97 protein-coding genes (1 of these 97 running past the window's edge) are annotated in these 92,917 nt (G+C 70.8%); 63 read left to right on the top strand and 34 right to left on the bottom strand.

Annotation, left to right across the window (positions count from 1 at the left end; all coding sequences use genetic code 11):
- On the bottom strand, positions 1-568 hold the 5' portion of the coding sequence (locus OG2516_RS00890) for a Gfo/Idh/MocA family protein (protein WP_007253698.1). 467 nt of this gene lie to the left of the window's left edge; only the first 568 of its 1,035 coding nucleotides appear in the window; the start codon lies at positions 566-568; its stop codon lies off the left edge, out of view.
- A 287-nt stretch (positions 569-855) separates the two neighbouring features.
- Here OG2516_RS00890 and OG2516_RS18810 point away from each other — a divergent pair, with 287 nt between their 5' ends.
- The 8 genes from OG2516_RS18810 (at position 856) to OG2516_RS00930 (ending at position 9,169) form a co-directional block, all read left to right on the top strand.
- Complete coding sequence (locus OG2516_RS18810) at positions 856-2,478, top strand: ABC transporter substrate-binding protein (protein ID WP_007253699.1); 1,623 nt, start codon at positions 856-858, stop codon at positions 2,476-2,478.
- Between the two features lie 84 nt (positions 2,479-2,562).
- A complete protein-coding gene (locus tag OG2516_RS00900) occupies positions 2,563-3,525 on the top strand; it encodes an ABC transporter permease (protein ID WP_007253700.1) in 963 nt (320 codons plus the stop codon).
- 5 nt (positions 3,526-3,530) lie between these two features.
- Complete coding sequence (locus tag OG2516_RS00905; RefSeq protein WP_007253701.1) at positions 3,531-4,493, top strand: ABC transporter permease; 963 nt, start codon at positions 3,531-3,533, stop codon at positions 4,491-4,493.
- Positions 4,494-4,497: 4 nt separating this feature from the next.
- Positions 4,498-5,529 (top strand): ABC transporter ATP-binding protein, encoded by a 1,032-nt coding sequence (locus tag OG2516_RS00910; protein WP_007253702.1) that lies wholly within the window; start codon positions 4,498-4,500, stop codon positions 5,527-5,529.
- Positions 5,516-6,529 (top strand): ABC transporter ATP-binding protein, encoded by a 1,014-nt coding sequence (locus OG2516_RS00915; RefSeq protein WP_007253703.1) that lies wholly within the window; start codon positions 5,516-5,518, stop codon positions 6,527-6,529. Before OG2516_RS00910 ends, OG2516_RS00915 begins: the two co-directional genes overlap by 14 nt.
- A 23-nt stretch (positions 6,530-6,552) precedes the next feature.
- The gene (locus OG2516_RS00920) at positions 6,553-7,482 is read left to right on the top strand and encodes a dihydrodipicolinate synthase family protein (protein ID WP_007253704.1); all 930 of its coding nucleotides are present in this window, start codon (positions 6,553-6,555) and stop codon (positions 7,480-7,482) included.
- Between the two features lie 2 nt (positions 7,483-7,484).
- Positions 7,485-8,249: a phytanoyl-CoA dioxygenase family protein gene (locus OG2516_RS00925; RefSeq protein WP_007253705.1), complete on the top strand. Its 765-nt coding sequence runs from the start codon at positions 7,485-7,487 to the stop codon at positions 8,247-8,249.
- On the top strand, positions 8,249-9,169 hold the full coding sequence (locus OG2516_RS00930; protein ID WP_007253706.1) for a dihydrodipicolinate synthase family protein: 921 nt from the start codon (positions 8,249-8,251) through the stop codon (positions 9,167-9,169). The genes OG2516_RS00925 and OG2516_RS00930 overlap by 1 nt, the downstream gene beginning before the upstream one ends.
- On the opposite strand, the gene OG2516_RS00935 is transcribed toward OG2516_RS00930, so the two are convergent.
- The 3 genes from OG2516_RS00935 to OG2516_RS00945 form a co-directional block, all read right to left on the bottom strand.
- Positions 9,163-9,924, bottom strand: a complete 762-nt coding sequence (locus tag OG2516_RS00935) for an SDR family NAD(P)-dependent oxidoreductase (protein ID WP_007253707.1) — start codon at positions 9,922-9,924, stop codon at positions 9,163-9,165. The genes OG2516_RS00930 and OG2516_RS00935 overlap by 7 nt on opposite strands.
- On the bottom strand, positions 9,921-11,024 hold the full coding sequence (locus OG2516_RS00940) for a pyridoxal-phosphate dependent enzyme (protein ID WP_007253708.1): 1,104 nt from the start codon (positions 11,022-11,024) through the stop codon (positions 9,921-9,923). The genes OG2516_RS00935 and OG2516_RS00940 overlap by 4 nt, the downstream gene beginning before the upstream one ends.
- 73 nt (positions 11,025-11,097) lie before the next feature.
- Positions 11,098-11,895, bottom strand: a complete 798-nt coding sequence (locus OG2516_RS00945; protein ID WP_192808349.1) for an IclR family transcriptional regulator — start codon at positions 11,893-11,895, stop codon at positions 11,098-11,100.
- A gap of 95 nt (positions 11,896-11,990) precedes the next feature.
- Here OG2516_RS00945 and OG2516_RS00950 point away from each other — a divergent pair, with 95 nt between their 5' ends.
- Positions 11,991-12,848, top strand: a complete 858-nt coding sequence (locus OG2516_RS00950; RefSeq protein WP_007253710.1) for an SMP-30/gluconolactonase/LRE family protein — start codon at positions 11,991-11,993, stop codon at positions 12,846-12,848.
- A 2-nt stretch (positions 12,849-12,850) separates the two neighbouring features.
- On the opposite strand, the gene OG2516_RS18815 is transcribed toward OG2516_RS00950, so the two are convergent.
- Positions 12,851-13,786 carry a succinylglutamate desuccinylase/aspartoacylase family protein gene (locus OG2516_RS18815; RefSeq protein ID WP_007253711.1) on the bottom strand — a complete coding sequence of 312 codons (936 nt, stop codon included), beginning with the start codon at positions 13,784-13,786 and terminating at the stop codon, positions 12,851-12,853.
- Positions 13,787-13,887: 101 nt separating this feature from the next.
- Between OG2516_RS18815 and OG2516_RS00960 the strand changes: the two genes are divergently transcribed.
- From OG2516_RS00960 to OG2516_RS00990, 7 genes are all read left to right on the top strand, one after another.
- Positions 13,888-15,378: a M81 family metallopeptidase gene (locus OG2516_RS00960; RefSeq protein ID WP_083788397.1), complete on the top strand. Its 1,491-nt coding sequence runs from the start codon at positions 13,888-13,890 to the stop codon at positions 15,376-15,378.
- 140 nt (positions 15,379-15,518) lie between these two features.
- On the top strand, positions 15,519-17,075 hold the full coding sequence (locus OG2516_RS00965) for an ABC transporter substrate-binding protein (protein ID WP_007253713.1): 1,557 nt from the start codon (positions 15,519-15,521) through the stop codon (positions 17,073-17,075).
- A 91-nt stretch (positions 17,076-17,166) separates the two neighbouring features.
- A complete protein-coding gene (locus OG2516_RS00970; protein WP_007253714.1) occupies positions 17,167-18,114 on the top strand; it encodes an ABC transporter permease in 948 nt (315 codons plus the stop codon).
- Positions 18,114-18,938, top strand: coding sequence for an ABC transporter permease (locus OG2516_RS00975; protein WP_007253715.1), 825 nt, complete (start codon positions 18,114-18,116; stop codon positions 18,936-18,938). Before OG2516_RS00970 ends, OG2516_RS00975 begins: the two co-directional genes overlap by 1 nt.
- Complete coding sequence (locus tag OG2516_RS00980) at positions 18,935-19,918, top strand: ABC transporter ATP-binding protein (protein ID WP_007253716.1); 984 nt, start codon at positions 18,935-18,937, stop codon at positions 19,916-19,918. The genes OG2516_RS00975 and OG2516_RS00980 overlap by 4 nt, the downstream gene beginning before the upstream one ends.
- Positions 19,915-20,778, top strand: a complete 864-nt coding sequence (locus OG2516_RS00985; RefSeq protein ID WP_007253717.1) for an ABC transporter ATP-binding protein — start codon at positions 19,915-19,917, stop codon at positions 20,776-20,778. The genes OG2516_RS00980 and OG2516_RS00985 overlap by 4 nt, the downstream gene beginning before the upstream one ends.
- 12 nt (positions 20,779-20,790) lie before the next feature.
- Positions 20,791-21,456, top strand: a complete 666-nt coding sequence (locus OG2516_RS00990; RefSeq protein ID WP_007253718.1) for an RraA family protein — start codon at positions 20,791-20,793, stop codon at positions 21,454-21,456.
- Positions 21,457-21,567: 111 nt separating this feature from the next.
- Here the strand turns inward: OG2516_RS00990 and OG2516_RS19260 are convergent, their stop codons facing one another.
- From OG2516_RS19260 to OG2516_RS00995, 3 genes are all read right to left on the bottom strand, one after another.
- Entirely contained in the window at positions 21,568-22,275 is a 708-nt protein-coding gene (locus OG2516_RS19260; protein WP_007253719.1) for an adenylate/guanylate cyclase domain-containing protein, read from the bottom strand.
- A 14-nt stretch (positions 22,276-22,289) separates the two neighbouring features.
- The gene (locus OG2516_RS19265) at positions 22,290-23,189 is read right to left on the bottom strand and encodes a cyclic nucleotide-binding domain-containing protein (RefSeq protein ID WP_083788399.1); all 900 of its coding nucleotides are present in this window, start codon (positions 23,187-23,189) and stop codon (positions 22,290-22,292) included.
- Between the two features lie 255 nt (positions 23,190-23,444).
- Positions 23,445-24,602 (bottom strand): ROK family transcriptional regulator, encoded by a 1,158-nt coding sequence (locus OG2516_RS00995; protein ID WP_007253720.1) that lies wholly within the window; start codon positions 24,600-24,602, stop codon positions 23,445-23,447.
- A 146-nt stretch (positions 24,603-24,748) separates the two neighbouring features.
- On the opposite strand from OG2516_RS00995, the gene OG2516_RS01000 reads away from it, so the two are divergent.
- The 7 genes from OG2516_RS01000 (at position 24,749) to OG2516_RS01030 (ending at position 32,064) form a co-directional block, all read left to right on the top strand.
- Positions 24,749-25,342: an exopolysaccharide biosynthesis protein gene (locus OG2516_RS01000; protein WP_007253721.1), complete on the top strand. Its 594-nt coding sequence runs from the start codon at positions 24,749-24,751 to the stop codon at positions 25,340-25,342.
- Positions 25,343-25,462: 120 nt separating this feature from the next.
- Positions 25,463-26,446 (top strand): extracellular solute-binding protein, encoded by a 984-nt coding sequence (locus tag OG2516_RS01005; protein WP_007253722.1) that lies wholly within the window; start codon positions 25,463-25,465, stop codon positions 26,444-26,446.
- A gap of 84 nt (positions 26,447-26,530) precedes the next feature.
- Complete coding sequence (locus OG2516_RS01010; RefSeq protein WP_007253723.1) at positions 26,531-27,619, top strand: ABC transporter ATP-binding protein; 1,089 nt, start codon at positions 26,531-26,533, stop codon at positions 27,617-27,619.
- Positions 27,619-29,280, top strand: coding sequence for an ABC transporter permease (locus OG2516_RS01015; protein ID WP_007253724.1), 1,662 nt, complete (start codon positions 27,619-27,621; stop codon positions 29,278-29,280). Before OG2516_RS01010 ends, OG2516_RS01015 begins: the two co-directional genes overlap by 1 nt.
- Complete coding sequence (locus OG2516_RS01020) at positions 29,273-30,250, top strand: hypothetical protein (protein ID WP_245544262.1); 978 nt, start codon at positions 29,273-29,275, stop codon at positions 30,248-30,250. Before OG2516_RS01015 ends, OG2516_RS01020 begins: the two co-directional genes overlap by 8 nt.
- Before the next feature lie 46 nt (positions 30,251-30,296).
- Positions 30,297-30,977 (top strand): fumarylacetoacetate hydrolase family protein, encoded by a 681-nt coding sequence (locus OG2516_RS01025; RefSeq protein ID WP_007253726.1) that lies wholly within the window; start codon positions 30,297-30,299, stop codon positions 30,975-30,977.
- A 70-nt stretch (positions 30,978-31,047) separates the two neighbouring features.
- Positions 31,048-32,064, top strand: coding sequence for a glycosyltransferase family 2 protein (locus tag OG2516_RS01030; RefSeq protein WP_007253727.1), 1,017 nt, complete (start codon positions 31,048-31,050; stop codon positions 32,062-32,064).
- Here OG2516_RS01030 and OG2516_RS01035 read toward each other — a convergent pair.
- Genes OG2516_RS01035 through OG2516_RS01045 form a run of 3 tightly spaced genes read right to left on the bottom strand, consistent with a single transcriptional unit; the run spans position 32,061 to position 35,142 of the window.
- Positions 32,061-32,867, bottom strand: coding sequence for a sulfotransferase domain-containing protein (locus OG2516_RS01035; protein WP_007253728.1), 807 nt, complete (start codon positions 32,865-32,867; stop codon positions 32,061-32,063). The two genes, OG2516_RS01030 and OG2516_RS01035, sit on opposite strands and share 4 nt — an antisense overlap.
- Complete coding sequence (locus OG2516_RS01040; RefSeq protein WP_007253729.1) at positions 32,864-33,859, bottom strand: glycosyltransferase family 2 protein; 996 nt, start codon at positions 33,857-33,859, stop codon at positions 32,864-32,866. Before OG2516_RS01040 ends, OG2516_RS01035 begins: the two co-directional genes overlap by 4 nt.
- A gap of 2 nt (positions 33,860-33,861) precedes the next feature.
- Positions 33,862-35,142 (bottom strand): glycosyltransferase family 2 protein, encoded by a 1,281-nt coding sequence (locus OG2516_RS01045; RefSeq protein ID WP_007253730.1) that lies wholly within the window; start codon positions 35,140-35,142, stop codon positions 33,862-33,864.
- 266 nt (positions 35,143-35,408) lie between these two features.
- Between OG2516_RS01045 and OG2516_RS01050 the strand changes: the two genes are divergently transcribed.
- The 5 genes from OG2516_RS01050 to rarD all read left to right on the top strand — a co-directional run bounded on the left by OG2516_RS01050 (position 35,409) and on the right by rarD (position 38,385).
- Positions 35,409-36,008 (top strand): superoxide dismutase, encoded by a 600-nt coding sequence (locus tag OG2516_RS01050; RefSeq protein WP_007253731.1) that lies wholly within the window; start codon positions 35,409-35,411, stop codon positions 36,006-36,008.
- Between the two features lie 100 nt (positions 36,009-36,108).
- Entirely contained in the window at positions 36,109-36,555 is a 447-nt protein-coding gene (locus OG2516_RS01055; RefSeq protein WP_007253732.1) for a DUF302 domain-containing protein, read from the top strand.
- 99 nt (positions 36,556-36,654) lie between these two features.
- Positions 36,655-36,888: a hypothetical protein gene (locus OG2516_RS01060; protein ID WP_007253733.1), complete on the top strand. Its 234-nt coding sequence runs from the start codon at positions 36,655-36,657 to the stop codon at positions 36,886-36,888.
- A gap of 2 nt (positions 36,889-36,890) precedes the next feature.
- Positions 36,891-37,346, top strand: coding sequence for a host attachment family protein (locus OG2516_RS01065; protein ID WP_007253734.1), 456 nt, complete (start codon positions 36,891-36,893; stop codon positions 37,344-37,346).
- Between the two features lie 157 nt (positions 37,347-37,503).
- Positions 37,504-38,385 (top strand): EamA family transporter RarD, encoded by an 882-nt coding sequence (rarD, locus tag OG2516_RS01070; RefSeq protein ID WP_040615273.1) that lies wholly within the window; start codon positions 37,504-37,506, stop codon positions 38,383-38,385.
- Between the two features lie 76 nt (positions 38,386-38,461).
- Here rarD and urtE read toward each other — a convergent pair whose 3' ends face one another.
- The 5 genes from urtE to urtA form a co-directional block, all read right to left on the bottom strand.
- A complete protein-coding gene (urtE, locus tag OG2516_RS01075) occupies positions 38,462-39,157 on the bottom strand; it encodes an urea ABC transporter ATP-binding subunit UrtE (protein ID WP_007253736.1) in 696 nt (231 codons plus the stop codon).
- 2 nt (positions 39,158-39,159) lie between these two features.
- Positions 39,160-39,900: an urea ABC transporter ATP-binding protein UrtD gene (gene urtD / locus OG2516_RS01080; RefSeq protein ID WP_007253737.1), complete on the bottom strand. Its 741-nt coding sequence runs from the start codon at positions 39,898-39,900 to the stop codon at positions 39,160-39,162.
- A complete protein-coding gene (urtC, locus tag OG2516_RS01085) occupies positions 39,897-41,072 on the bottom strand; it encodes an urea ABC transporter permease subunit UrtC (protein ID WP_007253738.1) in 1,176 nt (391 codons plus the stop codon). The genes urtD and urtC overlap by 4 nt, the downstream gene beginning before the upstream one ends.
- Before the next feature lie 3 nt (positions 41,073-41,075).
- Complete coding sequence (urtB, locus tag OG2516_RS01090; RefSeq protein ID WP_007253739.1) at positions 41,076-43,031, bottom strand: urea ABC transporter permease subunit UrtB; 1,956 nt, start codon at positions 43,029-43,031, stop codon at positions 41,076-41,078.
- A gap of 65 nt (positions 43,032-43,096) precedes the next feature.
- Positions 43,097-44,371, bottom strand: coding sequence for an urea ABC transporter substrate-binding protein (gene urtA, locus OG2516_RS01095; protein WP_007253740.1), 1,275 nt, complete (start codon positions 44,369-44,371; stop codon positions 43,097-43,099).
- 368 nt (positions 44,372-44,739) lie between these two features.
- On the opposite strand from urtA, the gene OG2516_RS01100 reads away from it, so the two are divergent.
- Genes OG2516_RS01100 through ureG form a run of 7 tightly spaced genes read left to right on the top strand, consistent with a single transcriptional unit; the run spans position 44,740 to position 49,651 of the window.
- Positions 44,740-45,591, top strand: a complete 852-nt coding sequence (locus OG2516_RS01100) for an urease accessory protein UreD (RefSeq protein ID WP_007253741.1) — start codon at positions 44,740-44,742, stop codon at positions 45,589-45,591.
- Between the two features lie 3 nt (positions 45,592-45,594).
- The gene (locus tag OG2516_RS01105) at positions 45,595-45,897 is read left to right on the top strand and encodes an urease subunit gamma (protein ID WP_007253742.1); all 303 of its coding nucleotides are present in this window, start codon (positions 45,595-45,597) and stop codon (positions 45,895-45,897) included.
- 9 nt (positions 45,898-45,906) lie between these two features.
- Positions 45,907-46,212, top strand: coding sequence for an urease subunit beta (locus tag OG2516_RS01110; protein WP_007253743.1), 306 nt, complete (start codon positions 45,907-45,909; stop codon positions 46,210-46,212).
- Positions 46,212-47,921, top strand: a complete 1,710-nt coding sequence (gene ureC, locus OG2516_RS01115; RefSeq protein WP_007253744.1) for an urease subunit alpha — start codon at positions 46,212-46,214, stop codon at positions 47,919-47,921. The genes OG2516_RS01110 and ureC overlap by 1 nt, the downstream gene beginning before the upstream one ends.
- Complete coding sequence (locus OG2516_RS01120; protein WP_007253745.1) at positions 47,921-48,385, top strand: urease accessory protein UreE; 465 nt, start codon at positions 47,921-47,923, stop codon at positions 48,383-48,385. The genes ureC and OG2516_RS01120 overlap by 1 nt, the downstream gene beginning before the upstream one ends.
- Positions 48,375-49,016: an urease accessory protein UreF gene (locus OG2516_RS01125; protein ID WP_007253746.1), complete on the top strand. Its 642-nt coding sequence runs from the start codon at positions 48,375-48,377 to the stop codon at positions 49,014-49,016. The genes OG2516_RS01120 and OG2516_RS01125 overlap by 11 nt, the downstream gene beginning before the upstream one ends.
- Positions 49,013-49,651 (top strand): urease accessory protein UreG, encoded by a 639-nt coding sequence (gene ureG, locus OG2516_RS01130; protein ID WP_007253747.1) that lies wholly within the window; start codon positions 49,013-49,015, stop codon positions 49,649-49,651. Before OG2516_RS01125 ends, ureG begins: the two co-directional genes overlap by 4 nt.
- Before the next feature lie 9 nt (positions 49,652-49,660).
- Here the strand turns inward: ureG and OG2516_RS01135 are convergent, their stop codons facing one another.
- Positions 49,661-50,227: an LOG family protein gene (locus OG2516_RS01135; RefSeq protein WP_007253748.1), complete on the bottom strand. Its 567-nt coding sequence runs from the start codon at positions 50,225-50,227 to the stop codon at positions 49,661-49,663.
- Positions 50,228-50,409: 182 nt separating this feature from the next.
- Here OG2516_RS01135 and OG2516_RS20830 point away from each other — a divergent pair, with 182 nt between their 5' ends.
- The 5 genes from OG2516_RS20830 to OG2516_RS01160 all read left to right on the top strand — a co-directional run bounded on the left by OG2516_RS20830 (position 50,410) and on the right by OG2516_RS01160 (position 57,987).
- The gene (locus OG2516_RS20830) at positions 50,410-53,151 is read left to right on the top strand and encodes a LysM peptidoglycan-binding domain-containing protein (protein WP_007253749.1); all 2,742 of its coding nucleotides are present in this window, start codon (positions 50,410-50,412) and stop codon (positions 53,149-53,151) included.
- 287 nt (positions 53,152-53,438) lie between these two features.
- Entirely contained in the window at positions 53,439-55,256 is a 1,818-nt protein-coding gene (locus OG2516_RS01145; protein WP_007253750.1) for an ABCB family ABC transporter ATP-binding protein/permease, read from the top strand.
- On the top strand, positions 55,253-55,588 hold the full coding sequence (locus tag OG2516_RS01150; protein ID WP_007253751.1) for a hypothetical protein: 336 nt from the start codon (positions 55,253-55,255) through the stop codon (positions 55,586-55,588). The genes OG2516_RS01145 and OG2516_RS01150 overlap by 4 nt, the downstream gene beginning before the upstream one ends.
- A gap of 66 nt (positions 55,589-55,654) precedes the next feature.
- Complete coding sequence (locus OG2516_RS01155) at positions 55,655-56,851, top strand: multidrug effflux MFS transporter (RefSeq protein ID WP_007253752.1); 1,197 nt, start codon at positions 55,655-55,657, stop codon at positions 56,849-56,851.
- A complete protein-coding gene (locus OG2516_RS01160; protein WP_007253753.1) occupies positions 56,848-57,987 on the top strand; it encodes an MFS transporter in 1,140 nt (379 codons plus the stop codon). The genes OG2516_RS01155 and OG2516_RS01160 overlap by 4 nt, the downstream gene beginning before the upstream one ends.
- On the opposite strand, the gene OG2516_RS01165 is transcribed toward OG2516_RS01160, so the two are convergent.
- The 3 genes from OG2516_RS01165 to OG2516_RS01175 are packed head-to-tail and all read right to left on the bottom strand — an operon-like array spanning position 57,984 to position 59,135.
- A complete protein-coding gene (locus tag OG2516_RS01165) occupies positions 57,984-58,358 on the bottom strand; it encodes a DUF1761 family protein (RefSeq protein WP_007253754.1) in 375 nt (124 codons plus the stop codon). The two genes, OG2516_RS01160 and OG2516_RS01165, sit on opposite strands and share 4 nt — an antisense overlap.
- Positions 58,358-58,792: an SRPBCC family protein gene (locus tag OG2516_RS01170; protein WP_007253755.1), complete on the bottom strand. Its 435-nt coding sequence runs from the start codon at positions 58,790-58,792 to the stop codon at positions 58,358-58,360. The genes OG2516_RS01165 and OG2516_RS01170 overlap by 1 nt, the downstream gene beginning before the upstream one ends.
- A complete protein-coding gene (locus OG2516_RS01175; protein WP_007253756.1) occupies positions 58,773-59,135 on the bottom strand; it encodes an ArsR/SmtB family transcription factor in 363 nt (120 codons plus the stop codon). The genes OG2516_RS01170 and OG2516_RS01175 overlap by 20 nt, the downstream gene beginning before the upstream one ends.
- A 174-nt stretch (positions 59,136-59,309) precedes the next feature.
- On the opposite strand from OG2516_RS01175, the gene uvrA reads away from it, so the two are divergent.
- The gene (gene uvrA, locus OG2516_RS01180) at positions 59,310-62,198 is read left to right on the top strand and encodes an excinuclease ABC subunit UvrA (protein ID WP_007253757.1); all 2,889 of its coding nucleotides are present in this window, start codon (positions 59,310-59,312) and stop codon (positions 62,196-62,198) included.
- A gap of 63 nt (positions 62,199-62,261) precedes the next feature.
- Here uvrA and infC read toward each other — a convergent pair whose 3' ends face one another.
- Positions 62,262-63,023: a translation initiation factor IF-3 gene (gene infC, locus OG2516_RS20940; RefSeq protein WP_425357544.1), complete on the bottom strand. Its 762-nt coding sequence runs from the start codon at positions 63,021-63,023 to the stop codon at positions 62,262-62,264.
- A gap of 19 nt (positions 63,024-63,042) precedes the next feature.
- Here infC and OG2516_RS01190 point away from each other — a divergent pair, with 19 nt between their 5' ends.
- Positions 63,043-64,083 carry a hypothetical protein gene (locus OG2516_RS01190; RefSeq protein ID WP_007253759.1) on the top strand — a complete coding sequence of 347 codons (1,041 nt, stop codon included), beginning with the start codon at positions 63,043-63,045 and terminating at the stop codon, positions 64,081-64,083.
- Between the two features lie 126 nt (positions 64,084-64,209).
- On the opposite strand, the gene OG2516_RS01195 is transcribed toward OG2516_RS01190, so the two are convergent.
- The 6 genes from OG2516_RS01195 to cysG form a co-directional block, all read right to left on the bottom strand.
- Positions 64,210-65,037 carry a ferredoxin--NADP reductase gene (locus OG2516_RS01195; protein ID WP_007253760.1) on the bottom strand — a complete coding sequence of 276 codons (828 nt, stop codon included), beginning with the start codon at positions 65,035-65,037 and terminating at the stop codon, positions 64,210-64,212.
- Positions 65,038-65,104: 67 nt separating this feature from the next.
- On the bottom strand, positions 65,105-65,530 hold the full coding sequence (locus OG2516_RS01200; protein ID WP_040614862.1) for a DUF934 domain-containing protein: 426 nt from the start codon (positions 65,528-65,530) through the stop codon (positions 65,105-65,107).
- 55 nt (positions 65,531-65,585) lie between these two features.
- Positions 65,586-66,332: a phosphoadenylyl-sulfate reductase gene (locus OG2516_RS01205; protein ID WP_007253762.1), complete on the bottom strand. Its 747-nt coding sequence runs from the start codon at positions 66,330-66,332 to the stop codon at positions 65,586-65,588.
- Entirely contained in the window at positions 66,322-67,995 is a 1,674-nt protein-coding gene (locus tag OG2516_RS01210) for a nitrite/sulfite reductase (RefSeq protein WP_007253763.1), read from the bottom strand. The genes OG2516_RS01205 and OG2516_RS01210 overlap by 11 nt, the downstream gene beginning before the upstream one ends.
- 34 nt (positions 67,996-68,029) lie before the next feature.
- On the bottom strand, positions 68,030-68,347 hold the full coding sequence (locus OG2516_RS01215) for a DUF2849 domain-containing protein (protein ID WP_007253764.1): 318 nt from the start codon (positions 68,345-68,347) through the stop codon (positions 68,030-68,032).
- Positions 68,344-69,774 carry a siroheme synthase CysG gene (cysG, locus tag OG2516_RS01220; RefSeq protein WP_007253765.1) on the bottom strand — a complete coding sequence of 477 codons (1,431 nt, stop codon included), beginning with the start codon at positions 69,772-69,774 and terminating at the stop codon, positions 68,344-68,346. The genes OG2516_RS01215 and cysG overlap by 4 nt, the downstream gene beginning before the upstream one ends.
- Before the next feature lie 134 nt (positions 69,775-69,908).
- On the opposite strand from cysG, the gene OG2516_RS01225 reads away from it, so the two are divergent.
- Positions 69,909-70,370 (top strand): Lrp/AsnC family transcriptional regulator, encoded by a 462-nt coding sequence (locus OG2516_RS01225; RefSeq protein ID WP_040614863.1) that lies wholly within the window; start codon positions 69,909-69,911, stop codon positions 70,368-70,370.
- Between the two features lie 47 nt (positions 70,371-70,417).
- Here the strand turns inward: OG2516_RS01225 and OG2516_RS01230 are convergent, their stop codons facing one another.
- The 4 genes from OG2516_RS01230 to OG2516_RS01245 all read right to left on the bottom strand — a co-directional run bounded on the left by OG2516_RS01230 (position 70,418) and on the right by OG2516_RS01245 (position 72,726).
- Positions 70,418-71,263, bottom strand: coding sequence for an arginyltransferase (locus OG2516_RS01230; protein WP_007253767.1), 846 nt, complete (start codon positions 71,261-71,263; stop codon positions 70,418-70,420).
- Between the two features lie 80 nt (positions 71,264-71,343).
- A complete protein-coding gene (locus OG2516_RS01235; protein WP_007253768.1) occupies positions 71,344-71,808 on the bottom strand; it encodes an RDD family protein in 465 nt (154 codons plus the stop codon).
- Positions 71,809-71,880: 72 nt separating this feature from the next.
- On the bottom strand, positions 71,881-72,321 hold the full coding sequence (locus OG2516_RS01240; RefSeq protein ID WP_007253769.1) for a DUF2852 domain-containing protein: 441 nt from the start codon (positions 72,319-72,321) through the stop codon (positions 71,881-71,883).
- 144 nt (positions 72,322-72,465) lie between these two features.
- Positions 72,466-72,726, bottom strand: a complete 261-nt coding sequence (locus tag OG2516_RS01245) for a DUF6552 family protein (protein WP_007253770.1) — start codon at positions 72,724-72,726, stop codon at positions 72,466-72,468.
- A gap of 97 nt (positions 72,727-72,823) precedes the next feature.
- On the opposite strand from OG2516_RS01245, the gene OG2516_RS01250 reads away from it, so the two are divergent.
- Positions 72,824-73,708, top strand: coding sequence for a LysR substrate-binding domain-containing protein (locus tag OG2516_RS01250; protein ID WP_007253771.1), 885 nt, complete (start codon positions 72,824-72,826; stop codon positions 73,706-73,708).
- An 11-nt stretch (positions 73,709-73,719) separates the two neighbouring features.
- On the opposite strand, the gene moaA is transcribed toward OG2516_RS01250, so the two are convergent.
- Positions 73,720-74,724 carry a GTP 3',8-cyclase MoaA gene (gene moaA / locus OG2516_RS01255; RefSeq protein WP_007253772.1) on the bottom strand — a complete coding sequence of 335 codons (1,005 nt, stop codon included), beginning with the start codon at positions 74,722-74,724 and terminating at the stop codon, positions 73,720-73,722.
- 100 nt (positions 74,725-74,824) lie between these two features.
- On the opposite strand from moaA, the gene OG2516_RS01260 reads away from it, so the two are divergent.
- Positions 74,825-75,316: a hypothetical protein gene (locus OG2516_RS01260; RefSeq protein WP_007253773.1), complete on the top strand. Its 492-nt coding sequence runs from the start codon at positions 74,825-74,827 to the stop codon at positions 75,314-75,316.
- Positions 75,317-75,411: 95 nt separating this feature from the next.
- Here OG2516_RS01260 and glmS read toward each other — a convergent pair whose 3' ends face one another.
- Positions 75,412-77,229 (bottom strand): glutamine--fructose-6-phosphate transaminase (isomerizing), encoded by a 1,818-nt coding sequence (gene glmS, locus OG2516_RS01265; RefSeq protein WP_007253774.1) that lies wholly within the window; start codon positions 77,227-77,229, stop codon positions 75,412-75,414.
- Between the two features lies 1 nt (position 77,230).
- On the bottom strand, positions 77,231-78,580 hold the full coding sequence (gene glmU, locus OG2516_RS01270) for a bifunctional UDP-N-acetylglucosamine diphosphorylase/glucosamine-1-phosphate N-acetyltransferase GlmU (protein ID WP_007253775.1): 1,350 nt from the start codon (positions 78,578-78,580) through the stop codon (positions 77,231-77,233).
- A gap of 100 nt (positions 78,581-78,680) precedes the next feature.
- Here glmU and OG2516_RS01275 point away from each other — a divergent pair, with 100 nt between their 5' ends.
- The 18 genes from OG2516_RS01275 (at position 78,681) to OG2516_RS01360 (ending at position 92,894) form a co-directional block, all read left to right on the top strand.
- Positions 78,681-79,343, top strand: coding sequence for an HAD-IA family hydrolase (locus OG2516_RS01275; RefSeq protein WP_007253776.1), 663 nt, complete (start codon positions 78,681-78,683; stop codon positions 79,341-79,343).
- 49 nt (positions 79,344-79,392) lie between these two features.
- Positions 79,393-80,595 (top strand): DegT/DnrJ/EryC1/StrS family aminotransferase, encoded by a 1,203-nt coding sequence (locus OG2516_RS01280; protein WP_007253777.1) that lies wholly within the window; start codon positions 79,393-79,395, stop codon positions 80,593-80,595.
- Positions 80,596-80,645: 50 nt separating this feature from the next.
- Positions 80,646-81,353: a flavodoxin family protein gene (locus OG2516_RS01285; RefSeq protein WP_007253778.1), complete on the top strand. Its 708-nt coding sequence runs from the start codon at positions 80,646-80,648 to the stop codon at positions 81,351-81,353.
- Between the two features lie 105 nt (positions 81,354-81,458).
- The gene (locus OG2516_RS01290; protein ID WP_007253779.1) at positions 81,459-81,824 is read left to right on the top strand and encodes an NADH-quinone oxidoreductase subunit A; all 366 of its coding nucleotides are present in this window, start codon (positions 81,459-81,461) and stop codon (positions 81,822-81,824) included.
- Positions 81,825-81,850: 26 nt separating this feature from the next.
- A complete protein-coding gene (locus OG2516_RS01295; RefSeq protein WP_050769134.1) occupies positions 81,851-82,429 on the top strand; it encodes a NuoB/complex I 20 kDa subunit family protein in 579 nt (192 codons plus the stop codon).
- 49 nt (positions 82,430-82,478) lie between these two features.
- The gene (locus OG2516_RS01300) at positions 82,479-83,090 is read left to right on the top strand and encodes an NADH-quinone oxidoreductase subunit C (protein WP_040615289.1); all 612 of its coding nucleotides are present in this window, start codon (positions 82,479-82,481) and stop codon (positions 83,088-83,090) included.
- 4 nt (positions 83,091-83,094) lie between these two features.
- Positions 83,095-83,994, top strand: a complete 900-nt coding sequence (locus tag OG2516_RS01305; protein WP_007253782.1) for a sulfotransferase — start codon at positions 83,095-83,097, stop codon at positions 83,992-83,994.
- Positions 83,994-85,208 (top strand): NADH-quinone oxidoreductase subunit D, encoded by a 1,215-nt coding sequence (locus OG2516_RS01310; RefSeq protein WP_007253783.1) that lies wholly within the window; start codon positions 83,994-83,996, stop codon positions 85,206-85,208. The genes OG2516_RS01305 and OG2516_RS01310 overlap by 1 nt, the downstream gene beginning before the upstream one ends.
- 10 nt (positions 85,209-85,218) lie before the next feature.
- Positions 85,219-85,509, top strand: a complete 291-nt coding sequence (locus OG2516_RS01315) for a hypothetical protein (RefSeq protein ID WP_007253784.1) — start codon at positions 85,219-85,221, stop codon at positions 85,507-85,509.
- A gap of 145 nt (positions 85,510-85,654) precedes the next feature.
- Positions 85,655-86,932: an NADH-quinone oxidoreductase subunit E gene (locus OG2516_RS01320; RefSeq protein WP_007253785.1), complete on the top strand. Its 1,278-nt coding sequence runs from the start codon at positions 85,655-85,657 to the stop codon at positions 86,930-86,932.
- A gap of 212 nt (positions 86,933-87,144) precedes the next feature.
- Positions 87,145-88,035 carry an NADH-quinone oxidoreductase subunit E gene (locus OG2516_RS18820; protein WP_156799255.1) on the top strand — a complete coding sequence of 297 codons (891 nt, stop codon included), beginning with the start codon at positions 87,145-87,147 and terminating at the stop codon, positions 88,033-88,035.
- A 75-nt stretch (positions 88,036-88,110) separates the two neighbouring features.
- Positions 88,111-89,040 carry a lysophospholipid acyltransferase family protein gene (locus tag OG2516_RS01330; RefSeq protein WP_007253787.1) on the top strand — a complete coding sequence of 310 codons (930 nt, stop codon included), beginning with the start codon at positions 88,111-88,113 and terminating at the stop codon, positions 89,038-89,040.
- Positions 89,018-89,830 (top strand): glutamate racemase, encoded by an 813-nt coding sequence (locus OG2516_RS01335; RefSeq protein ID WP_007253788.1) that lies wholly within the window; start codon positions 89,018-89,020, stop codon positions 89,828-89,830. The genes OG2516_RS01330 and OG2516_RS01335 overlap by 23 nt, the downstream gene beginning before the upstream one ends.
- A 192-nt stretch (positions 89,831-90,022) precedes the next feature.
- On the top strand, positions 90,023-91,051 hold the full coding sequence (gene argC, locus OG2516_RS01340; protein WP_007253789.1) for an N-acetyl-gamma-glutamyl-phosphate reductase: 1,029 nt from the start codon (positions 90,023-90,025) through the stop codon (positions 91,049-91,051).
- A complete protein-coding gene (gene ccmE / locus OG2516_RS01345) occupies positions 91,048-91,503 on the top strand; it encodes a cytochrome c maturation protein CcmE (RefSeq protein WP_007253790.1) in 456 nt (151 codons plus the stop codon). The genes argC and ccmE overlap by 4 nt, the downstream gene beginning before the upstream one ends.
- Before the next feature lie 46 nt (positions 91,504-91,549).
- Entirely contained in the window at positions 91,550-92,161 is a 612-nt protein-coding gene (locus OG2516_RS01350; protein ID WP_007253791.1) for a holin-associated N-acetylmuramidase, read from the top strand.
- The gene (locus tag OG2516_RS01355; protein WP_007253792.1) at positions 92,152-92,691 is read left to right on the top strand and encodes a holin family protein; all 540 of its coding nucleotides are present in this window, start codon (positions 92,152-92,154) and stop codon (positions 92,689-92,691) included. The genes OG2516_RS01350 and OG2516_RS01355 overlap by 10 nt, the downstream gene beginning before the upstream one ends.
- Complete coding sequence (locus OG2516_RS01360) at positions 92,688-92,894, top strand: hemolysin XhlA family protein (RefSeq protein WP_007253793.1); 207 nt, start codon at positions 92,688-92,690, stop codon at positions 92,892-92,894. The genes OG2516_RS01355 and OG2516_RS01360 overlap by 4 nt, the downstream gene beginning before the upstream one ends.
- Positions 92,895-92,917 lie beyond the last annotated feature (23 nt).

Raw genomic sequence — 92,917 nt, forward strand, 5'->3', positions numbered from 1 at the left:
GCAGATCGAAGCTGTGGCTGGCCGCGTCGAGGATCGCGCCGCCGCCCATCTCGGGGCGCGAATAGTAGGTCTCGCGATAGTCGGGGCGGTAGAGCGGGAAGTTCTGGCTGGCGTTGACGTAGACGAGCTTGAGGGCGCCGATGCGCCCGTCGGCGATCTGCCGGCGCAGCGCCTGCACCTCGGGCGCGATGCGGCGGATGAAGCCGACGCGGGCGAGGATCCCGGCGCGCTCGACGGCGGCGATGGCCTCGTCGACCCCCTCGAGCGTCACCGCCAGCGGCTTTTCCACGAGGAACGGCAGGCGCGCCTCGGCGCAGGCGTGGATCATCGGCAGGTGCAGGTGGCCCGGCGTGCAGATCACCGCGAGGTCGTGGGCGGCGAGGTCGACGTCCTCGAGCCGCGCCGCCGCCCCGGCCGGGGCGAACTCCTCGACCACCGCCGCGCGCCGCGCCGCGTGCGGCTCCACGACCGTCAGCGCCGCGCGGCCGGTGGCGAGGTAGCCGCGGATGTGGCGGCGGCCGATGCCGCCGGTGCCGATGATGACCACCTTGCGTTGCCGACCCGACATCTTGCGCCTCCGTGTGCGTACGCCGGCCGCGGTGCGCCCGCAGGGCAGGCGCGGGTCCGCGAGGGCCGGGAGAAGTGGACAGCGCGCTTGACAGGTCGCTGAATAGGATGTTGTCATGTTAATATGATATCTTGGCCTGTCAACGACCGGCTTCGGAGCTCCGGCTCCCGAACGGTGGGCAACTCCGGCAGCAGACCGGGGCGTCGGGTCAGGGCGCGCGTGGGCGCGACAACGGCAAGTCCGGGGCAACCGGCGATCCGACCAGGAACCGAACCAAGGGAGACAAGATGAACACGCTATTCCGACTGGGCGCAGCCGCCGTGCTCGCCGCCGCGCCGCTCGCCACCGTCGCGACGGCCCAGGCCATCAACGACAACCAGCTGTCCGATCCGCGCGTGCGCAAGGCAATCGCTCTGGCCATCGACATGGACACCATCGCCGAGACCCTGTTCGAGGGCGCCGCGATCCCCGCCACCGGCCTCACCTCCGATCCGGGCAACTACCCCGAGGGCATGGAGGCCCACGGCTATGATCCCGAGCGGGCGCGCGAGCTGCTCGCCGAGGCCGGCTGGGACGGCAGCCGCGTGCTCGACATGGTCTATTACTACCCCGACCAGCAGACCGCCGACTTCATGGCGGTGGTGCAGGCGATGCTCGCCGACGTCGGCGTCCAGATGGAGTACCGGCTGCTCGAGGGCGATGTCGGCGCGCAGATCAGCGGCGTGCCGGAAGACCCGGTGAACGGCCCCGCCGTCGTCGACTGGGACCTGCTCTACGGGGCCCGCGCCGCGCTGGCGCCGCAGGAATACTTCAACCGCTTCGCCGAGGGGCAGATGCCGACCGTGCCGACGGTGCCGGAGATGCTGCCCCTGGTGGCGCAGGTCAACGCCAGCGCCGATCCCGAGGTGCAGCGCGACGGCTACCGGCAGATGGAAGGCATCATCAACGAGAACGTCTACATCCTGCCGCTCTACTACCAGCAGCTCTACATCTTCGAGAGCGACCGGATCGACCGCAACGGCCATCCCTACGGCAACGAGCAATACAGCTACAACAACGGCATCATCGACTGGACGGTGGAGCCCAACGAGGACGGCGAGCACGTCGCCTACACCAACGCCGCGCCGCAACAGTTCTTCGAGCTGCCCTGGCAGAACCTCGGCATCTGGATCCACAACAAGTACGTCTTCGACACCATCCTCGAGGGCGACCCGACGCTGACGCCGATCGGCGGCGAGCTCGCCGAGAGCTACGAGCTGAGCGAGGACGGGCTGACCTTCAGCTTCACGCTCAAGGACGGGCTGACCTGGCACGACGGCGCGCCGCTCACCGCCGAGGACGTGAAGTGGAGCCTTGAGACCGCGGCGCAGGTGCCGATCACCCAGCCGCTGGTGATGGCGACGCTGCTGCGCATCGAGGGCGGCCAGGCCGTCGCCGACGGCGAGGCCGACGAGATGTCGGGGATCGGCATCGACGGCAACACCGTCACCGTGCGCTTCGCCGAGCTCGACCCGAACGTGCTGCTCAGCTTCAGCCAGTTCGCGCCGCTGCCGATGGCGCACTTCGAGGGGGTGGACCCGCTGCAGATCCAGCAGCACGAGTTCTGGCAGTTCCCGATCGGCTCGGGCCCCTTCAAGATCGAGGAAGCCCGGATGAACGAGTTCACCACGCTCGTGCCGTTCGAGGACTACCACCGCGGCGTGGCGAAGATCGACCAGATCATCGCGCTGCCCTCGGCCGACGGCGACGCCAACCTGATCCGCAACGCCGCGGCGAACCGGGCCGACTTCGGCTACACCAAGAACCCGGTCGACGTGCCCGCGCTCGAGGAGATGGAGCACATGAACGTCTACCCGGTGAACATCCCCTACACGCGGATGTTCTGGATCAACCAGTTCCCGCGCGACTGACGCGGACGGGCTGACCGACGAACCGGGCCGCGCGGCACACGCCGTCGTGCGGCCCGGCCACACGGCTCTCAAGACCGGGACACCATGCTCACCTACATCGCCCGCCGCCTGCTGACGCTGATCCCGATGGCCATCGCCATCAGCTTCCTGATCTACCTGGGGCTGGATCTGACGCCGGGCGACGCGGTCTCGCACATGATCCCGCCCGACGTGATCGGCACGATGGACCCCGAGCGGCTCGACGAGCTGCGCGAATCGCTGGGCCTCGGCAAGCCGTTCCTCGTGCGCTACTGGATCTGGATCACCGGGGTGCTGCAGGGCGATTTCGGCTACAGCCTCGCCGGCGGCGTGCAGATCTCCAAGATCTTCCTCGACCGCCTCCCCGCCACGCTCGAGCTGTCCTGCGCGGCGCTGGTGATCTCGACGATCCTCGGCAGCATCCTCGGCACCATCAGCGCGCTCACCCGCGGCACCTTCGCCGACCAGGCGCTCACCGTGGTCGGGATGCTCGGCGTGTCGATTCCCGAATTCTTCTTTGGCCTCGTGGCCATCCTCGTCTTCGCGCTCAACCTCGGCTGGCTGCCGGTGGGCGGGCGCACGCTGCCGGGCTACGACAGCTTCTGGGACCGGCTGCCCCACCTGATCATGCCCGCGCTGGTGCTTTCGATCATGATGACCGCCGGCGTCATGCGCTACGCGCGCTCGTCGATGCTCGACGCGCTGAGCCGCGACTTCATCCGCACCGCGCGCTCCAAGGGGATGCCGGAATGGCGGGTCAACCTGCTGCACGGCTTCCGCGTGGCCCTGACCCCGGTGATCGTGCTGATCGGCTTCCGCCTGCCGGTGCTGATCGGCGGCTCGGTGATCATCGAGCAGGTGTTCCAGTGGCCGGGCATCGGCAAGGAGTTCCTCTCGGCAGTGCGCTCGCAGGATTACCCGCTGGTGATGATGGTGGCGCTGTTCTCGGTGATGGCGGTGCTGCTGGCGAGCCTGATCGTCGACATCCTGACGGCGCTGATCGACCCGCGCGTAAGGCTGGGGGATTGAGACAGATGAGCGACGTCCCCCTCAACCCCGGCGACGCGGTGCGCAGCCCGCCCCGGCCGCGCACCCGGCGCGACGCCCAGTTCGACCGCATCCGCGACCGCGAGGCGGCGCGGCAGGGCACCAAGCTGCGCGGCGGCCGCTTCCTGAGCAAGTTCCTCAACAACCGCCTCGCCGTGGTCGGCCTGGTGATCTTCGCCTCGATCATCCTGCTCAGCCTCGCGGCGCCGCTGATCGCCCAGCACGACCCGAAGTCGCCCAATCTGCGCGCGATGCTCGACCCGCCGAGCGCCGAGCACTGGTTCGGCACCGACCGCACCGGCCGCGACATCTTCGCCCGCGTCCTCTACGGCGGCCGGGTGTCGATCCTCGTCGGCCTCGGCAGCGCGCTGCTCTCGGCGCTGATCGGCGTCGTGATCGGGGTCTATTCCGGCTACGTGGGCGGCTGGCTCGACTGGGTGGCGATGCGGATCAGCGAGATCTTCATGTCGTTCCCGCAGATCATCCTGGTGCTGCTGCTGGTGGCGATCCTCGGCCAGTCGCTGCTCAACCTGATCGTGATCTTCACCCTCACCGGCTGGGGCGGCATCTACCGGATGGCGCGCGCCCGAATGCTGTCGATCCGCGAGGAGGAGTACGTGCAGGCGCTGCGCAGCTTCGGGCTCGGGCCGGCGCGGATCGCCTACAAGCACATGCTGCCCAATGCGCTCGGGCCGATCATGGTCAACATCACCCTCTCCACCGCCGCCTTCATCCTGCAGGAGGCGGGCCTGAGCTTCCTCGGGCTCGGGGTGCCGATGTCGGTGCCGACCTGGGGCAACATCCTCAACGCCGCGCAGGACCTGCGGCTGCTGGAGAACGCCTGGTGGGTTTGGCTGCCGGTTGGCGCGACGATCTCGCTCTTCGTGCTGAGCGTCAACTTCATCGGGGACGGGCTGCGCGACGCCACCGACCCCTCGCAGCAGGGATAGGCGGATGACCGATCGCACCCCCGGCCCCGACCCGGAGCTCGCGCTCAGCGTGCGCGACCTCAAGACCTACATCTACGCCAACAACCGCTGCAACCGCGCCCTCGACGGCGTCTCGTTCGACATCCACCGCGGCAAGACGCTGTGCATCGTCGGCGAGTCGGGCTGCGGCAAGAGCGTCACCGCCGCCTCGATCCTGCAGCTGCTGCCCGAGCTCAGCCGCATCGAGGAGGGCGAGATCGTCTACCACGGCGCCGAGGGGCCGGTGAACATCGAGCGGCTCAAGAGGAACGGCCGGCGGATGCGCGCGATCCGGGGCAAGGAGATCGCGATGATCTTCCAGGACCCGATGACGGCGCTCAATCCGGTCTACTCGATCGGCTTCCAGATCAAGGAGATGCTGCTCTACCACACCCGCCTCGGCAAGCGCGCCCGCCACGCCAAGGCGATCGACCTGCTGCGCTCGATGGGCATCCCGCTACCCGAGAAGCGGGTGCGCGAATATCCCCATCTTTATTCGGGCGGTATGCGGCAGCGGGCGATGATCGCCATCGCGATGTCGTGCGATCCGCGCATCCTGATCGCCGACGAGCCGACCACCGCGCTCGACGTCACCATCCAGGCCCAGATCTTCGAGCTGATGGACACGCTCAAGCGCGAGCAGGGCACCGCGATCATGCTGATCACCCACGACATGGGCGTGGTCGCCGAGCTCGCCGACGACGTGGCGGTGATGTACATGGGCCAGATCGTCGAGGCCGGGCCGGTGGGGCAGGTACTGCGCAACCCGCTGCACCCCTATACCCGCGCGCTGCTCGAGAGCATCCCCGTGCTCGGACGCGGCAAGAACCAGCAGATCCGCGCGATCCCCGGCCAGACCCCGGACCCCTACGACCGGCCCACGGGCTGCCAGTTCGCCGAGCGCTGCCGCTACCGCGTCGACGCCTGCGCCGAGATGCCCCCCGAGACCCAGGTCTCCTCCAGCCACCGCGTCCGCTGCTGGCGCCACAGGGAGTTCATGGCCGATGCAGCCGAGTGAGCCGATCCTGCGCCTGCGCGACGTGCACGTGCACTTCCCGATCAAGGGCGGCGTCTTCAAGCGCACCAAGGACCACGTCCGCGCCGTCGATGGCGTCGACCTCGACGTCTACAAGGGCGAGGTGCTCGGCCTCGTCGGCGAGTCGGGCTGCGGCAAGACCACGCTCGGCAAGGCGATCCTGCAGCTCGTGCGCGCCACCGGCGGCAGCGTCACCTATCACGGCGACGCCGGCGAGACCGAGTTGACCACCCTCGACGACGCCGGGCTGTTCCCGTTCCGCAAGCGGCTGCAGATCGTCTTCCAGGACCCGCATTCCTCGCTCAATCCGGCCTACACCATCTTCGGCTCGCTCGAGGATCCGCTGCGCCATTACGGCGTCAGGAGCCGCGCCGAGCGGCGCAAGATCGTCGGCGACCTGCTCGAGGCGGTCAACATGCGCCGCGAGGCGATGGACCGTTACCCGCACGAATTCTCCGGCGGCCAGCGCCAGCGGATCGGCATCGCGCGGGCGCTGTCGATCGAGCCCGAGCTGATCGTCTGCGACGAGGCGGTGAGCGCGCTCGACGTGTCGATCCAGGCGCAGGTGCTGCAGCTGCTGATGGACCTCAAGCGCGAGAAGCAGCTCACCTACGTCTTCATCACCCACGACCTCAGCGTCACCGAGTATCTCTGCGACCGCATCGCGGTGATGTATCTCGGCCGGATCGTCGAACTGTGCGACGCCGAGGAGCTGTTCGCCAACACCCTGCACCCCTACACCGAGGCGCTGCTCTCGGCGATCCCCGTCGCCGACCTCGACCGCAAGTCGGAGCGCATCGTGCTCGAGGGCGACGTGCCGAGCCCGGTCAACCCGCCCTCGGGCTGCCCGTTCCACCCGCGCTGCCGCTACGCCCAGGACGTCTGCCGCACCGACGTCCCCGCCCTGCGGCCCTACCGAACCGCGGCGGGCGGCGAGCACCTCGCGGCCTGCCACCTGATCGACCAACCCCCGGCGGACTGACCGCCCCTCACGGAAAGACCATCATGGCCCGTTTCGGCATCGCGGACTTCAAGGGCGTCATCCCCGCGCTCGTCACCCCCTTCACACTCGAGGGCGCGCTCGACCTCACCCGCGCCCGCGCCATCACCCGCCACCTGCTCGGGCAGGGCGTCGACTGCTTCTACCTCACCGGCAGCACCGGCGAGGGCTTCATGATGAGCCCCGACGAGCGCAAGCAGATGGTGGAGACGGTGCTCGACGAGGTCGCGGGGTCGGTGCCGGTGATGGTCCATGTCGGCGCGATCAGCACCTACCAGACGGTCGATCTCGCCACCCATGCCGAGGGCGCGGGGGCCGACGCGATCTCGTCGGTGCCGCCGATCTACTGGCCGTTCACCCCCGAGCAGATCCTGTCCTACTACACCGACGTCACCCGCAGCACGGCGCTGCCGATGGTGGTCTACAAGATTCCCCTCGCCGGAGCGCTGGGCTTCGACCTGATCGAGCGGCTCGCCGGCATCGAGGGGGTCTCGGGCATCAAGTACACCGCGCCCACCCACTTCGAGATCATGCAGATCCGCCAGCAGTTCGGCACCGGCTTCCGCATCTTCTCGGGCGCCGACGAAATGGCGCTCTCGGGCCTCGCCTTCGGTGCAGACGGCCTGATCGGCTCGTTCTACAACATCGTCCCCGGCCTCTACGCCGAGCTCGTCGCCGCGATGGCCGAGGGCCGGCTCGAGGAGGCGCAGGCGCTGCAGGCGAAGGCCAACAAGATCATCTTCTTCACCCTGCGCCAGTACCCGATGGCCGCCGTGAAGCGGATCATGGGCTGGCAGGGGGCCGACGCGGGCTATTGCCGCGCGCCGTTCGAGAATTACGAGACGCCCGAGCAGGAAGCCGCGCTCAAGGACGCCTTCCGGGCCCTGCGCGACGCCGAGGGGCTCACCGGCGTCGACTTCCTGGACGCGCTCTGACCATGACCCCCGACCTCGACACCCTCGCCAGCGACTTCCGCCGCGACGGCTACCTGGCCGTCCGGCCGCTCTTCGACGCCGCCAGGATCGCCGAGATCAACCAGGAGCTCGAGCGCTACATCGCCGAGGTGATGCCAATGATGCCCCCCGAGGAGGTCTACTTCGAGGACCGCGCCGACCGCGGCACCCTCAAGCAGATGCAGAAGCTCGGCGAGTACGACGCCTACTTCCGCGACCTCTTCGAGACCGGCCCGGTGCGCGACCTCGCCACCGCCGCGCTGGGCGAGGAGGCGGTGCCGAAGAACCTGCAATACTTCAACAAGCCCGCCGGCATCGGCCAGCCGACCCCGCCGCACCAGGACGGCTACTACTTCCACCTCACCCCCTGCCGGGCAGTGACCGGCTGGCTCGCGCTCGAGCCGGTCGACGAGGAGAACGGCTGCATCCACTACGTGCGCGGCTCGCACAGGGCCGAGGGCTTCCGCCCCCACGGGCGTTCCAACGTGCTCGGCTTCTCGCAGGGCATCACCGACTTCGGCACTCCCGGAGACACGGCCGGCACCGTCGCCTTCGCGGGCGGCGCGGGAACGTTCCTGCTGCACGACGCCCGCACCGTCCACTGGGCCGGGCCGAACCGCTCGCCGACCCGCTCGCGCCGCGCGCTGGGCTTCGTCTATTTCGGCGCGAGCGCCCGCGTCGACGAGGCCGCCAAGGCCGCCTACCAGGCCCGGCTCAACGCCGAGCTCAAGGCGGGCGACAAGATCTGATGCCGCCGCGCCCCGAGGGCATCTGGGGCGCCGTCCTGCTGCCGCTCGACCGGGCGGGCGCCATCGACATGGGCGCGCTCGCCGAGGTGGTGGAGCGCCTCGCCGACGCCGGGCTGGCGGGGGTCTACACCAACGGCACGGCGGCGGAGTTCTTCAACCAGACCGAGGCCGAGTTCGACGCCGTCACCGCGCTGGTGATCGAGCGGGCGAGGGCGCGCGCGCTGCCGTTCCAGATCGGCGTGAGCTGCACCAACCCCCGCGTTGCCCGCGCCCGGCTGGCCCGGCTGCGCGGCTGCGGCGCGACGGCGGCACAGGTGATCCTGCCCGACTGGTGGCCGCCCGCGCGCGACGAGCAGCTGCGCTTTCTCGCGGGCATGGCCGAGGCGGGGCAGGGGATGCCGCTGGTCCTCTACAACCCGCCCCACGCCAAGTGCCGCCTCGAGGTCGAGGACATCGCCGCGCTCGCCGCCGAGGTGCCCGCGCTGGTGGGGGTGAAGGTCGCCGGCGGCGATGCCGGCTGGTTCGCCCGCCGCCGCGCACTGCTCGGGGCGCTGTCGGTGTTCGTCGCCGGCCACCGCGTCGCCACGGGCCGCTTCCTCGGCGCCGACGGCGCCTACTCCAACGTCGCCTGCCTCGCCCCCGCCGGCGCCGCGCGGCACTGGCGCCAGATCGAGACCGATCCCGAGGCCGCCCTCGATCTCGAGCGCCGCTTCGCCCGCTTCCTGTCCGAGACGCTGGTGCCGCTCGCCAAGACCCATGCCCTGTCCGACGCCGCGCTCGACAAGCTCATGGCGGCGGCGGGCGGCTGGGGACCGGTCGGCCCGGCGCTGCTCTGGCCCCACAACGGCGCGACGCCCGAGATGGTCGCCGCCGTGCGCGCGCGCGCCGAGGCGCTGCTGCCCGACCTGCTGGCTCAGTAGATCAGGAAGCCCCCGTCGGCGCGCACCACCTCCCCGGTGACGAAGCTCGCGGCGGGGCTGGCGAGGAAGGCGATCACCTCGGCCATCTCCTCGGGCGTGCCCGGCCGCCCGAGCGGCGTGTCGCGGAACCACGGATTCTCCGGCACCGCGCCGCCCGACATCGCCGCCTTCAGCCCCTCGGTGCGCGCGGTGCGGATGTCGCCCGGCGCCACCGCGTTGACCCGGATGCCGAGGCTCGCCCAGTCGAGCGCGAGCGTGCGGGTCAGCGAGTCGAGCCCGGCCTTGGAGGCGCAGTAGGCCGCCGCGCGGTACTGCGCCGCGCTGCCGCCGACCGACGAGACGTTGACGATCGCCCCGCCGCCCGCGCGCTGCATCAGCCGCGCCGCGCCCTGGCACATGAAGAACGCCGCCGTCAGGTTGACCGCCAGCACCCGCTCGAAATGCGCCTCGGTCTCGTCGAGGTGATCGGCCAGCGCCGGCGCGCCGATCAGCGCGGCGTTGTTGACGAGCAGGTCGAGCCGCCCGTGGTCGCGCCCGATGCGCGCGAACAACTCGCTCCGCCCGGCGCTGTCGGTGACGTCGAGCGCCACCGCGCGCGCCGCCGCGCCGAGGGCGCGCACCTCCTCGGCCACCGCCTCCAGCTCGACCGCCCCCAGACCGCACAGCACCAGCGTGCCGCAATCCTGCGCCAGCCGGCGGGCCGTCGCCGCGCCGATGCCGGTGCCCGCGCCGGTGACGAGGCCGACCCGGCTCATCGCGCGCCGCCCGCGCCGGGGAAGGTGGCCGGGATCGCCGCCCGGTCGATCAGGCGCGCGCCCGGCTCGGCGCCCATCGCCTGCAGCGTCGCCGGGTCCTTGAAGCCGTGGCCCGTCAGCACGCACACCACCGGCCCGTCGCCCGCCAGCTCGCCCCGCGCGGCGGCGTCGAGCGCCCCGGCCACCGCCACCGCGCCCGCCGGCTCCACGAGCAGCCCCTCCTCCTGCGCCAGCCGCCGCTGCACCGCGCGCACCCGGTCCTCGTCGATCACGTAGCCCCGCCCGCCGCTCGCCCGCGCCCGCGCGACCACCTCGTCGCCGTCGAGGATGTAGCCGACGCCCAGCCCGCTGATCGTCGTCGCCGTGTCCACCGGCCGCGCCTTCGCCGCGCCTTCCCGCAAGGGCGTCGCCACCGTGTCGTTGCCCACCGGCTGGACCGCGTGGAGCCGGGGCGGCCGCGCCCGTTCTCCGGCCGAGACCAGGTCGTCGAAGCCCCGCCCGGTGGCCACGAACAGCCCGCCGCCGCCCACCGGCAGGAAGATGTCGGCCACCTCGGGCGCGTCCTCGGCGATCTCGTAGGCCAGCGTCTTAATCCCCTCCATCGGCCCCGGGCTGACCGCGTAGGCGGTGATGAACAGCTGCATCCCCCGCGCCGCCGCCTCCCGCTCGAGCGTCTCGCTGATACGTCCGCTCTCGGCGGCGTCGATGGTGAAGCGCGCCACCCGGTAGACGTCGGCCCCGTAGGCCAGCATCTGCTCGAGCTTGCCCTGCGGCGCGTTCTCCGAGACGTAGAGCGCGCAGCCCATCCCGGCGCGCGCGCAGAAGGCCGCGAGCGCCGCGCCGGTGTTGCCCGACGAGGTGGCGACGCAGGCCGCGTGCCCTTCGGCACGGGCCAGCCCCACGGCGAGGCCGGCGAAACGATCCTTGTAGGAGCCGGTCGGGTTGAGCTGTTCGAGCTTGAAGCGCAGGTCGGGGATGCCCGCCTCCGCCCCGATCCTCCGGCTCTTCACCAGCGGCGTGCCGCCCTGTCCGAGGTCGATGGCCGCCTCGCAGCCCGGCAGGAAGCGGGCGTGGCGCTGGTAGAGGCTGGGTCGGGGCATGGCGTCGGCTCGGTTGCTCCCGGTGACGCTAGAGCCGCACTAGGTGAAACGCAAGTTTCGCATCGCGGCACGCTCAGAAGCGCAGGTCGAGCTCCCGCAGCGCCGCCGCCACCTCGTCGCCCAGCTCGGCGCTGTAGCGGTTGGTCGGGATCGACAGGCTCACGCTCGCCGCGACGCGCCCGTCGAGGAACACCGGCGCGCCGATGCAGGCGACGCCGTCGTCGTTCTCCTCCACCTCCCGCGCCACGCCGTCGTCGCGCACCCCGGCCAGCACCGCGCGCAGCGCGTCGGGCGAGATGGTCGTGCGCGCGGTGCGCGATTCCAGCGCCCCCCGCGTGACGAGCGCGTCGCGCTGCTCCTCGGGCAGGTGCGCCACGATCGCGCGTCCGAGCGCCGTCGAGTGGAACATGTCGCGCGTCCCGGCCGGCACGTACCACGACAGCGCCCGCTGCGCCTCGATGGCGGCGATGTAGTAGACGAAGATGCCGTCGAGCACCCCGAGATTCACCGTCTCGTTGAAGCGCCGGTGCAGCACGCGCATCTGCGGCAGCACCTTCATCTTGAGGTCTTCGAGCCGGGCGTTGCGGCCGAGGTAGTAGACCTTGCTCGACAGGTGGTAGGAGCCGGTCTTCCCGATCTGGTTGACGTAGCCGAGCTGCACCAGCGTCTGCAGCACCCGGAACAGCGTCCCCTTCGGCAGCCCAGTGACCCGCGCCACCTCGCGCAGCGGTGCCGGTTCGCCGAGATCGGCCATCGCCTCGATCACCGCGAAGCTCTTGACGAGCACGCCGATCGGCTTGCTCGCCGCGCCGGGGCTCTCGGCGGCGGCGTCGTCCTGCAGGGGCAGAGCGCTGTTGCTGTCATCGGTCACGCCGGTCATCCTCTCGCGAGCCTCGCCTGCCACCCGGTAGCCGTGCCGGGGCGCGCGATCAACCGCAACGCCAAGTCCGACAGGAGCGCCCCCCGATGCCCCGGATTGCCCCCGAACCGCTCGGCACCCACCGCGCCGGCCTCGGCGAGGGCCCCGTCTGGCGCGCCGACGTCGCGCGCCTCGCCTGGATCGACATCCGCCGCGCCCGCCTCCACGAGACCGACCCCGCGAGCGGCGAGACCACCTGGCGCGCGCTGCCCGGCGCGCCCGGCGCGGTGAGCCTGACCGACGGCGACGCGCTGCTGCTCGCCATCGGCCAGGAGCTGCTGACCCTCGCCCCGGGCGCCCCCGCGCCGCAGGTCGTCGCGCGGCTCCCCGAGGGCGCCGTGGGCCGCTTCAACGACGGCAAGCCCGACGCGATGGGCCGCTTCTGGATCGGCACCGCCGACCCCGACGGCGGCACCCGTGCCCGGCTCTGGCGCTACGCCGCGGGGCAGAGATTCGCGCCGATGCTCGACGGTGTCTCCATGTCCAACGGCCTCGGCTGGAGCGGCGACGGGCGGGCGTTCTACTACGCCGACTCCCCCACGACGACCATCGCGCGGTTCGACTTCGACATGGCCCGCGGCACCCTCGGCCCCCGGCGCAACCACCTCGTGCTGCCGGCGGGGCAGCTGGTCGACGGGCTCTGCGTCGACGCCGAGGGCTGCGTCTGGCTCGCGGTCTGGGGCCAGTCCTGCGTGCACCGCATCGCCCCCGACGGGCGGCTGGCGGAGACGATCGAGCTGCCGACGCCGCTGGTGACGAGCTGCGCCTTCGGCGGGGAAGACCTGCGCACGCTCTTCATCACCACCGCCTCCGACGACCCGTCCGACCCGCTCGCGGGCGCGCTCTTCGCCTGCGTGCCCGGCCCCCGCGGCCTGCCGCCGAACCGCACCCTGCTGCACCCCTAGGCTCATGTCTCCTCCTGCGCCGTCGCCATCAGCAGATCGCCTTCGTTGACCCACCGGCTGCGGCGCACGAACACCGCGACCGCCGCCCGCCGGGCGCACACCGTCTCGAGCAGCCGCCCGTCGAGGTCGTGGATCTCGAAGCACGCCGTCCCCGGCGCGAGCCGCGCGAGCGGCGCGATGCGGGCGGTGCACAGGCCCGTCGCCGGGGCCGTCAGCGCCGCGTCGAGGTCGCCGTCGCCGCTCAGCCGCAGCGGCGGCGCGGGCGGCTTCGCGGCGTCGGCGGCGAGCATTCCCAGCGACGCCATCACGCGCACCACCCCGTCGCGGTAGAGGTCGAGCACGTCGGAGGGCGGGAACGTCCCGCCGCCCGCCTCGGCGTAGATCGCCGGGATGCCCCGCTCGGCGGCGAAGCTCAGCGTCCGCCCCGGCGGCATCGGCGGCGCGTGCCGCCAGAGTACCGGCGCGCGGAAGGCCTCCGCCATGGCCCGCGCCGTCGCCCCGAGCTCGCCCGGCGCGTCGCAATAGCCGGCGAAGGGCGGGCAGGTGAGGGCCATGCCGCCGCTGTGCAGGTCGACCAGCGCGTCTGCGGGAGCGATGACGTGCTCCGCCACCAGCGCCGCCAGCGCCTCGGTCGGCCCGGCCCCGGCGCGGCCGGGAAAGCAGCGCGCAAGGTTGCCGCCGTCCGCCGGCGAGCAACGCCGCGCCTCGGCCACCGCGCCGATGTTGGCCGCCGGGCACACGATCAGCCGCCCGGCCAGCCGCCCCGGATCGAGCCGCGCGAGCAGGCGCGACAGCACGATCGGCCCCTCGTACTCGTCGCCGTGGACCGCCCCGATCAGCGCCAGCGTCGGCCCCGATCGCGCGCCGCGCAGCGTGAAGACCCGCAGCGGCTGGCCGGGCAGGGCAGTCTCGTAAGCAATCTCCGACAGGCCCGACATGCACCCCTCCATGGCTGCGGACGCCGTAGGGCGCGCGTTCATTGCGCACCCGCACCCGCTCCGTCATTGCACTCTACAAAACTTACGTTCCATATTGCAGAATGCCCAGCCCACAATCTCCGCTCCCCCGCGTCGCCGTCGCCTCCCTGATGCAGGAGACGAACACCTTCGCCCCGACTCCCACCACCCTCGACACCTTCCGCTCCTACTACGTCCTGCGCGGCGACGAGCTCGAGACGGGCTACGGCGACGCCCGCGTCGAGGTGCCCGCGATGCTCGCCACCCTGCGCGACGCCGAAATCGCGCCGGTGCCGCTCCTCGCCGCCTACGCCGCCGCCTCCGGCACCGTGACGCGCGCCACCTTCGACGCGCTCGTCGGCGAGATGGAGGAGCGCCTCGGCGCCGCCGGCCCCGTCGACGGCTTGCTCCTCGCGCTCCACGGCGCACTCGTGGTCGAGGACCAGCCCGACGGCGACGGCGAAATCATCGCCCGGATGCGGGCGCTGCTGCCCGACGGTGTGCCGATCGGCGTCAGCCTCGACCTGCACGGCCATATCACCCCGCTGATGCTCCAGCCCGACACGTTCCACGTCGGCTACCGGAACTACCCGCACACCGACATGTACGAGACCGGCGCACGCACCGCCGCGCTGCTGGCCAACACGCTCGCCGGCCGCCGCCGCCCGGTGATGGCGCTCGCCAAGTGCCCGGTGATCGTGCCGGCGGTGAACGGGCGCACCACCGACGGCCCCTTCTCCCCGGTCGCCGAGGCCGGGCGGCGGGCGGAGGCCGAGGGGCGGGTGCTGCATGCCTCGGTGTTCCCGGTGCAGCCCTGGATCGACGTCCCCGACCTCGGCTTCGCCGCGCTGGTCTGCGCCGACGGCGACGTGGCCGCCGCCGAGGCCGTGGCGCGCGAACTCGCCGACGAAACCTTCGCGCGCCGCGACAGCTTCACGTTCGATCTCGTGCCGCTGCGCGAGGCGGTGGCGACCGGCCTCGCCTCGCCCGGCATGACCCTCGTCTCCGACACCGGCGACGCCCCCACCGGCGGGGCGGCGGCCGACAGCCCCGCCGTGCTGCGCGCTCTGCTCGAGGGCGGCGCGGCGGCGCACGACCGCCCGAGCCTGCTGACGCTCTGCGACCCGCCCGCCGCCGCGGCCGCCCACGCGGCGGGGCAGGGCGCGGAGCTGACCTTCCGCCTCGGCCACGCCGTCTCGCGAGGCACGCCGGTGGAGGTGAGGGCGCGGGTGCTGTCGCTCTCGGACGGGCGCTACGTGATGCGCGACCAGGGCGCGCAGGGGCTGGCGATCGAGATGGGCCCGACGGCGGTGCTCGGCATCGACGCGATCCGCGTCGCCGTCCGCTCGCGGGCCTCGATGGAATGGGACACCGGCATCTACACCTCGCAAGGCCTCGACCCGGCCGGCGCGGCGCTGGTGTTCGTGAAGTCGCCCTCGCACTTCCGCGTCGCCTTCGGCCCGCTCGCCGCGCGGGTGCTGCTCGCCGACACCCCCGGTCCGACCCGCGCGGACGTCCGCCAGCTGCCCTACGCGCAGGTCACCCGGCCGCTGCACCCGCTCGACCCGCTCTAGGCCCTTGCGCGAATCGCGCGCGACGGCAAACAATATGAAACAGACGTTGCGCATCGTGAAACAGGGGTGCAACGTGATCAACAACCTGCGGCGGCGCGGCCTTGGCGTCAGACCAGCGGGGACAACAGGGGAAGCAACGAATGACCATCCGGACCTCACCGACCCTCGCCACGCTCCGGGGCGCATCCGCCGCGGTCGCGCTCGGCCTCGCCGGCCTCGGCACGCTCGCGGCCAGCCCGGCGCTCGCGCAGGAGCCCGCTACCTCGCCGCGCGCCGCCGAGGACGCGCTCGTCATGGTGGCCCGGCAGGACCCGGGCACGCTCGACTACGTCAAGTCGATCCTCACCGCCCTGCGCCTGTGGATCCCGGCCAACGTGGTGGAGCCGCTCGTCTACTTCGAGGCCGACGGCACCGTGTCGCCCGGCGTCGCCGAGAGCTGGGAGATCAGCGAGGACGGCACCGTCTACACCTTCACCATCCGCGACGCGCAATTCTCCGACGGCACGCCCGTCACGGTCGAGGACGTGGTCTACTCGCTCGAGACGATGAGCGAGAGCCCCGTCGTGGCCAACGCCGCCGCCTTCGACAGCGTCACCGACATCACCGCGCTCGACGACCGTCGCGTGCAGGTGACCCTGTCGCAGCCCTCGCAGAACTTCTGGTTCGGCATGGGTGACGTCAGCGGCCTGATCCAGCCCGAGGCCGCCGCCGGCGACATCGCCACCAACCCGATCGGCACCGGGCCCTACCGGCTGGTGGAGTACGTCTCCAACAGCCACCTCACCTTCGAGGCCAACCCGAACTACTGGGGCGAGGCGCCGGCGATCGAGGACGTCACCGTGCGCATCGTCACCGACGGCACCGCGGGGCTCAATGCGCTGGCGGCGGGCGAGGTGGACGCGATCCCGGTCATCACCATCGACCTCTGGGAGCAGCTGGTGAACCGCGACCTCGACGACCAGTACGAGCTGGTTACCTACCCGCAGGTCGGCGAGCCGACCTACGCGGTCATCAACCAGGCGCTCGACCCGGGCCTGCGGCAGGCGATCGCCATGACCCTCGACCGGCAGCAGTTCAACGACGCCTTCGGCGCCGCCTGGGGCGCGGAGAACACCTGCACCTTCGGGCTGCCCAACATGCCCTGGTACGCGCCCGAGAGCGCGGAGACCTGCCCCTATCCGTTCGACTTCGAGGCGGCGATGGCGGCGGTGGCGGAGAACGGCTACGGCGACGTCGAGCTCGAGTACGTCTCGCTCAGCGACGTGCCCGACCTGTCGCTGCCCGCCGACGTGATGGTGCCGATGATGCAGGCGGCGGGCTTCGACGTGACCCGCAACGCCATCGACCTGGCGCGCTACTCGCAGATCATCTTCCAGGGCCGGCCGCCGCAATTCGACGTCACCATCATGTCCGGCCCCGGCGGCGCGACCCAGTGGGCCTGCCCGGACCCGGAGGCGGCGGGCTGGAGCACCTATTGCAGCGCCGAGTACACCGAGAAACTTCAGGCCGCCGACGCCGCCACCAGCCAGGAGGAGTACGAGGCGCGGATGGACGAGGCCTCGGCGATCCTGCGCGAGGACGCGGTGATCGTGCCGCTGATCGCCAAGCTCGGCGTCGGCCTGCTGCACCCCGATCTCGAGGGCTTCACCGAACCGCGCGTCGGCGTCGCCGTCGAGCTGTCCAGGCTCAGCTGGTAACCTCCCGCCCGCCGAGCCGACTGCCGCACTTGCCGCCGCCAAGGCGCGCGGGTGCGGCGCCCTCCCTGACCGTTCCCACCGCGAGACCTCCATGGCGCTCTACATCTTCCGGCGGCTGGCGTTCTTCCTCGGCGCCCTCGTGGCCTCGTCGGTGGCGATCTTCCTGCTGATCCGCGCCGCCGGCGGCAACGTCGCCGCCATCGTGCTCGGCCGCGACGCCAGCCCCGACGCCATCGACGCGCTCGCCACCGAGTACGGCCTCGACCGGCCGCTGGCGGTGCAGTACCTCGACTGGATCGGCGGCATGCTGAGCGGCGACCTCGGCCGCTCGTTCCGCACCAACGAGAGCGTCACCGACCTCGTCACCTCGCGCCTCGAAGTGTCGATCCCGCTGGCGCTGATGGGGCTGACCCTCGGGCTGCTCATCGCGATCCCCGCCGGCATCTTCGCCGCCCGCAACGCCGGCCGGCCCTCCGGCGCGTTCGTGGGCCTCCTGAGCCAGGTCGGCATCGCGGTGCCGGTGTTCTGGGCCGGGATCCTGCTGTCGCTGCTGTTCGGCGTCCACCTCGGCTGGCTGCCCACCGGCGGCTGGACGCCCTGGTCGGTCGATCCGGTGCAGGCGCTGCGCTCGCTGGTGCTGCCGGTGCTGTCGCTCGGCACCATCCTCGGCGCGGTGATGACCCGCTACGTCCGCTCCGCGGTGCTCGACGTGATGAACCAGGACTACGTCCGCACCGCCCGGGCCTCGGGCATGACCGCGAGCCAGGCGCTGCTGCAGGTCGGCCTGCGCAACGCGGCGCTGCCCATCGTGACGGTGATCGGGCTGCAGATGGCCGAGCTGATCGGCGGCACGGTGATCATCGAGATGGTGTTCTCGCTGCCGGGGCTGGCGCGGATGATCCTCGCCAACGTCGCCGCGCGCGAGGTGATCGTGGTGCAGTCGACGGTCATGCTGATCATCGTCTTCGTCATCTTCGTGAACTTCCTGATCGACATGGCCTACGCGCTGCTCGATCCCCGCACCCGGCGGGGCCGCTGATGCGCTGGCTCAACGCCTCGCTCCTCGTCGGCCTCGTGCTGACGCTCGCCGCGATCTCCGTCGCGCTGCTGTCGCTGGTCTGGCTGCCCTACCACCCCAACATCCCCAACATCCCCGAGCGGATGCTGCCCCCCGGCGCGCCGGGCCACCCGCTCGGCACCGACACGCTGGGGCGCGACATCGTCGCCCAGCTCATGGTCGGCGCGCGCACCTCCATGCTCGTGGGCGCGGGCGGCGCGACGATTAGCCTGACCCTCGGCACCCTGCTCGGCCTCTGGGCCGCCGCCACCGGCCGGATGACCGACGAGGCAATCTCGCGCCTCGCCGACATCATGCTGTCGATCCCCGGCATGGTCACCGCGCTGGTGCTCGCGGCGACCCTCGGCTCGGGCATGTGGACGACGATCCTGGCGCTGTCGGCCTTCTTCACCCCCTCCTTCATCCGCGTCTCCCGCTCGGCGGCGCTGGCGGTGCTGCAGGAGGACTTCGTCACCGCCGCCCGGCTCTACGGCCGCGGCCGGCTGTTCGTGCTCGCCCGCCACGTGCTGCCCAACATCGCGGGCGTGCTGATCGTGCAATTCACCCTCTACTTCGCCGCCGGCATCCTCACCGAGGCGGGGCTGTCCTACCTCGGCGTCGGCATGTCGCGCCCCGGCATCTCGTGGGGGCTGATGCTGAACGAGGCGCAGAACACCGTCGGCGTCTCCTCGCCGCTGGCGCTCTGGCCGGGGCTGGCGATCGTCGTGGTGGTGCTCGGCCTCAACCTGCTCGGCGACGGCCTGCGCGACGTGCTCGACCCCAAGCTCGCGCGGCGCGCGGCATGAGCGGCGCGGACAATGCCATCGAGGTGCGCGACCTCTTCGTCGGCAACGGCGACCTGACGGCGGTGCAGGGCGTCTCCTTCACCATCCCCGCCGGCGGGCGCATGGGCCTCGTCGGCGAGAGCGGCTCGGGCAAGAGCATGACGGCGCTCGGCATCATGGGCCTGCTGCCCGCCGGCTGGCACGTCCGCGGCTCGGTCCGCCACGACGGCGTCGACCTCGTCGGCCAGAGCGACCGGCAGATGTCGAAGCGGCGCGGACGCACGATCTCGATGGTCTTCCAGGACCCGCTCTCCGCCCTCGACCCGGTGCGCCGCGTCGGCCGGCAGGTCACCTCGATCCTGCGCCGCCACCTCGACCTGTCCGCGGCCGAGGCCGAACGGCAGGCGCTCGACCTCTTCGCGCAGATCAACCTCCCCGAGCCGGCCCGCATCCTGCGCGCCTATCCCCACGAGCTGTCCGGCGGGCAGCGGCAGCGGATCATGATCGCCATGGCGCTCGCCTGCTACCCGCAGCTCATCATCGCCGACGAGCCGACCACCGCGCTCGACGTGACGGTGCAGAAGCAGGTGCTGCGCATCCTCGACGCCGCCGTCCGCGAGCGCGGCTCGGCGCTGCTGATGATCACCCACAACCTCCCCATCATCGCCGCCATCTGCGACAGCGTCGCAGTGATGTATGCCGGCCGCATCGTCGAGGCGGGGCCGGTCGCGCAGGTCTTCCGCACGCCGCGCCACCGCTATACCCAAGGCCTGCTGCGCTCGCAGCCGACGATGGACAACATCTCGTTCGACGCCGGCGCGCGCCTCCCCGCGATCCCGGGCATGGTGCCGCCGCTCACCGACCTGCCGCCGGGCTGCCCGTTCCACCCGCGCTGCGCGGCGGCGAGCGCGCTCTGCCGCACCCGGATGCCTCCCTTCGAGGGCGCGCCACACGGCGCCGCCTGCTGGCACCCGGCCGACGGGGCAGGGGAGGCGCCATGACGCCGCTGCTCGAGCTCGACGCGGTGACGCAAGCCTACCCGCTCCCGCGCGATCGCCTGTTCGGCCCGCGCCGGTCGCTCACGGTGCTCGACGGCGTCGACTTCGCGGTCGGCGAGGGCGAGGCGGTGGGGCTGGTGGGCGAGTCGGGCGCGGGCAAGACCACGATGACCCGCGCGATGCTCGGCATGGAGACCCCGCGGGGCGGCGCGGTGCGCTTCGACGGGCGCGACCTGCGCGAGATGGGCCCCGACGAGCGCCGCGCCTTCCGCCGCGCGGTGCAGGTCGTCATGCAGAACCCCCGCTCCTCGCTTGACCCGCGCATGAGCGTCGGCCGCTCGCTGCTCGAGCCGCTGCGCGCGCTCGGCGTCGCGGAAGACCACGCGGCGCGGGTGCGCGAGGTGATCGGGCAGGTCGGCCTCACCGAATCCGCCCTCGCGCGCTATCCGCACGAGTTCTCCGGTGGCCAGCTCCAGCGCATCGCCATCGCCCGCGCCCTCGCGCCGCGTCCGCGCGTGCTGATCGCCGACGAGCCGGTCTCGGCGCTCGACGTGTCGATCCAGGCGCAGGTGCTCAACCTGCTGAAGGACCTCGTCGACGAGCTCGGCCTGTCGATGGTGCTCATCGCCCACGACCTCGCCGTCGTCGCCTATTCAACCTCGCGCGTCTCGGTCATCGCCGGCGGGCGCATCGTCGAGCAGGGCGCCCCGCGCGACCTCTTCGTCCACCCTGAGGCCGAGGCCACCCGCAATCTCGTCGACGCCGTCCTGACGATGGAGGACGGGCTTGCCGGGCGCGGCCTCGCCGCCGGGGCGGCCGCCACACCCCCAGTTACCAGTCACCAGGCCCGCAGGGGCCGTTAACGGAGAGACACCATGACCGACCGCGACACGCTTCTCGCCACCGCCCGCGCCGAACTCTACAGCGCCGTCGTCGCCGACACGCTCGACAGCCTCGGCCACCGCGAGCAGGTGGTGGCCCCCGGCCTGACGGCGCTCGACGACAGCCTGACCATGTGCGGCTTCGCCCGCGTCGGGCTCTACATGCCGATCTACCACGACGACGAGACGGTGAACGTCTACGAGCACGAGATCGCGCTGGTCGACGACCTCAAGCCGGGCGACGTGCCGGTGATCTCGTGCAACGGCGACCTGCGCCTGTCGCCCTGGGGCGAGCTTCTGTCGACCCGCGCGCAGGTGCTCGGCTCGACGGGCTGCATCACCGACGGCTGCGTGCGCGACGTCCGCCAGATCCGCGAGATCGGCTACCCCGTCCATTGCGGCGGCCGCAACCCGACCGACACCAAGTACCGCGGCAAGATGATGTGGACCGACGTCCCCTGCGTCATCGGCGGCGTGCGCGTCGAGTCGGGCGACTTCGTCATCGCCGACATGGACGGCATCGCCTTCGTCCCCGCCGCCATCCTCGACGAGGTCCTCTCCGGCGCCCTCGCCAAGGTCCGCGCCGAAACCACCGTCCGCGACGAACTCCGCGCCGGAGCGCGCCTGTCGGAGGTCTTCGCGCGGCATGGGATTTTGTGAGAGGGGGGCGAGGCGCCGAACTCAGGTAACGGCCCATATCGGTCATTGGCGAGACTGTCGCTTTGCTGCAGTGCGGCTTGCCAACGCTGCCGTTGATTGCACTGAAGACGGCTAGGGTTTCCACCAATACGAGCTACGATAGCAGACCTCGGAAGCACCGGCGAATTTCGTGGAGCGCTTCTCCCACATGTCTACTCCCTTGCTCAGCTTCGCTTCGTCCGCAATCCGATTGTACACGCCCGCCGAGATGTATGTGCAATACGGGTACTCACGCAAATCCGAAAGCTTTGCGGCAAAACTTGGGGGGCTGCCAATCCAAATAAGGTCGTTATTGTTACGAATGCCAGCGCGAACCGCGCGGCTCACGCCTACATCAACGCCACACGCTTGCTGGATTTTGACGTCGTTGTCTTTGACTGACTTGAATCGCTTGCGGGCCTCTTTTTGGATAAGGTGCCGGGTAGCCCATTGGATTTTCAGCGCAGATTTGGTCGCATTTGTTCGTTTGGAGTCTCCTGCGAAAACCCCCATTACCCGATCTCCGTCAAAACTTCTAATTGCGCCATTATGCGCTCGTATGATGCGAACAGCGCAATCGAGATATGCCCGAATTATCTTTGCTGTAGTGTCCCAAGGACAGATTTTGGCAATTCGCCCTGATCCCGCCAAATCTGCGTACAAGAACGCTGCTTCGATCTTAACAGCACCATTAGCAAGAGTAACATCTTCCGATGACGGCACGTTTTGACCGTCGCGCAGCGAGAATTTTTTACCGAGAACGTTGTCTACAGCGTTCGTTAGATCATCATGTAGCGACATGAATTCGTTCCTTCTTATCTACCGCTAGTCGCTGCATGATCCCTGATGGCACAGATCACCATGACGACCAAAAATGGGAGCATCTGCAGAACCATATCAAGACTTGAAACCTCTTTGACTTGTGCCCCAAGCACCAGTTGTACGCCTTCGCCGATGTCGACCAAAACGTACCTCCCAAACCAAGAAGTTGCGATCATCGCTATAAACGCTACCCAAAAGCAGCGCCGCCAGAAGAAAGCTGGGTTAAGTATCATGATAAGAATGAATGTCAGTACGGACGAAAACCCTGTTGCGAGTAAAGCCGCCGACTGTGACCACAGCAAGTGGTTGCCGACACCCCAAACGACTGCGGCAGTAACAGCTGCGGCGACACAGGAAATCCACGGCCACGCCCAAGCATCGTGTCTCTTGGCCACATGTCCAGCAGCTATGCGCTCTCGAAACCTTGCATCCTTTTCTAATTCTAAGCGCTGCCTGAAGCCGTTATTAGAATTGTACACCTGCTGAAAGGTGCGCCCGCTGACCAGTAGGGCAGCAACTTCATTTGTATGAGCCACTACTGTTGCTGAACGCGGCACCCCGGGTTTCGTCGCCGCAAGCTCTCCAACTTGATTAGGCGCTTCGCGAATTGATCCTAGAGAACTACCAAAAACTATGTCGACACTGCCCGATAGTAAAAAATAGACGTTATCATCTTGAGCGCCCTGTTCAATAAGGACTTGCCCTCTTCGAAAGTACGATACCTCGCCTTCCGCCACGAACCGGTCAATAACTCCAGCGTCCCCGTTGATTGCTGGATTGTCTGCAAGAATACGTCGAATTTCGTAGGTTGCTTCTTCGCAGGAGAACTTTTCGGGCAGTCGCGCTTTGCTTTCCAAACCTAAAGAGCGCTTGACTCTTGTCCACCAGTACATTTACGGTCCTCTCCTCGAGCTATCTGCATTCCCAAGCTTCTAGTATTGCGCGATGACTCCACATCTAGTGAATAAAGGTACCGACTTTAACAGGATTTTGTGCCCGGGTTGTTTGAGCTAATAGTTCTCACTCACCCCTCCTAAGCGGCGGCTTTGACCGTGTCTGTTGGATGTCAGCTTCAGCCCCTCTTGGATATGCCATTCGCTCCCGCGGCGAAAGCCCGCTTTCCGCCCATAGATACCCCCCTAACCCCCTCACCCCACCGCCTGCGGCGACCAGCCCTTCACCGCCGGCCCTCGGAACGTCGACGGGCTCATGAAGTCGTGGATCGGCAGGGCCGCGGCGCCGAGTTGGGGGAGGGTGTCGCGGGTGGCGCGCAGGATGCGGGGCGGGGCGATGTGGAAATCCTCGCCGAGGGCCGGGTCGGAGGCGATGTGGGCGATGAAGCCCTCGATCAGTGCCGGGTGCAGGGTGCCGCCGATGACGATGGCGTCGGGGGCGTAGGTGCGCGCGATCACCAGGCACAGCCAGCGCAGCTGCTCGGCCGCGTGCGCCCGCCAGTCGCGCACCACGTCGAGCGCCAGGTGGGTCTCGTCGACGTCGCTCAGCCGCTCGAGCGTGACCCCGGCGGCGGCGAGCGTGTCGAGCAGGTGCTGGCCCGAGGGGCGCGGCTGCGACTTCGGGAACAGCCCGCCCCATTCCGCCGCCCCGTTGCGCCGCCCCAGGTGCAGCCGCTGGTCGATCACCGCCGCGCCGCCGATGCCGTAGGACAGCCAGATGTGGCAGAAGGTGCGCTCCTCGCGGGCCGCGCCGTGGTAGAGCTCGGCGAGGCAGGCGGCCTTGGCGTCGTTCATGTGCTGCACCGGCATCCCGAACCAGGGCGTCAGGTCGCGCTCCACGTTCACGTCGGGCCAGGCCTCGAACTGGCGGATGCGCATCACCTGGGTCGGGTCGTCGCTGTACTGCCCCGGGTAGCTGACCCCGCACCCCGCGACCCGGCTCCGCTCCAGCCCCGCCGCCTCGATCAGCCCGCGCACCCGCTCGCCCGCCTCCGACATGATCGCCGAGAACGCGCGGTCGGGCACGGCGACGTCCTCGCGGGCGATGATCTGGCCGGTGAGATCGGCGATGCAGGTCATGATCCGGTCGGGGTCGGCATAGACCCCGGCGGTGTAGAGCCCGCGCGGCTCCATGCGCAGCAGCTTCGCCGGGTAGCCCTTCTGGCCCGCCCGCATCGGGTCGCTCTCCTCGAGCACCAGCCCCTCGGCGAGCAGGTGCCCCGCCAGCCGCGTGACCGTCGAGGGCGTCAGGTCCAGCAGCCGCGCCAGGTCGGCCCGCGAACGGGGCCCGCTCGAGCGCAGGGTGGCGAGGACGCGCCGGGCGTTGAACCCGAGTGAGGACAGCTCCGTCATGGCGCCGACCCTATCCCGCCGCGCCGCGCTGTTCCATCGCCCCCGGGATTCCGGCCGGGACGGAACCTCCATCCCCCGTGTGGCTTGATCGGTCACCACAGGACGCGGGAGCCGGCGGTGTCGCGGCTCGGGAAGGAGACCTTGCCATGAAAGAGGAGAACGGCGCGCTCACCGACGTGGTCGCGGAACTGGAGAGGGCCGCGGGCGACGGCGAGGTGGAGGTCGGCCATCTGATCGACGCCCTCGACGAGCGCGGCTACGGCCCGGCGCTCGCGGTCCTGCCGCTGATCGAGCTGACCCCGCTCGGCGGCATCCCCGGCGTGCCGACCCTGCTGGCGCTGACCCTCGCGATCATCGTCATCCGCCTGCTCATGGGCTACGACCATTTCTGGGCCCCCGACTGGCTGCGCCGCCGCAAGCTGAGCAGCGAGCGGGTCAAGAAGTCGCTCGAGTGGCTCAAGCCGATCTCCCACCGAATCGACGCCAAGCTGCACGAGCGGCTGTCGCGCTTCGCCGGCCCCGCCGCGCGCAAGGCGGCGGCGATCGTCATCCTCGGCCTGCTGCTCATCGTGCCGCCGCTCGAGGTGGTGCCCTTCGCCACGTCGGGCCCGATGATCGTCATCGCCGTCTTCGGCCTCGGCCTGCTCTACCGCGACGGCCTGCTGATGCTGCTCGGCTTCATCGGCTCGGTGGCCGCCGTCGGCGCCGGCATCTGGGGCTTCACCGCGTCGGGCGGCTAGGGCAGGGGCCGTCCTCCTCCTTGCTGGAATCTGTTGACAGCGGTTTTCTTTTGCAATGCAATAAAACCCGGAAGGCGCGCCGCGCGAGACGGAGTGCCGCCGCAATCCAGGGGAGGATCCATGCCACATCAAGTCAGGAAGGCCGCGCTGTCGGTCGCCTTCGCCCTCACGGCCACCACCGCGCTCGCGGACGGGTCGGTGACGGTCTACACCGCCGTGCCGCAGAACTTCATCGACGCGCTCGTGCCGATGTTCGAGGAGCAGACCGGCACCAGCGTCGACATCATCAAGGCCGGCTCGGGCGAGCTGCTCAACCGCCTCACCGCCGAGGCCGACAGCCCGCAGGCCGACGTGCTCTGGAGCGTCGACGGCACCGTCATCGACTTCAACCCCGACCTGTTCGAGGCCTACGAGGCCGCCGGCTCCGACATGCTCGCCGAGGGCATGGACCAGAGCGACATGTGGACGCCGTTCACCGCCGTCGTCATGGCGCTGATCGTCAACGAGGGCGAACTCGACGGCAAGCCGGTGCCCGAGAGCTGGGAGGCGCTTGCCGACCCGATGTACGACGACATGATCTCCTCGGCCCGGGCCGAGGCGTCTGGCTCGGCCTACATCCAGCTCGCCACGGTGCTGCAGGCGTTCGACAGCGAGAAGGCCGGCTGGGACGTCTACGAGGGGATGCTATCCAACTTCGTGCTCTCCGACAGCTCCGGCGCCGTGCCGCGCTTCGTCAACGACGGCGAGCTCGCTGTCGGCGTGACCCTCGAGGACGCCGCGCTGCGCTACGTCGAGGGCGGCGGTCCGGTGCAGATCGTGTACCCCGCCGAGGGCACGGCCATCGCGCCCGACGCCATGGCGCTCGTGAAGGGCGCGCCCAACGCCGACAACGCCAAGGCGTTTATCGACTTCATGCTCTCCGCCGAGGCGCAGCAGGTCGTCGCCGAGCAGGGCCGCCGGCCGGTGCGCTCCGACGTCGAGTCCAACCCCGCGCTGATCCCGCTCGCCGAGGTCAATTCGGTCGGCTACGACGCCCAGTGGGCCGCCGACAACCGCGAGCGGCTCGTCGAGGCCTGGCAGGACATGGTCCTCGACGTCCAGTAGACGGACCGCGCGACACGGGGGCCGGGGGCGACTGCGCCCGGCCCCGACCGATTTCCCACTCCCAGACAAGACAGGTGACCCAGGATGGCCTCGGTCGAAATCAGCGGGCTGCGCAAGCTCTATGCCGATGTCGTGGCGCTCGAGGACATCAACCTCTCGATCCCGACCGGCTCGTTCTACACGCTGCTCGGCCCGTCGGGCTGCGGCAAGACCACCCTGCTGCGCACCATCGCCGGCTTCCACCGGCAGAATGCGGGCTCCATCGCCATCGACGGGGCCGCGATTGAAAACCTGCCCGCCCATCGCCGCGACGTGGGCATGGTGTTCCAGGACTACGCCGTCTTCCCGCACCTGTCGGTCGAGGACAACGTCGCCTTCGGCCTGCGCCAGCGCAAGCTGCCCGCCGCCGAGGTGCGCCAGCGGGTGGGGGAGGTGCTCGAGGTGGTCCAACTCGGCGCCTACGCCAAGCGGATGCCTCACGAGCTCTCCGGCGGCCAGCAGCAGCGCGTGGGCCTCGCCCGCGCCATCGTCATCAAGCCCAAGGTGCTGCTGATGGACGAGCCGCTCTCCAACCTCGACGCGCGCCTGCGGGTCGACCTGCGCTCCGAGCTGCGCCGCATCCAGAAGGAGCTCGGCGTCACCACCATCTACGTCACCCACGACCAGGAAGAGGCGCTGGCGATGTCCGACACCGTCTGCGTGATGTACGGCGGCGTCATCCAGCAGGCCGCGGGGCCGCTCGACATCTACCTGCGCCCCGCCAACCGCTTCGTCGCCACCTTCGTGGGCGCCAACAACTTCCTGCGCGTCGCCCGCGAGGGGGCCGGCCTGTCGCTCGTCTCCGGCGGCGCGCCCGTCACCGACCTCGCCGCCGCCGCGCCGCCCTCGGGCGATCTCGTCGCCGCCGTGCGCCCCGAGACGGTCAGCGTCCACACCGACGGCACGCCGCCTCCCGAGGGCGCCATCGCCATCCCCGCCACCCTGCGCGAGGTCAGCTTCATCGGCCGCGAGATGGAGGTGTTCGTCACCACCGACGCGGGCGAGGAGATCAAGGCCGTTTCGCGCCCCGACCCGGCGATCATCGCCCAGCCCGAGGGCGCGCGCGTCACCGTCGCCACGCCGCGCGACGGGCTGATCTTCTTCGCCGACAGCGTCACCGGGGGGCGGATCTGATGGCCCTCGCCCGCCTGCGCCGGCGGCTCGACTTCTGGGGCGGCGCGACGCTCGTCATCGCCGTCATCCTCGCCGTGCTGCTGATCCTGCCGATCCTGCGCGTGCTGCTGCTGAGCTTCGTCGATGCCGACACCGGCGGCTTCACGCTCGGCAACTACGTCGAGGTCTTCACCCGAAACTACTACGTCAACGGCCTCAAGAACACGCTGTTCGTCGGGCTGATGGGCACCCTCGGGGCGTGCCTGCTCGGCATCCCGCTCGCCTTCTTCACCGCGCGCTTCCACATCCGGGGCCGCGCCTGGATCTCGACGCTGGCGATCCTCGTCCTCGTCGCGCCGCCCTTCATCGGGGCCTATGCCTGGATCATGATGCTCGGCTCCAACGGGTTCATCACCAACTTCCTCGAAAGCCTCGGCATCAGCATCCCCACCATCTACGGCGCGCACGGGATCATCCTCGTCTTCACCCTGAAGTTCTTCCCCTTCGTCTTCCTGATGACCCAGACCGCGCTCAACGCGGTCAACAAGAGCTTCGAGGACGCCGCCGAGAACCTCGGCTGCACGCCCTGGCAGCGGTTCCGCCAGATCACCCTGCCGCTCGTCTTCCCCGCGATCAGCACCGGCGCGATCATCTGCTTCGTGCTCGCCATCGCCGACTTCGGCACCCCCGCGATCCTCGGGCGCGGCTTCCGCACGCTGTCCACCATCGCCTTCGCCGCCTACCGCTCCGAGCTCGGCGGGCTGCCGACGATGGCGGTGACCGTGTCGATCATCATGATGGCGATCTCGATGCTCGCGCTCCTCGCGCAGCGCCGCATCCTGGCGCGCCGCCGCTACGCCAGCAGCCTGACCAACCTGCCGGTCCGCCAGAAGCTCACCGGCTGGCGCAACGTGGCCGTCCACCTGTCCTGCCACGCCACCGTGCTGATCGCGATGCTGCCCACGCTCGTCGTCGTCTACACCTCGTTCCTCAAGACCAACGGCCCCGTCTTCGTCGGCGGCTACGGGCTCGAGAGCTACGCCCGCATCTGGCGCACCGCGCCGGAGGCGATCACCAACAGCTTCGTCTTCTCCATCGCCGCCGTGATCCTGATCACCGTCTTCTCGGCGCTGATCAGCTACATCATCGTGCGCCGCGAGACGGCGGCCTCGGGCGCGTTCGACTTCCTGATGATGGTTCCCTACCTCGTCCCCGGCGTGGTCATGGCGATCGGCTTCGTGACCACCTTCCGCTCGGGCGTGTTCAGCGGCTTCTCCGTCGGCGCGCTGCTGATCCTGCTCTACTTCATACGCCGGCTGCCCTACGGCGTGCGCTCCACCACCTCGAGCCTGCGCCAGATCAAGCCGTCGATGGAGGAGGCGGCCGTCAATCTCGGCGCGCCGCCGCTGATGGCGTTCCTCAAGGTGACGGTGCCGCTCATCGTCCCCGGCCTCGTCGTCGGCTCGCTGATGGGATTCATCACCGCGATCAACGAGCTGTCGGGCACGCTCATCATCTACAGCTCGGGCACCATCACCATGCCGGTCCAGATCTACCTCGCGGTGCTCGACGGCGAATTCGGCCTCGCCGCCGCCCTCTCGACGCTGCTGCTGCTCTGCACGGGGGCCTGCGTCTACGTGGTGTTCCGCTTTGCCGACAACCGCGAGTCGACCTTTGTCTGAGGGCGCCGTCGTGCAGGTCGAGCTGCTCAACCGCTCCAAGTACCGCGACGGCGCGCAGCCGGGTGACGACGTGGCGCTGGTGCTGCCGGGCATGGCCTACGGCGTCTTCGACGGCGCCACCGACCCGCGCGGCTCCGTCGTCGACGGCACCCCCGCCGGGCGGCTCGCCGCGCTCACCGTCTCCGCCGAACTCGCCGCCATCGCGCTCGACCCGGCCCTGCGCGAGGCCGCGCCGCGCGAGCTGATCGACCGGCTGTCGGACGCGCTCGAGCGGCGCACCGCCGCGCTCGATCTGCCCGTGCCGCCCTCGACGACCGTCGCCGTCGCGCTCGATTGCGGGGCGGAGTGGCGTTTCCTGCTGCTCGGCGACACCGGTATCCGCATCAACGGCGGCGAGGTGCTACGCTTCGACAAGGTCATCGACGACGTCTCCACCGCCGCGCGCGTGCGGCTGTTCCACGCCCTGCGCCGCCAGGTCACCACGCCCGACGAGGCCGAGTACGCCACCCGCCGCGCGATCTTCCTCGGGCTCGATCAGTGCGTCGCCGACGGCCGCCTCACGCCCGCCGAGGCCGACGACATCGTCGCCGGCGCGACCGCCGACACCGGCCTCACCGCCGACGCCGACACCGTCGCGGCCTTCCTGAAGGGCGGCATCCAGACCCAGTACCGCTTCGGCAACGCCACGGGCCCGCTCGCCTTCGACACGATGAACGGCACCCGCACGGGCCTCGGCGAGATCATCGACCAGCGCCGGCCCAAGTCCGAGGTGCGCAGCATCGAGATCTTCACCGACGGCTACCCGGCGCTTCCCGCCGAGGCCTCCGCCGCCGCCTGGGAGACGGCCTTCCACGAGGCCGAGGCGGCGGACTTCCACAAGACCGGCGCCTTCGCGACGGTGAAGGGCTCCACCGGCACCGAGTTCTTCGATGACCGCACGATCCTGATCCTGCACACCGCCGCGCGTTGAGGCGCGGGGCATTGCCATCCGCTCCGCCGCTTGCCAGACGGGACACATGGACACCGTCATCCCCCCGCCGCCGCTCCACACGATCCCCACCATCGACGGCGGCGCGTTCCCGGTGCGGCGGGTCTACTGCATCGGGCGCAACTACGCCGCCCACGCCCGCGAGATGGGCCACGACCCCGACCGCGAGCCGCCGTTCTTCTTCCAGAAGAACCCCGACAACCTCGACCCGTCCGGCACCTTTCCATACCCGCCGCTCAGCTCCGACGTGCACCACGAGGTCGAGCTGCTCGTCGCGCTCGCGACGGGCGGCAGCAACATCGCCGCCGCCGACGCGCTCGACCACGTCTGGGGCTACGCCGTCGCGCTCGACATGACCCGGCGCGACCTGCAGGGCGAGGCCAAGGCGCGCGGCCGCCCCTGGGAGATCGGCAAGGCGTTCGAGCGCTCCGCCCCCGTGGGCCCGTTGCACTCCGCCGCCACCGTCGGCCACCCCGCGCGCGGCGCGATCACCCTCGCCGTCAGCGACACCCCGCGCCAGCAGGGCGACCTCGCGCAGATGATCTGGAGCGTGCCCGAAATCATCGCCGACCTCTCCGCCCACTACGCCCTCGCGCCCGGCGACGTCATCCTCACCGGCACCCCCGCCGGCGTCGGCCCCGTCGCCCAGGGCGACCGGCTCGAAGCCTCCATCGCCGGCCTCGGCACATTGTCCGTCCGCGTCGTCTAAGCGCCTTAAAACGGCCGGCCCGCTGCTGTAGCCTCGAGCGCGAACGGGACGGGCACCGGGCAGGGACCACATGCGCATCACCTCGATCACCCCGATGAAGGACGAGGCCCCCTACATCCTCGAATGGGTGGCCTATCACCGGCTGATCGGCGTCAACGACATCATCGTCTTCTCCAACGACTGCACCGACGGCACCGACCAGATGCTCGAGCGGCTCGACGAGATGGGCCTGCTGCGCCACTACCCCAACCCCTCGATGATCACCGGCGCCGAACGCCGCCACACCCACGCCCTGCGCTACCTCAACAGCGGCGCGCGGCTGCGCCGGTCGGACTGGGTGGCGAGCCTCGACGTCGACGAGTACATCTGCGTCAACGCCGGGGCAGGGCGGCTCGAAGACCTCTTCGCCGCCGCCGAGGGCGCCAACGTCATATACATGAACCAGCACAATTTCGGCTCCGGCGGCGCCGAGCGTTTCGACGACGTGCTGACCACAGACCGCTTCCGCCACGCCTGGGCCAAGGATGCGGCCTACCACCGCAAGGTCAACCGGCGCGGGGTCAAGACCATCACCCACCGCTCCGCCGAGCCGACCGCCTGGCACAACCATTCGCCGATCTTCGATGGCGACCGGCTCGACCTCGTCCACGCCGTCAACGGCTCCGGCAAGCCCATCGACAAGACCGCCATCGACATCTCGAAGGACGTCAAGAGCCTCACCGCGCTCGATTACGGCTTCGACCTCGTCCAGCTCAACCACTACGCCCTGCGCTCGCTCGAGGATTACCTGCTCAAGGTCGCGCGCGGCAACGCCAACCACAACGACTTCGGCGACGAGCTGCATTACTGGCGCCGCTACGAGCACAACGACCTGCTCGACGAGAACATCACCCGCTGGCTCCCCGATCTCGCCGATGCCCATGCCGAGCTGCTCAAGGACGCCGAGCTGCGCCAGCTTCACGAGGGCGCCGTCGCCCGCGCCCGCGCCCGTGCCGCCGAACTGCGCGCGGCGCCCGGGATGCGCAAGCTCGTCAACCGCCTGCTGCGCTTCCAGGCGCGCAACCCCGTCGAGGCCGCCCCGGCCTAGCCCGCCAGCGCCGCCTCCGCGTCGCCCCGGCACTCCTCGACCCAGCCGTGATCGCGGGCGTAGCCGAGCCGGATCAGCGCGTCGCCGTAGAGCATGGCATACTCCTCCGCCACGGCGCGCGGCAGCAGCTCGCGCCACTGCGCCTTGCGCCCCGACCTGACGTGCGCGCGCACGTTGGCCTTGCGCGCCCCCTCGTCCCTGATCCCGCCGAACAGGCTGTGGGTCCAGTAGCTCTCGACGAGCCGGTCGATGTCGAACCCGGCCACGCCGAGCTTTTCGAGCGCCGCGCGGAAGCGGGCGCAGTCGACATCCTCGATCATGTCCTCGTAGCGCAGGTCGGCCACGTGCGGATGGCCGTAGGGCCAGGCCAGCATCTCCGTCAGCGTCTCGGCGTGCTTGCCGGCCATCTCGAAGCGCAGCTGCGCGGCGAAGTCGGGCAGGGCGGCGATGTGCTCCTGGTAACTCTTGCCCCCGAGCGCGGCGCGGGGGGCGGCGAGCCACCTCTCGTTGCCGAGCGGCGCGGCGACATGGTAGCGCGCGCCCGAGATCAGCACGTCGCGCGGATCGCGGATCATGTGCACGAAACGCGCCTCGGGGTGGAGGAACATCTCGAACGGAAAGCGCGCCGACCAGTTCGTCACCAGCGCCGGCCCTTCCTCGGGCAGCTCCGCGATGGTCGCGGGACGGCTCATCCGCAGGAACGGGATCCCCTCGGCCTCGGCAAACTTCAGGAACGTTCGCCGCATCCAGACGGTGCCGGTCTTGTGGTGGGTCGCGATGCACAGGAAGCGCGGCGTGCTCATGCCGCCGGCTCCTGCTGCTTCGACGGAAACATCCCGGTGTCGACGAAGGTGCGCATCTCGGCGGCGCGCAGCTGGTACTCGAGCACCCTCAGCGCGCACTCCTGGCACGCCCGCACCAGAGCGGCGAGGTCGTCGTCCCGCAGCCACTCCTCCATGATCGGACGGATCCCCCCGGTGGGGATGGTGGCGTCGGCGCAGGTGTTGATGTCGTAGCGGTCCCAGTACTCCATATCGATCCGGTCCTTGTTCTTGCTGTTGGCGGTGCCGCGCAGCCGCTTCAGCAGGAAGTCCTCCCGGCTCTTGATCGCGTAGTGATTCACCTGCGCGAGCTCGTAGCCCACCGTCTCGGCGTTCGAGCGCCAGCCCTTGTGCAGGATCTTCTCGTCGAGCTCGACGCCCGAGCCGTTGACCCACTTCACCATGCCCGGGACGATCTCGGTCGTCTCCTTCTTCCACTTCGGGCGGTGGACGCCGAAATAGTCGAACTTCCGCGGCCGGAACAACGTCTTGAAGCCCCAGACCAGCCCGTTCTCCGGCTTGTCGTAGGACGAGCCGCGCACGTAGCGCTCGCTCACCAGCGCGCCGAAATCGGCGTGCGCCTGTCCGCACGAGCCCATCAGCCGCCAGTTCACCGAGATCGCGTCGGCGTCGGGCACCGCGCCGATCAGCGCGTCCACCGTCCGCTCGCCCACGTGCACGTTGAGGAACTCGTCGGCGTCCGCGATCAGCACCCAGTCGGCGCCGCGCACGCGCTCCATGCGGTTGGCGCGCGAATAGGCGGCGCGTTGGGGGTCCATGCGGGGGCCGAGCGGATTGTCGTGGTGTTCGATGATCCCCAGCGTGTCGAGCCGGTTCAGGATCAGGTTGGTCCCGTCGGTGCAGTCGTTGGAGAAGATCACGAAGTCGTCGAACCCGATCGACTTGTGGTAGGCGAGCCATTCCAGCAGGTACGGCCCCTCGTTCTTCATCGTCGACAGCAGCAGCTTGCGCATCGTCACTCTCCCGCCTCGGCCATCAGCCGCGCGGCGCGGGCCTGCTCGATGGCATCCTCGATCTCGTCCGGCGTCGCGTCCTGGGCCACCTCGACCCCCTCGGCCTCGGCCTGCGCGCGCTGCTCGTCCGGCGTCTCCGCCGCGCCCTTCTTGATCCCCACCGAGCGCGCCACCATCAGCGCGATCTCCCGGTCTGGCATCCCTTCGGCCTGCAACTCCCTGATCCGGTCCTGCCACGCCTTGGGCAGGTGCTGGGTGAAGAGCACCTCGTCGAGCTTGTCGATCGGCGTCGCCGAGGCCCGCTTCAGCTCCTCCAGCCACGCGCCGTACTCGCCGCTCGCCCGCAGCATCTCGACCCGGCGCGCATGGTAGGCATGGGCTTCGTCCTGCAGCTTGCGCATCACCGGGTCCGACAGGATCTCGGCCATCTTGCGCTTCACCCCGCGCGCATGGCGCAGCGCGTTGCGCGCCTCGATCTCGTTGCGGTCGAAGATCGCGAAGTAGCCGGCGTTGTACTTGTCGGGCTTGTTGTTGACGTTGCCCCGCACCCGCCGCAGCAGGTAGGCCTCGTAGCTCTTCACGGCGTAGTGGTTCATCTCGACCAGCTTGTAGCCCAGCGACTTGCCCGTCGAGCGCCAGCCCCGTTCGTTGAAGCTCTCCGGCATCGGCCGCCCCGACCCGTTGACCCAGTGGCGCAGGATGTCGGCCCCGTCGCCGAGCTTCTCCACCTTGCCCTTGCGGCTGGTGGGGCGGTGGATGCCGAACTTGATGTCGGCCTTCGGCCGGAACATCGACTTCACGCCCCACCCCTTGCGGAACCTGTCGGGCGCGCCGTGGGTGTAGTTCTCGATCACCAGCCCCGGGTTCCACTCCGTCACCCCCGACGAGCCGAAGAACCGCCAGGTCATCGCGATCGCGTCGGTCTCCCCGGGCAGCCGCGCGACGAGGTCGCCGATCCGCCCCTTGCCGCACTTGACCGAGACGAACTCGTCGGCGTCCATCACCAGCACCCACGCGCTGTCCGTCACCTCCGGGTTGGCCTGCCCGAGGTTGAGCGCGTTGGGCTGGGGCTTCTTGCCCGCGGGGACGTCGTTGCGGAAGTGCCGGGCCCAGCCCATCTCCTCGAGCCGCATCAGCATCGCGTCGGTGCCGTCGCCGCAATCGTTGGTGTAGACGACGATGTTGTCGAAGCCGATATGCCGGTGATACGCCACCCACTCGACGAGCGAATGGCCCTCGTCCTTCATCATCGACAGGATCGTGTAGGTATGCTTGGGGCTCATGCCCGTGGCCTTCCCGGCCCGTGCGGGGCCTGTTGTTTCTCTGCTCGCTCCCGCTCTGCCCTAAAGGCGCAATCTGACCGTTTTAGGGCGCGTCGCCAGCCGTTCCGGCCACCTTACCGGCCCCTCGCCGGCGGGCCAACAGGACGCCCGGCGCGGATGGAACTTGCCCTCCGCTGTGTCGTTTGACAAACGAGAGGCGGACCCCGGCCGGCGCGCCCGGCTCTTCGGGGCAGCCGCGAAACCACCCAGAACAGAGGGGCTCACCCATGGCTTTCGATCTTCCCGACCTTCCCTACGCTCACGACGCGCTCGCCGGCAACGGCATGAGCAAGGAGACGCTCGAGTTCCACCACGACATCCACCACAAGGCCTACGTCGACAACGGCAACAAGCTGATCGCCGGCACCGAGTGGGAGAACAAGTCGCTCGAGGAGATCATCAAGGGCACCTACGATCCCAACGCGGTGGCCCAGAACGGCATCTTCAACAACATCTCGCAGCTTTGGAACCACAACCAGTTCTGGGAAATGATGTCGCCCGGCCAGTCCTCCATGCCTTCCGAGCTCGAAAGCGCCCTGAAGGACAGCTTCGGCTCCGTCGACAAGTTCAAGGAAGAGTTCGCGGCGGCCGGCGCGGGCCAGTTCGGCTCCGGCTGGGCCTGGCTCGTCAAGGGCGGGGACGGCGGCCTCAAGATCCGCAAGACCGAGAACGGCGTGAACCCGGTCTGCTTCGACGAGACCGCTCTGCTGGGCTGCGACGTGTGGGAGCATTCCTACTACATCGACTTCCGCAACAAGCGCCCGGCCTACCTCGACAACTTCCTCAACAACCTGGTCGACTGGGAGAATGTCGCCTCCCGCATGTGACCGACACCGGGGTGCGCGGCCGCCGCGCACCCCACGCCTCCGGAACTGCCGCCCCGCCCTCAGGTTGAAGCAGGACAGCCCCAGAATCCCGGAGACCCCCATGCGCCTTGCCGCCCTCGCTCCCCTCGTCGCCGCCCTCGCCGCCGCGCCCGCGCTCGCCGACATCGAGCAGACCACCGCCACCGGCTCCGTCGCCGAGGTGATGGACCGCCTCGAGAGCGCCGTCACCGAAGCCGGCGCGACCGTCTTCGCCCGCGTCGACCACGGCGCCGGCGCCGCCGATGTCGAGATGTCGCTCGCGCCTGCCGAACTGCTGATCTTCGGCAATCCCCGGCTCGGCACCCCGGCGATGCAGGCCGATATCCTCGCCGGCCTCCACCTGCCCCTGAAGATGCTCGTCTACACCGATTCCGAAGGCGCCACCCGCATCGCCTGGATCGAGCCCGAGGCGCTGTTCGACGACCTCGAGATCGACGACGACGCCCAGTACGTCGAGAAGATGGAAGACGCTCTCGCGAGCTTCGCCGAGGCCGCCGCCGCCGGGTGACGGGGCAGGGGGCGCGGCGCCCCGCCGCCGGGCTCCCGCCGCACGGAACTCCGCCCCCGCGCCAAGGGTTGGCCCTCCAAGCAACAAAGGAGATCTCCCATGGCAGAGCGGCACCGTTCCCACGACAAGTCCCGCGAGACAGAGAACTTCACCGACGACACCGCCACCCCCTCCCAGCAGGGCCGTGCGCAGGGCGAGCTCGAGCGCAAGGTCGGCACCCGCGACGAGGAGAAGCAGGCCGAGCAGGGCGGCGGCGCGACCCGCGTCCACAAGTCCGACGAGAAGGGCGAGGGCAACCTCGGCGGTCTCCACGGCACCGGCGGGGAGGACTGAGCATGGCCGGCATCGACAACGGCACCTGGGTCCTCGTCGCCGACGGCGAAAAGGCCCTGTTCCTCGAGAACATGACCGACGCGGAGAACCCGAACCTGCGCGTCGTCAAGAAGGAGGAGCAGGACAATCCTCCCGACCGCGAGCAGAGCGCCAACCGCCCCGGCCGGATGCAGGACACCGGCGTGCAGCAGCGCTCCGCGATGGACGACACCGACTGGCACGAGCTCGCCAAGGAGCGCTTCGCCGACGACATGGCCGAGCTGCTCTACGGCATGGCCCACCGCGGCCGCTTCGACAAGATCGTCCTCGTCGCCGCGCCCAACGTGCTCGGCGAGATCCGCGACAAGCTCCACAAGGAGGTCGCCGACAAGGTGGTCGGCGAGATCCCCAAGACCCTGACCAACCACCCGATCGGCGACATCGAGAAGATCGTCGCCAAGGACCTGGCCGAAGCCTGACGTCTTCCGCGCGCGCCCACACCCGGGGCGCGCGCGCCGCAACGCCCGTTGCGCCCGTTGCCTCTCGGGCCCTTGCCACCGCCCGCACGATTTCGCGCGCGAAACATCCCCCGCCCGCCCCCTTGCCATTCCTCCCGCGCCGTGGCTCATGGCCCCCATGAGTGATCCGGTGCGTGCAGTCCTGGCGATCGTCACGGCCTGCGTGATCTGGGGCCTGTCGCCGCTCTACTACGCCCTCCTCGACAGCGTCGTGCCCATCGAGGTGCTGGCCCACCGCACCCTCTGGTCGTTCCTCTTCTTCGTCGCGGTGATCGCCCTGCAGCGCCGCCTGCGCGACCTCGCCGCCGCCGTCGCCACACCAAGCCGCGCCGGGCTGATCCTCGCCGCCGGCCTCGCGATCGGGTTCAACTGGTTCGGCTTCATCTTCGCCATCCATTCCGGCCGCGCGCTGGAAGCCTCGCTCGGCTACTACGTCTTCCCGCTCTTCGCCGTCCTGCTCGGCCGCCTCGTCTTCGGCGAGGCGCTGACCCGCGTCCAGTGGGCCGCCGTCGGCCTCGCGGGGCTCGCCGTCACCGTCCTCACCGCGGGCCTCGGCGTGCCGCCCTTCGTCGCCCTCGGCCTCGCCGCCTCCTTCGCGATCTACGGGGCCCTGAAGAAGCGCATCGCCCTCGGCCCGATCCTGTCGGTCACCGCCGAGGTGCTGCTGCTGCTGCCGCTCGCCCTGGGCTTCCTCGCCGTCTTCGGCCACGCCCAGCCCCTGCCGACGCTGCTGCTGCTGATGCTCTCGGGCCCGCTGACGGCGACCCCGCTGATGCTGTTCAGCTACGCCGCCCGCCGCCTGCGCTTCGCCACGGTCGGCCTCGTCCAGTACCTCAACCCCACCCTGCAGTTCCTCGTCGCGGTGCTGGTCTTCACCGAGCCCTTCACCCCCTGGCACGCCATCGCCTTCCCGATCATCTGGATCGCCCTCGCGCTCTACTCCGCCAGCGCCATCGCGCGCGACCGCGCCACCCGCCGCGCCGCTGCCGTCCCGCTCTAGGTCTCTGTTCTCGAAATATCCCGGGGGAGTCGCCCCGAAGGGGCGACGGGGGCAGCGCCCCCGGTCCGCGGCAGGCTCAGACCGACACGAGCGGCAGCAGCGCCTCCTTCGCGATCGCCCCCTTGCGCGCGTCCTCGATGACGGCGCCCCGGCGCAGCACGACGAATCGGTCGGCGAGGTCGTAGGCGAAGTCGAAATACTGCTCGACCAGCACGATCGCCATGTCGCCGCGCTCCCTCAGCAGGCGGATCACCTCGCCGATATGCTGGATGATGTTGGGCTGGATGCCCTCGGTCGGCTCGTCGAGCAGCAGCAGCTTCGGCCGGGTGATCAGCGCGCGCGCGATGGCGAGCTGCTGTTGCTGGCCCCCCGAGAGATCGCCCCCGCGCCGGTGCTGCATGTCGCGCAGCACCGGGAACAGCTCGTAGACGTGGTCGGGGATGCGGTGCTCGGGGCGGGGCAGGCAGGCGAAGCCGGTCTCGAGGTTCTCGGTGACGGTCATCAGCGGGAAGATGTCGCGCCCCTGGGGCACGTAGCCGATGCCGCGCCGCGCCAGCCGGTGCGCGGGCAGCCGCTCCACCGCCGCGCCCTCGAGCCGCACCGTCCCGCCCGAGGGCAGGTGGGTGCCGGCGATCGCCTTGAGCAGGCTCGTCTTGCCGACGCCGTTGGTGCCCATCACGCAAGTTACCTCGCCGAGCGCGGCCGTCAGCGAGACGTCGTGCAGGATCTGCGACTTGCCGTAATGGAGGGTCAGGTTGTCGATGGTCAGCATGTTCAGCGCCCGAGATAGACGTCGATGACGTCTTGGTTCCTGGTGACGTGGTCGAGCGAGCCCTCGGCCAGCACCGCGCCCTCGTGGAGCACGGTGACCTTGCAGTTCAGGCGGCGGACGAACTCCATGTCGTGCTCGACCACCACGACGGCGCGGGTGCGGGCGGCCTCGACGAGGATCGCGGTCGTCTTCTCGCGCTCCGCCGGGGTCATGCCGGCGGCCGGCTCGTCGACCAGCAGCAGGCGCGGGTCCTGCGCCAGCAGCATCCCGATCTCCAGCCATTGCTTCTGCCCGTGGCTCAGCTCGCCCGACGGCCGCTCGAGCTGGTCGCCGAGCCCGATCTCGTCGGCCAGCTCGGCCACGCGCGCGAGGTCCGCCGGGCTCGGCCTGTAGAGCAGGACGGCCAGCGGCCCGCGCGGCTTCCTGAGCGCCATCAGCAGGTTCGCCTGCACCGTCTGGTCCTCGAACACGGTCGGCTTCTGGAACTTTCGCCCGATGCCGGCCTGGGCAATCTTGGCCTCGCTCATGCCGATCAGCGAGGCGCTGCGCTCGCCGTAGAGGACGTGGCCGCTGTCGGGGCGGGTCTTGCCGGTGACGATGTCCATGAAGGTCGTCTTGCCCGCGCCGTTCGGCCCGATCACGGCGCGCAGCTCGGCCTCGCCGATCTGGAAGGAGAGGTTGTTGATGGCGCGGAAGCCGTCGAAGCTGACGGTCACGCCCGAGACTTCGAGAAGCGTGCTCATGAGGCGGTGTCCTTGCGGCGGCCGGCCAGCCGCTCGAGCCCGCCGGCGATGCCGCGCGGCGCGTAGAGGGTGACGGCGACGAAGCTGAGGCCGAGCAGCACCAGCCACCAGTCGACCCAGGCGACCCGGTAGCCCGCCACCGTGAGGTCGGGCGCCTGGCCGCCGGTGAACCACGACGACAGCAGGCTGACGAAGGCGGTGCCGATGACCGCGCCGTAGAGCCTGCCGCGTCCGCCGATGGCGACCCAGACGGCGAGGTAGATCGAGGCGATGGGCGCGATCTCGGCCGGGTTGATGATGCCCGCCTGGGGGTAGTAGAGCGCCCCCGCGATCCCGGCGATGCAGGCGGTCAGGGTGAAGATGGCGAGCTTGTAGTGCTCGACCGAGTAGCCGAGGAAGCGCACCCGGGCCTCGTTGTCTCGGATGCCCCGGATCACCGAGCCGAACTTGCCCGAGACCAGCCACGCCGACAGCAGGTAGCCGAGCGCCAGCGCCAGCGCCGAGGCCCAGAAGAACCATAGCGACACCTCCGATTGCGGCGCGGTGACGCCGGGCAGGTTCTGCAGGCCCGACAGCCCGTTGTTGCCGCGCAGCCCGCTGGCGTTCTGGAACAGGTACAGCGCGAGCCCCAGCGTCATCGCCTGGGTCAGGATCGACAGGTAGACGCCGGTGACTCGGGCGCGAAACGCCAGCCAGCCGAAGACCAGCGCCAGCAGCCCCGGCACCAGCACCACCAGCGCGAGCTGGATCGCGAGGCTGTCGGCGAAGCTCCAGATCAGCGGCAGGTCGCTGCTGCCGACGACGCCGAAGACCTGGTTGCCGATGGCGGCCTCGATCTCCTCGGGCGTCGGCGGCAGGGCGGCGTCGGCCAGCGCGCCCTCGACGATGTGGCGGGTGCGCTCGAACATCAGCCACATGCCGATCATGTAGCCGCCCAGCCCGAAGAAGGCGAAGTGGCCGAGCGAGAGGATCCCCGCGTAGCCCCAGATCAGGTCCATCGCGACGGCGACGAGGCAGAGGCACAGGGTCTTGCCCAGCGTCTTGACGAAGCTCGTCGAGATCACGCCGACGCCGAAGCCTTCGGACAGGACCGTGACGGCGAGGGTGAACAGCGCCAGCAGGGCGAGGAACACGAGGACGGACGGGTGTCTTGCGATGAAGGAGCGGTGCATGCCTCAGTCTCCCGCGGCGCGGCCCTTGAGGGCGATGATGCCCCGCGGCCGGAACTGGATGAAGATGATGATGAAGACGATCATGTAGGTCTGCGCCGCCAGCGTGTTGGAGGGGTTCAGCCACTCCACGCCCTTCTGGAAGCCGCCGATCATCGTCGCGCCCGCGAGCGTGCCCCAGATGTTGCCGACGCCGCCGACCACCACGGTCATGAAGCTCTGCACGATGTAGTCGCCGCCCATTTCGGAGGTGACCTTGGCGAACAGCCCGATGACGACGCCCGCGATCCCGGCGATGCCCGAGCCGAGGCCGAAGGTCAGCATGTTCACCCGGTCGGGGTTGATCCCCATGCTGGCGGCCATGCGCGGGTTCTGGGTCACGGCGCGGGTCTCGAGGCCGAGCCGGGTGCGATTCATGATGAACAGGAACAGTCCGAGGAACAGCAGCGCCAGCGCGAAGATCGCGATCCGGATATAGCTGATCGCGACCACGTCGTTGATCACCCAGGCGCCGTCGAGCCAGCCGGGCGCGGTGAGCGGGCGGGCCTGGGTGCCGAAGATGTTCTTGGCGAGCTGCTGCAGCGCGATCGACACGCCGAACGTCGCCAGCAGCGTCTCGAGCGGGCGGTGGTAGAGCCAGCGGATCACCAGCCGCTCGAGCGCCACCCCGGCGGCGAAGGTGACGGCGAAGGCGAGCGGCACCGCCAGCAGGATCGACGCGGTGTGGTTGGTGACGAACTGCTGCACCACGAAGCCGGTATAGGCGCCCATCATGATGAATTCGCCGTGCGCCATGTTGATGACGCCCATCACCCCGAAGGTGATCGCCAGCCCGATGGCGGCGAGGAAGTAGATCGAGGCCAGCGACAGCGCGTCGAGCCCGAGATCCACCGCCTGACCGACCGCGACCCGCGTCTGCGAGGCGCCGAGCGCGGCGGCGGCGGCGGCGGTGACGTCCGGGTCGGGGTCGGCGTAGACGTCGAGGAAGCGATGGCCGGCGAGGGCCTCGGCGACGTCCTGCGGCCCGACGCGCGGCTCGGCGAGCCCGGCGACGACGAGCGCGTCGTAGGCGGTGTCGCGCGCGGTCTCGCTCGACAGCGCCGCGACGGGCAGGCCGCCGACCTCGCCGTCGCGGATATGGGCCGTCAGCGCCGCGTCGCGGGCCTCCTTCGTCACCAACGCCGGGGCGCGGCCCTCGGCCACGAGGAGGTCGTAGGCGGCGGTGACGCCGAGCTCCTCGCCGCCCGGCGACAGGGTGGCGGCGACGTTGGCGGGCGGCGGGTCGGTCGCGCCGATCACCGTGCGGCGGGTGGCAAGGATCGGGTTGAGCGTGGCGCGGAAGTCGACGCCGAGATCGCCCGACAGGCTCTCGATGGCGGCGATGCGCTCGGCGGGGGAGGCGCCGTGGGCGATGGTCATCAGCCGCTCCATCCGCTCCTTGCGCGCGCGCAGGGCCGGGTCGGTCTCGGCGGCGACGGAGGCGCGCAGCGGCTCGAGCAGCCCGGCCTCCGGGTCGCGGCCGAGCGAGTCGAGCGCGGCGGAGCGCTTGGCCGGGTCCGGGTCGGTCAGCTGAAAGCGCACCAGCGCGGTGGCGATCAGGGCGCGGATGCCGCTGTTGGGCTTGAGCTGGGTCAGCTCCGACCTGGGATAGGTGCCGACGGGCGCGCCGGTGTCGAAATCGATCAGCCGGTATAGGCCGTCGGCGGTCTCCTCGCCGGCGAAGAACAGCCCGTCGGCCGCGCGCTGCCACATCTCCTTGGCCTGCCACGTCTCGAGCACCCGCGGGATCGCGGGCAGGCCGCTGTCGGCGAGCGCGTCGATGGCGGGGCCGATCGTGCGGCGCGAGCTTTCCTCGATCAGCGCGCGCTGGGTTTGCAGGATGTCCTGCACGTTGCGCGTCTGCGCGAGGGCGAAAGGGGTTGTGAGCAATGCGCAGAGCATCGCCATCAGCAGCGTCTTCATCTGGGGGTCCGGGCTCTCGGGGAGGGGAGGGCGCGCCCGCGCGGGCGCGCCCCCGGATGGGCCGATCAGTAGTTCGACAGCGTCTGCACGCAGGTCTCGGTCTCGGTGTTGTACATGCCGCAGTCGAGCTCCTGCCAATCCGAGACCAGCACGGCGGATTCCGGAAGGAAGTCGGTCCAGGCGTCGCCGGGGACTTCCTCGGTCTGGGAGACGATGTCGAACTGGCCGTCCCCGGTGATCTCGCCGATCAGCACCGGCTTGGCGAGGTGGTGGTTGGGCAGCATCACGGCGGTGCCGCCGGTCAGGTTCGGGAATTCCTGCCCATACATGGCCTCGCGCACCGCATCGACCTCCGCGGTGCCGGCCTCATCGACCGCGTTCACCCACATGTTGAAGCCGATGTAGTGGGCCTCCATCGGGTCGTTGGTCACGCGGTCGGCACCCATGCGCTCCTGCCAGGCGGCGATCCACTCCGCGTTGGCCTCGGTGTCGGCGGACTGGAAGTAGTTCCACGCGGCGAGGTGGCCGACGAGGTTCGAGGTGTCGAGGCCCGAGAGCTCCTCCTCGCCGACGGAGAAGGCGACGACGGGGATGTCGTCGGCGGAGATGCCGGCGGCGGCGAGCTCCTTGTAGAAGCCGATATTGGCGTCGCCGTTGATCGTGGAGATCACGCCGACGCGCTTGCCGTCGGCCCCGAGCGCCACCACGTCGGCGACGATGCGCGACCAGTCGGAATGGCCGAAGGGGGTGTAGTTGACGAAGATGTCGGTCGCCGGGATGCCGTTGTCCTGCAGGTAGGCCTGGAGGATGTTGTTGGTGGTGCGCGGGTAGACGTAGTCGGTGCCCAGCAGCGCGAACTTCTCGATGCCCAGCTCCTCGAGGAAGTAGTCCGTCGCCGGGATCGCCTGCTGGTTGGGCGCGGCGCCGGTGTAGAAGACGTTGCGTGAGCTTTCCTCGCCCTCGTACTGCACCGGGTAGAAGAGCAGGCCGTTCAGCTCTTCGATCACCGGCAGCACCGACTTGCGCGACACGCTGGTCCAGTTGCCGAAGATCACGTCGACCTCGTGCACGGTCAGCAGCTCGCGCGCCTTCTCGGCGAACAACGGCCAGTCGGAGGCCGGGTCGACCACCACCGCCTCGAGCTCGCAGCCGAGCACGCCGCCGGCGGCGTTCTGCTGCTCGACGAGCATCTCCATCGTGTCCTTCAGGGTGGTCTCGGAAATGGCCATGGTGCCCGAGAGCGAGTGCAGGACGCCGACCTTGATCGGGCAATCCTGCGCGAGGGCCGGCAGCGCGGTCCCGAGGAGCATGGCGGTGGCCAGGGCGGTGGTGGTTCTCATGTGATATCCCCTCGCGGGGCGGCCGCCGGCGCTTGTTGTCGGAACAGATGCGCCATAGCGTTCCCCCGCAGCTTCGATGTTGCAATCGTGTGGCGGCCGGGCTGAGGTCCAATTCATCCGGTCGTCACACACCCTCTGCCCCAGAGCGAGCTGCCCTGACGTCAGATGATGCCGGATGTTTGCTGCGCTGCCGCACGAGTGGCAATCCGAGGGGGCGGGGATTGTGGACCCGGTCGCGGATTGGCTGTTTTTCAGGCGCACTTCGCCGCGACCGCCCAATAATCGCCCACCTGCGTCATCGTCGCCCCATTATCGGGCGCCGATCCTGCCGCTTGCGCGCGCCGTGTGCTTGGACAGCTCCGAGACGGTTGCAACGGAGACGTGCCATCACCCTGTCCACTCCCATAGACGCGCCCGCGCGCCAGCCCCGGGCGATCGGGCGCGGCCGGCTGTCGGTCCGGCGCGACGCGGCCGGGCGGACGCGGCTCGCGGACCTGCGCCAGCTCGGCTCGACGAAGCTGCTCTTCCCGCAGGTGCACCGTGCCGGGGCCGAGTGCATCCTCATCAACACCGCCGGCGGCGTCACCGGCGGCGACCGGTTCGAGTTCGAGGCGACGCTGGAGCCCGGCGCGGCGCTGACCCTCACCACCCAGGCCGCCGAACGCGCCTACCGCGCCCAGCCCGGCGAGGTCGGCCGCATCGGCGCCCGCGTGACGGTGCGGGCGGGGGCGCGGCTCGACTGGCTGCCCCAGGAGCTGATCCTGTTCGACCGCTCCGCCCTCCATCGCCGGCTGGTGATCGCGCTCGAGGGCGACGCGCGGCTGCTGATGGCCGAGCCGCTGGTCTTCGGGCGCGCCCTGATGGGCGAGCGGCTGGGCGACGTGCGGTTTCGCGACAGCATCACGATCCTGCGCGACGGCCGCCCGCTCTACCTCGACGCGCTCCGGCTGGAGGGCGACGCCGCCGCGCAGCTCGCCCGGCCCGCGGTCGCGGGCGGGGCGGGGGCGATGGCGAGCGTGGTGCTGGTCCACCCCGGCGCCGCCGCCCACCTCGCGCCGGTGCGCGCGGCGCTGCCCGCGACGGCCGGGGCCAGCCTGCTCGCCGACGACGTGCTCGTCGTCCGCCACCTCGCCGCCGACAGCTTCCCGCTGCGCCGCGACCTGCTGCCGGTGCTCGAGCGCCTCGGCGAGACCCCCCTGCCAACGTCATGGAGACTCTGAGCGATGCAACTCACCCCGCGTGAAAAGGACAAGCTGCTGGTGGCGATGGCGGCCGAGGTGGCGCGCCGGCGGCTGGCGCGCGGCGTGAAGCTCAACCACCCCGAGGCGATCGCGCTGATCACCGACGCGGTGGTCGAGGGCGCGCGCGACGGCCGCTCCGTCGCCGACATGATGGAGGCGGGCGGCCGGGTCGTCACCCGGGCGCAATGCATGGAGGGCGTGGCCGAGATGATCCCCGAGGTCCAGGTCGAGGCGACCTTTCCCGACGGCACCAAGCTCGTCACCGTCCACGATCCGATCAGGTAGGAGCACGCGATGATCCCCGGAGAACTCTTTCCCGCCGAGGGCAGCCTGACGCTGAACGCCGGTGCCACGGCCCTCGCGCTGATGGTGGCCAACACCGGCGACCGGCCGGTGCAGGTGGGCAGCCACTACCACTTCGCCGAGACCAACCCCGCGCTCGACTTCGACCGCGCCGCCGCGCGCGGGATGCGGCTCGACATCGCCGCCGGCACCGCCGTGCGCTTCGAGCCGGGCCAGCGCCGGGAGGTGCAGCTGATCCCCATCGGCGGGGCGCGGCGCATCTTCGGCTTCAACAGCCAGATCATGGGAGACCTCTGATGCCCGTGCAGATCCCCCGCGCGCATTACGCCGCGATGTACGGCCCCACCACCGGCGACAGGGTGCGGCTGGCCGACACCGACCTCGTCATCGAGGTGGAGCGCGACCTGACGACCTACGGCGAGGAGGTGAAGTTCGGCGGCGGCAAGGTGATCCGCGACGGCATGGGGCAATCGCAGGTCACCCGCGCCGGGGGCGCCGTCGACACCGTCATCACCAACGCGCTGATCGTCGACCACTCCGGCATCTACAAGGCCGACGTGGCGCTGAAGGACGGGCTGATCCACGCCATCGGCAAGGCCGGCAACCCCGACACCCAGCCCGGCGTCGACATCGTCGTCGGCCCCGGCACCGAGGTGATCGCGGGCGAGGGACGCATCCTGACGGCCGGAGGCATGGACAGCCACATCCACTTCATCTGCCCCCAGCAGATGGAGGACAGCCTGCATTCCGGCGTCACCACCTGTTTCGGCGGCGGCACCGGTCCGGCGCACGGCACGCTCGCCACCACCTGCACGCCGGGGCCGTGGCACATCGGGCGGATGCTGCAGGCCTGCGACGGGATCGCGATGAACATCGGCCTCGCCGGCAAGGGCAACGCCAGCCAGCCCGGCGCGCTGTTGGAGATGGTCGAGGGCGGGGCCTGCGCGCTGAAGCTGCACGAGGATTGGGGCACGACGCCGGCGGCCATCGATTGCTGCCTGTCGGTGGCCGACGACATGGACGTGCAGGTGATGATCCACACCGACACGCTCAACGAGAGCGGCTTCGTCGAGCACACGGTGGCCGCCCTGAAGGGGCGCACCATCCACGCCTTCCACACCGAGGGCGCGGGCGGGGGCCATGCGCCCGACATCATCCGGATCTGCGGCGACGCCAACGTGCTGCCGTCCTCGACCAACCCGACGCGGCCCTTCACGGCGAACACGCTGGAAGAGCATCTCGACATGCTCATGGTCTGCCACCACCTCGACAAGTCGATCCCCGAGGACGTCGCCTTCGCCGAGAGCCGGATCCGGCGCGAGACCATCGCCGCCGAGGACATCCTGCACGACATGGGCGCGTTCTCGATCATCGCCTCCGACAGCCAGGCGATGGGTCGCGTCGGCGAGGTGGTGATCCGCACCTGGCAGACCGCCGACAAGATGAAGAAGCAGCGCGGGCGGCTGGCGGAGGAGACGGGCGAGAACGACAACCTCCGGGTGCGCCGCTATATCGCCAAGTACACGATCAACCCGGCCATCGCGCAAGGGGTCTGCCACGTGCTCGGCGACATCGCACTCGGCAAGCGCGCCGACCTGGTGCTGTGGCACCCGGCGTTCTTCGGGGTGAAGCCCGAGATGGTGCTGCTCGGCGGGACCATCGCGGTGGCGCAGATGGGCGACCCGAACGCCTCGATCCCGACCCCCCAGCCGGTCCATTCGCGGCCCATGTGGGGCGCCTACGGCGGCTCGCGCACCCGCTCCTCGGTCAGCTTCGTCTCGGCCGCCGCGCAGGCGGCGGGCCTGGGCGATCGGCTCGGGCTGGCGAAGGAGACGGTGGCCGTGATGCGCACCCGCGCCATCGGCAAGGCCGACATGGTGCTCAACGACGCCCTCCCAGAGATCGAGGTGCATCCCGAAACCTACGAGGTCCGCGCCGACGGCGTGCTGCTGACCTGCCAACCCGCGGAGGTGTTGCCCATGGCGCAGCGCTATTTCCTGTTCTGATGGCCGAGTTCGTCACACATGAGGTCCGCCCGGCCGCGTCGGGCGAGATGATCGACCATTGCCTGCTCGGCTACGACGACCGGTTCCTGCGCCGCAAGGTGATCGGGACGGTGGGCGGGCGGCGGCTGCTGGTGAACCTCGCGCGCACCACCTCGCTCGACCACGGCGACGCCTTCGTGCTCGAGGGCGGCGGGCTCGTCGGGGTGCGCGCCGCGCCCGAGCCGCTCTACGCGGTGACGGGCGACTTGCTGCGGCTGGCCTGGCACATCGGCAACCGCCACACGCCGTGCCAGATCGAGCCCGAGCGCCTCGTGATCCAGCGCGACCCGGTGATCGGCCACATGCTGTCGCACCTCGGCGCCACGCTGCGCGAGATCGAGGAGCCCTTCAGCCCCGAGGGCGGCGCCTACGGCCACGGGCGGACCCATGCCCACGAGCACGGCGCGACGACCCATGCACACTGAGGTCCTGACCCTCGCGCAATGGCTCTCGCCCGCCTATCCCGTCGGCGCCTTCGCCTATTCCCACGGGCTGGAGGCGGCGATCCGCAACGACTGGATCGCCTCGGCCGACGACCTGCAGGACTGGCTGGCGACGGTGCTCGCCGACGGCAGCGGGCGCAACGACTGCATCCTGCTGCGTGCCTCCCACGCCTGCGCCGACGCCGCCGGGCGGGCCGAGGTGGACGCTGCCGGACGCGCCTTCGCCGCCTCGGCCGAGCGCCTGCTCGAGTCCGAGGCGCAGGGCGCGGCGTTCGCCCGGGTGACGGGGGCGATCTGGGGCGGCGCCGACGAGGGCCTGCTCTACCCGGTCGCCGTGGGCGCGGCCGCCGCCCGGCTGGGGCTGCCCGCGACGCTGACCGCCGCGATGGCGCTGCACGCCAACGTCGGCAACCTCGTCTCGGCGGCGCAGCGCCTGATGGGGCTGGGCCAGACCCGCGCGCAGGGGATCGTCGCGGCGCTGACGCCGCTCTGCGAGCGGATCGCCGGCGAGACCGAGGGATGCACGCTCGACGACCTCCACGGCCTGGCCTTCCTGTCCGACATCGCCGCCATGCGGCACGAAACGCTGCAACCGAGGATATTCCGCACATGACCCAAGCCAACGGCCCGCTCCGCGTCGGCATCGGCGGCCCGGTGGGCGCCGGCAAGACGACGCTGACCGCCGCGCTCGCCCGCGCCCTTCACCCCGAGGTGTCGCTCGGCGTCGTTACCAACGACATCTACACCCGGGAGGACGCCGAGGCGCTGATGCGGATGCAGATCCTGCCCGGCGAGCGCATCCTCGGCGTCGAGACGGGCGGCTGTCCGCACACGGCGATCCGCGAGGACGCCTCGATCAACCTCGCGGCCATAGCGCAGCTCGAGGCGCGCCTGCCGGGGCTGGAGCTGGTGCTCATCGAGAGCGGCGGCGACAACCTGTCGGCGACCTTCAGCCCCGAGCTGGCCGACCTGACGATCTACGTCATCGACGTCGCCGCGGGCGAGGAGATCCCGAGGAAGGGCGGACCGGCACTGACCCGCTCCGACCTGCTGGTGATCAACAAGACCGACCTCGCGCCCCACGTGGGCGCCTCGCTCGAGGTGATGCGGCGGGACGCGGAGCGGATGCGGGGCGGGCGGCCGTTCCTGTTCACCTCGCTCCGGGCGGGGCGCGAGGTGGGGGAGATCGTGGCGTTCATCCGCGAGGCGGGCGGGCTGGTGGCGCGGGAGGGGGCGGGTGCGCGATGAATGCGCACCCTACGGGGCGAGGCCCGCGCGCAGGGCCGCCTCGAGCGCCGGGACGTCGGGGACCACCTCGATGAAGCCGCGCAGGCTCTCGGCGGCGAAGCCTTCGGCGATGACGTGGTCGAGCAGCGCGAGCAGGGGCTGCCAGTAGCCCTCGACGTCGAGCAGCAGGATCGGCTTGGCGTGCAGGCCGAGCTGGCGCCAGGTGAGCACCTCGAACAGCTCGTCGAGCGAGCCCGCGCCGCCGGGCAGCAGCGCGATGGCGTCGGCGTTCATGTACATCACCTTCTTGCGCTCGTGCATCGTCTCGGTGACGACGAAGCGGTCGAGGTCGCGCTTGCCGACCTCGAGGTCGAGCAGGTGGCCCGGGATCACGCCCAGCGTCGGCGCGCCCGCGACCTGCGCCGCGCGCGCCACCTCGCCCATGAGCCCGACGTCGCCGGCCCCGTAGACGAGCCGCCAGCCGTTCGCCGCCAGCATCCGCCCCGTCGCCGCGGCGGCCGCGCGGTAGCTGTCGCGCGCGCCGAAGCGCGCTCCGCAATAGACACAGATCGCGGCGGTCGCGGCTTGGCTCGGCATGGGGGCGGGTCCTCTCGGGGCTGGGAGTGCGGGGCAGGGCGCTCTTAGCCGCGCCCGTCGGGGCGCTCAACCGGCCGCGCCGCATCGCTGCGCCGGTGCCCGTCTTTTGAGCACCGCGCGCTTGCCGCAGGGTCGAGCGGCCGCTATGGCTTGGCGAACGTGACAAGGGGCGCTGCTGCCACATGCCGATCACCTTGTGGAAGATCCTGGCCGGCGCGGCCGGCGGAACCGTCCTCGTGGGGGCGGCGCTTTACGTGGCCGGGCCCGAGGGGATCGCGCCGCGCACCGTCCTCGAGGCCCCGGAAGGCGCCGCGCCGGAGTCCGTCGCCTCGGCCTCCGCGCCCGCGCCCGCCGAGGCGCCTGTCGCCGAAGCCGTTCCCGCCGAGGAGGCCGCCGCCGCCCAGCCCGCCGCCGCGCCGTTGCCCGCCTTCGACGTGGTGCGCATCGAGCCCGACGGCTCCGCCCTCGTCGCCGGCCGCGCGCTGCCGCGCGAGCCGGTCGCGGTGCTGGTGAGCGGCGAGCCGCTCCACGCCGCCGAGACCGACGCCGACGGCCGCTTCGTCGCCTTCCTCGACCTGCCGCCCTCCGACACCCCCCGCACCCTCGCGCTTCTTGCGGACCCCGAGGGCACCGCCCGCCGCTCGGAGCAGACGGTGATCGTCTCGCCCTTCGCCCCGGCGGGCGAGGACGGGGGCGAGGTCGGGGCAGATGAGCCCGTGGCCGGCCTCGCGGGGGGCGATGACCCGGCGGGAGCGGTCGCGGATGATGCGAGCGCGGGTGAGAATGTCGTCGGCTCGGAAGCAGTCGCAAGCATTGTTTCCGGTGCGGGAACAGAAGCGGCTCCTCCCGTCGTCGCGATGGCCGGGATCGCCCTTGATGAGCCGGCCAATGCACCCGATCCACAGCCTGCCGACGCACCCTCGTTGCAGTTCGACGCGGCCGCGCCCGACCAGCGCCTCGCCGAAGCCGAGGCCGCCGCCGGATCATCGCCGGCCGCGGAGGCGTCGCCGGCCGGCGATGCGGCAAGGGGGGATGTCGCTCGCGAGCAAGGTGCGGGCGACGTGGGGAGCGCGGACCTGGTCGCCGACGTACCGGCCGTCGCGTCGGAAGGGCCGGCCGGGGTGCCGGACATCGCGGGCGCTGGGGAATCCGCGGTTGCCGAAACCGCTTTTGGGGAGGGCGTCACCGCTCCGGCGGGTATGGAGCCGGAGCTGGCTCTCGGCGTCGCCGCGGAAGGGGCGGAGGACGAGACGGACGCGCTGCAGTCGGGGGACCGGGCGGCGTCTGTTGAGGCGCCGGTAGGGGCGCTGGAGGGCGAAGATGCGCTGGAGGTCCCGTCCGTGGCCGCTGCCGACGTCCTGGGACAGCAGGCGGCGGCCTTCGCGCTGAGCGAGCCGGCGGTCGAGCCTACCGTTTCCGCGTCTCCTGAAGGCGACGCTCCCGAAAACGCGCCCGCCAGCGCCGCCTCGCTCGACGCTCCGACGGAGGATCCGGCGGGAGACGGGGCGGAGACCGCCGTGGACGTGGCGGCGAGCATTTCGTCTGAAGACAATGTTGGAGGGCAGGCCGAGGGCCCTGTCGCCGAGGCCGCGTCCGTCGATCCCGACGCCTTTGCCGCCGCGCCCGCCGCGCCGACGGAAGGCCAGGCGGGCGACGGGACGGCTTCCGCCGTGGACGTGGCCGCGGCCGATCTGCCCGACGAGGTGGCGGGACAGCAGGCGGTGACCTCTGCGGAGGCCGCGTCCGCCGAGCCGCTCGAGGTCGTTCCGCCTTCCGGTCCCGCGCCCGCCGCGCCGACGGAGGGTCAGGCGGGCGACGGGACGGCGTCCTCCGTGGACGTGAACGTGGCCGATCTGCCCGACGAGGCGGCGGGACAGCAGACGGTGGACTCTGCCGAGGCCGCATCCGCCGAGCCGCTCGAGGTCGTTCCGCCCTCCGGTCCCGCGCCCGACGCGCGGACGGAGGAGGTGGCGGAGGATCCTGGGGATAGCGCTGAGTCCGTGGACGTGGACGTGGAGGTGGCTGCGGCCGGCCCGGACGACGTCGTGGGGCAGCAGGCCGAGGGCTCTGCCGCCGAGGCCGCGCCCGCCGAGGCCGAGACCTTCGAGGCGGCGCCAATCGTTGTCTCCTCGCTCGACGCCGCGCTCGACGCGCCGGCGCAGGGGGCGGACGTGGCGCTGGGGGCGGCCGAGGTGGAGCCGGGCGCCGGGCCGGAGGCGGCGGACGTGCTGGCGGGAGCCGGCACGGTGACGGAGCCGGCGCCGGGGGCGGCGCGGGAGCCTGCGCCGGCACCGGCGGGGCTGGTGTCGCCCGAGCCCGCACCCGCACCCGCGCCGGTCGCGCCGGTGGGGCGTCTGCCCGAGGCGCCGTCGGTCATCGTCGCCGACGCCGAAGGAGTCCGGGTGCTGCAGCCGGCGACGGGCGGCGAGATGGCGCCCGAGGTTATGGCCAACGTCGCCATCGACACGATCACCTACGATCCGGAAGGCGAGGTCGTCGTCGGCGGGCGCGGCGGCTCGGACGGGTTCGTGCGCATCTATATCGACAACAGCCCCGTCGCCACGTCCCCGATCGCCGCCGACGGGCAATGGCGCACCGACCTGCCCGAGGTCGACACCGGCACCTACACCCTGCGCGTCGACGAGGTCGACGCCGAGGGCGCGGTGGTCAGCCGGGTCGAGACGCCGTTCCGCCGCGAGGCGCCCGAGACCGTCGCGCAGGTGATGGCCGAGGAGACCTCGCGCGCCGGGTTCTCGGTGGCGGTCAAGACGGTGCAGCCGGGGCACACGCTCTGGGCCATCGCCGAGGAGCGGTACGGGGAGGGGGTGCGGTACGTGTCGGTGTTCGAGGCGAACCGCGACCTGATCCGCGATCCGGACCTGATCTACCCGGGGCAGGTGTTCCGGCTGCCGGACGAGGGGTAGGGCGGCGCGGGGGCCGGGCTGAAGCCCGGCCTACGGGTGCGGGGTGGCTGTGCGGCACGACGTGCGGCGGCGGGAGCGCTGGTGGCGGGCCGGGCGGGGGGCTGTCTGCCCCCCTTGCCCCCCCGAGGATATTTTCAGGACAGAGGGGGGTGGGCGTGGCGAGAAACGTTGTGGGCGTGAGCGATGCGGTGTGCGGGGGAGCCGGGCTGGTCGTTCGCGGGCGGGGTGATCTGTTCATCGGGGACGCCAGGGCTTAGGTAGGAGGGCCGGGACGCGAGGGGAGCGGGATGCGCCGACTGCCGAAGACGGATGCCAATTTCGACAGCGACCGCGCCAGCGGCTGGCGGACGGTGCGCCGGGTCGCGCCCTATCTCTGGCCCGAGGGCGAGGGCTGGGTGAAGCGGCGGGTGGTGCTGGCGCTGGCGGTGCTGGTGGTGGCCAAGCTCGTCGCGGTGGGCACGCCGGTGCTCTACAAGGGCGCGGTGGATTCGCTAGCCGGCGAGGGCGAGGGCTGGCTGATCGCCATCGGGGCCGTCGGGCTGACGCTGGCCTACGGGCTGGCGCGGCTGATGAACGTGGGCTTCCAGCAGCTGCGCGACGTGATCTTCACCCGGGTCGGCCAGCGGGCCCTGCGCCAGCTGGCGCTCGAGACCTTCACCCACATCCACCGCCTGTCCATGCGCTACCACCTGACGCGCAAGACCGGCGGGCTCAGCCGGATCATCGAGCGCGGGGTGAAGGGGGTCGAGTTCCTGCTGCGCTTCCTGCTGTTCTCGATCGGCCCGCTGCTGCTCGAGTTGCTGATGATCGGCGTGGTGCTCTTCTTCCTGTTCGACATCTGGTATCTCGTCGTCGTCTTCGGGGTCATCGTGCTCTACGTCTGGTTCACCTTCGCGGTGACCGAGTGGCGGGTGCGGATCCGCAAGGTGATGAACGAGCAGGACACCGACGCCAACCAGAAGGCGATCGACAGCCTGCTCAACTTCGAGACGGTCAAGTACTTCGGCGCCGAGGCCCGCGAGGCGCGGCGCTACGATGCGGCGATGGGGCAGTATGTCGAGGCGGCGGTGAAGACCTCGTACTCGCTCGCCTTCCTCAATTTCGGCCAGTCGCTGATCATCACCGGCGGGCTCGTGGCGGTGATGGTGATGGCGGCGGTGGGGGTGCAGAACGGGGCGCTGACGGTGGGCGATTTCGTGATGGTCAACGCCTACATGATCCAGATCACCATGCCGCTGAACTTCCTCGGCACCGTCTATCGCGAGATCCGGCAGGCGCTGATCGACATGGGCGACATGTTCCACCTGCTCGAACAGCCGCCCGAGGTGCGCGAGAAGCCGGGCGCGAAGCCGCTCGAGGTGCGCGGCGGCGCGGTGCGGCTCGAGGGGGTGGAGTTCGGCTACGACCCGGAGCGGCCGATCCTGAAGGGCATCGACCTCGAGGTGCCGGCGGGCCAGACCGTGGCCATCGTCGGCTCGTCGGGCTCGGGGAAATCGACGATCGGCCGGCTGCTGTTCCGCTTCTATGACGTCACCGCCGGGCGGCTGACCATCGATGGGCAGGACGTGCGCGACGTCGGCCAGGACAGCCTGCACGCGCAGATCGGCGTCGTGCCCCAGGACACGGTGCTGTTCAACGACACGATCTACTACAACATCGCCTACGGCAAGGATCACGCCACCCGCGAGGAGGTCGAGGCGGCGGCGAAGGCGGCGTCGATCCACGACTTCATCACCAGCCTGCCCGACGGCTACGAGACGCAGGTGGGCGAGCGCGGGCTGAAGCTGTCGGGCGGCGAGAAGCAGCGGGTGGGGATCGCGCGCACGCTGCTGAAGAACCCGCCGATCCTGCTGCTCGACGAGGCGACGAGCGCGCTCGACACCGACACCGAGCGCGAGATCCAGGCCGAGCTGCGCGCGATGGCGCGGGGCCGGACCGTCATCACCATCGCGCACCGGCTCTCGACGGTGGCCGACGCCGACCGGATCGTCGTGCTCGAGGCCGGCGAGGTGGTCGAGGAGGGCAGCCACGAGGCGCTGCTCGCCCGCAACGGCCGCTACGCACAGCTTTGGGACCGGCAGGCGGCGGAGGAGGAGGCGGCGTGAGCCGCTACCCGGAGACGCCGGACGGGCGCTACTTCGTCGCCAGGGCGCGGCTCTGGCGCAAGAGCGACCCGCGCCTGCCCGAGGCGGAGCGGCAGGCGGCGGTAAACGCGCTGATGGCGGCGCGGCGCGACGTGGGCCGGGCGAAGGACGACGCCGCACGGGCGGCGGCGCGCGAGCGGGTCGACGCCGCCAAGCGGCGGCTCGGCGAGCGCGGGCCGGTCTGGTGGGACGACGGCGCGCCCGACGAGGGGCGGCGGCACCCGAAGAACACCTCCTACGCCGCCTGGTGGGCGGCGCTCGACCCGGCGCGGCGGGCGGACGGAGAAGGCTGAGGCTGCCGCTTGCCGTTCTGAACCGATGGGTCTAGGGCTGGCGCAAGCCGCAGCCGGAGTCTCGTGATGCAATTGTTTCGTACCGCCCTCGTGCTGGGGCTGCTCTCGGCCGTGGGGCCGTTCACCATCGACATGTACCTGCCCGCGCTGCCCGAGATCGGGGCGCGGCTCGACGCGACCGTGGCGCAGGTGCAGGCGACGCTGACCGCCTTCTTCATCGCCTTCGGCGTGAGCCAGCTCGTCTGGGGGCCGATGGCCGACCAGGTCGGGCGCAAGCCGCCGATCTACGTGGGGCTCGGGATCTTCGTGATAGGCACCGTCGCCTGCGCGCTGGCGCCGACGATCGGGGCGCTGACGGCGGCGCGTTTCGTGCAGGGGCTGGGCGCGGCGGTGGTGATGGTGGTGCCGCGCGCGATCGTGCGCGACATGTTCACCGGCGCGGAGGCGACCCGGCTGATGGCGCTGGTGATGCTGGTGATCTCGGTGTCGCCGATGCTGGCGCCGCTGGCGGGCAGCGGCATCCTCGCCTTCGGCGGCTGGCGGCTGATCTTCTGGTCGCTCGCCCTGGTCACGGCGCTGAGCCTCGCCGTGACGGCCTTCGGCCTCGACGAGACGCTGCCGCCCGAGCGGCGGCGGCGGGTCAACCTCGCCTCGATGCGGGCCGGGGCGAAGACGCTGCTGGCCGACCCGGTCTTCATGGGGCTGACCTTCATCGGCGGCTTCGGGATGGCCTCGTTCTTCGTGTTCATCTCGTCGGCGAGCTTCGTCTACACCGAGCAGTTCGGGCTCGACGAGGTGGAGTTCTCGCTCGCCTTCGCGATCAACGCGATCGGCTTCTTCGGAGCGTCGCAGCTCGCCGGGCCGCTGGCGCAGCGCTATGGCCTCGTGCCGGTGATCGGGGTGGCGCTGGTGGGCTTCGCCGGCTTCGCGACGGCCAACCTCGCGGTGAGCCTGCTGGGCGGCACGACGCTGGTGTCGATGATCGCGCTGCTGTTCTGCGGCAATGCCTGCCTGGGGCTGGTGATGCCGACGACGATGGTGATGGCGCTCGACGACCACGGCGAGATCGCCGGGCTGGCCTCGTCGCTGGGGGGCACGCTGCAGATGGTGGCGGGGGGCGTGATGATCATGCTGGCGGCGCCGTTCTTCGACGGCACCGCGACGCCGATGATCGCTGCGGTGGCGGTCTGCGCCTGGGCGGCACTGGCGCTCGGGGCGATGGTGCTGCCGCGGATCTCGGCGCGGGGTCGCGCGGCGGCGTGAGCGGGGCGCGCCGCACCGACTGGCCGCTCGAGGCGCTGCTCTGGGCGGCGGGGCTGCTGGCGGCGGCGCAGTTTGGCAAGCTGTCGCTGACGCTCGCCGCGCTCGGGGCGCGCTACCCGGAGGCGGGGGGCGTGCTGCCGTTCGCGGTGTCGGTGGTGGGCATCGTCGGCATCCTGCTCGGGCCGGTGACGGGCGGGCTGGTGACGTGGATCGGGCTGCGCCGGGCCGTGCTCGGCGCGCTGCTGCTGGGAGCGGGGCTGTCGCTGGTCCAGGCGGCGGAGCTGCCGCTGTGGCTGCTGCTCGTCACCCGCGCCGCCGAGGGGGTCTCGCACCTGGCGCTGGTGGTGGCGCTGCCGACGCTGATGGCGGAGGCGGCGAGCGACCGGGACCGGCCGGTGGTGATGGGCTTCTGGGGGACGTTTTTCGGGGTGTCGTTCGCGCTGCTGGCGCTGGCGGCGCCGCGGCTGGTGGGGCTCGGCGGGCCGGGGGCGCTCTACGCGGCGCACGGCGGGGCGATGGCGCTGATGGCGGGCGTGCTGGCGCTGCGGCTGCCACGGCTGACGCGGCGGCGGGCGGAGTTCGACCTGCTGGGCGAGGTGCGCACGATCTACGGCGACCTGCGGCTGGTGGCGCCGGGGCTGATCTTCGGCTGGCACGCGCTGGTGTTCATCGCGCTGCTGACGTTCCTGCCGGCGGCGCTGGGGCAGCCATGGCTGGCGGTGGTGCTGCCGCTGGTGTCGCTCGCGGGCACGTTCGGAGCGGGCGTGCTGGCGCGGCGCTTCCGACCGGCGCGGATCGCGGCGGTGGCGTTCCTCGTCAACGGCGTGCTCTGCGTGGCGGTGCTGGCGCTGCCGGGGGCGGCGGTGGGGCTGGTGCTGGCGATGTTCCTGGTGATCGGCGTGGTGCCGGGGGCTGGGTTCGCGGCGATTCCGTGGCTCAACGCGGCGGTGGCGCAGCGGGCGCGGGCGAACGGGGCGCTGGCGCAGCTGGGCAATGTCGGCACCTTCTCGGGCACGCCGCTCTTCGCGCTGGCGCTCGCCATGGGCGGCGGCGCGGGGCTGATCTGGCTGACGCTGGCGGTGGCCGTCGCCGGGTTCGCGACGGCCACGCTCATCGGGCGGCGCTACCCGGCCTAGAGCAGGCCCTGGGCGAGGATCATCAGCGCGCCGGCGCCGAGGGCGTAGCCGACGTCGACGGCGATGGCGAAGCCGCTCTTCTGCGCCCAGGCCCCGACCGAGCCGGCCCAGGCGGCGACGGCGAGGATGGCGACGATGGCCGCGCCGAGGGCGCCGGTCGTCTCCGTGACCCCGACCACCAGCGCCAGCAGCGCCAGCCCCGCTACCTGGAAGCCGAGCGCGGCCGCGGGCATGCCGTCGGGCGCGGCCGCGATGCCGCTGCCCTCGGCCCAGCGGCGCTGCAGGCCCAGCAGGGGGCCGTAGACGAGGAAGCCGAGCCCGAGGCCGAGCCCGGTGCCGAGCAGGATCGCGACCCAGTCGAGATCGGCCATCAGAGCGTCTCCCCGAGCCGCTCGAGGATCGCCGACCAGCCGCCCTCGTGGTTGGCGCGGGACTCCTCGGAGGGGAACTTCACGTGGGTCAGCCGCAGCTCGGTGCCGCCCTCGACCTCGGCGAGATCGAGCGTCACGGTGGAGCCTTCGACGGAGTAGGGCGACTCCCAGGTGAAGACGAGCCGGCGCGGGCGGTCGATGGTGAGGTAGGTGCCCGCGTGGGGCAGGTCGCCGGCCTCGGGCGCGCGCATCAGGATGCGGAAGCGGCCGCCCTCGCGCGGGTCGGTCTCGGCCTCGGGGACGGTCATCCCCGGCCCCGGCGTCATGAAGCGGGCGAGCATCGCCGGGTCGAGCCAGGCGTCGAAGACGCGCTCGGGCGGATGGGGCAGGGTGCGGGTCAGTTCGAGGCTGAGCTCAGTCGTGGTCGTCGTCATCGTCTCTCTCCAATGCAAGTGCGTCGTCCAGGGCGTCGAGCCGCTGCGCCCAGATCGAGCGCAGGCCGGCGAACCAGCGGTCGATCTCGCCCAGCGTCTCCAGCCGCACCTCGATCAGGTGCTCGCGCCAGTCGGTGCGGCGCGTGACGAGGCCGGCGTTCTCCAGCACCTTTATGTGCTTGGAGACCGCGTTGAGGCTCGTGTCGAACCGGCCGGCGATGTCGGTGACGCGGGCGGGGCCCTCCTGGGCGAGCAGCGTCAGGATGGCCCGCCGGGTCGGGTCGGCGGTGGCTTTCAGAAGGACCGTGAGCGGGTCCGGGGCGGGGTCGTTTCGTTCAACCATACGGGTGAATAACCTGGCGCAGCGTGTAAGTCAACCAGATGGGTGAATGATACCGCGGAGATGATCTGCGACATAAGGTCAAGCGTCGGCGTCTGTTCGCGCTATGTTCCATTTCGTTGTTGGATGGCGGCGCGATCTTTACTATCTGTGAACCTGCCTTTCCCGGAGTCGATCATGGCCGAGCTGCGAAACATCGAGGTGCGCGGGGCGCGCGAGCACAACCTCAAGTCCATCGACGTGGACATCCCCCGCGACCAGCTCGTGGTGATCACCGGGCTTTCGGGCTCGGGCAAGTCGTCGCTCGCATTCGACACGATCTACGCCGAGGGCCAGCGCCGCTACGTCGAATCGCTCTCGGCCTACGCGCGCCAGTTCCTCGACATGATGGAGAAGCCCGACGTCGACCACATCTCGGGCCTGTCGCCCGCGATCTCCATCGAGCAGAAGACCACTTCGAAGAACCCGCGCTCGACCGTCGGCACCGTCACCGAGATCTACGACTACATGCGCCTGCTCTTCGCGCGCGTCGGCACGCCCTACAGCCCCGCGACGGGGATGCCCATCGAGGCGCAGCAGGTGCAGGACATGGTCGACCGGGTGATGGCGCTCGAGGAGGGCACGCGGGGCTATCTGCTCGCGCCCATCGTGCGCGACCGCAAGGGCGAGTACCGCAAGGAATTCGCCGAGCTGAAGAAGCAGGGCTTCCAGCGGGTGAAGGTCGACGGCGCCTTCCACGACCTCGACGACCCGCCGACGCTCGACAAGAAGTTCCGCCACGACATCGACGTGGTCGTCGACCGGATCGTGGTGCGCGAGGGGATGGAGACCCGGCTCGCCGACAGCTTCCGCACCGCGCTCGACCTCGCCGACGGCATCGCCATCCTGGAGACCGCGCCGCGCGAGGACGAGGGCGAGGCCGAGCGGATCACCTTCTCCGAGAACTTCGCCTGCCCCGTCTCGGGCTTCACCATCCCCGAGATCGAGCCCCGGCTGTTCTCGTTCAACGCGCCGTTCGGGGCGTGTCCGTCCTGCGACGGCCTCGGCGTCGAGCTGTTCTTCGACCCGGCGCTGATGGTGCCCGACGCGGCGCTGACGCTCGCCAACGGGGCCATCGCGCCGTGGCGCAAGGGCAAGTCGCCCTACTTCATCCAGACGATCCAGTCGATCGCCAAGCACTACGGCTTCAAGGAGAGCACCCCGTGGCGCGACCTGCCGGAGAAGATCCAGCAGATCTTCCTCCACGGCTCCGGCAAGGAGGAGATCTCGTTCCGCTACGACGAGGGCGGGCGCGTCTACCAGGTGAGCCGGCCGTTCGAGGGGGTGATTCCCAACATGGAGCGGCGCTACCGGGAGACCGACAGCGCGTGGATCCGCGAGGAGTTCGAGCGCTACCAGAACAACCGCCCCTGCGGCACCTGCCACGGCTACCGGCTGCGCGAGGAGGCGCGGGCGGTGAAGATCGGGCCGTCGGCAAGGCCCGACGAGTTGCTGCACATCGGGCAGGTGGTGCAGATGTCGATCCGCCAGGCGCTCGAATGGTGCGAAACGGTGCCGGGCAACCTGACCGATCAGAAGAACGAGATCGCCCGCGCCATCCTCAAGGAGATCCGTGAGCGTCTCGGCTTCCTCAACAACGTCGGCCTCGACTACCTGACCCTGTCGCGCAACGCCGGCACCCTGTCGGGCGGCGAGAGCCAGCGGATCCGGCTCGCCAGCCAGATCGGCTCGGGCCTCACCGGCGTGCTCTACGTGCTCGACGAGCCCTCGATCGGCCTGCACCAGCGCGACAACGACCGGCTGCTGACGACGCTCAAGAACCTGCGGGACCAGGGCAACACGGTGATCGTGGTCGAGCACGACGAGGAGGCGATCCGCGAGGCCGACTACGTCTTCGACATCGGCCCCGGCGCCGGCGTCCACGGCGGCGAGGTGGTGGCCTGCGGCACGCCCGCCGAGATCATCGCGCACCCGAAGTCGATCACCGGCGACTACCTCGCCGGGCGGCGCGAGATCCCGGTCTCGCCCGAGCGGCGCAAGGGCAACGGCAAGCAGCTCACCGTGGTCAACGCCACGGGCAACAACCTGCAGGGCGTCACCGTCGACTTCCCGCTGGGCAAGTTCGTCTGCGTCACCGGCGTCTCGGGCGGCGGCAAGTCGACGCTGACCATCGAGACCCTGTTCAAGACCGCGTCGATGCGGCTCAACGGTGCCCGCCAGACCCCGGCGCCCTGCGAGACGATCAAGGGGCTCGAGCTGCTCGACAAGGTCATCGACATCGACCAGCGCCCGATCGGCCGCACCCCGCGCTCGAACCCGGCCACCTATACCGGCGCCTTCACCCCGATCCGCGACTGGTTCGCCGGCCTGCCCGAGGCCAAGGCCCGCGGCTACAAGCCGGGGCGGTTCTCGTTCAACGTCAAGGGCGGCCGCTGCGAGGCCTGCCAGGGCGACGGCGTGATCAAGATCGAGATGCACTTCCTGCCGGACGTCTACGTCACCTGCGAGACCTGCGGCGGCGCGCGCTACAACCGCGAGACGCTGGAGATCAAGTTCAAGGGCAAGTCCATCGCCGACGTGCTCGACATGACCGTGGAGGACGCCCAGGACTTCTTCCGCGCCGTCCCCTCGATCCGCGAGAAGATGGACGCGCTGATGCGGGTGGGGCTCGGCTACATCAAGGTCGGCCAGCAGGCGACGACGCTTTCGGGCGGCGAGGCGCAGCGGGTGAAGCTGTCCAAGGAGCTGGCCCGGCGCTCGACGGGGCGGACGCTCTACATCCTCGACGAGCCGACGACGGGCCTGCATTTCGAGGACGTCAAGAAGCTGCTTGAGGTGCTGCACGAGCTGGTCGAGCAGGGCAACTCGGTGATCGTCATCGAGCACAACCTCGACGTCATTAAGACTGCCGACCACCTGATCGACATCGGCCCGGAAGGGGGTGACGGCGGCGGCACGGTGGTGGCGACGGGCACGCCCGAGGAGGTCGCCGAGGTGGCGGCCTCGCACACCGGGCAGTACCTCAAGCCGATGCTCGCCGCCGCGCGCAAGGTGGCGGCGGAGTAACGAAGAAGGCCCTCGCCGGTGCGGCGAGGGCCTTTCGTCTGTCGGGCGGATGGCGGCGCGGGCCTACTTGGCGGTCGGGCCGATCATCATCACCATCTGGCGGCCTTCCATCTTCGGCATGTTCTCGACCTTGCCGATCTCCTGCACATCGTCTGCGACCCGCTCGAGCAGGCGGCGGCCGAGGTCCTGGTGCGCCATCTCGCGGCCGCGGAAGCGCAGGGTGACCTTCACCTTGTCGCCGCTCTCGAGAAACTTGAAGACGTTGCGCATCTTGACGTCGTAGTCGTGCGTGTCGGTGTTGGGGCGGAACTTCACCTCCTTCACCTCGATCGTCTTCTGCTTCTTGCGCGCTTCGCTCTCCCGCTTCTGCTGCTCGTACTTGAACTTGCCGAAGTCCATGATCTTGCAGACGGGCGGAGAGGCGTTGGGAGAGATCTCGACGAGGTCGAGCCCGGCGTCCTCGGCCAACTGCATGGCGCGGGCGGGGCTGACGACGCCGACGTTCTCACCTTCGGCGCCGATGAGGCGGATTTCCGGAGCCCGGATGCGATCGTTGACGCGGGGGCCGGTGTCGCGCGTGGGCGGCGCGTTGTGAGGTCTGCGGGCTATGGGCCTTGTCCTTCGTTCTGTTTCTGAGACTCGATGCGAAAATGTACGCGTGAGCGTGCCACCATTCAACCCCGCAAGCGCAGATCCGATCCCTCGGGGCCCTTGCGACAGAAGGATATCGCGCCATCTTTCACGGTCGTGTGACACTTCCCTCCGCAAACGGCTTCTGGCATAGGAGGGGCCGAAATCCCCCCGCTTCGCGCGGGGAACCTGCATTTATTCAGAGGACCCGTCGATGAGAGCCATCCTGATAATCGTCGTCGTCGCCATTCTCGGCTACTTCGGCTACCAGTACCTCGCCAACGAAGGGACGTTGGAAGACGAGGCCGCCGTCGTCGAGGACGCGGAGATCGTCGAGGAGGAGGCCGTCACCGAGGAGGTCGCCGAGACCGACGCCGTCGACGACACCGAAATCACCGAAGCCGAGGCCGAGGAGCTCACCGACGCCGATCCCGAGTTCGGCGAGGAGGCCGGCATCGAGGAAGAGCCCGTCGAGCAGGCCGCCGACGAGTCCGTCTCCGACGCGGGCCTCGACCAGGGCGAGGACGAGAGCGACGTGCTGAACGCGATGGAGGACGCGCCCGGCGCGCCGGTGACGCTGGAGCAGGGCGCCGACGCGACCATCGCCTCCGATCTGCCCGAGGCCGAGCAGGAGATCGTCTCGCTGGAGGGCGCCGCCGAGGAAGCGGTCGAGGAGTCCGACGAGACCGCCGCCGTGGCCACCGACAGCATCGACGAGGACCAGGTGCGCGGTGACGAGCTCGCCGGCGACGCCGATGTCGAGCAGGTCGACGCCGTCGACAACCCCGACGCCCCGAACGTGGCCGTCAACGCCACCGGCGACGCCGCCCCTGCGGCGGACGAGGAAGCCGAGACCGACGCCGCGACCGAAGAGACCGACGCCGCGACCGAAGAGGCCGACGACGGCGGCCCGCGCGACGTCGTCGCCTACATCGTCACCGACGAGGACGACGCCGCCGCGGCCGATGGCCCGGAAGACGGCGTGGGCGAGGACGAGGGCGAGATCGTCGAGGCCGCCACGCCCTCCGCCGATCTCGAGGCGCTCGCCGCGGCCACCGGGCTCGAGGTCAACGAGCTGGCGCAGCTGTTCACCGTGGAGGGCTTCGACGCCGCCCGCGTGACCGAGGTCATCGAGACGTCCACGCTCTCCGAGGTCCAGCAGAGCGCCCTCACCGCCGCCGTCGAGGCCGTGGGCGACAACCCGGCCCAGATCGAGGCCCTCGTGCAGCGCCTCCGCGAGGCCCTCGGCCTCTGAGACCGCCGCCTGCGCGAACGGACAAGGCCGCCCCTTGGGGCGGCCTTTCTTGTTGCGGTGGAGCGAATGCGCGGGACCGAAGGAGGCCGCCCGGAGGCGGCCTCTTCGTCTCGCGGTGCGGGCGTCTCAGCCGACGAAGGCCTTCTCGACCACGAACTCGGCGGGATCGGAATTGGCGCCCTCGCGCAGGCCGTGGGCCTCGAGCAGGGCCTTGATGTCCTTGTTGAACTCGAGCGAGCCGCAGACCATAGCGCGGTCGGTGGCCGGGTCGAGGGCGGGGACACCGAGGTCGGCGAACAGCTCGGCCGACTCGATTAGCGTGGTGATGCGGCCCATCTTCGGGCTCTCCTCGCGGGTCGTGGTCGGGTAGTAGCGCAGCTTGTCGAGGCCGTCGCCGAGCAGCTCCTGCATCATCTCGTCGGCGCGCAGGTTGTCGATCAGCGTGCGGCCGTACTCGAGCTCGGCCACGTCGCGGCAGGTGTGGGTGACGATGACCTCGTCGTAGGCCTCGTAGGTCTCCGGGTCGCGCAGCAGCGAGGCGAAGGGGGCGAAGCCGGTGCCGGTGGAGAAGAAGTAGAGCCGCTTGCCCGGCAGCAGCGCGTCGTGGACGAGGGTGCCCACGGGCTTGGGGCGCAGGATGATCTGGTCGCCCGGCTGGATGTGCTGCAGCTTCGAGGTCAGCGGGCCGTCGGGCACCTTGATCGAGTAGAACTCGAGCTCGTCGTCCCAGGAGGGCGAGGCGATGGAGTAGGCGCGCAGCAGCGGCTTGCCGTTGTCGCCCATCAGTCCGATCATCACGAACTCGCCCGAGCGGAAGCGCAGCGAGGCCGGGCGGCTCACGCGGAACGAGAACAGCCGGTCGGTGTAGTGGCGCACCTCCGTGACGATCTGGGCGTCGGGGAGGGCCTTCACGGGGCGGGCGTCGGCTTGGGTCACGGTGCTCTGTTCGGTCATGTCGGCTTTCGGGCGGGCGCTCGGGGCTCGCCGCTCTCCTTACTGTCTCTGTGTCGCTTGTGAAAGCTCAGCGGGCTGCGCCACGCAGCCGCGCCTGGTAGTCGTGCGCGCGCCAGTCGGCGCGGCGCAGCCATTGCGCCTCGTCCTGCCGCTGGGCGAGCTCGTCGGGGATCTCGACCTCGTCGAAGCCGATGCGGCGCGCCATCGCGTACTGGTCGGCGATGACGTGGCCATGGGCGCGCAGCCGGCCCTTGTAGCCGGCGCGGCGCAGCGCGGCGGCGAGCGAGAAGCCGCGCCCGTCGGAGAAGCTCGGGAAGTCGATCCGCACCATCCCCGCCGCCTGCGCGCGCCGCGCCAGCGCGGCGGCGTCGGCGTCGGAGGGCACGTCGAGCGCGGCCCCCGGGCCGGCCTCGGCGCCGTCGTCGGCATAGTCCACGAAGCTTCCGCTCCAGTCGTCCGGCCCGAAGCCGGTATCGGTCACGATCACGCTCATCATCTCTCTCCAGCCAGCTTCATCTGGCCACAAATATGCATGTCTCCGGGGCCCGTCAGGCCGCCGGCGCCTTGCCGCGCACCATGCGGCCGTCGACGAAGTGGATGCCGCACTCGTCCTTGTCGCTGTCGCGCCAGCGGCCCGCGCGGGGGTCTTCGCCGGGAGCGACGCGGGTGGTGCAGGGGGCGCAGCCGATCGACGGGTAGCCCTGCGACACCAGCGGGTGGCGGGGCAGGCGGTTCTCGGCGATGTAGTCCTGCACGTCCTGGGCGTTCCAGTGCGCCAGCGGGTTGACCTTGATGCGCCCGGTCGCCTCCTCGGCCTCGAAGAACTCCAGCGCCGTGCGCCGCCCGCCCTGGTAGCGTTTGCGCCCGGTGATCCAGGCATCGTAGGGCGCGAGCGCGCGCAGCAGCGGCTCGGTCTTGCGCAGGGCGCAGCAGGCGTCGGTGTCGCGGGTGTGCAGCTTGCCGTCGGGGTCGCGCGCGAGCTGCTCGGCGAGCGGGGCGCGCACGATCTTGAGGTTCTCGAGCCGCAGCTTGACCGCGAGATCGGCCTGGTAGGTCAGGGTCTCCGGGAACAGCATCTCGGTGTCGATGAACAGCACCGGGGTGGTGCGGTCGATCACCGAGACCAGGTGCAGCAGCGCGACCGATTCCGCGCCGAACGAGCTGACGAGGGCGATCTCGCCGACGTCCTCGTCGGAGAGCGCCTTCTCCAGCACCGCCGTCGCGCCGTGGTGGCGGTAGCGGGCGTTCAGGGCGGCGACACGCGCCTCTTGGCCGGGCGCGATATCACGCGGCATTAGCCCGCCCCTTGTCGTCGGCCGGGTAGAGCGCCGCCTTGAACGGGTCGGGCCCGAGGCGGCGGTAGGCTTGCAGGAACGTCTCGTCGGCGCTCTCGCGCACGTCGAGGTAGGCGAAGATGAGCCGCTCGATGGCCGGCACGACGCCCTCGGCCGGGAAGCCCGGGCCGGCGCGCTCGCCGATGGAGGCGGTCTCGGTGCCGTCGCCCCCGAGCGTGATCTGGTAGTTCTCGACGCCCGCGCGGTCGAGCCCGAGGATGCCGATATGGCCCACGTGGTGGTGGCCGCAGGCGTTGATGCAGCCCGAGATCTTGATCTTCATGTGGCCCACCTCGTGCTCGATCTTGAGCTCGTCGATGCGGGTCGCGATCTCCTGCGCGATGGGGATCGAGCGGGCGGTGGCGAGCGCGCAGTAATCCATGCCGGGGCAGGCGATGATGTCGGAGACCAGCCCGATGTTGGCCGTCGCGAGCCCGGCGCTCTTGAGGGCGGCGTGCAGCTCGGGGAGGTCGGCCTTGTGGACGTGGGGCAGGATGACGTTCTGCTCGTGACTGATGCGCAGCTCCTGGTGGCCGAAGCGCTCGGCGAGGTCGGCGAGCAGGCGCATCTGCTCGGCCGAGGCGTCGCCGGGCGTCGCGCCGTGCGCCTTCAGGGACACGGTCACGATGGCGTAGCCCTCGGCCTTGTGGGCGGCGAGGTTGGTGTCGGCCCAGGCGCGGAACACCGGGTCGGCGGCGCGGGCGGCCTCGTAGGCGTCGGTCGGCGCGGTCTTGAAGGCCGGCGGCGCGAAGGCCCCGGTCAGCTCGGCGAGGAGCTGCTGGTCGACTCCGGTGAAGCCCGGGCGGATCTCGGCGAAGCGCTCCTCGACCATGCGGCGGATCTCGTCGATGCCGTGCTCGTGGACGGTGATCTTGATGCGCGCCTTGTACTTGTTGTCGCGCCGCCCGATCAGGTTCCAGACCGAGACGATGGCCTCGCAATAGGGCAGCAGGTCTTCGAGCGGCAGAAACTCGCGGACCACCTTGCCGATCATCGGCGTCCGGCCGAGGCCGCCGCCGACGATGACCTGCACGCCGGTCTCGCCGTCGCGCTCGACCATCTGCAGGCCGATGTCGTGCGACTTGACGACGGCCCGGTCGTTGGGCGCGCCGGTGACGGCGATCTTGAACTTGCGGGGCAGGAACTGGAACTCGGGGTGATCGGTCGACCATTGCCGCAGCAGCTCGGCGACGGGGCGCGGATCGAGCAGCTCGTCGGCGGCGGCGCCGGCGAAGTGGTCGGCGGTGACGTTGCGGATCGTGTTGCCCGAGGTCTGGATGGCGTGCATCCCGACGTCGGCGAGCGCGTCGAGCATGTCGGGCACGTCGGCCAGCTTGGGCCAGTTGTACTGGATGTTCTGGCGCGTGGTGAAGTGGCCGTAGCCGCGGTCCCAGCGCTCCGCGATCATCGCCAGCTGGCGCATCTGGTCGGGGTTGAGGGTGCCGTAGGGGATCGCGACGCGCAGCATGTAGGCGTGGAGCTGCAGGTACAGCCCGTTCATCAGCCGCAGGGGCTTGAACTCGTCCTCGGTCAGGCTGCCGTCGACGCGGCGCTCGACCTGGCCGCGGAACTGGGCCACGCGCTCGCGCACGAAGGCTTCGTCGAACTCGGAATAGGTATACATGGGAAGTCTCGCTTTCTCGGCTAGCCGGGCGGGTCTACCGCGCCGCTTCGGCGGACTCGTCGGCCTGCTTGCCGTGGAAGTAGTTGGACGGTCCGAGGGTGCGGAACACCTCGCGGAAGTGCGTCGGCTCGGGGCCGTCGGGCCCGGCGACGGCGTCGGCGAGGTAGGGGCCGACGACGCGGTCGGGCTGGCTCGCCGCGAACACCAGCCGCACCTGCGCCTCGGCCTCGTCCTCGAGCAGCTCGGCCTCGCGCATGTCGGTGCTCCAGCGGTCGTCGGCGGTCAGCCAGACGGCGTCGCCCTCGAGCAGGGCGTTGGCGGTCACGACCTTGGGGGTGAACTTGCGGCTCATCGGGCAATCTCCGTGGTGAGGGCGGCGGGCAGGTCGCTCGGCAGGTCTGCGACCAGGTCGGGAGCGGCGGCGAGCGCGGCGCGGGGCGCGAGGCCGTAGAGGATCAGCGCGGGGCCGTCGAGGCCGGCCTCGGTGAGCGTCGGCTCGAGCTGGGCGAGGGTGGTCGCGAGCACCCGCTGGTCGGGGCGGGAGGCGTTCTCGATCACCGTCACCGGGGTCGCCGCCGCGGCGCCGTGCATCAGCAGCCGGCCCTGCACGAACCGCGCCGAGCGCTTGCCCATGTAGATCGCGGCGACCTCGCCGTCGCGGGCGAGCCCGGCCCAGTCGTGCTCGGCGAAGCCGGCGAGGTCGTGGCCGGTCAGCAGCCGCACGGCCGAGTTGCGGCCGCGCCGGGTGAGGCTCTGGCCGATGGAGGCGACGGCGGCGGAGGCGGCGGTGATCCCGGGCACGACGCGCCAGTCGATGCCGGCGGCGTCCACCGCCTCGATCTCCTCGTCGAGCCGGCCGAAGACGGTCGGATCGCCCGACTTGAGCCGCACCACGTGATGGCCGGCGCGGGCATGGGCGACGATGGCGGCGTTGATGTCGTCCTGGCTGACGGAGGGGCCGAAGCCTTCCTTGCCGGCCGAGACCAGCACCGCCTCGCGGCGGGCGAGCTCGAGGATCTCGGGCGTCACGAGGCGGTCGTGGATCACCACGTCGGCGGCGTCGAGGGCCTTGCGGGCCTTGAGGGTGAGCAGCTCCGGATCGCCGGGGCCGGCGCCGACGAAGTCGACGCGGCCGGGCGCGGCGTCGGCGGCGAGGTGCTCGGCGAGCAGGTTCTCCAGCGCCGCACGCACGGCGTCCTCGCCGGCCTCGATGGCGCGGGGACCGGCGCCGAAATAGTAGGCGCTCCAGAAATCGCGGCGCTTGCGGCCGAAGGGCAGGGCGTCGGCGGCGTGGCGGAAGGCCTTGCCAATGCGCGCGAGGGGGCCGAGCGTCGCCGGCAGGCGCGCCTCGAGGTCGGCCTTGATCGCGCGGGCGAGGACCGGAGCCGCGCCCTCGGTGCCGATGGCGACGGTGACGGGGTCGCGGTCGACGATGGCGGGGGTGATGAAGTCGCTGTCGAACAGGTTGTCGACGATGTTGACGAGCGCGCCGGCGGCGTGGCCGATGGCGGCGACGCGGGCGTCCTCGGCGGCGTCGTCGGTGGCGGCGTAGACCAGCCGGGCGCAGATCGCGTCGCCGTGCGCCAGCGGGCGGCGCACCAGGGTGAGCTTCCCTTCGGCGGCCCAGGCCTCGATCTCGGGCGCCGGACGGTCCGCGTAGACGGCGAGGTTGGCTTCGGTCTTCAGCAGCAGCCGCAGCTTGGCGAGCGCCGTCTCGCCACCGCCCGCCAGCACCACGCGCTGGCCGGAGAGGTCGAGGAAGATCGGGAAGTGCTGCATTGCGGGTCTCCGTTTCTCACGCTCGATATAGAACACTGTCCTTGTTGTTGCCTATATCCGCCGTAGAATAAGAACATCCGTTCCGTGTGAGCGGAAGTTTGGGACGCATGTGCAAGGCTGGGAGGGCTGGTGGAATGGCTGTTCGCGTAGACGAGACCGATCGGAGGATCCTGTCCGAATTGCAAGCGGATGCGAGCCGCTCGCTCGACGAGATCGCGAAGGCGGTGGGCAGTTCCAAGACCCCGGTCTGGAACCGGATCCGCAAGCTGCGCGAGGCCGGGATCATCGGCCGCCAGACCGTCGAGCTCGACGCCGACGCGCTGGGGTTCGAGGCGTGTTTCTTCGTGCTGATCCGCACGTCCGAGCACGAGGCGGCGTGGCAGCGGCGGTTTCTCGACGCGCTGCAGGCCCGGCCCGAGGTGCAGGAGGCGCACCGGCTGGCGGGGGATATCGACTACATCCTGAAGGTGCGGGTGAAGAACGCGCGCGCCTACGACGCCTTCTACCAGGCGCTGATCTCGGAGGTGCGGGTGCACAACGTGACGGCGTTGCTGTCGATGGAGGAGATCAAGTCGACGCAGGCGTTGCCGTTGTAGGGGCGGTACGCGGGGGGTGCGCGATGAATGCGCACCCTACGGCGGTGTCAGCCGTCGCGGCGGACGGGGCGGGAATCGGGGAGGGTGATGCGGGCCACCTGCTCGGCGATGGGCGGCACGGCGAGGGGGTGGGTGTCGGCCGCGAAGCGCTCGGGCGCGTCGAGACGGGTCCAGCTGCCGCGATGATAGACCTCGAGGCCGGAGAAGCGGGCCTTGTAGCCCATCTTCGGACTGCCGGGCACCCAATAGCCGAGGTAGACGTAAGGCAGGCCCATCTCGCGGGCCAGTGCGATGTGGTCGAGCACGACGTGCGTGCCGAGGGAATCGCGCGCGAGCGACGGGTCGAAGAACGAGTAGACCATCGACAACCCGTCATCGAGCACGTCCGTCAGGCACACCGCCGAGAGGCCGCCATAGGGGTGGCCGGCGTCGTCGGCGGGCTCGGTGTATTCGATGATGCGCGAGCGGATCGGGGTCTCCTCGATCATCGCGGCGAACTCGAAGACATCCATGTCGGCCATGCCGCCCGTCGCGTGGCGGCTGTCGAGGTAGTCGCGGAACAGCGCGTACTGGTCCTCCGTCGCCCAGGGCGCGGCGACGCGGCGGCGCAGCCGGGCGTTGCGCTTGAGCACCCGGCGCTGGCTGCGGCTGGGGGCGAAGCGCGAGATGTCGATGCGCGCCGACAGGCAGGCGGAGCAGTCGGCGCAGGACGGGCGGTAGAGGACGTTCTGGCTGCGGCGGAAGCCCTGCTTGGAGAGCGTGTCGTTGAGTTGCTCGGCGTTGTCGCCCTGCAGCGCGGTGAACAGCTTACGCTCCATCCGCCCCTCGAGATAGGGGCAGGGCTGCGGGGCCGTGACGTAGAATTGCGGCGCAAGGGGGAGCGTGTGGCGCATGGGCGATCCTCTCTTGTCCCGGAGGCGACGTTAACAACCGCCTCCCGTCGCGCCAAGCCCCCTGCGGGCGCGGCGGCGGGCTAGCGCGGACGCCGGATCGCGGCGGTGCCGAGGACGTGGTCGGAGAGGCCCTGGTGGCGGCGGGTGGTCAGCATCAGCCCGATGGAGGCGACCTGCGCCAGCATCACCGCGACCGAGACCTGGTAGCCCAGCGTGTGCAGGAAGGCGGTGCCGTTGGACAGCCGTTCGCCGTCGTGCTCGCGCAGTTCGATCCCCGCGACCATCATGCCCGGCGTCGCCGAGGCGGTGGCCAGCGACGACCAGCGGTAGAGGAAGCCCACCGCGAGCATCATCAGCGGGAAGAAGAACAGCCCCGTGAACAGGGTGAAGGGGACGAGGATGGCCGCGCCGATGGCGATGAGCGTCACGTCGATCAGCCACGCGACGAGGCGGCGCGTGGGGATGTGGCGGTAGAAGTCGGGCCGCAGGTCCGGGTCGGGGAGCCGGGTCGCGGCGAAGCGGTCGGGGCGGGAGGCGGCGTGCATCGGGTCCGATCCTTTCGGCGGCGTTGTCAGGGTGGGGGAGGCGGCCCCCGCATGGGGGCCGCATCCGGGCGATCAGGCCTCGCGGGCGTCGTTTTCGTGGGTGGCCTTGCGGGCGCGGTCTTCCATGAACTGGTCGAACTCGGCCTTGTCCTTGGCCTCGCGCAGGCGCTCGAGGAAGGCTTCGAAGCTGGCCTGCTCGTCCTCGAGCCGGCGCAGGGTCTCGGCCTTGTAGGCGTCGAAGGCGGCGTTGCCCGAGGAGCGCGTGGCGTAGGCGAAACCGGGGCGGCTCATGGCACGGGCGGGCGAGCGGCGGGAGAACATGCGTTTGCTCCAGATCATGTAGACGAGAAGGGCGAGGCCGACGGGCCAGATGAAGACGAAGCCGAGGATCATGGCGACGATCCAGGCACCGCGGCCACGTGCGTCGAGCCAGGCCTCGGCGCGGCCGAGCAGCGAGAGGATGTCGCGGGCCCCGAACGACTTCGACGGGGTGGACAGGGATGCGTCAGACATTTGGGTCTCCTGTTGGGGGCTGATGTAAATCCGTTTCACATATCAGCATATCGGAAGCCGGCCCGGACCCTTCAAGGGTTCATGTTAAGGTTTTTCACATGAATCGGGTAAGCGCCTGTTTTGAAACGAGTCTATCGGGGTGTCTCACTGGCTGAGCATGCCCGCGAGCATCGAGCCGAGGGCGACGAAATGGATCAGCATCAGCGCCCGGTCGTTCCAGAGGACGCCGACGATCAGCCAGCCGAGCACGCCGAACAGGAACAGGTAGAGGTTCCACGGCGTCCAGCCGAAGCCCGTCGCGGCGTAGCCGAGGATTTGGATGACGGACGCGACCCACTTGATTACGAAGGCGGTCTGGCCGGAGTTTCGGGCGCGGGGGGTGGCGAGCAGTTTTGCTGTTGTCATTGGTTGGCCTCCATGCGGCTGGTTGTGCTTTCAGGTAGGCGCTGTAGGCTGAGACGGCGAACCAGATGTGCTGGTGGCGGGATGGAGAAAATCTACTGTGGTGAGCGAAGCCGGGCTGCCGCCGCTGAACGGGTTGCGCGCCTTCGCGGCGGCGGGGCGGCATCTGAGCTTCCGCGCGGCGGCCGAGGACCTGGGCGTCACACAAGGGGCGGTGGCCCAGCAGGTGCGGGGGCTGGAGGAGGCGCTCGGGCTGCGGCTGTTCCTGCGCGAGCCGCGCGGGCTGGCCTTCACCGAGGCGGGGCGGGCGTATCATGCGGCGGTGACACGGGCCTTTGCGCAGCTCCTCGAGGCGACGGGGGCGCTGCGGGCGACGCCGTCGCGGGTGACGATCAGCGTGACGCCGACCTTTGCGTCGAAGTGGCTGATCCCGCGGCTCGGAGAGCTTGGCGAGGCGCATCCCGACATCGACCTGCGCATCACCGCGACCGACCGGGTGCTGAGCTTTCACGGCGACGGGATCGACCTCGCCGTCCGGCAGGGGCGGCCGCCGTTCGGGGCGAGCCTGCGGGCGAATTTGCTGTTCGCGCAGGAGGTCGTGGCGGTCTGCGCGCCCGGTCTCGTCGCGGGCGAGAGCCTGCCGCTCGACGCGGCGGGGACGGCGCGCCGGACCTTGCTGCACGACACGCACGACCTGTGGCCGGCGTTCGCCGAGGTGGCGTTCGGGCGGCCGGTCGCGCCGGCGCGAGGGCTGCGGCTCAACCAGACGAGCCTGACGCTCGACGCGGCGCTGGCGGGGCAGGGGATCGCGCTGGCGAGCCGGTTCCTCGTCGCGCGGGACCTGGCGGCGGGGCGGCTGGTGTGCCCGCTCGACGCGGTGCTCGACGGCGGGCACGGCTTCCACCTGCTCGCGCCGCGCCAAGGCGCGTCGGAGGCGGCGGCGCGGGTGCGGGGCTGGCTGCTGGCGATGGCGGAGCGCGCGTGAGGGGGCGCGCGTCAGCCGCCGGTGTGGCTCATGTGGCGGCTGACACGGCCGTCGACGGTCTGGCGGGAATAGTCGAAATCGTGGCCGCGCGGCTTGAGCGCGATGGCGGCGCGGATGGCGTCCTCGAGCGGCGCATCGGCCTCGCAGGCGCGCAGGGGCGCGCGCAGGTCGGCGTGGCCCTCCTGGCCGAGGCAGGTGTAGATCTCGCCGGTGCAGGTGACGCGCACGCGGTTGCAGGATTCACAGAAATTGTGGCTCAGCGGGGTGATGAAGCCGATCTTCTGGCCGGTCTCCTCGAGCCGGACGTAGCGGGCGGGGCCGCCGGTGCTCTCGGGAAGGTCGGTGAGGGTGTAGCGCTCGGCGAGGCGGGCGCGCAGGTCGCCGAGCGACCAATATTGGCCGAGGCGGTCCTCGTTGCCGATATCGCCCATGGGCATGACCTCGATCCAGGTGAGGTCCATGTCGCGCTCGGCGCAGAAGCGGGTGAGGGTGAGTAGCTCGTCATCGTTGAAGTCCTTCAGCGCGACGGCGTTGAGCTTGACGCGCAGGCCCGCCGCCTGCGCCGCGTCGAGGCCGCGCAGCACCTGGGGCAGGCGGCCCCAGCGGGTGACGCGGGCGAACTTGGCCTCGTCGAGCGTGTCGAGGGAGACGTTGACGCGGCGCACGCCGGCGGCGGCGAGGTCGGTGGCGAAGCGCTCGAGCTGGGAGCCGTTGGTGGTCAGCGTCAGCTCCTTGAGGGCGCCGCTGTCGAGGTGGCGCGACATGGCGTGGAAGAAGGTCATGATCTCGCGGCGCACCAGGGGCTCGCCGCCGGTGATGCGCAGCTTCTCGACGCCGAGCCGCACGAAGGCGGAGCAGAGCCGGTCGAGCTCCTCGAGGGTCAGCAGCTCCTTCTTGGGCAGGAACGTCATGTTCTCGGACATGCAGTAGACGCAGCGGAAATCGCAGCGGTCGGTGACCGAGACCCGGAGGTAGCGGATGGCGCGTTGGAACGGGTCGACCAGGGGGCTGTTCATGGGCGCAACCTATGGATCGGCCTGCCGCCGCGCAAGGCGGCTTGGGGTGTGGACAGCCCCGCCGGCGCCTCCTAGCTTCACGACCATGAGAGCCGCGATATTGATCCTGCCCCTCGGACTCGCCGCCTGTGCCAGTCCGTCCCTCCAGGAGGCCTTCGGCACCACGCCGACGTCTGCCGCCGCAACCGCAACCGGTGCCGCCGAACCGCTGTCGGCGACGCCCCCCGAGACGCTGGACCCGACCCCCCCGCCGCCGCCCCCGCCGGCGGCGCGCACGGTGGAGGAGTTCGACACCACCACCGAGGAAGACCGCGCCGAGGCGGTCGCCGAACCCGAGGCCGCGCCGTCGGCCGCGCTCGGCACGACCCAGGCGACGCTGGGCTCGCCGGCCGATCCGGGGATCTGGGTGAAGACGCCGCTGGTGAGCGAGACGGTCATGGGCCGGGTCGAGTACCAGGGCAACTCGATCAACGTCGAGCTGCGGCCCTCGGGCGGCGAGGCGGGCTCGGGAAGCCAGATCTCGCTCCCCGCGATGCGGCTGCTGGAGGCGCCGCTGACGGAGATCGTCGAGCTCGCGGTGTTCGCGAGCTGACCGGTCGGGCCGCGCGGCGCTGACGTCTCAGCGTCGCGCGGGCCGATGCCGGCGGCCGTGCATATTTTCGGCCAGATGAAGCGGCGGGGCGCGCGCTACTCGACCGTCACGGACTTGGCGAGGTTGCGGGGCTGGTCGACGTCGGTGCCCTTCGCGACGGCGGTGTGGTAGGCCAGCAGCTGGGCGGGCAGCGCGTAGAGGATGGGCGCGAGCCACGGGTCGACCTCGGGCATGGCGAGGCTCTGCCAGACGCCGTCGCCGGCTTCGCGGATGCCGGTGGCGTCGGACACCAGCAGGATCCGCCCGCCGCGCGCCATGACTTCCTGCATGTTGCTGATCGTCTTGTCGAAGAGCCCGTCGCGCGGGGCCATGACGATCACCGGGACGTGCTCGTCGACGAGGGCGATGGGGCCGTGCTTGAGTTCGCCAGAGGCATAAGCTTCGGCGTGGATGTAGCTGATTTCCTTGAGCTTCAGCGCTCCCTCCAAGGCCAGCGGATACATGATGCCCCGGCCCAGGAAGAGGATGTCGCGGGCCTCGGAGAGGCGGCGGGCGATGTCGCGGGTGGCCTCCTCGATGGCGAGGCCGTGGTTGACGAGGCCGGGCAGCGCGCGCAGGCCGGCGATCTTGTCGGCGAGGGCGGCGTCGTCGAGGCGGCCGCGGGCGTGGGCGGCCCGGAGCGCGAGCAGCAGCAGCACGGTGAGCTGGCAGGTGAAGGCCTTGGTGGAGGCGACACCGATCTCGGCGCCGGCGTGGATCGGCAGGACGAGGTCGCTCTCGCGGGCGATGGTGCTCTCGGTGACGTTGACCACCGCGCCGATCGTCTCGGCCCTGTCGCGGCAGTAGCGCAGGGCGGCGAGGGTGTCGGCCGTCTCGCCGGATTGCGACACGAACAGCGCCGCCGTGCCGGGGCTGATCGGCGGCTCGCGGTAGCGGAACTCCGAGGCGACGTCGACCTCGACCGGCAGGCGGGCGAGCTGCTCGAACCAGTATTTCGCCGTCAGGCAGGCGTAGAAGGCGGTGCCGCAGGCGACGAGGGTGAGCCGCTCGATGCGCGAGAAGTCGAGCCCCGGCTCGGGCAGCGCGATGGCGCCGTCGGCGAAGTAGGCGTCGAGGGCGCGGGTCAGCACGGCGGGTTGCTCGGCGATCTCCTTGGCCATGAAGTGCTTGTAGCCGGCCTTGTCGACGGCGGCGGCGTCGAGGTGGATGGTCTTGACGGGGCGGTTGACGAGCTGGCCGGCGGCGTCGCGGATCTCGAGCGAGGTGCGGGTGACGACCGCCCGGTCGCCCTCGTCGAGGTAGGTGATGCGGTCGGTCATGGAGGCGAGGGCGATGGCGTCGGAGCCGACGAACATCTCGCCGTCGCCGTGCCCGATGGCGAGCGGCGAGCCTTGGCGGGCGACGATGAGCAGGTCGTCCTCGCCCTCGAACAGGAAGCAGAGCGCGTAGGCCCCGGTGAGGCGCGAGATGGTGCGCTCGGCGGCGTCGCGGGGCGACAGGCCCCGGGAGAGGTAGTGCTGCGCGAGCAGCGCCACGGTCTCGGTGTCGGTGTCCGTCTCGTGGCCGATGCCGGCCTCGGCGAGCTCGGCGCGCAGCTCGCGGAAGTTCTCGATGATGCCGTTGTGGACCACGGCGACGCCGCCGGCGGCGTGGGGGTGGGCGTTGGCGGTGGTGGGGGCGCCGTGGGTGGCCCAGCGGGTGTGGCCGATGCCGGATTTGCCGGTCAGCGGCTCGTAGACCAGCAGGTCGGACAGGTTGACGAGCTTGCCCACGGCGCGGCGGCGGTCGAGCCGGCCGTCGGAGACGGTGGCGATCCCGGCGCTGTCGTAGCCGCGATATTCGAGCCGCCTGAGCGCGTCGAGCAGCAGGGGGGCGGCCTCGTGGCTGCCGAGGACTCCGACGATGCCGCACATGTCAGGCTCCCTTCTGGGCGTTCTTGAGGGATTTCAGGCGCGCGAACAGGCGGGTGGCGAAGCCGTCCTTGTTGACCTGCCGCCCGCGCGCGACGCCGAGGGCGCCGTCGGGGACGTCGCGGGTGATGACCGAGCCGGAGCCGGTCATCGCGCCCGCGCCGACACGGACCGGGGCGACGAGCATGGTGGAGGAGCCGATGAAGGCCTCGGCGCCGATCTCGGTGCGGTGCTTGAATACGCCGTCGTAGTTGCAGGTGATGGTGCCGGCGCCGAGATTGGCGCGCGCGCCGACCTCGGCGTCGCCGACGTAGCTGAGGTGATTTACCTTGGCGCCCTCGGCGAGGCTGGCGTTCTTGATCTCGACGAAGTTGCCGACCTTGACCCCCTCGGCAAGCTCGGCGCCGGGGCGCAGGCGGGCGTAGGGGCCGACCACGGCACCGGCGCTGACGTGGCAGCCCTCGAGGTGGGAGAAGGCGCGGATGGTCGCGCCGCTCTCGACGGTGACACCGGGGCCGAAGACCACGTGCGGTTCGATCACCGCGTCGCGCCCGACCGCGGTGTCGTGGCCGAGGTAGACGGTCTCGGGCGCGACTAGCGTCACCCCGTCCTCGGCCAGCGCGGCGCGGGCGCGGGCCTGGAAGGCGGCTTCGGCGTCGGCGAGCTGGGCGCGGGTGTTGACGCCGAGGGTCTCGGCCTCGTCGCAGCGCACCACGGTGGCGCTCAGGCCCCGCGCACGGGCGATGGCGACGATGTCGGTCAGGTAGTACTCGCCGCTGGCGTTGTCGTTGCCCACCTCGGCGACGAGGTCGAACAGCAGCCCGGCATCGGCGCAGACGACGCCGGAATTGCACAGGGTGATCGCGCGCTCCGCGTCGCTGGCGTCCTTGTACTCGACGATGCGCAGCAGCTCCTCGCCCTCGGTGACGAGGCGGCCGTAGCGGCCCGGGTCGGCGGCCTCGAAGCCGAGCACCACCACCGCGTGCTTGCGGCGGGCCTCGCGCATCGCCTCCAGCGTCTCGGGGCGGATGAAGGGGGTGTCGGCGTAGAGCACGATGGCGTCGCCCGTCGCGCCGGCGAGCGCCTCGCGGGCCTGGGCGACGGCGTGGCCGGTGCCGAGCTGGTCGGCCTGCACCACGACCTCGGCTTCGGGGGCCCAAGCCTTCGTCGCGGCTCGCACCGCGTCGGCGCCGTGGCCGGCGACGACCACGACGCGCGCGGGCTCGAGCGCCGCGCCAGAGCGTATCGCGTGGACGAGGAGCGGCGCGCCGGCGATCTCGTGCAGCACCTTGGGCCGGTCGGAATTCATGCGCGTGCCCTGGCCGGCGGCCAGCAGGATCAGCGACGTGCTCATGCTCTGCCTCACTTGTAGGTTGCGACCCTTCTATCCGTCCGCCACGCCGCTTCAACCCGATTGGCTTTCACTTCGCGTGACGCCCCGTTACAGGGGCGGAATGCGCACGGTCATCTTCGATCTCGACGGCACGCTCGTCGATTCCAGCGCCGACCTCATCGCGGCGGCGAACCATTGCTTCCGGGCGAGGGGCCTCGGCGACCTGCTCGACCCGGCGGCCGACGCCGAGACGGCGTTCCACGGCGGGCGGGCGATGCTGACGCTCGGCTTCTCGCGGGTGGACGAGCACGACAAGGCACTGGTGGAGGAGGATTATCCGCGCCTGCTCGAGGCCTACGGCGCTCGGATCGCGCGCCACACGACGCTCTATCCCGGGGCGATGGAGGCGGTGGGGGCGCTGGTGGAGGCGGGGTATGGTGTGGGCATCTGCACCAACAAGCCCGAGGCGCTGGCGGAGAAGCTGCTGGCCGAGCTTGGTGTGCGCGAGGCGTTCGGCGCGATGGTCGGGGCCGACACGCTGGCGGTGCGCAAGCCCGACCCGGAGCCGTTCCACGAGACGGTGCGGCGGCTCGGCGGGACGCCGGGGCGGACCTGCCTCGTGGGCGATACCGAGACCGACCGGCTCACGGCGCAGGCGGCGAAGGTGCCCTCGGTGCTGGTGACCTTCGGGCCGGCGGGCGAGACGGTCGCGCAGTGGGGGCCGGACGCGGTGATTGGCGCGTTCGGGGAGTTGGTGGAGGTCGTCGAGGGGTTGGGGCTCTAGGTGAGCGCGGGGAGGTGCGCAATGAATGCGCACCCTACTGGATGGGCGTATGAGCGAAGTATTCACCGGATCGTTTACGCAGCAGGAGCCGATCCCCGAGGCGGGGATCGCGGCGGCACTGGAGGTGATGCGGCACGGGCGGCTGCACCGCTACAACACCGCGCCGGGCGAGGCGGGGGAGGCGGCGCTCCTGGAGGCGGAGTTCGCCGCGATGGTCGGCGCGCGCTACGCGCTGGCGGTGGCCTCGGGCGGCGCGGCAATGAGCACGGCGCTGCGCGCGGTCGGGGTGCGGCCGGGCGACAAGGTGCTGACCAACGCCTTCACCCTCGCCCCGGTGCCGGGCGCGATCGCGGCGGTGGGGGCGGAGCCCATCTACGTGGAGGTGACCGAGGGGCTGGTCATCGACCTCGACGATCTCGCGGCCAAGGCGGGCGCGGCGGACGTGCTGCTGCTGAGCCACATGCGCGGCCATATCTGCGACATGGACCGGCTCATGGCGCTGTGCGACGCGGCCGGCGTCACCGTCGTGGAGGATTGCGCGCACACGATGGGGGCGAGCTGGGCCGGGGTGCCGTCGGGACGGCACGGATGGGTCGGCTGCTACTCGGCGCAGACCTACAAGCACGTCAATTCCGGCGAGGGCGGCTTCCTCGTCACCGACGACGACGAGGTCGCGGCGCGGGCGATCATCGGGTCGGGGAGCTACATGCTGTTCGAGCGCCACGCCAGCGCGCCGCCGCGCGAGGTGTTCGAGCGGGTGCGCTACGACGTGCCCAACGTCTCGGCGCGGATGGACAACCTGCGCGCGGCGATCCTGCGCCCGCAGCTCGCGGCGCTGCCCGGGCAGGTGGCGCGGTGGAACGCGCGCTACCGCGCCGTCGAGGTGGGCCTGCGCGACGTGCCGGGGCTGACGCTGATCGCCCGGCCGGCGGCGGAGGCCTACGTGGGCTCCTCGTTTCAGGCGCTGCTGGCGGACTGGGACGGGGCGGCGGTGCGCGAGGTGGTGGCACGCTGCGCGGCGCGGGGGGTGGAGCTGAAATGGTTCGGCGCGGCCGAGCCGGTGGGCTTCACCTCGCGCTACGACAGCTGGCGCTATGCGCCGGTGCCCGAGCTGCCGCGCACCGACCGGGTGCTGGCGGGGCTGATCGACATGCGCCTGCCGTTGACCTTCAGCCTCGACGATTGCGCCCTGATCGCGCGGATCATCCGCGCCGAGGTGTCGGCGGTGTACCAGGCGGGCGCGGCGGGGTAGTGGCCGGGGCCGGTGCGCGGGCTACGCTCTAGCGGCGAAGGAGCCCCCGCATGTCCGACCAGATCAAGGCGCTGCTGTTCAACACAACGCTCAAGCGCCGGCCCGAGGAGAGCCACACCCAGCTGCTGCTCAACGCGGTGGGCATCATCCTCGCCGGGCACGGCGTCGCGGTGGAGCGGGTGCACCTGCTGAGCCACGAGGTGCCGCCGGGGGTCTACCCGGACATGACGGAGCATGGCTGGCCGCGCGACGACTGGCCCGGGCTGTGGCGCAAGGTGCAGGCGGCCGACATCGTCGTCATCGGCACACCGCTGTGGCTGGGCGAAGAGAGCTCGGTCTGCCGGGTGCTGATCGAGCGGCTCTACGCGATGTCGGGCGAGCTCAACGCGCGCGGGCAGTCGTCGTTCTACGGCAAGGTGGCCGGGTCGGTGATCACCGGCAACGAGGACGGCATCAAGCACACCGCGATGACGCTGGGCTTCGCGCTCAACCACCTCGGCTTCACCATCCCGCCGCAGGCCGATTGCGGCTGGATCGGCGAGGCGGGGCCGGGGCCGTCCTACGGCGACGAGCAGGAGGACGGCGGGCGCGTCGGGTACGACAACGCCTTCACCGCGCGCAACACCACGATCATGGCGCACAACCTGCTCCACGTGGCGCGGCTGCTGGCGGGCGGCATCCCGAACGAGGGCAACGATCGGCGCGCCCTCGACGCGGGCACCTCGCTGGACCACGCCAACCCCGAATACCGCGCCTGACGCGGCGGCTCCGCGGCCCGTGATCGCAGGCGGGCCGCGGCTTGTTGACCGCCGGTGGGCGGGGGGGTAAGTCGGGCGTCAACGATCAGGCGTCAGGAGGCCGACATGGAAGAGTTTCTGAGGGAATACCTGCCGATCCTCGTGTTTCTCGGTCTCGCCATCGCGCTCGGGGTGATCTTCATCGGCGCCGCGGCGCTGATCGCGGTGCGGCACCCGGATCCCGAGAAGGTCTCGGCCTACGAGTGCGGCTTCAACGCCTTCGACGACGCGCGGATGAAGTTCGACGTGCGCTTCTATCTCGTGTCGATCCTGTTCATCATCTTCGATCTCGAAGTCGCCTTCCTGTTCCCGTGGGCCGTTGCCTTCAAGGACATGTCGATGGTCGGCTTCTGGTCGATGATGGTATTCCTCGGCGTGCTGACCATCGGCTTCGCCTACGAGTGGAAGAAAGGGGCGCTCGAATGGGAGTGACCGAAAAGCCCGACGTGACCGAGGTCATGGGTGCCGGAATCCAGGAAGAGCGGGTCAAGTCGGGCCCCTCCGTCCTGACGCCGTACGGCGCGAACACCGCCGAGGGTGACAAGGAAGTGGCGACGCAGGCGCTGAACCGCGAGCTGCAGGACAAGGGCTTCCTCGTCACCTCCACGGCCGACATCATCAACTGGGCGCGCACCGGCTCGCTGCACTGGATGACCTTCGGGCTCGCCTGCTGCGCCGTCGAGATGATGCACTCGTCGATGCCGCGCTACGATCTCGAGCGTTTCGGCACCGCGCCCCGCGCCAGCCCGCGCCAGTCGGACCTGATGATCGTCGCCGGCACCCTGACCAACAAGATGGCCCCCGCGCTGCGCAAGGTCTACGACCAGATGCCCGAGCCGCGCTACGTGATCTCCATGGGCTCGTGCGCAAACGGCGGCGGCTATTACCACTACAGCTACAGCGTGGTGCGCGGCTGCGACCGCATCGTGCCGGTCGACATCTACGTCCCCGGCTGCCCGCCCACCGCCGAGGCGCTGCTCTACGGCATCCTGCAGCTGCAACGCAAAATCCGCCGCACCGGGACAATCGTCCGCTGACGGTCGCGCGTCCGCGGGGACAGGAGGACAGATGCCCGATACCACCCAGATGACCGACGCCCTCAACGAGCTCGGCGGCCACATCGAGGCCCGCCGCCCCGACTGCGTCGCCGCGTGGCAGGTCGACCACGGCGAGCTGACGGTCACCGTCGCGCTCGCCAACCTCCCGGGCTTCGTCGAGTTCATCAAGACCGACGCGACCTGCCGGTTCTCCACGCTCGTCGACATCACCGCCGTCGACCACCCGGGCCGCGCCAAGCGCTTCGACGTGGTCTACCACTTCCTGTCGATGTACCAGAATCAGCGCATCCGGCTGCGCACGCTGGTGCGCGAGGAAGACCTCGTCCCCTCGATCACCGGCATCCACCCGTCGGCGAACTGGTTCGAGCGCGAGATCTTCGACATGTTCGGCATCCTGTTCTCGGGCCACCCCGACCTGCGCCGGCTGCTGACCGACTACGGCTTCCGCGGCCACCCGCTGCGCAAGGACTTTCCCACCACCGGCTACACCGAGGTGCGCTACGACGAGGTGCAGAAGCGCGTCGTCTACGAGCCGGTGAAGCTGGTGCAGGAATACCGCCAGTTCGACTTCCTGAGCCCCTGGGAGGGCGCGAACTACATCCTGCCCGGCGACGACAAGGCCGACGAGGCCAAGGGCTAGCCCCGTGGCGCAGCCGGGCCTCCTCTTCGGCGTGGGCGCGACCAAGGCCGGCACGTCCTGGCTCTATCGCGCCCTGGCGGACCATCCGGAGGCGCGGCTGCCGACGGTGAAGGAAGCCCACTACTGGGACAGCTTCGCCCCCGAGGCGCGGGCGCACCAGGCCAAGGTCTTCCGGCGCCAGCGTGCCGCCTTCGCCCGCCAGCAGGCGCAGTTCGCCGAGGTGGGCAATGCGCGCCGGGCCGACAACTTCCGCCAGCGCGGCGAGGACATGGACGCGCTGATCGAGGTGATCGAGGGGCCGCGCGACGACGACTCGGCCTACCGCGACTGGCTGCTGCGCGACGCCGGGGGCGCCAGGCTCGTCGCCGACCTGACGCCGGCCTACGGGCTGTTGCCCGAGCCGATGCTGGAGCGGATGCTCGCCACGGCCGAGGACGCGAAGGTGATCTACCTCGTGCGCGATCCGCTCGCCCGGCTCTGGAGCCACGTGCGGATGCTGGCCGAGCGCCGGCTCGGCGAGGGCGAGACGCTCGAGGCGAAGGCCAACATGATCCTGTCGCGCATCGTGCGGCAGGGCGGCGAGCAGCACGTCACGGCGCGGGGCGACTACGCCGCCACCGTCGCCCGGCTGCGCCGCGTGGTGCCGCGCGAGCGGCTCATGGTGGCGTTTTGCGAGGAGATGTTCACCCCGGCCGGGTGGGAGGCGATCTGCGCCTTCCTCGGCCTCACCCCGGCGCCGGCGGCGCTCGGGCGGCGGGTGCATGAAGGGCCCCGGGCCGAGATGCGGGAGGACCTCGTGGCTCCCGCGCTCGACCTGCTCGGGCCGCAATACGAATGGGTGGCCGAGCATGTCGGCCCGCTGCCTGCCCGCTGGCAGGCCAATCTTGCGAAGGTGACAGCATGATGGACGGCGCGAAGGGTTTCCAGGACGCCCAGACGGGCGAGCAGAAGATCCGCAACTTCAACATCAACTTCGGCCCGCAACACCCTGCGGCGCATGGTGTTCTCCGGTTGGTGCTCGAGCTCGACGGCGAGATCGTCGAGCGCTGCGACCCGCATATCGGGCTGCTCCACCGCGGCACCGAGAAGCTGATGGAGACCCGCACCTACCTCCAGAACCTGCCCTATTTCGACCGCCTCGACTACGTCGCGCCGATGAACCAGGAGCACGCCTGGTGCCTCGCCATCGAGAAGCTCACCGGCACCGAGGTGCCGCGCCGGGCGCAGCTCATCCGGGTGCTCTATTCCGAGATCGGCCGGGTGCTGAACCACCTGCTCAACGTCACCACGCAGGCGATGGACGTCGGCGCGCTCACCCCGCCGCTCTGGGGCTTCGAGGAGCGCGAGAAGCTGATGATCTTCTACGAGCGCGCCTGCGGGGCGCGGCTCCACGCCGCCTACTTCCGCCCGGGCGGCGTGCACCAGGACCTCCCCGACGAACTCGTCGAGGACATCGACGCCTGGGCCAAGACCTTCCCCGAGGTGCTCGACGACATCGACGGTCTGCTCACCGAGAACCGCATCTTCAAGCAGCGCAACGTCGATATCGGCATCGTCAACGAGCAGGAGATCCTCGACTGGGGCTTCTCCGGCGTCATGGTGCGCGGCTCGGGCCTCGCCTGGGACCTGCGCCGGGCCCAGCCCTACGAGTGCTACGACGAGTTCGAGTTCCAGGTGCCCGTGGGCAAGAACGGCGACTGCTTCGACCGCTACCTCGTGCGGATGGAGGAGATGCGGCAATCGACGCACATCATCCGCCAGGCCTGCGAGAAGCTGCGCCGCGAGCGCGGCGACGTGCTCGCGCGCGGCAAGGTCACGCCGCCCTCGCGCGCCGACATGAAGACCTCAATGGAATCGCTGATCCACCACTTCAAGCTCTACACCGAAGGCTTCCACGTCCCCGAGGGCGAGGTCTACTGCGCCGTCGAGGCGCCCAAGGGCGAGTTCGGCGTCTACCTCGTCGCCGACGGCACCAACCGGCCCTACCGCGCCAAGCTGCGCGCCCCGGGCTTCCTGCACCTGCAGGCGATGGACCACATCTCCAAGGGCCACCAGCTGGCCGACGTCTCCGCCATCATCGGCACGCTCGACATCGTGTTTGGCGAGGTCGACCGCTAGGAGGAGCCCCATGCGCCGCGCGCTCATCGCACTCTCCCTGCTGGCGCTCGCCGCCTGCGCGCCGCCGGTGCCGCTGCCGGCCGGCATCAGCGCGGCCGACGTCGCGCTGTTTCGCGGCGCGGTCGAGCGCGCGGGCTGCACCGTCGCCACCGACGCGCAGGCGGGGAAGGTGGAGCAGGCGACCGGCTTCGCGCCGGACAAGCTGCGCAGCCTGACCGAGCACCTCGCCCGGCGCGGCGAGCTGGTCCAGGCCGCGCCCGGCGGCTTCCGCCTGAGCACCGGGAGCTGCGCGGCGGCGTGAGCGGCCCGGCCCCGCACCAGCCACGCGGCACGACCGGGGCAGGGGCCCCGGCACCGTCGCGCCTTGACCCTCACTCCGCGCTTGGGCTACCCCGCCTGCGAGTTGCGGCCCCGCGCGCCGCGCGCCATCACCGGAGCCTGTTTCGATGCTGAGACGTCTGCACCACGAGCAGCCTGAATCCTTTGCCTTCACCGCCGAGAACCAGGCCTGGGCCGAGGCGCAGATCACCAAGTATCCCGCCGGCCGCCAGGCCAGCGCGATCATCCCGCTGCTGTGGCGCGCCCAGGAGCAGGAGGGCTGGCTGTCGCGCCCCGCGATCGAGGCGGTCGCCGAGATGCTGGGCATGGCCTACATCCGCGCCCTCGAGGTGGCGACCTTCTACTTCATGTTCCAGCTGCAGCCCGTGGGCTCGGTGGCGCACGTGCAGGTCTGCGGCACCACGTCGTGCATGATCTGCGGCGCCGAGGAGCTGATGGAGCTGTGCAAGACCAAGATCGCCGCGCGGCCGCACGAGCTGTCCGCCGACGGCCGCTTCTCCTGGGAGGAGGTCGAGTGCCTCGGCGCCTGCGCCAACGCGCCGATGGCCCAGATCGGCAAGGACTATTACGAGGACCTGACGCCGGGCAAGCTCGAGGGCCTGCTCGACGAGATGGCCGCCGGCCGCGTGCCGACGCCGGGCCCGCAGAACGGCCGCTACGCCTCCGAGCCGGCCTCGGGGCTGACCTCGCTGAAGGCGTACGAGGAGGGCCGTGACGGGCTCAACGCCTCCGCCCGCCTCGCCGCCGACATCGGCGACACGATCAAGCGCATCGACGGCACCGAGGTGCCGCTGCGCACGCCCTGGCAGCAGGCCGACGAGGACACCGACGCCGACGGGCGCGACGAGCTCCTCGGCCCCAAGGGCCCGACCGCGCCACAGGGCGGGCGCAGCGACGCCGATGCCGCTCCGCCCCGCAACGTGGGCGAGGCGAGCGACAAGACCTCCGAGGCGCCCGGCGAGGCGCCCGAGACCGAGGCGCTCGGCCACCCCGAGGCCGACGTCGAGCCGGCCCACGACGAGCGCACCGCCGAGTCGGAGCCCGGCGCCCCCGTCGACCCGCCCGAGGACCGCAAGCCCGCGCACGGCAGCGCCCCCGACAACACACCGCTGCAGCCCGCCGAGGGCGATGACGCGGCCACGTCCGGGGAATCCGCGCCGCGGCTGCTCGACGCGCCCGAGGGCGAGGCCGACGACCTCAAGCAGCTCAAGGGCATCGGCCCGCAGCTCGCCCGCCAGCTCAACGAGCTCGGCATCTACCACTTCTCCCAGATCGCCGCGTGGGGCGAGAAGGAGATCGCGTGGGTCGACGCCCGGCTGAAGTTCAAGGGCCGCATCGAGCGCGACGGCTGGGTGCAGCAGGCGAAGGACCGCGTCGAGAGCTGAGACGCTGCAGGGGGCCCGCGGGCCCCCTCTTGGCCTGACGGCCAATTCACCCCCGCGGATATTTCGAGAACAGAGACGGGACGGCGCGCCGCGTGGCTGTCTCTGTCCTGCAAATATCCCCGCCGGAGGCGGACCCGCGCCGGCGCGCCTCGCGCTCGTGGGGGTGGCGCGCTATGGTGGCGTGAAAATGTGCCGCAACCGGAGGGTCGTCCATGTCTGCCAGGTCAGAGAAAGAGCAGTGCCGCAGCCGGTGCTGGGTCATCGGCGCCGGGGTCGGCGTGGTGGTGATGCTGGCGAGCTGGGTGTTCGGCTGGCTCGGCTTCCTGCCGGGGCTGCTGGTCGGCGTGCTGGTGTTCCCGGCGGTGGCGTTCGCGATGATCCAGGCCGTGTGCAATCGGGGCGCCGAGGCCGGTGACGCCCCGGCGGGCGTGCCGGGCTCGCCCGCGCCGCCGGTGTCGGCGCCGATGAGCCCGGAGCAGGTCTCTGTGGCGGAGGCCGAGGCGGAGCGGGCCGAGCTGGAGGACGAGCGGGGCGCCGACGCAGGGCCCGAGCCCGAGACCGAGCCGGACGCGGCGGCGGCGCCGGTGGCGGGGCCGCTCGGCTACGAGGACGCGCCGGGGGTGGTCGAGGTGCCGGAGGCGGAAGAGGCCGCGAGGCACGAGGAGCGCCGGGAGGACGCGGCGCCGCATCCCGACGAGGCCGCGCCGGACCCGGCCCTCGGGGCGCCGGTGGAGACGCCGGAGCCGGACTTCGCCGCGCCCGCCGACGACGCCGACCCCGAGGAGGTCCCGGAGCCGACTTCCGGCGCGGGCAGCGAGGGCGGCGATCTCGAGGCCGAGCTGGACGCGCCCGGCGAGGCCGACCGGCCGCCGCTGCTCGAGGCGCCGAGGGGCGGGCAGGCGGACGATCTCAAGCGCATCCGTGGCATCGGGCCGAAGCTCGAGCGGGTGCTCAACGAGATGGGCATCTACCACTTCGACCAGATCGCCGGCTGGGGCCCGCGCGAGCTGGCCTGGGTCGACGACAACCTGCAGGGCTTCCGTGGCCGCGCCAGCCGTGACCGTTGGGTCGAGCAGGCGCGCGCAATTTCCGATCCCGCGTAGTTCGTGCGCGACGGACGCGGCGTCAGGTAGTAAGGGGTGAGACATCAACATCTTCCACCTCGGGGCCACCTGACCATGAGCAGCCGGCATGTCGCGCGCGACATCACCTACGCCACCTCCGCCGCCACCCGCTCGGGGCGGGCCATGATCCGGGTCATGGAGAACGCCACGGGGCGGATTTCGCTCGTGCGCCGGGCGCGGGGCTACGACCTCGAGGTCGCCGAGGGGCGCGACTTCTGGCAGGTCATCACCGACCGCTACGGCCTGAGCCTGGACGTCGTCGGCGGCAGCCTCGCGTCGATCCCCGCCGAGGGGCCGCTGGTGGTGGTGGCCAACCACCCCTACGGCGTGCTCGACGGGCTGATGATGGGGCGCATCCTGAGCGCCCGGCGCGGCGGCGATTTCCGGGTGCTCGCGCACCGGATCTTCCGCAAGTCGCCCGACCTCGAACGGGTGATCCTGCCGATCTCGTTCGACGCCACGAAGGAGGCCGCGCGCGAGAACCTCGAGACGCGCGCCGAGGCGCTGCGCTACCTCGGGCAGGGCGGGGCGATCGGCGTCTTCCCGGGCGGCACCGTCTCGACGGCGGCGCGGCCGTTCGCGCCGCCGATGGATCCGGGCTGGCGGACCTTCACCGCCAAGATGATCGCGCGCTCCGACGCGACGGTGGTGCCGATCTTCTTCGAGGGCGCCAACAGCCGGCTGTTCCAGCTCGCCAGCCACGTCCACCAGACGCTGCGGATGGGGATGCTGATCCGCGAGTTCCGCAGGCGTGCGGGCACGCCGGTGCGGGTGGTCGTGGGCGCGCCGGTGCCGCGGGAGGCGATCGCGGCGCGGCGGGGCGATGCGCGGGCGCTGATGGCGTACCTGCGGCACTGCACCTACGCGCTCTCGCCGCGGCCGGTATGCGCGGACTCTCTGGGATTCGAGTTCGAGGCCAAGTACAAGCCGCGCCACAGCGGCCGAGCAGGAGGCAGGAGCGATGGCAGTCGGGATCTTCGATAGCGGGCTGGGCGGGCTCACCGTCCTGGAGGCGGTGCAGAAGCGGCTGCCCGAGGTGCCGTTCGTCTACATGGCCGACAGTGCGCACGCGCCCTACGGGGTGCGCGACGCCGACGACATCTACGATCTGACCACCGCCTCCGTGGCGCGGCTGTTCGAGGCCGGCTGCGACCTGGCCATCCTGGCCTGCAACACCGCCTCGGCGGCGGCGCTGCGGCGGATGCAGGAGAGCTGGGTGCCGCCGAACAAGCGAGTGCTCGGCGTCTTCGTGCCGCTGATCGAGGCGCTGACCGAGCGGCAATGGGGCGACAACTCGCCGCCGCGCGAGGTGGCGGTCAAGCACGTGGCCCTGTTCGCCACCCCCGCCACCGTGCGCGCCCGCGCCTTCCAGCGCGAGCTCGCCTTCCGCGCCATCGGCGTCGACGTCGAGGCGCAGGCCTGCGGCGGCGTGGTCGACGCGATCGAGGAGGGCGACATGATCCTCGCCGAGGCGCTGGTGCGCAGCCACGTCGACGCGCTGCTGCGCAAGATGCCCGAGCCCGACGCCGCGGTGCTCGGCTGCACCCACTATCCGCTGATGGCGGAGGTGTTCCAGGACGCGCTGGGGGCCGGGGTCAACGTGTTCAGCCAGGCCAACCTCGTGGCGGAGAGCCTGGCCGACTATCTCGAGCGGAGGCCGGAGATGATCGGCGAGGGGACGCAGGGGGCTTTCCTGACGACGGGGGATCCGAAGCGGGTCTCGTCGCGGGCGACGCAGTTCATGAAGAAGAGCATCACGTTCGAGAGTGCGTGAGGCCGGCGGATTGAGCCGACAGGCCGCCGGGGGGCCGGGCTGAAGCCCGGCCTGCGGGATGCGCGTGCGACGACGGCTGTAGGCCAGGCTTCGGCCCGGCCCGAGCACAAGGTGCCCGCGCGCGGTTCCCTTGGCCGTTCGGAAGGCTTATCTAGCGCGCACACATCGTCAGCGGGCAGGGCAAGGGCAGACATGACAGCGAAGATCGCCATCCTCGGAGCATCGGGCTACACGGGCGCGGAGCTCGTCCGCTACATCGCGACCCACCCGGACATGGAGATCGCGGCGCTGTCGGGCAATTCCAAGGCCGGGATGGAGATGGCGCAGGTCTTTCCGCACTTGCGCCACCTCGACCTGCCGAGGCTCACCACCATCGAGGAAATCGACTTCGCCGGCATCGACCTCGCCTTCTGCGCGCTGCCCCACGCCACCAGCCAGGCGGTCATCGCCGAGCTGCCGCGCGACCTCAAGGTGGTGGACCTCTCCGCCGATTTCCGCCTCCGCGACCCGGCCGCCTACGAGAAATGGTACGGCAAGCCCCATGCCGCGCTCGAGCTGCAGAAGGAGGCCGTCTACGGCCTCACCGAGTTCTACCGCGACGACATCCGCGCCGCCCGCCTCGTCGCCGGCACCGGCTGCAACGCCGCCACCGGCCAATACGCGCTGCGCCCGCTGATCGAGGCCGGGGTGATCGACCTCGACCGGATCGTCATCGACCTCAAGGCCGCGGTCTCCGGCGCCGGGCGCTCACTCAAGGAAAACCTGCTCCACGCCGAGCTGTCGGAGGGGGCACATGGCTACGCGGTCGGCGGCATCCACCGCCATCTCGGCGAGTTCGACCAGGAATTCAGCGCCATCGCCGGGCGCGAGGTGCGGGTGCAGTTCACGCCGCACCTGATCCCCGCCAACCGAGGCATCCTCGCCACCGTCTACGTCGAGGGCGAGGCGGCGGCGGTCCACGCCGCGCTGGCGGAGCGCTACGCGGAGGAGGAATTCCTCGTGGTGCTGCCCGAGGGGGAGCATCCGTCGGTCCGCCACGTGCGCGGCTCGAACTACTGCCACCTCGGCGTCGTGGCTGACCGCATCCCCGGCCGCGCCATCGTCATCGCCGCGCTCGACAACCTCGCGAAGGGCTCGTCGGGCCAGGCGATCCAGAACGCCAACCTGATGCTCGGCCTCGAGGAGGGCACGGGGCTTCGCCTCGCGCCGCTGTTCCCGTGAAGTCGCTCAAGAAAACCCGGCGAATCCAGGTGATCGTCGTCGCCTTCGTCGCGCTCGCGGGGGCGACGGCGCTGATCGGCTACGGGATGCGCGACGGGATCAACTTCTTCCGCTCGCCCTCCGAGGTCGCCGCCGCGCCGCCCGCCCCCGACGAGGTGTTCCGCCTCGGCGGCCTCGTCGTCGAGGGCAGCATCGTGCGCGACGCGGGCGAGACGGTGCGTTTCGAGGTGACGGACGGGGCGGAGACGATCCCCGTCACCTACACCGGGATCCTGCCCGACCTGTTCGCCGAGAACCAGGGGATGATCGGGCAGGGGGTCTATGCCGGGGGCACCTTCGAGGCCCGCGAGATCCTCGCCAAGCACGACGAGACCTACGAGCCCAAGGAGGTCCGCGACGCGCTCGAGGCGGCGCGTGCAGGCGCAACGGACGGCGCGGCAGCGGCGAATTAACCCCGCCGGCGCAGGATGCCCCTCGTCAGCGACAGGCGGGGGGATCATGCCGACAGTCCAACAGATCGCCAGCGAGATCGTCGCCCGGGAGGGCGGCTACGTGAACGACCCGGACGATCCGGGCGGGCCGACCAAGTTCGGCGTCACCCTCGCCACCCTGCGCCGGCTGGGGATCGACCTCGACGGCGACGGGCGCGTGACGGCCAACGACGTGCGCCGCCTCGACCGCGACCGGGCGGTGGCGATCTTCGTGGCGCACTACTTCGAGCGGCCGGGCATCGGCGAGCTGCCCGCGCCGCTGCAGCCGTCGGTCTTCGACATGTACGTCAATTCGGGCGCGAACGCGGTGAAGATCCTGCAGCGCCTGCTCGGGCAGATGCGCCTGCCCGTGGCCGTCGACGGGATCATCGGCCCCGAGACGGCCGGCGCGGCCCACCGGGCGCAGGCGGCGGCGCCCGACCATCTCGTCGACGCCTACGGCATCGCGCGGCGCAACTACTACTACGCCCTCGCCGATCGCCGCCCGGCCTCGCGCAAGTACGCGCGCCGGCGCGACGGCGGCAAGGGCGGCTGGATCCGGCGCGCCGAGACGTTCATCTCGCCGCGCTTCCATCTGAGCGACGCGGCGCACAGGGCGAGGGTGGCGCAATGGGGCTGATCTCGGGGATGTTCGAGCTGCTGTTCGGCGGCGGGCGCAACGCGGTGGCCGAGACGCTCGGCGTGTTCCGCGAGAACGCCGAGGCCGGCGCGGCGCGCGAGGCGTCGACGAAGGACGCGGCGCTGGCGCAGTTCGCCGCCGAGTTCGTCCGTCCGAGGAAGGGGCTGTTCGACCGGGTGATCGACGGGCTGAACCGGCTGCCGCGCCCGATGCTGGCGTTCGGCACGCTGGGGCTGTTCGTGGTCGCCATGGCCGACCCGGTCTGGTTCGCGGGGCGGATGCAGGGGCTGGCGCTGGTGCCCGAGCCGCTCTGGTGGCTGATGGGCGCGATCGTCAGCTTCTACTTCGGCGCGCGCCACCAGGCCAAGGGGCAGGACTTTCAGCGCTCGGTCGCCGAGACCGCGGCGCGCGCGGGCGCGGTGCAGGCCAACATCCGCTCGCTCGAGCGACCGGAGGAGCCGGTGGGGCCGCAGCCGGACGTTTCGGATAACCCGGCGCTCGCGGAGTGGCAGGCGGGAGTGGCGCGGTGAGCGATGAGCGGCAGCGCCTGACGGAGCAGCGCCTCGCGGCGCTCGAGACGCGCGGCGCGGTGGACGACGTGCACCGGGAGAACGTCGAGAAGCGGCTGTCGGAGATCGAGGACGCGCTGAAGTGGCTGGTGCGGTTGATCCTCGGGGTGCTGATCGCGGCGGGCACGGCCTTCGCGCTGCGCGGTGGGTTGGCGTTGGTTTGAAGGCGAGGGCGCGGGGGGTGCCG

Source organism: Oceanicola granulosus HTCC2516 (assembly GCF_000153305.1).
Taxonomy (GTDB): Bacteria; Pseudomonadota; Alphaproteobacteria; order Rhodobacterales; family Rhodobacteraceae; genus Oceanicola; species Oceanicola granulosus.

Excerpts from the sequence above, each read along its gene's own strand:
- OG2516_RS18810 (WP_007253699.1), top strand. The coding sequence starts at position 856 with ATGAACACGCTATTCCGACTGGGCGCAGCCGCCGTGCTCGCCGCCGCG.
- OG2516_RS00900 (WP_007253700.1), top strand. The coding sequence starts at position 2,563 with ATGCTCACCTACATCGCCCGCCGCCTGCTGACGCTGATCCCGATGGCC.
- OG2516_RS00905 (WP_007253701.1), top strand. The coding sequence starts at position 3,531 with ATGAGCGACGTCCCCCTCAACCCCGGCGACGCGGTGCGCAGCCCGCCC.
- OG2516_RS00910 (WP_007253702.1), top strand. The coding sequence starts at position 4,498 with ATGACCGATCGCACCCCCGGCCCCGACCCGGAGCTCGCGCTCAGCGTG.
- OG2516_RS00915 (WP_007253703.1), top strand. The coding sequence starts at position 5,516 with ATGCAGCCGAGTGAGCCGATCCTGCGCCTGCGCGACGTGCACGTGCAC.
- OG2516_RS00920 (WP_007253704.1), top strand. The coding sequence starts at position 6,553 with ATGGCCCGTTTCGGCATCGCGGACTTCAAGGGCGTCATCCCCGCGCTC.
- OG2516_RS00925 (WP_007253705.1), top strand. The coding sequence starts at position 7,485 with ATGACCCCCGACCTCGACACCCTCGCCAGCGACTTCCGCCGCGACGGC.
- OG2516_RS00930 (WP_007253706.1), top strand. The coding sequence starts at position 8,249 with ATGCCGCCGCGCCCCGAGGGCATCTGGGGCGCCGTCCTGCTGCCGCTC.
- OG2516_RS00935 (WP_007253707.1), bottom strand. The coding sequence starts at position 9,924 with ATGAGCCGGGTCGGCCTCGTCACCGGCGCGGGCACCGGCATCGGCGCG.
- OG2516_RS00940 (WP_007253708.1), bottom strand. The coding sequence starts at position 11,024 with ATGCCCCGACCCAGCCTCTACCAGCGCCACGCCCGCTTCCTGCCGGGC.
- OG2516_RS00950 (WP_007253710.1), top strand. The coding sequence starts at position 11,991 with ATGCCCCGGATTGCCCCCGAACCGCTCGGCACCCACCGCGCCGGCCTC.
- OG2516_RS18815 (WP_007253711.1), bottom strand. The coding sequence starts at position 13,786 with ATGTCGGGCCTGTCGGAGATTGCTTACGAGACTGCCCTGCCCGGCCAG.
- OG2516_RS00960 (WP_083788397.1), top strand. The coding sequence starts at position 13,888 with ATGCCCAGCCCACAATCTCCGCTCCCCCGCGTCGCCGTCGCCTCCCTG.
- OG2516_RS00965 (WP_007253713.1), top strand. The coding sequence starts at position 15,519 with ATGACCATCCGGACCTCACCGACCCTCGCCACGCTCCGGGGCGCATCC.
- OG2516_RS00970 (WP_007253714.1), top strand. The coding sequence starts at position 17,167 with ATGGCGCTCTACATCTTCCGGCGGCTGGCGTTCTTCCTCGGCGCCCTC.
- OG2516_RS00975 (WP_007253715.1), top strand. The coding sequence starts at position 18,114 with ATGCGCTGGCTCAACGCCTCGCTCCTCGTCGGCCTCGTGCTGACGCTC.
- OG2516_RS00980 (WP_007253716.1), top strand. The coding sequence starts at position 18,935 with ATGAGCGGCGCGGACAATGCCATCGAGGTGCGCGACCTCTTCGTCGGC.
- OG2516_RS00985 (WP_007253717.1), top strand. The coding sequence starts at position 19,915 with ATGACGCCGCTGCTCGAGCTCGACGCGGTGACGCAAGCCTACCCGCTC.
- OG2516_RS00990 (WP_007253718.1), top strand. The coding sequence starts at position 20,791 with ATGACCGACCGCGACACGCTTCTCGCCACCGCCCGCGCCGAACTCTAC.
- OG2516_RS19260 (WP_007253719.1), bottom strand. The coding sequence starts at position 22,275 with ATGTCGCTACATGATGATCTAACGAACGCTGTAGACAACGTTCTCGGT.
- OG2516_RS19265 (WP_083788399.1), bottom strand. The coding sequence starts at position 23,189 with ATGTACTGGTGGACAAGAGTCAAGCGCTCTTTAGGTTTGGAAAGCAAA.
- OG2516_RS00995 (WP_007253720.1), bottom strand. The coding sequence starts at position 24,602 with ATGACGGAGCTGTCCTCACTCGGGTTCAACGCCCGGCGCGTCCTCGCC.
- OG2516_RS01000 (WP_007253721.1), top strand. The coding sequence starts at position 24,749 with ATGAAAGAGGAGAACGGCGCGCTCACCGACGTGGTCGCGGAACTGGAG.
- OG2516_RS01005 (WP_007253722.1), top strand. The coding sequence starts at position 25,463 with ATGCCACATCAAGTCAGGAAGGCCGCGCTGTCGGTCGCCTTCGCCCTC.
- OG2516_RS01010 (WP_007253723.1), top strand. The coding sequence starts at position 26,531 with ATGGCCTCGGTCGAAATCAGCGGGCTGCGCAAGCTCTATGCCGATGTC.
- OG2516_RS01015 (WP_007253724.1), top strand. The coding sequence starts at position 27,619 with ATGGCCCTCGCCCGCCTGCGCCGGCGGCTCGACTTCTGGGGCGGCGCG.
- OG2516_RS01025 (WP_007253726.1), top strand. The coding sequence starts at position 30,297 with ATGGACACCGTCATCCCCCCGCCGCCGCTCCACACGATCCCCACCATC.
- OG2516_RS01030 (WP_007253727.1), top strand. The coding sequence starts at position 31,048 with ATGCGCATCACCTCGATCACCCCGATGAAGGACGAGGCCCCCTACATC.
- OG2516_RS01035 (WP_007253728.1), bottom strand. The coding sequence starts at position 32,867 with ATGAGCACGCCGCGCTTCCTGTGCATCGCGACCCACCACAAGACCGGC.
- OG2516_RS01040 (WP_007253729.1), bottom strand. The coding sequence starts at position 33,859 with ATGCGCAAGCTGCTGCTGTCGACGATGAAGAACGAGGGGCCGTACCTG.
- OG2516_RS01045 (WP_007253730.1), bottom strand. The coding sequence starts at position 35,142 with ATGAGCCCCAAGCATACCTACACGATCCTGTCGATGATGAAGGACGAG.
- OG2516_RS01050 (WP_007253731.1), top strand. The coding sequence starts at position 35,409 with ATGGCTTTCGATCTTCCCGACCTTCCCTACGCTCACGACGCGCTCGCC.
- OG2516_RS01055 (WP_007253732.1), top strand. The coding sequence starts at position 36,109 with ATGCGCCTTGCCGCCCTCGCTCCCCTCGTCGCCGCCCTCGCCGCCGCG.
- OG2516_RS01060 (WP_007253733.1), top strand. The coding sequence starts at position 36,655 with ATGGCAGAGCGGCACCGTTCCCACGACAAGTCCCGCGAGACAGAGAAC.
- OG2516_RS01065 (WP_007253734.1), top strand. The coding sequence starts at position 36,891 with ATGGCCGGCATCGACAACGGCACCTGGGTCCTCGTCGCCGACGGCGAA.
- rarD (WP_040615273.1), top strand. The coding sequence starts at position 37,504 with ATGAGTGATCCGGTGCGTGCAGTCCTGGCGATCGTCACGGCCTGCGTG.
- urtE (WP_007253736.1), bottom strand. The coding sequence starts at position 39,157 with ATGCTGACCATCGACAACCTGACCCTCCATTACGGCAAGTCGCAGATC.
- urtD (WP_007253737.1), bottom strand. The coding sequence starts at position 39,900 with ATGAGCACGCTTCTCGAAGTCTCGGGCGTGACCGTCAGCTTCGACGGC.
- urtC (WP_007253738.1), bottom strand. The coding sequence starts at position 41,072 with ATGCACCGCTCCTTCATCGCAAGACACCCGTCCGTCCTCGTGTTCCTC.
- urtB (WP_007253739.1), bottom strand. The coding sequence starts at position 43,031 with ATGAAGACGCTGCTGATGGCGATGCTCTGCGCATTGCTCACAACCCCT.
- urtA (WP_007253740.1), bottom strand. The coding sequence starts at position 44,371 with ATGAGAACCACCACCGCCCTGGCCACCGCCATGCTCCTCGGGACCGCG.
- OG2516_RS01105 (WP_007253742.1), top strand. The coding sequence starts at position 45,595 with ATGCAACTCACCCCGCGTGAAAAGGACAAGCTGCTGGTGGCGATGGCG.
- OG2516_RS01110 (WP_007253743.1), top strand. The coding sequence starts at position 45,907 with ATGATCCCCGGAGAACTCTTTCCCGCCGAGGGCAGCCTGACGCTGAAC.
- ureC (WP_007253744.1), top strand. The coding sequence starts at position 46,212 with ATGCCCGTGCAGATCCCCCGCGCGCATTACGCCGCGATGTACGGCCCC.
- OG2516_RS01120 (WP_007253745.1), top strand. The coding sequence starts at position 47,921 with ATGGCCGAGTTCGTCACACATGAGGTCCGCCCGGCCGCGTCGGGCGAG.
- OG2516_RS01125 (WP_007253746.1), top strand. The coding sequence starts at position 48,375 with ATGCACACTGAGGTCCTGACCCTCGCGCAATGGCTCTCGCCCGCCTAT.
- ureG (WP_007253747.1), top strand. The coding sequence starts at position 49,013 with ATGACCCAAGCCAACGGCCCGCTCCGCGTCGGCATCGGCGGCCCGGTG.
- OG2516_RS01135 (WP_007253748.1), bottom strand. The coding sequence starts at position 50,227 with ATGCCGAGCCAAGCCGCGACCGCCGCGATCTGTGTCTATTGCGGAGCG.
- OG2516_RS20830 (WP_007253749.1), top strand. The coding sequence starts at position 50,410 with ATGCCGATCACCTTGTGGAAGATCCTGGCCGGCGCGGCCGGCGGAACC.
- OG2516_RS01145 (WP_007253750.1), top strand. The coding sequence starts at position 53,439 with ATGCGCCGACTGCCGAAGACGGATGCCAATTTCGACAGCGACCGCGCC.
- OG2516_RS01155 (WP_007253752.1), top strand. The coding sequence starts at position 55,655 with ATGCAATTGTTTCGTACCGCCCTCGTGCTGGGGCTGCTCTCGGCCGTG.
- OG2516_RS01165 (WP_007253754.1), bottom strand. The coding sequence starts at position 58,358 with ATGGCCGATCTCGACTGGGTCGCGATCCTGCTCGGCACCGGGCTCGGC.
- OG2516_RS01170 (WP_007253755.1), bottom strand. The coding sequence starts at position 58,792 with ATGACGACGACCACGACTGAGCTCAGCCTCGAACTGACCCGCACCCTG.
- OG2516_RS01175 (WP_007253756.1), bottom strand. The coding sequence starts at position 59,135 with ATGGTTGAACGAAACGACCCCGCCCCGGACCCGCTCACGGTCCTTCTG.
- uvrA (WP_007253757.1), top strand. The coding sequence starts at position 59,310 with ATGGCCGAGCTGCGAAACATCGAGGTGCGCGGGGCGCGCGAGCACAAC.
- infC (WP_425357544.1), bottom strand. The coding sequence starts at position 63,023 with ATGCAGGTTCCCCGCGCGAAGCGGGGGGATTTCGGCCCCTCCTATGCC.
- OG2516_RS01190 (WP_007253759.1), top strand. The coding sequence starts at position 63,043 with ATGAGAGCCATCCTGATAATCGTCGTCGTCGCCATTCTCGGCTACTTC.
- OG2516_RS01195 (WP_007253760.1), bottom strand. The coding sequence starts at position 65,037 with ATGACCGAACAGAGCACCGTGACCCAAGCCGACGCCCGCCCCGTGAAG.
- OG2516_RS01200 (WP_040614862.1), bottom strand. The coding sequence starts at position 65,530 with ATGAGCGTGATCGTGACCGATACCGGCTTCGGGCCGGACGACTGGAGC.
- OG2516_RS01205 (WP_007253762.1), bottom strand. The coding sequence starts at position 66,332 with ATGCCGCGTGATATCGCGCCCGGCCAAGAGGCGCGTGTCGCCGCCCTG.
- OG2516_RS01210 (WP_007253763.1), bottom strand. The coding sequence starts at position 67,995 with ATGTATACCTATTCCGAGTTCGACGAAGCCTTCGTGCGCGAGCGCGTG.
- OG2516_RS01215 (WP_007253764.1), bottom strand. The coding sequence starts at position 68,347 with ATGAGCCGCAAGTTCACCCCCAAGGTCGTGACCGCCAACGCCCTGCTC.
- cysG (WP_007253765.1), bottom strand. The coding sequence starts at position 69,774 with ATGCAGCACTTCCCGATCTTCCTCGACCTCTCCGGCCAGCGCGTGGTG.
- OG2516_RS01225 (WP_040614863.1), top strand. The coding sequence starts at position 69,909 with ATGGCTGTTCGCGTAGACGAGACCGATCGGAGGATCCTGTCCGAATTG.
- OG2516_RS01230 (WP_007253767.1), bottom strand. The coding sequence starts at position 71,263 with ATGCGCCACACGCTCCCCCTTGCGCCGCAATTCTACGTCACGGCCCCG.
- OG2516_RS01235 (WP_007253768.1), bottom strand. The coding sequence starts at position 71,808 with ATGCACGCCGCCTCCCGCCCCGACCGCTTCGCCGCGACCCGGCTCCCC.
- OG2516_RS01240 (WP_007253769.1), bottom strand. The coding sequence starts at position 72,321 with ATGTCTGACGCATCCCTGTCCACCCCGTCGAAGTCGTTCGGGGCCCGC.
- OG2516_RS01245 (WP_007253770.1), bottom strand. The coding sequence starts at position 72,726 with ATGACAACAGCAAAACTGCTCGCCACCCCCCGCGCCCGAAACTCCGGC.
- moaA (WP_007253772.1), bottom strand. The coding sequence starts at position 74,724 with ATGAACAGCCCCCTGGTCGACCCGTTCCAACGCGCCATCCGCTACCTC.
- glmS (WP_007253774.1), bottom strand. The coding sequence starts at position 77,229 with ATGTGCGGCATCGTCGGAGTCCTCGGCAGCCACGAGGCCGCCCCCCTG.
- glmU (WP_007253775.1), bottom strand. The coding sequence starts at position 78,580 with ATGAGCACGTCGCTGATCCTGCTGGCCGCCGGCCAGGGCACGCGCATG.
- OG2516_RS01275 (WP_007253776.1), top strand. The coding sequence starts at position 78,681 with ATGCGCACGGTCATCTTCGATCTCGACGGCACGCTCGTCGATTCCAGC.
- OG2516_RS01280 (WP_007253777.1), top strand. The coding sequence starts at position 79,393 with ATGAGCGAAGTATTCACCGGATCGTTTACGCAGCAGGAGCCGATCCCC.
- OG2516_RS01285 (WP_007253778.1), top strand. The coding sequence starts at position 80,646 with ATGTCCGACCAGATCAAGGCGCTGCTGTTCAACACAACGCTCAAGCGC.
- OG2516_RS01290 (WP_007253779.1), top strand. The coding sequence starts at position 81,459 with ATGGAAGAGTTTCTGAGGGAATACCTGCCGATCCTCGTGTTTCTCGGT.
- OG2516_RS01295 (WP_050769134.1), top strand. The coding sequence starts at position 81,851 with ATGGGTGCCGGAATCCAGGAAGAGCGGGTCAAGTCGGGCCCCTCCGTC.
- OG2516_RS01300 (WP_040615289.1), top strand. The coding sequence starts at position 82,479 with ATGACCGACGCCCTCAACGAGCTCGGCGGCCACATCGAGGCCCGCCGC.
- OG2516_RS01310 (WP_007253783.1), top strand. The coding sequence starts at position 83,994 with ATGGACGGCGCGAAGGGTTTCCAGGACGCCCAGACGGGCGAGCAGAAG.
- OG2516_RS01315 (WP_007253784.1), top strand. The coding sequence starts at position 85,219 with ATGCGCCGCGCGCTCATCGCACTCTCCCTGCTGGCGCTCGCCGCCTGC.
- OG2516_RS01320 (WP_007253785.1), top strand. The coding sequence starts at position 85,655 with ATGCTGAGACGTCTGCACCACGAGCAGCCTGAATCCTTTGCCTTCACC.
- OG2516_RS18820 (WP_156799255.1), top strand. The coding sequence starts at position 87,145 with ATGTCTGCCAGGTCAGAGAAAGAGCAGTGCCGCAGCCGGTGCTGGGTC.
- OG2516_RS01330 (WP_007253787.1), top strand. The coding sequence starts at position 88,111 with ATGAGCAGCCGGCATGTCGCGCGCGACATCACCTACGCCACCTCCGCC.
- OG2516_RS01335 (WP_007253788.1), top strand. The coding sequence starts at position 89,018 with ATGGCAGTCGGGATCTTCGATAGCGGGCTGGGCGGGCTCACCGTCCTG.
- argC (WP_007253789.1), top strand. The coding sequence starts at position 90,023 with ATGACAGCGAAGATCGCCATCCTCGGAGCATCGGGCTACACGGGCGCG.
- OG2516_RS01350 (WP_007253791.1), top strand. The coding sequence starts at position 91,550 with ATGCCGACAGTCCAACAGATCGCCAGCGAGATCGTCGCCCGGGAGGGC.
- OG2516_RS01355 (WP_007253792.1), top strand. The coding sequence starts at position 92,152 with ATGGGGCTGATCTCGGGGATGTTCGAGCTGCTGTTCGGCGGCGGGCGC.